We start from the raw sequence: 94,400 nt of genomic DNA, 5'->3' as shown, positions 1-94,400 counted from the left end.
AAGGCTCATTGGAGTTGTCTCCTCAAGGGTGGCTCAAGCCAGGGCGACGCCCCGGCACAGGCGAATCAATCAAGGCGCGCTAGCGACCTTGGCCGGGGGTGTCCAGATCACGTCCTTGATGCTCAGTGGCTTGGGTATCAGCTTGAGCGCCTGGAAGGTGTCGGCGATTTTCTGTTGTGCGGCCACAACCTCAGGGGTGAGCGGCGCTGCTCCGTAGCCTTGGCGTTTGACAGAGGTCAGGGTGATGTCGGTGGGCAGGCCGAGCAGCGGTGCGACCTGGTCGGTCACTTCTTGCGGGTTGGCCTGGGACCACTCGCCCACGGCGCGCACTTCCTCGATCACGGTGTTGATCACCGCCGGGTGCTGGCTGGCGTAGTTGCGGGTGGCCAGGTAGAACTGGTGGTTGTCGACCAGGCCCTTGCCATCACGCAGGGTGCGGGCCTGCAGCTGTTGCTCGGCGGCGGCCTGGTACGGGTCCCAGATGACCCAGGCATCCACACTGCCCCGCTCGAAGGCGGCGCGGGCATCGGCGGGTGGCAGGTACACGGGCTGGATGTCGCTGTATTTCAGGCCGGCATCTTCCAGCGCGCGTACCAACAGGTAGTGAACGTTCGAGCCTTTGTTGAGGACGACTTTCTTGCCCTTGAGGTCTTTCACCGACTGGATCGGTGAGCCTTTCGGCACCAGGATCGCCTCGCTGTGTGGTGCAGGCGGCTCGTACGCCACATACAGCAGGTCGGCGCCGGCAGCCTGGGCGAATACAGGCGGGGTCTCGCCAGTCACGCCGAAATCGATGGAGCCGACATTCAGCCCTTCAAGCAGCTGTGGGCCACCAGGAAACTCGGTCCACTGCACCTGCACGCCCTGCTCTGCCAGGCGCTTTTCCAGCGTGCCCTTGGCCTTGAGCAGCACCAGGGTGCCGTATTTCTGGTAACCGATACGCAGGCTTTCGGCCTGGGCTTGGGTAATGGCGCCGAAGGACACAGCCGCCGCAAACAGGGCGACCAGACCGCGACGCAAGAAGACTGTGCGCATGGCGCTCTCCTGTACGTTTGGGTTCGGGTTGCACCTGCTTGCCTCGTTGTCGGGCGAGTAAGGTGGTGTAGCGGGTTGGGCCGGTCAGATGCTCCAGCGAGCGCTGATCAGGCGTTCATTCAGTACGCCGGGGGCCACGGGGCGTGGGCGGCGGGCCAAGGCAACGTGGAAGGCTTCCAGCGAGTCCAGCAGGCGTTCTTCCAGCGCCGGTGCCAGCTGCGCGGATTTGGAGCCTTCTGCGTAAGCCACCTGGCTGTCGTCGGCGAAGATCCCTTGCAGGGTCTCTTGAGCCTTGAGTGCCGACAGCACGGGTTTCAACGCGTAATCCACCGCCAGCATGTGGGCGATGCTGCCGCCCGTGGCGATCGGCAATACGATCTTGTGCGCCAGAGCGCGTTCGGGCAGCAGGTCGAGCAGTGTTTTCAGGGCGCCGGCAAACGAGGCCTTGTAAACCGGGGTGGAAACGATCAGGCCATCGGCCTGGGCTACCAACTGTTGGAAGTGCTGCACCTGCGGGCTGTCGAAACGGGCATGCAGCAGGTCTTCGGCGGGGAAGTCACGTACCTGGAACGTCACGACCTCTACGCCACGGTTCTGCAGCCACTGGCGCGAACGCTCAAGCAGCACGCCAGAGCGTGAGCGGGTACTGGGGCTACCACCGATTGATACGACCAGCATTGCAGCGCTTCCTTGTGTTCTGTTGGAAGTGACATTAACAGCTGCCACATATATCTAGAAATCATATTTTTTCATTTGTTTATTCCATTTTTGTTTTTCCTCAATTTCCTCCACTTGTTTCAGCAGGCATAAAAAAGGGCCGTCGAAACGGCCCGAAAATCCCTGCTTGGCTAAGAGCAATACAACGAAGAATGCATTTAACGATTCGGCTGCGGGGTCAGACGCAGGTAGGGTTTGACCGCCCGGTAACCTTTGGGGAAGCGCTGCTTGATCTCTTCCTCATCTTTGAGCGAAGGCACGATCACCACCTCGTCGCCGTCCTGCCAGTTACCGGGGGTGGCGACCTTGTGGTTGTCGGTCAGCTGCAGCGAGTCGATCACCCGCAGAATTTCATTGAAGTTGCGCCCGGTACTGGCCGGATAGGTGATGGTCAGGCGCACCTTCTTGTTCGGGTCGATCACGAACAGCGAACGCACGGTGAGGGTGTCGCTGGCGTTCGGGTGGATCAGGTCGTACAGGTCGGACACCTTGCGGTCGGCGTCGGCGATGATGGGGAAGTTGACCACGGTGTTCTGGGTTTCGTTGATGTCATCGATCCAGCGGTGGTGCGAGTCGACCGGGTCCACCGACAAGGCGATGGCCTTGACCCCACGCTTGGCGAAATCATCCTTGAGCTTGGCAGTCAGGCCCAACTCGGTGGTGCACACCGGGGTGAAGTCGGCGGGGTGGGAGAACAATACCCCCCAGCTGTTGCCCAGCCACTCGTGGAAGCGGATTTTGCCTTCGCTGGAATCCTGTTCGAAATCGGGGGCGATATCGCCGAGTTTGAGGCTCATGGGCTGCGGCTCCTTGGCTGGGTTCTGTACCGTATGGGTTCAATTTGCCTGCATTCGGTTAAAAACAAAAAGAATAAATAACAATTTATTTATAACTGGAATGCATACCAATTTGTAGGCACAAAAAAGCCTCGCACTAGGCGAGGCTCTTGGATCAGCTACGGCTTACAGGAAGTTGTAAGTGTAGTTGAAGATCAGACGGGTCTGATCCTGGTCAGCCAGCGAGCTGGTGCCGGTGCCACGGTATACGCCGTGACGCAGGCTGGCGCCCAGGCCTTTGAAGGTGCCTTCCTGGATGACGTAGTCAACGCGGGCGTCACGTTCCCATTCGCTGAAGGTGCCGTTGCCGTTGGCGTTCTTGCCGTCTTCACCTTTCAGGTAGGAAACCGAAGCTTTCAGGCCTGGCACGCCCAGACGTGCGAAATCATAGGCGTACTGACCGAAGGTGGTGTTTTCACCGGCCTTGGCGAACTGGTTGATCATGCTGTCGGTAAACAGGTAGAAGCTGGAGCCACCGGCGCCTTCGTTGCGACCGTTGCCATCAACAACGCTGCCTTGGTTCAGCCAGACGAAGCCACCGTCGTCATTGACGCGCTGGTGGCCGAGCAGGAACGAGTGGCCACCCAGGGTATAGGTGAAGATCGCGGACCAAGTCTTGTTGTCGACCTCGCCGAGGTTCTTGGCATAGCCACCGTTGTTGTTGAAGTTGTAACCGCCGCCGTCGCCGTTCTTGCCGTCGCTGCTGCTGTCGAAGTAGCGCAGGTCGGTTTTGAACGACTGGTCGTCAGCGATCTTGAATACGTGCGTCGCGCCCAGGAAGTGCTGCTTGTAGAAGTCTTCCAGGTTCGAGTAGTAGTACTGCAGGGTCAGGTCTGGCGTGAGCTTGTAGTCCAGACCACCGTAGCGGAACTTGTTACTGTCCTGGCTGGCACCGGCAATCGACAGGCCGGTACGGTTGCTCGAAGCGCGGCCCATGGCGTGGGTCAGCTGGCCGGCGTTGATGGTCAGGTTGTCGATTTCCTTCGACTGGATGGTGCCACCCTCGAAGGTTTGCGGCAGCAGACGGCCATCGTTGGAGACCAGGATCGGCAGGTTTGGCGCCAGGGCGCTACCGTAGTGAACCTCAGTCTTCGAGAAGCGTGCCTTGGCGTTGGCGCCAACACGAGCCCACTGGCTTACAGCCGAACCGTCGGTGTCGCTCGGGAAGAAGCTGCTGTTGTCTGGGTGCTTGCCACGGCCACCATCCAGGTGGATACCCCACAGGGCCTGGGCATCGACACCGAAGCCAACGGTGCCTTCAGTGAAGCCGGAGATGTAGTCGAGCTTGAAGCCCTGACCCGACTCACGGTTGTCGGCACCGCCATCACGGTTGTCGTTGTTGAAGTACATGGTGCGCGAGCTGAGCGACAGTTTGCTGTCTTCAACGAAACCGGCAGCGCCTGCTTGTTGGGCGAGAACCCCCAGTGCCACGGCCAGGGCCAGGCTGGACTTGTACATGTTTTGCTCCTCTACGTTCTAATTCTTGTGTATCTCTGGCGGAGGGGTCTGCTGCCCCGCTCACCGTGGATTGGCGATTTAGTCCCAAAGCGTGACTCATAAGTCAATCGTTTCTAAACGTTTCGAGACTTTGGTCTAAGACGCCACCTGCGCTACAGGATAATGACAATCCTATAAATCCAAAATGACCGTTTTATGAATTTGTAAGATTTTTAAGGAATATGTTAGGAACCTTTACTACCATTCGTTGTAGCAGCCGCGCCATTCATAACATTTGGTTATTTGCAAACGTTTGCTCATAACCTAATTCCGTATCGTTCTATAGGGACGAAAAAGCCTAGCAGGTGCCTCGACATTCGCCATTGAGGGTAATCACCGATCCTGGGCTTAAAGCATTTGGCTCCTAAGCTAATGCAAAAAAGTTATTTATTTTTGAATTCTTAGATCATTTAGTCTTCTCGTCATCCATCACATCGATTGCCTGACGAGAGGTCCACCATGATCCCGCACGCTCCGCTGCGCCTGTTCGCCGCCCTGACCCTCGCCAGCACCAGCTGGTTTGCCCAGGCTGCCGACCTGACCGTGGCCTACCAGACCACCGTCGACCCTGCCAAAGTGGCGCAGGTCGATGGCGACTACGAAAAAGCCAGCAAGGCCAGCATCGACTGGCGCAAATTCGATAATGGCGCTGACGTGATCACCGCCGTGGCCAGCGGTGATGTGCAGATCGGCTATCTGGGTTCCAGCCCGCTGGCCGCAGCCGCTACCCGCAAGCTGCCCGTAGAAACATTCCTCATCGCCACCCAGATTGGTGCCGGTGAAGCGCTGGTCGCCCGCGACAGCATCAAGACGCCGCAAGACCTGATCGGCAAGAAAGTCGCCGTACCGTTTGTGTCCACCGGCCACTACAGCCTGCTGGCCGCACTCAAAAGCTGGAATATCGACCCGTCCAAGGTACAGATCCTCAACCTGGCACCACCGGCCATCATTGCGGCCTGGAAACGCGGTGACATCGACGCCACCTACGTGTGGGACCCGGCACTGGGCGTAGCCAAGGAGAACGGCAAGGTGCTGATCACTTCTGGCGAACTGGCCCAGAAAGGCGCTCCCACCTTCGATGCCTGGATCGTGCGCAAAGACTTCGCCGACAAGCACCCTGAGGTGGTCAAAGCCTTTGCCAAAGTCACCCTGGACGCCTACGCCGATTACCGCAAAGACCCGAAAGCCTGGCTGGCCGACAAAGGCAACGTCGACAAACTGGTGAAGCTCTCGGGCGCCAAGGCCAGCGATATCCCGGTGCTGCTGGAGGGCAACGTCTACCCGCTGGCCGCCGACCAGGCCAACGCCCTGGGCGCGCCGACCACCCAGGCACTGACCGACACGGCCAACTTCCTCAAGCAGCAAGGCAAGGTTGACGCCGTGCTGCCGGACTACTCGCCGTACGTCAGCGCCAAGTTCCTTCCAAACTGATCCGGAGCCCGTCATGGCCTTGCTTGAACTGGAGCGCATCAGCGCACAGTACCCTGGCGCCAGCACCGCGGTGCTGGCCGACATCAACCTGAGCCTGGGCCCGCGCCAGCTGCTGGTGGCCCTGGGGCCGTCCGGCAGCGGCAAGACCTCGCTGCTCAACCTGATCGCCGGCTTCGTCGCCCCCAGTGGCGGGCGAATAACCCTCGATGGCGTACCGGTACAAGGCCCGGGTGCCGAGCGCGGCGTGGTGTTCCAGGACGACGCCCTGCTGCCATGGCAGAACGTGCTGGGCAATGTCGCCTTCGGCCTCGAACTGGCTGGCGTACCCCGCGCCCAGCGTGAAGCCAAGGCCCGTGAAATGCTCGCACTCGTCGACCTGGATGGCTTTGGCGAGCGGCGCATCTGGCAATTGTCCGGTGGCCAGAAACAGCGCGTAGGCCTGGCCCGCGCACTGGCGGCCGACCCACGGGTGTTGTTGATGGATGAACCGTTCGGCGCCCTCGACGCCTTCACCCGCGAACAAATGCAGGAACTGCTGCTGCAGGTCTGGCAACGCACCGCCAAACCGGTGTTCCTGATTACCCACGACATTGAAGAAGCGGTGTTCCTCGCCAGCGAGCTGGTGCTACTGGCACCCAACCCGGGCCGCGTAGTGGAGCGCCTGCAACTGGACTTCGGCCAGCGCTATGCCGCTGGCGAATCGGCCCGGGCAATCAAATCCGACCCACGCTTCATCGAAACCCGCGAGCATGTGCTGGCGCGGGTGTTCTCCCAACGCCAAAGCCTGCAGGAGCGCGCATGAGCAGCCTGGACCTGCCGGTTGCCGGCAAGCACGACACCCAAACCCGGCCTGTTGCAACAGCACGCCGCCAACGCTCTACCCGCTGGATCAGTACCCTGACCCTGACCAGCCTGCTGTTGGTCTGGTGGCTGGTGACCGCCGCTGGCTGGATCGAACCGCTGTTCCTGCCTTCGCCCGGCGACATCCTGGCCAAGGCCTGGACCCTGCTGACCCAAGGCTACATGGACGCCAGCCTGTGGCAGCACCTGGGCGCAAGCCTGGGCCGCATTGGCCTGGCGCTGGTTGCAGCGACCCTGACCGCGATCCCGGTGGGCATCGCCATCGGCTACAACCGCGTGGCCCGTGGCATCCTCGACCCGCTGATCGAGTTCTACCGGCCGATACCGCCGCTTGCATACCTGCCGCTGATCGTCATCTGGTGCGGCATCGGCGAGCTGTCGAAGGTGCTGCTGATTTACCTGGCGATCTTCGCCCCCATCGCCATCGCCACCGCCACCGGCGTGCGCACGGTCGACCCGGCCAAGCTGCGTGCGGCGCAGTCGCTGGGCGCCACCAAGGCCCAGTTGATCCGCCATGTGATCCTGCCCAGTGCGCTGCCCGACATCCTTACTGGCATCCGCATCGGCCTGGGGGTCGGCTGGTCGACCCTGGTGGCCGCCGAACTGATTGCTGCCACCAGCGGCCTGGGCTTCATGGTGCAGTCGGCGGCGCAGTTTTTGGTCACCGATGTGGTGGTGTTGGGCATCCTGCTGATCGCCCTGATCGCCTTCGCCCTGGAAATGGGCCTGCGTGCCCTGCAACGCAAACTGGTGCCCTGGCACGGGCAGAGCCACTGATTGCCGATTGACCACGCCGGCAACCCGGCGCCTAGAGCGAGAAAAGACATGAGCCTGACCGTTACCCCCATCAGCCCGGCGCTGGGTGCGCAGATCAGCGGCGTAGACATCAGCCGCGAGATCACCGCAGAAGAGCGCGACGCCATCGAACAGGCGCTGCTGCAGCATCAGGTGCTGTTCTTCCGCGACCAGCCGATCAACCCGGAACAGCAAGCGCGCTTTGCAGCCCGCTTCGGTGACCTGCACATTCACCCGATCTACCCCAACGTGCCCGAAACCCCGCAGGTGCTGGTGCTCGACACGGCGGTGACCGATGTGCGCGACAACGCCGTGTGGCACACCGACGTGACGTTCTTGCCGACCCCGGCACTGGGCGCGGTGCTCAGCGCCAAGCAATTGCCCGCTTACGGTGGCGATACGCTGTGGGCCAGCGGGATTGCCGCTTTTGAAGCCTTGTCGGCGCCGCTACGTGCAATGCTCGCTGGGCTGACCGCCACCCACGACTTCACCAAGTCGTTTCCGCTGGAGCGCTTTGGCACCACGCCGGAAGACCTGGCGCGCTGGGAAGCAACGCGGCGCAACAACCCGCCGCTGTCACACCCGGTGGTGCGCACTCACCCGGTTAGCGGGCGCAAGGCGCTGTTCGTCAATGAAGGGTTCACCACGCGTATCAATGAGTTGAGCGAGCTGGAAAGCGAGGCGCTGTTGAAGCTGCTGTTCGCCCATGCGACGCGGCCGGAGTTCAGCATTCGCTGGCGTTGGCAGGAGAACGACGTGGCGTTCTGGGACAACCGCGTGACCCAGCATTTTGCGGTGGATGACTACCGGCCGAACCGGCGGGTGATGCATCGGGCGACCATCCTGGGGGATGCGCCGTTCTGAACTTTGATGTGACCTGTACCGGCCTCTTCGCGGGCTTGTCCCGCGAAGAGGCCGGTGAAACCAACGACAACCTAGCGGACCAGATGCAGGTACTGCATGTGCCGTTCGTACTGGTCCAGAATGTCGTTGATGATCTGCTCCTTGCTGTAGCCCACCAGGTCATAGTTCTGGCTGCCTTCGCTCAGGTGAACCTCCGCCCGGTAATAACGGCGGTTCTTCAACTCCTGCGTGCCCAGCCCACCCAAGGCGAACGACGGCGTGAAATACCCACGCATCTGCACTTGGTAGATGAACGGCTGCTCCTCGCCATGGCCAATCTTCAGGCTGACGTTGTCGTGGCTCGGGTCATCCTGGGTAATCAGCACCAGGCCCTTCTGCTCGAACACCTCGCGGACCTCGGCAATCGCCGGGCGCACTACGTCGTCCATGAAGCGGTACACCTCATCACGCGACGGGAAATGCACGGCCTGGCTCAGGCGCTGGCGCCAGCCACCACGGCCGCGACGTGACTGGGCGAACGGGGCCAGCGAGTGCATCTGCGCGATCTGCCGTTGCGACTCCAGGTAGAACGCCTTATGCAAACCCCACATCATGCACAACAGAATCAGCGAGAACGGCAGCGAGGTCAGCACCACCGCCGACTTCAGCGAGTCGATGCTGCCCGCGAACAACAGCGCACTGGTGATCAGCGCGGTCATCGCGCCCCAGAAGATGCGCAGCCAGTTCGGCCCGTCCTCATCGGCTTCCCCCCCCTTGGCCGACAAGGTCGACAGCACCACGGTGCCCGAGTCGGCCGACGTGACGAAGAACACGAAGCTGATGAACACCGTGGTGGCGATCACCGCCTTGCTCCAAGGGTAGGTCTCCAGCAGCAGGTACAGGCTCATCGACGGGTCATCCAGTGCCGACTGGCCCAGTGCGGTCATGCCATGGTTGATCACCTGGTCCAGCGCGCTGTTGCCGAAGATCGACATCCACGCCAGGGTGAACCCCAACGGAATCAGCAGCACGCCAAAGACGAACTCGCGGATGGTACGGCCACGGGAGATACGGGCGATGAACAGGCCCACGAACGGTGCCCAGGCAATCCACCAGGCCCAGTAAAACACTGTCCAGCCGCCCAGCCAGTCACGGTTTTCACCGTAGGCATACACATCGAAGCTCTTGCGCGGCAAGGCGCCCAGGTAGTCACCCAGGTTCTGGATCAATGTGTTGAACAGGTGCTGGGTCGGCCCGGCGAACAGCACGAACAGCAGCAGTGCGCAGGCCAGGAACAGGTTGATGTCGCTCATCACCCGCACGCCCTTCTCCACCCCGGCAACGGCCACGGCTACCGCCGCGCCCATCATCAGGGTGATGAGGATCACCTGCACCCACTGGCTGTGGCTGATACCGAACAGGTAGTCCAGGCCAGCGTTCAGGTGCAGCACGCCAAAGCCCATGTCGGCCCCCAGGCCGAACACCGTGGCGATGATGCCGAAGCCATCCACTGCGTAGCCGATCGGCCCGTTGATGCGCTTTCCGATCAGCGGGTACAGCGCCGAACGCAACGCCAGCGGCAGGTTGTGCCGGTAGGCGAAATAGGCCAGGGCCATGCCGACGAAGGCGAACACCCCCCAGCCATGCAGGCCCCAGTGCAGGAACAGAATCTGCATCGCCTGGCGCCCGGCCTCTGCCGTGCCCGCTTCGCCCTGGGGCGGCTGCAGCATGTGGGTCAGCGGTTCGGAAACACAGAAGAAGAACAACGTGATGCTGATACCGGCGGCAAACAGCATGCCGGCCCAAGACAGGTAACTGAACTCGGGTTCGTCGTGGTCGGCACCGAGCTTGATCTTGCCGTAGCCGGACAAGGCGGTGACCACCACGAAGACCAGGTACAGCGTCATGGCCAGCATGTAGTACCAGCCGACCGTGTTGGCCGCCCAGTTCTGCGCTGCCAGCAACCAATCACCTGCCGCTTGCGGGTTGGAAATGACTACCAGGCCAAAAACGAGGATGAAACTTGCCGCAAAGTAGAACACCGGAGGGTTCATGCGGATTTTGCCATTGGCAATGGACGGGGTCGGTGCACTCATCGGGCGTGCACCTCGTCAAATGACGTAAGGTTCGGAATGAACGGGTTCAGCAAAGGAATCCTCCTGTTGAACACCGGCAGCGGACCAGCGTTTTTTCATTGAACAAGCGTTCAAGTTAAACATGGATCGGATTTCATTGCGAATTGGGGTGCTGATTGGTGCCTTCCTGTTCCGGCCTCTTCGCGGGTTTACCCGCGAAGAGGCCGGAACAACCAATACAAATGCCAGATCAATTCTTGTCCTGGCAATCCAGCTGCAGGTTGGCCTGGGTAATGTTGCTTTCAGCCGGCACACTGCGGGTCAGCCACACATTGCCGCCAATGGTCGAACCTTTGCCGATGGTAATGCGCCCGAGCACCGTGGCCCCGGCATAGATCACCACATCGTCCTCGACAATCGGGTGCCGTGGCAGGCCTTTGTGCAGGGTCCCAGACTCATCGCTCGGGAAGCGCTTGGCGCCCAGGGTCACGGCCTGGTAGATGCGCACGCGCTCGCCGATGATCGCGGTTTCGCCAATCACCACACCGGTCCCGTGGTCGATGAAGAAGCTCGGGCCAATCTGCGCGCCAGGGTGAATGTCGATACCGGTGGCCGAATGCGCCAGCTCCGAGCTGATCCGCGCCAGCAGCGGCAAGCCGGCCTGGTACAAGTGGTGCGCCAGGCGGTGGTGGATGATCGCCAGGATACCCGGGTAGCACAGCAGCACTTCATCCACGCTACGCGCTGCCGGGTCGCCGTGGTAGGCGGCCAGCACGTCGGTGTCGAGCAGTACGCGCAGCTCCGGTAGCGCAGCTGCGAAACCCTGGATCAGGCTCAGCGCATGGGCGTCGACGCCAGCCAGCTCAGCCTTGCTTTGCCGTGCCGCATAGCGCAGTTCAAGGCGAGCCTGGGCAAGCAAGGCGGTCAACGCGGCATCCAGGGTATGGCCGACATAGAAATCTTCGCTTTCTTCGCGCAAATCGACTGGGCCCAGGCGCATGGGGAACAGCGCGCCGCACAGTTGCTCCAGAATCTGCCGCATCGCCTCGCGCGAAGGCAACTCGCGCCCGCCCTGCTCGCCAATGCTGCGGCCATTACGGGTGCGCCATTGCTCACGGGCGCCGCGCAGGCCACTGACGATGCTCTGCAACTGCCAGTGCGCGGATGAAGGTTGTTCGCTCACGGTTTTCTCCTGCCGTATAGGCCATCTAATGGTGTCGCCAGGCCCGCGAAAAGGCCGGGCCTGCCTACATGCAATCCACTCTACGGCAAATCAGCCCCTTGGAAAAAACAACGCTTTATTCCATCCTGCGCTAAGTCAGGCATAAGCCGCGATGACGGCACAGGCATCATCGCCTACCCTCAAAGCAGCCAGCTCCTGGCACCAATCAAAATGGAAATAACAAAATAATTTTTTAGTATTTCCTGGCCTAAGCAGCCAACCCTATAGTCGCCACCTCACTACTTACACAACAAGCGCGGGGCTCTGACATGTCGAAATTCGCCAAACCGCTACTCAACGCTACCCTGGCTGTTTTGCTGGGTACCGGCCTGCTCAGCCAGGCCTTCGCGGGCGAGCAGCTGAAGACCATCCAGGAAAAAGGCGTGATCAACGTCGGCCTGGAAGGCACGTACCCACCGTTCAGCTTCCAGGACGAAAACGGCAAGCTGACCGGCTTCGAAGTGGAGCTGTCCGAGTTGCTGGCCAAGGAGCTGGGGGTCAAGGCCAAGGTCCAGCCGACCAAATGGGACGGCATCCTCGCTGCGCTGGAGTCCAAGCGCCTGGACGTCGTCATCAACCAGGTGACGATTTCCGAAGAGCGCAAGAAGAAGTACGACTTCTCCGAGCCCTACACCATCTCCGGCATCCAGGCGCTGATCCTGAAGAAAAAGGCCGAGCAGTTGAACATCCACAAGGCCGCCGACCTGGCCGGCAAGAAAGTGGGCGTGGGCCTGGGCACCAACTACGAACAGTGGGTGAAAAAAGACGTGCCGCAAGCCGATGTGCGCACCTATGAAGACGACCCGAGCAAGTTCGCCGACCTGCGTAACGGTCGCATCGACGCCATCCTGATCGACCGCCTGGCCGCACTGGAATACGCGCAAAAAGCCAAGGACACGGAGCTGGCCGGCGATGCGTTCTCCCGCCTGGAAAGTGGCGTAGCCCTGCGCAAGGGCGAGCCAGAGCTGCTCGATGCCATCAACAAGGCCATCGACAAGCTCAAGGCTGACGGCACGCTGGCCAAGCTGTCCGAGAAATACTTCGGTGCTGATGTCACCAAATGATCGCTGAAAGCCTGCAACTCGTTGTCGACTCCACGCCCTTCCTGCTGAAGGGCGCGGGTTATACGGTGCTGCTCAGCGTTGGCGGCATGTTCTTCGGCCTGGTGCTGGGCTTTGCCCTGGCGCTGATGCGTCTGTCGAAGATCTTGCCGCTGAACTGGCTGGCGCGGATCTACGTGTCGTTCTTTCGCGGCACGCCGCTGCTGGTGCAGCTGTTCGTGATCTATTTCGGCATGCCGCAGATCGGCATCGAACTCGACCCCATCCCCGCCTCGCTGATCGGCCTGTCGTTGAACATGGCGGCCTACATCTGCGAGATCCTGCGCGCAGCAATCTCCTCAATCGACCGTGGCCAGTGGGAAGCGGCCGCCAGCATCGGCATGACCCGCGTTCAGGCCATGCGCCGGGCGACCCTGCCGCAAGCCTTGCGCACTGCCCTGCCCCCCTTGGGCAACAGCTTCATTTCGCTGGTCAAGGACACCGCCCTGGCGGCCACCATCCAGGTGCCCGAACTGTTCCGCCAGGCGCAGCTGATTACCGCACGCACCTTCGAAGTGTTCACCATGTACGTGGCGGTCGCGGTCATCTACTGGGTGCTGTGCAGCATCCTTGCGCACTTCCAGAACCGCATGGAAGCGCGGGTCAACCAGCATGACCAGGAGCACTGAGCATGATTGAAGTCAAAGGCCTGACCAAGCGGTTCAAGGGCCAGACCGTGCTCAACGGTATCGACCTGACCGTACAGCCCGGCGAAGTGGTGGCCATCATTGGCCCCAGTGGCTCGGGCAAGACCACCTTCCTGCGCTGCCTCAACCTGCTGGAAACGCCCGACGCCGGGCAGATCAAGATCGGCGATATCAGCATCGATGCCAACCGCCCTTTGGGCGGGCAGCAAAGTGCGATTCGCCGATTGCGCCAGCAAGCCGGGTTCGTGTTCCAGAACTTCAACCTGTTCCCGCACCGCACCGCGCTGGAGAACGTGATCGAGGGGCCGGTGATCGTCAAGAAGACGCCCCGCGAGCAGGCCATCGACCTTGGCCGGCGCCTGCTGGCCAAGGTTGGCCTGGCAGGCAAGGAAGACGCCTACCCCCGGCGCTTGTCCGGTGGCCAGCAGCAACGGGTGGCCATCGCCCGCGCACTGGCCATGGAGCCGGAGGTGATCCTGTTCGACGAACCCACCTCGGCACTGGACCCGGAGCTGGTGGGTGAAGTGCTGGCGACCATCCGCGGCCTGGCCGAGGAGAAGCGCACCATGATCATCGTTACGCACGAAATGAGCTTTGCCCGGGATGTGGCGAACCGGGTGATCTTCTTCGACAAGGGCGTGATCGTGGAGCAGGGGGAAGCCAAGGCACTGTTTGCGGCGCCAAAGGAAGAGCGTACCCGGCAGTTCTTGCGCAAGTTCCTGGGTACTGCCGCCTCCGAGTAAACCTGTTACGGCCCTTTCGCGGGTTTACCCGCGAAAGGGCCGGCACATCCGCTGTAAATCCCTCCTTCTATACATATTCCAAAGAGTTAGTTCATAAACTTTTTATAAAGCATTAGGGTATATAAACCGGACCACCGGACCAGCACATATCTGTCGCGATCAGCTGTAGCGGCACAACTTTTTTGTGAGGTCAGGAATGGTCAGGATCACAATCACCCCAGTGCGTAACGCCAGGGCATTGAGTGCAGCCAAGGAGCGGTACTGATGTCCAGCCAGCCAAACACCCAATTCCACAGCGATCTCGACAGCTCGCCCTTGCTGCTGCCGGCCAAAGTTCTGCGCAACGACGCCGAAGCCTTGCAAGCGGCCCGCGAACTGGCTGAGGTCGCCCGCGAGCAGGCCGCACGCCGCGACCAGCAACGCAAACTGCCTTGGGCCGAGATCGAACTGTTCACCCGCAGCGGCCTGGGCAGCATCAGCGTACCCAAGGCCCACGGCGGCCCCGACGTGTCGTTCGAAACCGTTGCCGAAGTGTTCCGCGTGATCAGCGCCGCCGACCCGGCTCTGGGGCAGATCCCGCAGAACCAGTTCGGCATGCTGCAACTGATTCGCCTGACAGCCACCGAGGCGCAACAGGCGCTGATCTTCCGCAGCGTGCTCGACGGTTGGCGCATCGGCAATGCCGGCCCCGAGCGCGGCACCAAAGACACCCTCACCCTCAAGGCCCGGATCACTCGCGCTGGCGACAGCTATCGCATCAGCGGCGAGAAGTTCTATTCCACCGGCGCCCTGTTCGCCCACTGGGTGGCCGTCAAGGCACTGGACGACGAGGGCCGCCAGCGCCTGGCGTTCGTGCGCCGCGGCAGCCCGGGGTTGCGCATCGTCGATGACTGGTCCGGGTTTGGCCAACGTACCACCGCCAGCGGCACCGTGCTGCTCGACCAGGTGCCGGTAGACGCGGAGCTGGTGATCGACAACTGGCGCCAGCGTGATATCCCCAACATCCAGGGTGCGGCTTCACAGCTGATCCAGGCGGCAATTGATGCCGGCATCGCTGAAGCAGCGATTGATGATGCGATCACCTTCGTGCGCGAAAAGTCTCGCCCGTGGATCGAAGCCAAAGTGGACCGCGCCAGCGACGACCCGTATGTAATCGCCGACATCGGCCGCCTGAAGCTTGAGCTACACGCCGCCGAAGCCCTGCTGCGCAAGGCTGCGCGGGTACTGGACGAAGTCAATGCCGCGCCAATCGACGCAGCCAGTGCGGCGCGAGCCTCGATTGCCGTGGCCGAGGCCAAGGTGCTGACCACCGAAATCGCCTTGCAAGCCAGCGAAAAGCTTTTCGAACTGGCCGGCAGCCGCGCCACCCTTGGCGAGTTCAACCTCGACCGCCACTGGCGCAACGCCCGGGTGCATACCCTGCATGACCCGGTGCGCTGGAAGTACCACGCGGTGGGCGCGTACCACCTCAACGGCACCCTGCCTGCGCGGCATTCCTGGATCTGATTTGCTGCCTTTGGGGCCGCTGCGCAGCCCTTCGCGGGAATGCCCGCGAAGGGCTGCGCAGCGGCCCCCGGAGAACACCATGACTACAAACATCATCACCAGCGACACAGAAGCCCTGAATGTCGCCGAAGACATCGCCCAGCAACTGCGCCGCGACAGCGCCCTGCGCGACCGCGAACGCCGCCTGCCCCACGCCGAACTGGAGCTGTTCACCCGCTCCGGCCTGTGGGCCATCAGCGTACCCAAGGCCTTCGGCGGCGCTGGCGTGTCCAACGTCACCCTGGCCAAGGTCATCGCCCGTATCGCCCAGGCCGACGGCTCGCTCGGGCAAATCCCGCAAAACCACTTCTACGGCCTGGAAGTGCTACGGGTAAACGGTACACCCGAGCAGCAGCAACGCCTGTACGCCGAAGTACTGGCCGGCAGGCGTTTCGGCAACGCCCTGGCCGAGCTGGGCACCAAGACCGCCAACGAGCGCACCACTCGCCTGAGCCGTGATGGTGACGGTTTCCGCATAAACGGCCGCAAGTTCTATTCGACTGGCGCCATTTATGCCCAGCGCATCCCGACTTCGGTCGTTGATGACCAAGGCGTACAGCAACTGGCCTTCGTCCCGGCCGACAGCCAGGGCCTGCAAGTGATCGACGACTGGAGCGGTTTCGGCCAACGCACTACCGGCAGTGGCTCGGTGGTGTTCGACAACGTGTACGTCAGCGCTGCCGACGTCGTGCCGTTCCAGAGCGCCTTCGAGCGCCCTACTCCGGTCGGCCCGCTGGCGCAGATCCTTCATGCCGCCATCGACACCGGCATCGCCCGCGCCGCTTATGAAGATGCCCTGCACTTCGTGCGTACCCGCAGCCGCCCGTGGGTCGATTCCGGGCTGGACAAGGCCACCGATGACCCGCTGACACTCAAAAGCTTCGGCCACCTGGCCATCCGCCTGCACGCCGCCGAGGCCCTGCTGGAACGCGCCGGTGAATACCTCGACCGCGCCCGCGACGACAGCACCGCCGACAATGTGGCCGCCGCCTCCATCGCCGTGGCCGAAGCACGGGCCATCAGCACCGAGATCTCCCTTGCCGCCGGTACCGCCCTGTTCGAACTGGGCGGCAGCCAGGCCACCCTGGCCGAACACAACCTCGACCGACACTGGCGCAACGCTCGCGTGCACACCCTGCACGACCCGGTGCGCTGGAAGTACCACGCCATCGGCAACTACTACCTCAACGATGCCAACCCGCCACGCCGGGGGACTATCTGATGGCCAAGCAGCTCCTGCTCAATGCCTTCAACATGAACTGCATCGGGCACATCAACCACGGCCTGTGGACCCACCCACGGGACACCTCGACCCAGTACAAGACCCTGGACTACTGGACCAACCTGGCACGCCTGCTGGAACGCGGCCTGTTCGATGGGCTGTTCATTGCCGACATCGTGGGTACCTACGACATCTACGGCCAGTCGCTGGACGTCACCCTCAAGGAGTCGATCCAGCTGCCGGTCAACGACCCGCTGCTGCTAGTCTCGGCCATGGCAGCAGTTACCCGCCACCTGGGTTTCGGCCTTACCGCCAACCTCACCTACGAGGCGCCGTACCTGTTCGCCCGCCGCCTGTCCACCCTCGACCACCTGAGCAATGGCCGGGTGGGCTGGAACATCGTCACCGGCTACCTCGACAGTGCCGCCCGGGCCATGGGCCTGGCACAACAACCGGAGCATGACCGCCGCTACGACCAGGCCGACGAATACCTGCAGGTGCTGTACAAGCTGCTGGAAGGCAGCTGGGCCGACGATGCGGTGGTCGCCGACCGCCAGCAGCGCGTGTACGCCCAGCCCGACAAGGTGCGCAAAGTCAGCCACCACGGCGAGTTCTACAACGTCGAGGGCTATCACCTGAGCGAACCCTCGCCACAGCGCACGCCGGTACTGTTCCAGGCCGGCAGCTCGCAGCGCGGCCTGGCCTTTGCCGGCAGCCACGCCGAATGCGTGTTCATCAGTGGCCAGGACAAAGCGGCCACACGCGCCCAGGTCGACAAGGTACGCGCCGCTGCGCAAGCGGCCGGCCGCGACCCGCAGGCAATCAAGGTGTTCATGGGGATCACGGTAATCGTCGCAGCCACCGAGCAAGAGGCCCAGGCCAAGCATGCCGAGTACTTGCGCCATGCAAGCCCTGAAGCCGGCGTCGCGCACTTCGCTGCATCCACCGGCATAGACTTTGCGGCCTATGAACTGGATGAGCCAATCGGCTTCAGCCAGAGCAACGCCATTCAGTCCGCCACGCGCCAGTTACAAGACAACGCCTGGACCCGCCGCCGTCTGCTTGAGCAGCACGCCCTCGGTGGCCGCTACGTAACCTTGGTCGGCGCACCCGAACAGGTGGCCGATCAGTTGATCGCATGGATTGATGAAACCGGCCTGGACGGTTTCAACCTGACCCGTACCGTCACCCCGGAAAGCTTCGAAGACTTCATCAACCTGGTCATCCCGCAACTGCAGCGGCGTGGCCGCTACAAGACGGCCTACGCCGAAGGCACCCTGCGCGAGAAGCTGTTCCAGTCCGACCACCCGCACTTGCCCGCCGATCACCCTGGTTCGGCCTATCGTTTTGTCCCTTCCCCTGCCCCGACTGGAGTCCCGCACCATGCTTGAGAAACTGTTCCGGCCCGTCGCGGCCATTGCCCTCACCCTTGGCCTGTCCGCCCACGCCCTGGCAGCCGACCCACTGAAGATCGGCACCACCTCGGCCTTTGCGATACCGCTGGAAGCCGCCGTGGAAGAAGCGCACAAACAAGGCCTGGAAGTGAAGCTGATCGAGTTCAGCGACTGGATCGCACCCAACGTCAGCCTCAACAGCGGCGACATCGACGTGAACTACTTCCAGCACATCCCGTTCCTGGAAAACGCCAAGGCAGCTGCTGGCTTCAACCTGGTGCCTTATGCACCGGGCATCATCAACAACGTTGGCCTGTACTCGAAAAAGTACAAAAGCTTTGCCGAGCTGCCTGAAGGCGCCAGCGTGGCCATTGCCAACGACCCGATCAACAGCGGCCGTGGCCTGCAACTGCTGGCCAAGGCCGGGCTGATTTCCCTCAAGCCGGGCGTTGGCTACAAGGCCACCGAGGACGACATCGTCGCCAACCCGAAAAAACTGAAAATCCTTCAGGTCGAGGCAGTTCAGCTGGTACGCGCTTACGATGACGCCGACCTGGTGCAGGGTTACCCGGCCTACATCCGCCTGGCCAACAGCTTCGACGCAGGCTCTGCGCTGCTGTTCGACGGCCTGGAGAACAAGGAATACGTGATCCAGTTCGTCATTCGCCCACAGAGCAAGGACGACCCGCGCCTGGCCAAGTTCGTTGACATCTATCAGCACTCGCCAGCCGTGCGTGCAGCGCTCGACAAAGCCCACGGCAAGCTCTATCAAGCCGGCTGGGAAGGCTGATATGAGCCAGGCCAGCGCGCTCAGGGCGCCTACCCCCCAACCATTGCCGCCAACGGTCAAGGAACAGGCCCTGCGCCCGGAGGTCAATGAAGCCCATGTGCGCTTCATCGGCCTGGGCAAGACCTACCCTGGCCAGGCACAACCGGCCTTGCAAGGCATCGACCTGAACATCCGCCATGGCGAGATCTTCGGCATCATCGGCCGCAGCGGAGCCGGCAAGTCATCGCTGTTGCGTACCATCAACCGTCTGGAGCAACCCTGCCAGGGCCGAGTGCTGATCAATCAGGTGGACATCGCCCCCTTCGACGAAGACCACCTGGTGGCGCTGCGTCGGCGCATCGGCATGATCTTCCAGCACTTCAACCTGATGTCGGCCAAAACGGTGTGGCAGAACGTCGAGCTGCCGTTGAAAGTGGCCGGTGTGGCCAAGGCCGAGCGCCAGCGCAAGGTGCGTGAACTGCTGGAGCTGGTTGGCCTGCAGGAAAAACACCACGTCTACCCGGCGCAGCTGTCCGGCGGGCAAAAGCAGCGCGTCGGTATTGCCCGGGCGCTGGTACACGACCCCGAGATTCTGCTGTGCGACGAGGCCACCTCCGCGCTGGACCCGGAAACCACGGCCTCGATCCTTGAGCTGCTGCGCGACATCAACCAGCGCCTGGGGCTGACCATCGTGCTGATCACCCACGAAATGGCCGTGATCCGCGATATCTGCCACCGGGTGGTGGTGCTCGAGCGTGGCGAAGTGGTCGAACAGGGCGAGGTCTGGCGGGTGTTCGGTTCGCCTCGCCACGAGGTCACCCGCACCTTGCTTGCACCACTGCAGGCCAGGCTGCCTGCCGCGCTGCAAGCCAGCCTGCAAGCCAGCCCGGCGAGCCGCGACAGTGCCGTGGTGTTGAAACTGACGGTGCTGGGCGAACCTGAACTGTCTGCCCTGTTCAACGAACTGGGTGGGCGTGTGCGCTTGCTGCAGGGCGGCGTGGAGACCATTGGCGAACATGCCTTGGGCCAACTGATCCTTTCGGTGCGGCACTCGCCGCATGACACTCATCAATTACTGGAGCGCGCCCGCCGCTGGGCCGAGGACGTTGAGGTACTGGGCCATGTGGTTTGATCGCTTGCTGGAAGGTTTGCTCGATACCCTGCTGATGGTCGGTGTGTCGTCGCTGATCGCCCTGCTGGTAGGGGTACCGATGGCGGTGCTGCTGGTCACCAGCGACAAATGTGGCATCTTCGAAGCACCGCTGCTTAATCGCGTGTTGGGCGCCTTCGTCAACCTGTTCCGTTCGATTCCGTTCCTGATCCTGATGGTCGCGCTGATCCCCTTCACACGCCTGGTGGTAGGCACCACTTACGGCGTATGGGCGGCGGTGGTGCCGCTGACCATTGCCGCCACCCCGTTCTTCGCGCGGATTGCCGAGGTCAGCCTGCGCGAAGTGGACCATGGCCTGGTGGAAGCTGCGCAGGCCATGGGCTGCCGACGCTGGCACATCGTCTGGCATGTGCTCTTGCCTGAGGCGCTGCCCGGCATTGTCGGCGGCTTCACCATTACCCTGGTAACCCTGATCAACTCTTCGGCCATGGCCGGCGCGATTGGTGCGGGGGGGTTGGGGGATATTGCCTACCGGTATGGCTACCAGCGTTTCGACAGCCAAATCATGCTGACCGTGATCGCCATGCTGGTGGCGTTGGTGGCGTTGATCCAGCTGGGCGGGGACCGCTTGGCGAAGGGCTTGAACAAGCGTTGAATGCCGGGGGCTGCTTTGCAGCCCCAAGATCTCAATCCCAGCGAATATCCCCAGCCGGTACCGGCCGCCCGAACCAATAGCCCTGCCCCAGCTGACACTGCTCTTGCAGCAAGAAGCTGGCCTGCTCTGCCAGCTCGATGCCCTCGGCATGCACCTGCATACCCATGCTGTGGGCCAAGGCGATGATCACCCGCACGATCGCGATGTCGTCTTCATCGTACGGCAAACCGGCCACGAAGCCCTGGTCGATTTTCAGCTTCTGCACCGGCAAACGCTTGAGCCGCAGCAGCGACGAATACCCGGTGCCAAAGTCATCGATGGCCAAGGTCACCCCCAGCTCACGCAACCGGTGCAACTGCTCCAGTGCCACTTCCGGGTCTTCCATCACCGCGCTTTCGGTTACTTCGAGCTCCAGCAGGGCCGGGGCCAGGCCCGTCTCGTGCAGCACTTCGGCCACCTGCCGGTACAACTCGTGCTGGCCAAACAGGCGGCTGGAGATGTTTACCGCCACGAACGCCAGCTGCCGGCCTTCAGCCTGCCACTGCACCATTTGTCGGCAGGCCTGGCGCAGCACCCAGGAGTCGATCTCGGCAATCAGCCCCGTGCGCTCGGCAATCGGGATGAACTCGCCCGGCGGCACCAGGCCGCGCTGGGGGTGCTGCCAGCGCACCAGCGTTTCGACCCCGACTTGTCGGCCTGAAGCCAGGTCATGTACCGGCTGGAAGTACACCCGCAGCTCATCCTGCTCCAGGGCCCGGCGCAGCTCACCGGCGGTCTCTACCCGGTGCTGGGCATGGGCGGTCAGCTCTTCGGTATACAGCGCATAGCACGCCCGCCCGTTGCTCTTGGCTTTGAACAGTGCCGAATCGGCATTGCGCAGCAGTTGTTCGGCACTCAACGCGTCGCTGGGGAACAGGCTGATGCCCGCACTGACACTGATGAACAGGCGATGGCCATCGAACTGGAACGGCTCGCGCATACGCTCGATGATGCACTGCGCCAGCTTGCCCGCCTGGCCGACCTGCTGGCAGTTCTCCGCCAGCACGCCAAATTCGTCGCCACCCAAGCGCGCCAAGGTCACGCCTGCACCCAGTACCTCCCCCAGGCGCTCGCCCACCAGCTTCAGCAACTGGTCACCGATGGTGTGGCCCAGGCCATCGTTGATGCTCTGAAAGTGGTCCAGGTCCAGCAGCAACAGGGCACAACCGCGCTTGTTGGCCTGAGCCGCCGCCAAGGCCTGCTCGACGCGGTCGGTGAACAGCAGGCGGTTGGGCAGGCCGGTCAACGGGTCGTAGTGGGCCAGGTAGGCCAGTTCCTGCTCCGAATGCTTGATTGCGCTGATGTCACTGAATACCGCCACGTAATGGCTCAGTTCACCATCGTCGTCGCGAATGGCGCAAATGGTCTGCCATTGCGGGTAGATTTCGCCGCTTTTGCGCCGGTTCCAGATTTCCCCGCTCCACTCGCCCTTATCGGCCAGCGTGGCGAAGATCTGCTCGTAGAACGGCAACCCATGGCGGCCTGATTTGAACTTGTTCGGGCGCTGCCCGATGACCTCATCCTGCTGGTAGCCGGTGATGCGCATGAATGCGCGGTTGACGTGCACGATCAGGCCCTGGCGGTCGGTGACCAGCACCCCTTCGAGTGTGCTGTCGAACACCGCAGCCGCCATGCGCAGCCGTTCCCGGTCTTCGCAACGCAAGCGGGCACCACGGCCGATGAAGTTAAGCAGGCGCACCCGCGACACGTAAATCAGCAAAGCACTGAACAGCACCCACAGCACCACATTGATCTGCCGCCCCACGGTCAATGCAAGGGGATCGTCAGTCATGCCGTGCAGCACCACCTCGGCCAGCACCAGCCAGAGGATCGAGAGCACTACATACAGCGCAGCCATGCGCAAGGCGTCGCGAACGGAAACAGACATGTCGGGTGGGATAGCCCATCAGAAATAATGGGGCAGTATAAAGGCTGAAACATGTCGTGACCTCCTATCTGAACGGGTGACTGGTTTTATTTCCCTCCCGAGGGATAATCAGCCCCTCCTCCTGCATTCCGAGGGTTTTTACACCTATGTGGTACAACGGCCTGCTCGACTTGTCGGCCTGGCAACTGGTCGGCATCACTCTGTTGATGACCCATGTGACCATTGTCAGCGTCACGGTCTACCTGCATCGCTACTCCGCGCACCGGGCACTGGAGCTCAACGGCGCGCTCAAGCACTTCTTCCGCTTCTGGCTGTGGCTGACCACGGCGCAGAACACACGCGAGTGGACCGCCGTCCATCGCAAACACCACGCCAAATGCGAAACCCCCGACGACCCGCACAGCCCTGTTCACAAAGGCCTGAGCACGGTATTGCGCAAGGGCGCCGAGCTGTACAGGGAAGAGGCGCGCAACCCCGAAACCCTGCGCATTTATGGCAAGAACTGCCCGGAGGACTGGATCGAGCGCAACCTCTATTCGCGCTACAAGCTGGGCGGCATTGCACTGATGGCCGTCATCGACCTGCTGCTGTTCGGCACCATCGGTATCACCATCTGGGCCGTGCAGATGATGTGGATTCCGTTCTGGGCGGCCGGCGTGGTCAACGGCCTGGGCCACGCACTGGGCTATCGCAACTTCGAATGCCGCGACGCTGCCACCAACCTGGTGCCATGGGGCATCGTCATCGGGGGTGAAGAACTGCACAACAACCACCACACCTACCCCAACTCGGCCAAGCTGTCGGTCAAGCGCTGGGAGTTCGACATGGGCTGGGCCTGGATACGCCTGTTCTGCCTGTTGCGCCTGGCCAAGGTGCAGCGTGTGGCGCCGATCGCTCACCGGGTGGCGGGCAAGGCCAGCCTGGACATGGACACCGCCATGGCCATCCTCAACAACCGCTTCCAGATCATGGCGCAGTACCGCAAGCTGGTGATCGGCCCGCTGGTCAAGCAGGAGCTGGCCCGGGTAGACGCCTCGGTAAGTCACCACTTCCGCCGCGCCAAGCGCCTGCTGTCGCGTGAAACCAGCCTGCTGGAAGACCGCCACCACATGCGCATCGAGTCCATGCTTGCGCACAGCCAGGCGTTGAAGACCATTTACGAAAAACGCCTGGCCCTGCAGCAGATCTGGGCGCGCACCAGCGCCAACGGGCACGACATGCTAGCGGCCATGAAGGACTGGGTACACGAAGCCGAAACCAGCGGCATTCATGCCCTGCGCGACTTCGCAGCGCAGCTGAAAACCTATTCCCTACGCCCCTCCGGCGCCTGACCGCCGTTAGTCGGCATGCCCCCTTTCGGGGCATGCCGTTCGGAACTTCGCCCCCTCGCCACCACTCAAAATCGCACATCGCCCGCGTGGCGGGCAGGATGCTGGCCGCACGCTTTCAAGTCGAGACCCGATTCGTGCACATGGCCAAGAACATCCCCACGATCCTGCCCGGTACCCCGCCTCCTGAAGCCGCCCAGACTCTGCTGGCCTTGCTCCACGCCCAAGGCGAAGTCGCCCGCCTGAGCGAACGCGAGCAACTGTTCAGTTCACTGCTCGACAGTGTCAATGCGGTGCTCTGGGCCTTCGACTGGGAAACCCGCCAGGTGCTGTACGTAAGCCCCGCCTACGAGCGAATCTTCGGCCGCCCGGTCAGCCTGGTGCTGGCCGACTACAACGAATGGCGCGACAGCATCTACCCCGACGACCTGGAGTACGCCGAGCGCAGCCTGGCCCAGGTGCTGCTCAAAGGTTCGGTGGAAGACCGCGAATACCGCATTCTCAATGCCGACGGTCAACTGCGCTGGCTAAGTGACAAGTGCTACATCAACCAGCAGCACGACGGCGACCGGGTGATCATTGTCGGCATCGCCGAAGACATCACTGAAAAGAAACAGCTTGAAGGCGAGTTGCAACGCCTGGCCACCACTGACGTGCTGACCCAGAGCAGTAACCGTCGGCACTTCTTCGAGTGCGCCCAGCGAGCCTTTGACAGCGCCCGCGAAGACGGCACACCGTTGGCCTTTTTGCTGCTCGACATCGATGATTTCAAGCGCATCAACGACAGCTACGGTCACCAGGAAGGCGATCAGGTGCTACAACGCATCGCCGACAGCGGCAAGGCCGTGCTACGCCGTGGCGACCTGTTCGGGCGTATTGGTGGTGAGGAGTTCGCGGCGGTGTTCCCGGGTTGCAATGCCCAGGCGGCAGAACAGATTGCCGAACGCTTGCAGCGGGCGATTCAGCGTTTGAGCTTTAGCCATGAAGAGCAGGTGTACGGGGTGACAGTGAGCCAGGGGCTAACTGCGCTAACGGATGAAGATGTGACGCTGGATAGCCTGTATGCCCGGGCCGATGCGGCAATGTACCAGGCCAAACGGCAGGGCAAGAACCAGATCGTCTGCGGCTGACCGCAGCGCAGGCATGCGAGTCAGCCCCAACCGGTCGTTGCAGCGCTAATCAACGGATGCTTGATGACAAGTGAAGGCAATCCGAGCGCCTGCTTAACCTCGATTAATCAGGTGTTCCAGTCACTTGCCTAGCAACCTGGCCCAGAACCCACGTTTTTCGCGCTCGATTACTGGTGGTGATGGCAAATCCGCCTGCTCATGCAAAAACGCCTGTGGGTAATGCTCATGGCCGAGACAAAGCTGATCATCCAGTCCAAATACCTTGACCGCCGCCGCAGCCTCGACGCACCAGCGACCAAAATACGCACCGCCAGCAAAGTTCTCATCACCATAGCGATACCAGTAGGGGTGCTTGAACGCTGCAGCCTGTTTGTACTTGCCAGACCGTGCACCATTACCGAGCTCAAGATACCAATGGTCAACAAAATCACGCAGCAGACTGGCTTGCTGGGGGCGCTCGGCATCGATCGCAGTTTGCAACCGCCCGTATGGTTTGGGGTAAAGCAACTCGCCGCCAATACACCGCTGTGGCGAACGGGTCGCTATTACGCGATCCAGCAGGCTATCTTCACCTTCGTTGCCCACCAATCGGACCAACCGCTGCCACTGCTCGTCGGGAATTTCCAATACCAGCGCCAACGCCACCACCCAGAAGCAAGTAATGTAATGGTCATAGTTAACTCGCCAAGCATTACGGGTGAATACCTGATCTTCGGTCCACTGCTGCGCACCTAATGCCTGAGAGCGTTCCCAGGCATCGAGCAGCCCAGGAAAGTAGCTTGCCAGCGACGGGGTTGGCAGACCCGCCGAATAGCAACGCAACATCTGATGCCAATGATCCTGCGCCAATTCGAACAGGTATTGCGGTGCATAGGATGGGTCGCCGAAAGGTTTGCTGGCTGTTTCCCAGCCAAGGGCGATGGATTCCTCACCGAAAGCGACCCACTCCGCCCAGTAGGCAGGATCGCCAAGAGGTGCACGCATTTTCATCACTTGATCCCCAGTAACTTGGAGGTAGCCGTCGGGTCGGCCACGTACTTGCCTGCCTTGTCCAACACCCCGACGGTCACATTGCCAAACGGGTCGGTATGAACCAACCACTTCTCAACGCGCCCGGCAGCCAGCGCTTGCCGGATATTTCTCGCTTCGCGCGCATCACCGCTTACCGACTCCAGAACGCGATTGTAGTTAGTGTTCGCCCCTGTCAACCAACTATCGCTCATCTGCATACCATCCTTGGTCTGCTTGAGCGTTGAAGAGCCAAACTTGTATTCAACAATCAGATAGTCCACATCAGGCTTGTTGACCTTGTACAAGTCATCGATGCCTGTCTGGCCGATGTCAGGCGCCCGACCAATTTTTTGCGCACCGGGCACGATCTGCTGAATGCGCTCGCCGCCCATCAGGTCGCCAACAATACTTTTCTGTGCATTGCTCAACGCTCGGAAGTCCATGATCGGTGTGCCGTTGGGGTTGAATTGCCCACCTTTGGCCAAGAGCTTTTCGAAACGCCCCATACCCGCCATGCTTTCCAGGCTGCTGGTGCTCAGCTTGATGCCGACCGTGGCCAACTTCACGCCGCCCTTGGCGATACCACCCGCCCCCGTAGCGATGCTGCCCACCTGCCAGACCAGCTCACCCAGGTCACGTCCGAGCTGCAAAGCCTGGTCGTCCCCGCCCTGCTCAAGGGCCAGTTTCATGCGGTCGATCTTGTCGCTCAGCTCATTGACCACCTGATCACCGAATGCCTCACGGGCTGCGCGATCGGTAACCAATGCCTTCATGCCATTGAGGCTATCGATTGGGTGGGCGAGCAACTGCGCTATCCCCTGGATATCGCTGAAACCGGCCTCGACCAAGCCAACGCCAATGCCCGTCTGGGTCAACAAGTCCTGCTTCTTGCTGATGAAGCCCCACTTGGCCGCGACCTGCATTTTGGCCAACAAACCGTCCGCCTCATCAACTTCCTTCTTCGCCTGCACCAGCTGCTGCGTGGCCAGCCAGTTGTTATCTACCGCCCCCGAGGCAGCGCCAGTCGCCGTCGCGGCATCCAGGCCGGTGGTAGCCGCAAGGCCCGTGACCAGGCTGACGATCAGGTTGCGCTTGGCCTCTTGCTCGCGCTCGCTTTCGGTAGGGCTGGCTTCAGAGAACAGCCCGGTCAGCAAGCTCGACGCTGCCGCGCCAGCCGCGCCGCTACCACAGCTCTGGCTGCTGGCCGCTGCGCCGGCGCAGGCAACGATGCCGTGCAAGGCCGCATGCAAGGGCGAGCCTTCGACAAGCGTGCCGTCGGCCACCAAGTCGCCGATGTAGCCGGCACCTTGCTGCTGCACATAGTTGACCACCATTCCTTGCAGGAAGGCGCCGTTGCCGGCACTGATATTACCGCTCGCAGCCGCCACCAGAGCGGTGGTGATCTGCCGATAGGTACCACCGGAGCCCCAGTTGCCGGCGATGCCGTCGGCCTGGCCACGCAGGCTGATGGCCTGCTCGCGCAGGGCCAAGGCAGCCAAGGGGTCGGTTGCAGCATCGGCTTTCGCATCCGCTTCAGCCGCAGCCTTGCGTTTCTCGTCAACTTCCTTGGCCTTGTTCGCCAGCAGCGTGCCGGCTTCGTTGGCAAAGGCATTGACGATCTCGAACCCGGCACGAATCTGCTCTTCATCGAAAATCGGCTTGAGCGCTTCGCTGCTGTCGCGATCGCTGGACACATCGCGGTTCAGCTCGGCAACCGTCTGTTCAGCGCCCTTGCCGGTGCGCTCGCGCTGGGCGGCTTCGTCAGTAATCAGGATCGACCCACCGCTGATGCCGCTGCGGGTCACGCTACTGGCACTGTCGCTGGCGCTGATCGCGATGGGCAGGCTCGCGCCCAGTTCGTCTTCATTGGTTGGCAGCTCGGTGCCGGGGCTGACCTTGCCGCCCGTCTGCACCTGGCCTTCCTGGTCCTTGCCCGCTGCCTTCCAGCCGCCACCGATGTTGAATGTGCTGGCGTCGTATTCGGCCTTGTTACGGATGTCGCTGCTGGTCAGGCTGGCGGTAACCAGACGGTTGTTGCCGTCCTGCACGGCCTTGTCGCTGCTGGCAATGACTGCGCCGACCAAGTCGGTGTTGCCGCCCACACGCACGTCGAAGCCACCATCACCGGCCTTGATACCGGACTGCTCGGTGACGCTGGCGTAGTCCGAGTCCATGTTGGTGCCGCCAAAGTTGGCACTGGCACCGTCCACCGACACCGAGCTGACGCCGGCACAGAACGGCGGGATGCACAGGCTGAGGCCAAAGCCCATGCTGCTCTCGTCAACCTTGAAGGTGTCGGTGTCTTGCAAGCTTTCGATGTTCAGATCACCGCCCACGTCGGCGATCACCTGCTGGCCACTGACCACTGCACCGCGCAGGTTGGTGTCGCCGCCAGAAATCAATGAAGCCGTGTTGCCCGCCTGCACATGGCTATTGGTGTGAGTCAGGGTATCGCCGTCGGCTTCGCCACGGTTGCCGCTCACCCCCAGGTCGAGGGTGAAGCCGTTGCGACTGCCCCCCAGCGAAAATCCAATGCCCACGCTGGCACTGCTGCCTTTGCTGTCGCTGTCCTGCTGGCTGGTGTTGCGTGCGGCAAGCAGGTTGATATCGCCATCGGCCACCAGCGAGGCGTCGCGGCCGGCACGAATGTCGCTGCCCTGCACGGTGATATCGCTGTCGCTACCCGCTCCGGTGGCGTGCAGGCGCACGTCGTTGCCAGCGACGATGGTCGAGCCCGCAGCAGCATCGCTGTGCTGCACCGTGGTGCTCTGCTGCTGTTTGGTACCCAGTGACAGGCTGATGTTGATACCACCGGCCATCCCCGGGTCCTGCGCTACGGCAGTTGCGGCATTGTTCACCGCCAGTGCCGTGGTCGCCGCCGCCAGCGCCTGCATGCGGCCATCCTCGGTTTTCTTCGAGGCGTCGTGCATCTGCTGGCTGGTCTGGATGGCACTGATGACCGGGTTGGTGATGGTCAGGGTGAAACCGGTCTGCTTGAAGCGTGTTTCACGGGTGCGTTCGGTGGTTTCACGGGCTTCGGTGATTGCAATCTGCTGGGCCAGCACGTCGATGTCGCCCTTGGGCGCCATTACATCACTGCCCACCTGGCGGTACTGGCGGCCGGCGTCGATCAGTATGTCGCCCTCAGTGCTGCCGACGGTGCTGGCACGTGCGGTTTCGCGGGTGGTGAGGTCTTTGACGCTCTGTTCCTGGGTGCCCAGGGTGACCGCAATACCGCCACCGCTGAATAGGCCACTTTTCTTGGTGGCCTTGTCATGGCGCTCGCTGCTGCTTTCGCTGGCGGCCTCGATATTGATATCGCGGTCAGCCGCCAGCACGGTCTGGCTGGTGGATACCACATCGCTGCCGCGCACGTTGATGTCGCGGCCCGCTTGCAGGTAAGCCTGCTCGGCACTGAGCGTGCTGCCACTGGCCTGGGTCTGGCTCACGGTGTCGCGCAGGGTGGTGGTCTTGCTGGAGAACAGCCCGTTGCTGCCCTTGAACTTGTGGGCTTCATCGGCGAACTGGTACTGCTCGGATGCGGCCAGTGTCAGGTCGCGCCCGGCTTCGGCCAGCACCATGCCTTCTTCACTCCTAAAGGTAGCGCCTCGGGCCGCAATATCCTGCCCAGCCTGAACCCGCAGGTCGCCGGTAGCCTGCACCGTACTGCCAGCCTCACCACGGCTGGCCTCGTTGCGCCAGTTGCTGGAGTTCCACACCAGCGACTGCTGGTGGCTTTCGCCAAGCGTGGTCAGGTTGACGTCACGCCCGGCTTCAAGCTGAGTGACGCCCCCTGCGCCGGTGTTGACCACCTGGGCTGCAGCCAGGTTTAGGTCGTTGCCGGCCGACACCCGCATCGTGCCCTCGGCGCCGCTGACAAACAACCCGGCCACCCGCGACACGTTGGTGCGGCTGCCCTGTTCGCTGCTGCTGTCGCGGGTCAGCGAACGCACGTTGATGTCCTGCCCGGCGTCGATGGCCAAGCTGTCGGTGGCACCGATCAGGCCACCGAGGTTATTGAGGCTGTCGCGGGTCTGCAACGACACATTGTTGGCCTGGATGCGCCCACCGAGGTTGTCGATGTTCTGCGCGGTCAGCGCCATCACGCTGCGCCCACCCAGGCTACCACTGTTGAGCAAGTCGCTGCTGAGGTCGAGCTTGAGCTGTTGGCCGGCGATCAGGGCACCATTGCCGGTGAGGTCGCCTTCACGTACCCGCACGTAGACCTGCGGCACCAGCACCTGGCGCGTCTCGCCATTGGCCAGGGTTACCGAGCGCTGCACCAGCCAGACGATATCGCTGGTCAGCTGGGCCATCTGCCCGGCAGTCAGGGCAACACCCGGCACCAGGTTCCAGTCGTTTGCCAAGGTAACGGCATTATCGATCAGGGCCCGGTACTGGGTTTCGTCGCTGGCATAACCGTCGAGGAAGCGGCGCCCAGTGAGCTGGGCAATCTGTTCGCGGATCAGCTTCTGTTCGTAGAAGCCATCGCCCAGGCGCAGCTGGGTGGTGGCCGGGTCGACCTTCAGGCGGTCGAGCATGTAGTCCGACGACAGCCACTGACGGTAGCTGGTGAAGCGCGGGTCCGACTCGATCAGGTAACCCTGGGTGCCTGCAGGGTTGGTCTGGAACAGGCTGTTGCTCGGCAGCGCCAGGCTCGGCGCGCCGCTGCGTACCAGGTCGGCCACGCCCTGGCCGTCTTCGAGTTTCACCTCTACCACGGCGCCCACCTGGTGCTGCTCGCTGACCTGGGCGTCCACTTGCCCGACTGCCGCGACCTGCTGGCCCACCGCCTGCTGCTCGCGCCCGTTGATCTGGGTGCCGCTGCCACTGATGGTGGCGTGCTCGCCATACTCGGTGGGGGTGAGGTCGATGTCCTGGATTAACGGTGCGGGGCGATAGGCGGTGACGCTGGTGCCTTGGCGGTCGCGCCCCTTGCGCTGAATCCGGTAGAAGTTGGTGGCGGTACCGGCGTCGGTGGTTACACGCTGACCATCCACCTCGGTGTTGGTCACCGTGGCCGCCCCGGCCTGCAGCAGGCCACCCGCGAGGATGCGGCTCTTGTCGTTGTAAATCGAGTCGCCGCTGAAGGTGAGGTTGCCACCGGCCAGGATCTGCCCTGGTGCCGAGGTCAGGATGCGGGTTTCGGTCACCGTACGGGTGTAGTCGTAGCGGTTGAAGTTGTCGCGGGTACCCGTCGGTGTGCGCAGGTGGTCGACTTCGTCGTTGTAGACGCTGACCTCGTCAGGCCTGTAGCGGTTCGGCGAGCCACTGATCTGGTACTCGCGCAGTTGCTCGCTGCTGACCTGCACCTGGGCGGTACTGAAGTGTTCGTTGGTGTTGCGCAATGCGGCCACTGCCAGGCGCAGGTCACCCAGGGACTCGACAGTGGCACTGGCATTGCGCAGCTCTGCGGCACTGCCGGTGGCATGATCGTCGGCATCGAGTGCACCACCAATGGCCAGATCGCCGGCGCTGAACAACAGCGCGTCTTCGCGGTTGTCGATGGACTGGGCGCCGATGTCCAGTTGCTCGCGGGCAGCGATCACCGCCGCACGCCCCTGCTCGTCGCGGTTGTTCAACGCGTTGGCAGAGATGGCCAACTGATCGCCGTAAACGCGCCCGGTGCCAAGGTTGTCGAGGGTAGCGGCCTGAAGCCGTACGTGCTGGCCGTCGAACAGGCCCCGGTTAGTCAGTTGGCCACCGACGCGCACATTCACTGCAGTGGCAGACAGCTCGCCGCTGGCCTGGTTATCCAGCGCCTGGCTGCTGAGCGCGAGGGTTTTGCCGGCCAACAGCTGGCCGCTGTTGCTCAGGCTGCCGCCAATGGCGATGTCCAGCGTGCCATTGGCTTGCAGGCGCCCGCGGGTGGTCAGGTCGCCCTGCTGGCGCAGGATAAGGTCGCCCAGGCTCAAGGCTTGGCCGCTGCCGCTGAAGTAGGCGGCATTCATCGACAGCAGGCTGCCTGCCAGCAGGGTACCGCTGCCATTGTCGATGCGCAGGCGCGTGGCGTTGCTGTCACGGTCGGCCAGCAACAGCTTGCCGCCTGCCGAAACCAGGCCTGCATCGTTGTTCAGGCCAGTGCTCAGGCCCAGGTCGATGTCGCTGTCGGCGCGCAGTGCGCCCGAACGGTTGTCCAGGCTGTCGGCGCGCAGCAGCAGCGAATGGCCTTCAATGCCATGGTCCAGGCCCCCACTCGTGCTGTTGTCCAGCTGCACCGTGGTCAAGGTGAGCTGCCCGGCGCTGCGCAACAGGCCGTTGCGGTTGTCGACCGTGTTGGCCTGTTCGAGGGTCAGCGCACCACGTGCCTGGACTTCGCCCGTCTGGTTATCCAGTTGGGCGCCGGTCAGACGCACCGTGCTTTCACCGATGATCTGGCCGTGGTTCACCAGGGTTTCGGCAGCCAGCAATACGTCGCCCTTGCCGGCGATGAAACCTTGGTCGTTGATCAACTGTGCGCTGTGCAGTTGCACTTCACCCTGGCCGACGATGCCCTGGGTGGTGCCGGAATCGCTATTGCGCAACGCCTTGTCGCCGGTGTCGACCAGCAGGCGACCACCGGCCTGGATCAAGCCAGCGGCATTGAGCAACTCGCCACTGCGCAAGTCGAGCGTGGCAGCAGCATCGAGGGTGCCACCGCCGTTATCGACACTTTGACCGCGACTGTCGAGCAACAGGTTTCGGCCACTGACCACACCTTGACGGTTATCCACACCCGCTGCACTCAGCTGAATGTCCCCCGTCGCTTCCAGACGCCCGCCCAGGTTGAGCAGCCTGTTATCCAACATGAGCTGCAAGCCGGCATTCACCGACCCGAGTACCCCGCCGCTGTTGTCCAGCTGGCCGGCCATCACTTGCATGGCCTGGGTGGCCGCCACGGTGCCGGCCAAGTTGCTCAGGCGCTGGGCCTGTATGTTCAAGGCGCCACCAGCGCTGAGGGTGCCGTCGTCGTTGAGCAACTCACCCACGTTGAAACTGGCCGCACCACCGGCGGCAAGCGTGCCACCGCGGTTGTCCAGGTGCTGGGCACTGCGCACTTCGAGGGAGCCGCCCTGCGTGGCGATGACCGTGCCATCGCGGGTGTCGAGGGTACGCGTGTCGAGCACCAGCTTGCGGGCCTGGGTCTGCCCCTCGGCGAGTACGGCGTCCTGCGCCGTCAGCTGCAAGCTGCCGTTACTGGCCAAGGTGCCCGCCTTGCCGTCGAACTGATCGGCCTGCACCGTCAGTTGCCCGCTGCCGGCGTGTTCGACCTTGCCTTGCTGGTTATTCAGGTGGCTGGCTTGCAGGGTCAGGTCCTGACCATTGCTGGCGATGCGCCCGTCGTGGTTATCCAGCGTGCCTGCGGCCTGGATGCTGGAAGCGCCTTGGCCCGTCTGCACCAACTCACCACCGACGTTGGCAATGTGCTTGGCCGTCAGTTGCAGGTTACCCACGTTGACCTTCGCACTGTCGCTGCGCAAGGTGCCAACGGCGCTGGCATTGAGCGTGCCTGCACTGTTGATCTGGCTGTCGGCCAAGTCCAGGTCACCTTGAGTTGCATTGAGCCGCATGTCACCGGCCTGGGCCTGGCTACCCTGCAGGTCGATGCTTTTGCCTTGCAGGTCGAGCGTGCCGCTGGCATGGACCTGGCCATTGGCCGCGATCTGTTCTGCGCTGGCTTGCAGGCGGGCATTGCCACTGGACTTGCCTGCGCTATCGACGCCAGCCGCCAGCAAGGAAGCCTTGCTGTTGCTGAGCGTGGCGGCCTGGATATTCACATCGCCTTGGCCAGCCAGCACGCCACTGTTTGTCACGCTACCGGCGCTGGTCACCTCCAGTGAGCCTTTGGCATACGCACTGCCGCTGTTTTCAACAGCTCCGGCCGCTACCTGCAAGGCACTGGCACTGCTGATCGCCCCCTGGTTGACCAGCTTGCCATCGGCGCTGACCACCACGTCACCGGCCATGGCGCCGATTTGCCCGGCGTTGCGCACGCCTACGCCGGCCTCGGTGCCCACCAGCTTGATCTTGCCGGCGTACATGCCTCCCAGTGCAGCCACATCAATTGCCACTTCCGGCTTGGCGCTGCCGTCGTCTGCAAGCGCAGTAGCCTGGGTGTTAGCTGCATTCACCTGATTGCGCCCGGCGGTGACTTTCAGGTCGCTGGCCCACACCCCGGCGTTTACCTCGACGGTGCGTGCAATCAGGTCGGTGTAGTCACTGTCACGGGCATCCAGGCCCTTGCCAGAGATGCTCAAGGTGCCGCCTTCAACGCGGTAGCCGGTGATCTGGCCATTCTCCAGCTGAGCACGCCCGGTGGTCAGCGTGGAGCGGTCGGCGTTAATGAAGCCGCAGCCGTCACAGGTAATACCCGCCGGGTTGGCGATCACAACCTCGGCGCGCTTGCCGGCCACTTCGACATAGCCGCGCAACTGGCTAGGGTTGCTGGCGTTGACTTCGTTCAGAATGACACGCGCACTGCCATTGCCCAGGTACGGGTTACCTTCGACCCAACCGCCCAATTGCGTCTGGCTATTGCTCCCGGCGTTGTTGAGGATGGCACCTCGGCCATCGACGTCGAACTGGTTGTAGGTGTTGTGCGAAACACCTGCTGCACTGGGCGCCTGGATGTTGACCAAAGGTGTGCCGTTGGCGCTTTCCATCACCATCGGCCGCTGGCCGCCTGGAGCCGATGGGTCGGCAACAATGCCCGCAGCCCAGGCCGGCGCAGCACTCAGGCTTACCAGGCCCAGGGCGCCCATCACGGCAAAGCGCAAGCGGCCCAAGGTTGCGATGCACTGTCCGGCACTGTGTCCTGGCGCCTGCGTGTTGCCCGGCGCCTTGCCCTGCGCGCTGACATTTTCGGCCACCACCATGAGCAGGCCGCGCGCCTTGTTGAAAACGATCCGGTAAAGGTGCTTGTTCATTGCAACTCCCTTTGCGCTTGCAGGTCAGCCAGCGGTGACGACGGGGTGGGCGGCAAACCAGGCACGGGCCTGTTCGGGGATCACGCCGATGCCATGAAATGTCTTGATCTTCAGGCCACGCTGTTCGCCCTTGTGGTAGAGCGCGCGGGCACAGCTGTTGGGGAACACGCGGCTTAACAACAGCCGGCTCAGCACCTCGGTGTGGCCAAACGGCGCAACCCAGTCGTTCACCCACAGCCGCTGGCCGCTGCACCAGTCAGCGTCGTCCATCTCGATGGGCGAACGCGTCAGGTAGCGGCGCTCGGCTGCCTCGTCCAGGCTTAGCCACGACAGGTAGAACACCGGCTTGCCACCCTCGCTGCCCAGCACGAACTGGCGGTGCTTCAGGGCCGGCAGCAGCAGGCTCGACAGGGTGTGCAGCGGCACATCACGGTGCGCTTGGGAGTGCATCCACAACCAGGTGGCGCTGCCCAGCGCCGTGGCCTCGTTCCAGGGCTCGTCGAACACGCCAGGGGCCGTGATCTCAAAGGTGTCGAATCGCATGGTGGGCCCTCAGAAAGACAACGCGACGGTAAAGGCGCTGGTGAAGTGGGCGGTCTCGAAACCGTCCGGCTTTTTCAGCGGCGTGCCCCACGACCAGTCGTAGGACAGGTTACGGTACCCGCCGCGTACTCCCACCACAGCGCCGGCCAGGCGCCGGCCAACCAGGTAGTCGGCGGAATTGCCGCCCACCTCGCCGTAATCGATACCGGTGTAGAGCTCCTGGCCGCTGCTGCCCAGGGCCAGGCCCAGTTCGTTGCTCAAGGTCCAGCCGCGGTCGGCGGCCAGAATGTTTTCACCATCGAAGCCGCGCACGCTGTAGCGCCCACCGATGCTGAAGCGGTCCTGGGGAACCAGTTCGGTACGGTTCCACTGCGCGCGCCACGCACCCAGATAGCGTAAACGCTGGTCATAGGCGCTGAACGGCACTTGCCACTGGGCATCGGCGAGGATGATTTTCGAGCGCGACGAGCCGTCTCCAATCGCCTCTTCAGGAGCCTCCAGCGAGCCATGGGCACCGGTGCCGCGGCGGTAGCTGGCCCCCAGGTCGAGGGTGGCCGGCCCGATAAACTCGCGGTGGTTGAAGCCCGCCTGCCAGCCAGCCATGCGCCGGTGCTGTTGCTGAATCTGCGTGTCATCGATGAAATTGTCGGACGAGCGCGTCCACAGGCTGCTCCACAGCGTGGTCTTGCGCACGGCATCGCGGTAAACCAGGCGCGACAGGCGCAGTTCGTTGTTGCGGCTCTCGCCGCGGTACTGGAAGCTCTGGTTAACCCCGGCCACATTCTGGTGGTAGTCGTACTCACTGCTGGTCACCGCCAGCTGCCAGTAACCGAAGGGCACCGAGTAATGCAGCGTATGGCCCTTGGAGCCTTTGTCGCCGGACTCGCCACCGCCCAGGTCATGGTTGAAACTGGCATAGAACAGGTCGTTGAGGCTCAACGGGTTGTCCAGCGACAGCGCTACGGCGCCCTGGTATTTGCCGGTTGTCTTGCTACCGCCGTTGTCCACCGACAGGCTCAGGCGTGCCGGGAAGCGCTGGCGCCATGCAATGATTACATCGCTCTCGCCGGGCTTGGCCTTGCGGCCGCTGGCGGGGGCAATGCGGATATCGGCTTCTGCGGTGGGCACACGCTTGAAGTTCTCCAGCGCTTGCTCGATATCACGCAAGTTCAACAGGTCGCCGGGCTGAGCCGGCATGGCGTTCCACAGGTTGGCCCGGCGGCTTGTGCCTTCGGCGAAACGGATATCACCAATACGCCCCGGCAGCAGGGTCAGTACCAGGATGCCGCTGCTCAGGTCCTGTGCTTCGGCCAGCACCCGGGTGGTGACGTAACCCTTTTCGATAATCGCATTCTGCATGCGCTTCATGGTGAGGTTGATAGCGCCCGACCCCAGGCAGCGCCCCAGCGCGGGGTCACCGTTGGGGTTGGCCGCCGCCAGGGCCCACTGGAACTGCTCGGCGGCGTCGCCGATCAGGCGAATGTCGTTGATCCTGAAGCACGGGGTTTCCCGGGCAGGCAGTATTCCGTGCGCGGTGGTGGGCGCTTCCAGGCGAACATCCGGCTGGGCTTCAAGCTGCTCACGCAATGCCCGTTCGCGCTGCTGTTGGCGCAACAGAGGATCGTCGGCTGTGGCAGCAAGGCTGCTTTGCGCTGCGCTCAGGCAGCCGGCCAGCAGGAGCAGGCGGAGGGCGATGGTAGGCATATCACATCCTTGTGGACCGATAAGTACGGAGGCGTTTATCGGGCGATGTGACGGGCGAGAGCAGGAAAAGTTGCAGTAGATGGGAAGAAAATTGGTGAAAAATAGCTTTTTGTGAAGCAATTCCCACACTAAAAGTCGTGTTTTGTCGCAACTAACACAAAATTAAGCAGCGGCCGGGTAGCGGGGTCAGGGCGCTGCGCGACTACCCTGGAGGCGCACAGCGCATGCAAACGCTTAGGCAGTCGGCTCGGTTGGCTCGGGCTGCTCGGGGGGCGTCGGTTCGTCGATTGTCAAGGGCGCCTCGGCCAACTGCACGGGGTTCGCTTCGGGGTTTTCCACCTTGCGCAGCCGGTTCAGCGCTGGCAACCCAAGCTTGAGCAAGCGCGCGGTCTTGCCACTGGCCACCTTCTCCATCCCCTGCTCGGCCGGCAGCCGTGACAACTGCCCAGCCAGGTTCATGGCCAGAATCTCCCGCGAATAGACACCACCGCCAAGCTGGTAAATGGCCGCGATCAACTCCCGCAGCGTCAACGGCAAGCGCCAGCGGGTACGCAGCGCCGAGCCGAACGCCGCACCAAATTCGTCAAGCGACAGCTGCACCTTGTCCTCGTCCAGCTCGCCGCCGGCCAGGCGCCACTCCTGTAGGCAGCGCAACACCGCCAAGTCCCCCAGGCAATGCAGCAAACCCGCGCAATAACAACGCCCTTCGTCCAGTTCGAGCATGCGCGCCAAGGTACGGCCATATTCGGCAGTGTGCAGCGACAGGTCCCAGTAACGGGCGGCATGTTCCGCCAGCAACGGGTCGCTGAGGCGTGCGCTGCGCTTGAGGGTCATGCCCAAGATCAGGTTCATGCTCTGGGTACTGCCAAGCTTGTTCAAGGCCTGCAGCAACGTTTGTACCGGGGCGTCACGGTGCAGCGCGGCGCTGTTGGCGGCGGCAATCAACACGGCGGTAACCTGAGGGTCGTTACGCACTTCCTCTTCGAGCACCTTCAGGTTCAGGCCCTGGGGGTTGAGCGCTCGCTTGATCGCCACCTGCACATCGGCCAACAGCGGCCCACCATCGGCGGTAGCACGGCGCTGCTCAAGGTAAGCGGGCAGGCTGGCGCCAGCCGGCAAAGCCGGCACCGGGCAGGCGATTTCTTCGCCAACGGCCACCAGCAGCTCTTCCAGGCGCTTGCGCAGGTTGTCCAGGTTCAGTGGTTTGCTCAGGTAGGCGGTGGGGTGCAGAGGCAACACCTCGCGCACACTGGCGCTGTCGCTGCGGTTGCTCATGAGGATGAACGGCAAGCCCGGCCCTTTGGCGCGGACCTTGCGCAGCAGGTCCAGGCCGTCGACACCGGCCAGCTCGCGGGCGGCGATGATCAGGTCAGGCTTGTTGGCCAACAGGTTGAGTGCCTGCGAGCCGTCGGCGCATACCTGCAGCCGGGCATCACAACGCACGCTGAGCAGCATCTCGCTGAGCATGTCACGTACCCAGGGATCACCCTCGACAATCAGTACGTGTGGTGCGGTGGGGTTTGCAGCGCTCATCGCCAACAGCTCCTGATTAGCCTGACACACAGTCCGTCGCAGCTTCCAAAGCAAATCCTCCGCTAACGATAGCGCCCCAGGGCTTTTCTGGGCACAAAAAAAAACCCGCCGAGGCGGGTTTTTTCTGAAGCGCGTCACATCAAGCGAGTTCAGCGAAGCACTCTTCGATGATGGCCAGGCCTTTGTCCAGCAGGGCGTCTTCAGCAGTCAGCGGTACCAGGATACGCAGGACGTTGCCGTAGGTGCCGCAGGACAGCAGGATCAGACCCTTGTCGCGTGCCTTGGCAACAACCTGGCCAACAGCAGCAGCGTCCGGGGTATGAGTGCCTTTCTCGAAGACTTCGACAGCAATCATCGAGCCCAGACCACGGACGTCGCCGATGATCGGGAACTTCTTCTGGATTTCGCGCAGGCCAGTGGTCAGGCGCTCACCCACAGCCTTGCTGCGGTCCAGCAGTTTTTCTTCTTCGAACACTTCGATCACGGCCAGAGCCGCGGCGCAAGCGATCGGCGAACCGGCGTAGGTGCCGCCCAGGCCGCCTGGCGCGATGGCGTCCATGTACTCGGCCTTGCCGCACACACCGGCCAGCGGGAAGCCGCCAGCGATGGACTTGGCGAAGGTGGTCAGGTCAGGCGCAACGCCCATCTGTTCCATGGCGAAGAAGGTACCAGTACGGCCAGCGCCGGTCTGTACTTCGTCGGCGATCAGCAGGATACCGTGCTTGTCGCACAGCTCGCGCAGACGCTTCATCAGCTCTTTCGGCGCTGGCAGGAAGCCGCCTTCGCCTTGTACTGGCTCGAGGATGATCGCGGCGATGTCGCGTGGCTCGGCGTCGTTCTTGAAGATGCGCTCGACCGAGGCGATGGCGTCGTCAACGCTGATACCGTGCAGTTCGCTCGGGAACAGGGCGCGGAAGATGCCGCCTGGCATCAGGCCCATACCAGCGGAGTACGGTACGACTTTGCCGGTCAGGCCCAGGGTCATCATGGTACGGCCGTGGTAGCCGCCGGTGAAGGCGATGACGCCAGCGCGGCCAGTGGCAGCACGGGCGATTTTTACGGCGTTTTCAACGGCTTCGGAGCCGGTGGTGACCAGCAGGGTCTTCTTGTCGAAGTCGCCTGGTACCAGCTTGTTGATCTTTTCGCACAGCGCTACGTAGGGTTCGTAGGCCAGCACCTGGAAGCAGGTGTGGCTGACTTTGGTCAGCTGATCTTGCACGGCTGCAACCACTTTCGGGTGCAGGTGGCCGGTGTTCAGTACTGCGATGCCGCCGGCGAAGTCGATCAGTTCGCGGCCTTCAACGTCGATCACGGTCGAGTTCTTCGCGGTGTCGACGAAGATCGGGTGGATTTGGCCGACGCCACGTGGGACGGCAGCTACACGACGTTGCATCAAGGATTCGTTGGTCTTGCTCATAATGCCCTCATTGCGCCGACAGGAATGGCGCTTTTATTCGGGGGTGGCTGGGAGTGCTCGCGAACAGTATTCGTTGATCGACTGCCGCAAACGCCCTGGCCACCAGGTACTGCGATGTAAAAAAGGCCAGCGAGACGTCGCTCTCGCGCCCCGCTGGCAGAGGTAAAGCCTTTACCGTGCTATCAGACGCTGATGCACAGGTATTTGATTTCGAGGTAGTCCTCGATACCGTACTTGGAACCTTCGCGGCCCAGGCCCGAAGCCTTGATGCCGCCGAATGGCGCGACTTCGTTGGAGATCAGGCCGGTGTTGATACCCACCATGCCGTATTCCAGGGCTTCGGCAACACGGAACACACGGCTCATGTCGCGGGCGTAGAAGTACGAAGCCAGGCCGAACTCGGTGTCGTTGGACATGGCGATGACTTCGGCTTCGTCTTTGAAGCGGAACAGCGGCGCCAGTGGGCCGAAGGTCTCTTCCTTGGCGACGGCAGCGGTCTTCGGTACGTCAACCAGGATGGTCGGCTCGAAGAAGTTGCCTTCGATGATCTTGCCACCAGACAGCACCTTGGCGCCTTTGCCAACGGCGTCTTCGATGTGTTCCTGAACCTTGGCGACAGCTTTACCGTCGATCAGCGGGCCAGTGGTGGTGCCTTCTTCCAAGCCGTTACCGATCTTCAGCTTGGCGACAGCGGCGGCCAGCTTCTGGGCGAACGCGTCGTAGACGCCGTCCTGCACGTAGATACGGTTGGCGCAGACGCAGGTCTGGCCGTTGTTACGGTACTTGGAGATGATCGCGCCCTCGACCGCCTTGTCCAGGTCGGCGTCGTCAAACACGATGAACGGGGCGTTGCCACCCAGCTCCAGGGAAACCTTCTTGATGTCCTTGGCGCATTCTTCCATCAGCTGGCGACCGATTTCGGTCGAGCCGGTGAAGGACAGCTTGCGTACCAGGGAGTTACCGGTCAATTCGCCGCCCACTTCGCCAGCGCTGCCGGTAACGACGCTCAGCACGCCAGCCGGGATACCGGCACGGTGGGCCAGCTCGACCAGGGCCAGGGCGGAGTATGGGGTTTGCGAGGCAGGCTTGAGCACCATGGTGCAGCCAGCGGCCAGGGCCGGGCCGGCTTTACGGGTGATCATGGCGGCCGGGAAGTTCCACGGGGTGATGGCCGCGGTAACGCCGATTGGCTGCTTGATAACGATCAGACGCTTGTCTGGCTGGTGGCCAGGGATGGTGTCACCGTAGACGCGCTTGGCTTCTTCGGCGAACCACTCGATGAACGAGGCGGCGTAGGCGATTTCGCCCTTGGCTTCGGCCAGTGGCTTGCCTTGTTCGGTGGTCATCAGGCGAGCCAGGTCGTCCTGGTTCTCGATCATCAGTTCGAACCAGCGACGCAGCTTGGCCGAACGCTCTTTGGCGGTCAGGGCACGCCAGGCCGGCAGGGCCTTGTCGGCGGCTTCGATGGCGCGGCGGGTTTCCGCGGTGCCCATCTTCGGCACGGTACCGATGACTTCACCGGTGGCCGGGTTGGTCACCTTGATGGTCTGGCCGTTGTCCGCATCCAGCCACTCACCATTGATGTAGGCTTGCTGGCGGAACAACTGAGCGTCTTTGAGCTGCATGTCGGCTTCCCGAATTGTTGATTGTTGAAAAGCGCCCAAGGCAGGGCATCGAGCGTTTGAAATCTCAAACGAATGCTAAGCGGCTGCTGGGGTGTTGGACAATAGGCTGTTCGAAAAAAAGAACGAATGGTTGAACAGTCCGTCCGGAAATGTCGCTTCAGGTTAGACGATCGAGCGGTGGGAAATGTGAAAGTTTGGCGCTTGCCATAACAGCTTTTGCGCCTGTGAGACTGAGCGCCGCGCGGGCGGCGCTCGATGTACGTATCAACACAAAAATTACGTCAGGCCTACCGAGCTCAGAAGGCCTTGGCCAGGTCGATCACCAGTGCCCGGTAGCCGACACTGCCCGGCTGACGGCTGTGCACCTTCAACTCCACCAGCACCTCCTGGGTCCCACGCCGCACTTCGTTGAGCACGGTCGTGGTCAACTTGTCCGGCGTCAGGAAGTTTACCGATGCCGAGTAGATGAACTGGGTATCGGTCTCCGGCCGGTAAGCCACCACCGAAGTGACCGGGCTGTACCACTCATCACCGCGCTCCTTACCGTACTCCCACACCTGCTCGACCGTGCCCTTGGCCTCGTCGATGCGGTATTCCACTGCCCGGCTGTAGTTGCCGCTCAGCTTGGTCGGTGCAAAGTCACGGCCCCAGCCATTGTCGAACACGGTCAGCGTACCCTTGCCGGTCAGCCAGGCCGTGTGCTGGGTCCACGACCAGTCGAAACCTTCGCTTTCGACCGGTTTCAGTACCTTTTCACGCAGATGCTGCGGCCAGCCTTGGGGCGAGGCAAGGATCCATTTCACCTGCTTGTCGCGGCCGATCTTCGCCACGCCCTGGTGCCGTGCTGAAACGATGATGCTGTCGTCATCGGCGTCGTAGTCGATGGCATTGACGTGCGCCCAGTTGCGCCCGGTGCCCACGCCGGGGGTGTCACCAAAGGGCAAATCACCTTCGGCCAGTTCATTTGCCAGCCGCTCGTCTTGCTTCTGCACCCCTTCCGGCAACTGAATGGCGGCCTTGCCCAAGGTTTCCAGCAAGTCGCCTCGATACGGATCGAGGATCTGGTTGAGGTCCCAGAAGTCCAGCACATCCCCGGCCTCGTTAACCTCGATGATGTGGTCACGGATCGAACGTACGCGCTTACCGTCCGGACGGCGATAGTCGCTGGTACCCACCCGCAGCAGATAAGTGCCATTGGTGGTCTCGCGGATTTCATGGGAGAAATCGGCGAACTTGTCGGGCAGCGAGCGCTGCCAGATACGCCGACCCAGCAGGTCGCACTTGGAATAGGTCTGGCCCTGGCCCCAGATCAGCTTGCCATCGCGGGTCTGCTGGAAGCCCATGGTGCCGCCCAGTCCATCGCGGCGGTTGGAATCGTGGATCTGCTCGATGTCCAGATACCAGCGCACATCGCCGTTGCTGTCGGCGATCCAGTTGTTGCCCACCTGGTCCCACTCTGCCGCACCGCCCAGGGCGTTCCACTTGAAGGCACGGCCACCCGGGATGTCACCCTGCAAGTGGTTGAAGAGGTAAAGGCGCTTTTCAAAACCCGACGCCACCTTGATCGGTTCCACTTCCGGCAACGCGGCGGTCTGCTTCGCCACCACCGGCAGGCGCACGGCCGGGGCGTAGATCTGGTACTGCTGGCGAATACGCTCGCCGTCCAGCTTGTAGGTCACCTCCACCTGGTTGACGTGGTCCGGGTACAGGCCAAACACCGGGATGCCGCCGTAGGTCCACAATGAGCGATCAGACACGTCATAGACGATGTCCACCCCGCGCTCCCCGCGCCCCAGCACGCGTACATGCGCGGCACTCAGGCTGCGCCCACCGTCGCGGATAATCGCGGTCAGCGGTGCCAGCCGGTAGGGGTTGACCACCACGTCACCGAGCAGCGTTTCGTCGCGTTCCGGCACTTTCGCGGTCAGGCAGGCGCCCTCAGGCAATGCAGGGGTTTCAGTCTTGGCATTCATGGCAAAGCTCCTTGTGCTCAGAAGTCGTAACGGGCAGTTGCGCCGAAGGTGCGCGGGGTGCCGAGTACACCGGCATAGCCACCGTTGGCGGAGTTCCACAGGCTGGTGAAATAGGTTTTGTCGCCGGCGTTTTTCACCCACAGCGACAGGTCGACCACGCCGTCGCCCTGGTCCAGGCGCACACCGGCTGAAAGGTTGACCAGCGCGTAGCTGGGGATCTGGCCGAAATCGGAATCGTCGATGGTGCCCACCGCCTTCGAGCGGAAGGCGTAGCTGGCAGTGACGTAGGGTTCTACGTGCTCGGTGGCCTGCCATTTGTATTGGGTGTTGAGGTTGGCGATGTACTTGGAGGCACCGACCACCTGGTGGCCGGACAGGTCGCAGGTGGCGGTGGCATTGGCCAGGCTCACCTCAGGTGGGCACGGGGCGTCCTTGTACTCGGTGTAGCGCACATCGTTCCACGAGCCGTTGAAGTTGACGGTAAGCCCGCGGATCGGCAGCGCCGTGGCCTCGAACTCCAGCCCGCGCGACCGCACGCGGCCGGCGTTGGCCAGGTATTGCACGCGGTTGATCTGGTCGTAGACGTTGGCCTGGTAGCCATGTACTTCGGCCCAGAACAGGTTGCTGTTAAGTTGCAGCCGACCGTCGAACAGGGTGCTTTTCAAACCCAGTTCGGCGTTGTTGACCCGCTCGGTGCCCACCAGAAGCGAATCGGTACCCAACCGTGGCGCAGCACCGACGGTAAGGTTGACGCCGCCCGACTTCTCGCCGTGGGTCAGGGTGGCGTAGCCCAGCAACTGCTCGTTGAAGCGGTAGCTCAGGCCCAGCAGGCCGGAGGGGCTGAAGCTGTACTGGTTGAGGTCACCCGAGTCGTAGGCCCCTATCCGGGCCTGCCGCGCCGCTGCAGCAGCACCCGTTACAGCCGCACCGCCGCTTGGTGCATCGCGGGTTACCCAGGCGCTCTTCTCCTCATAGGTACCGCGAATGCCGGCAGTGAAATCCAGACGATCGGTGACATGCCAGGTGCCTTGGGCGAACAGCGCGTAGCTGTCGGTGTCGATGTGGCCGTTGCCGATGGTGTCGACATTGTTCAAGGCACCAGCGGGCGTCAGGTTCCAGACATCCGCCTGCGGTCCGTAATAAGTGAAGGACTTGTTGTCCAGGTCCTGCTTGAAGTAGTACGCCCCCAGCACATAGTCGAAGGCGCCACCGGTGGGCGAAGCCAGGCGGATTTCCTGCGAGTACTGCTTGTCACGTACCGATACCCCGGCGTTGTAGAACACCGGCACGTTCAGGCCATCGTCGTTGCGCGGGGTGAAGTCCCACCAGCGGTAGGCGGTGATCGAAGTCAGGGTGAAATCGTTGGGCAACGTCCAGTTGGCCTCCACCGAGGTGCCGCCCTGGAACACCGTTACTTGCTGGTCGGCGTCGAAATTGACCTTGCGGTCCTTGCCCGACACCAGTGTCGCGCCCGCCTGGGCGGCCAGGCTTTCGTAGCGGTTGACGCCATTGATGGTGGGGCCGGTGCTGTACAGGCTGAGGATGCCGTTGTTGGAGTCTTCTTCGTTGTACTCGCCGATCCAGCGCAGGTTGAAGGTGTCGCTGGGCTTGAACAGCAACTGCGTACGAAAGCCCTGGCGCTTGCCTCCGTTGAGGTCGGCGCCGTTGTGGATGTTCTTCACATAGCCATCATCTTCGGTGCGGTAGGCACTGATACGCCCGGCCAAGGTCTCGCTGATCGGCCCCGAGAAGCTGCCTTGCGTTTGCAGGTAGCCGTCTTCGCCAATCGACTGCTGGATGCTGCCCTCGCGGTGGAAGGTGGGCTTGCGCGTGGTGATGTTCAGCACCCCGGCGGTGGTGTTCTTGCCGAACAGCGTGCCCTGCGGGCCGCGCAGCACCTCCAGTTGCTCCACGTCCAGCAGGTCGAACACCGCCATGCCGGGGCGACCGAGGTAGACGTTATCCAGATAGATGCCGACGCTGCCCTCCAAACCATCGCTGGCCGGGTTGTTGCCCAGGCCGCGAATCGAGATGCTCGACTGGCGGGCATGCACATAGGCGACGTTGGTGCTGGGCACCAGCTGTTGCAGATCCTGCACACGGTAGATGCGCTGGGTTTCCAGTGTCTCGCTGTCGAGCACGCTGATCGGCGTAGGCACGCTCTGCGCGGTTTCTTCGCGGCGGCGGGCATTGACCGTGACAGTGCCAAGCTTGGCTTCCTGTTCCACTGCCGGGGTGGCACTGACCGGTTCTTCGGCGAAGCTGCCAGAGGACGCCGCCAGCAGCACGCCAGCGGCCAAGGGTTGCAAGGTTAAACGCGACGCGCGCGCAGGCCAACGGGAAAGTCCGGACATGCAAATGCTCCTTGAGGCATGGGCCCTGGCGAGCATTTCCGTTGGCGGAACCGAATCGCGGTCAGTCGGGCTTATATTCTTTTAAGTGATATAAATATTTGTAATTCATATTTAGTGGAATAAGCAACTCCCTTTATAAGGGGACTCACCCTTGTCAGCAATTGCATTTGACCGAAGGTTTTAATGTAGAAAATGCATATCGATCTGCGTCAGTTGCGCCACTACATCGCCCTTGTCGAGCACCGCAGTTTCGTGGCCGCTGCGGCTGCCGTGAACCTGTCACAATCGGCGTTCAGCCGCAGCATCCAGACTTTGGAGCACAACATTGGCTGCCGCCTGGTGGACCGCGCCAGCAAGGAGCTGGCGCCCACCCGCCAAGGCTTGTTGGTGCTGGAGCATTCGCGGCGGCTGGTGCATGGGGCGCACAACCTGGTCAACGAAATCCACCAGTTCAACGGCGCCACCACGGGCGTGGTGCGCTTCGGCTCCGGCCCGGCACCGGCCGGAGGGTTGGTGCCACGGGCGGTGGCGCGCTTCGTGGCCGAGTACCCGGCGGCGCGCACCTGCTTTCAGGTGGACAACTGGCAGGCGCTGAACCGCAAGCTGGTTGCCGAAGAGATCGAGTTCTTTGTTGCCGACACCCGCCAGTTCGAGTCCGACCCGGATTACCAAGTGCACAAGCTGGCCCCGCAACGCTGGCATTTCTGCTGCCGCGCCGGGCACCCACTGACCGAACAGGAGAGCGTGCAGGCGCGTGACCTGTTCGACTACCCGCTGGCCACGACCTTCAGGCCGCCGAATATCCGCAAAATCCTCAGCGACCTGAGCGGGCGGCAGGACTTCCTGCCATCGGTGGAGTGCGAGCATGGCTATGCGCTGCTGAATGTAGTGATGCATTCGGACACCATCGGCATTGCCTGCAATGCCAATTTGCGGCCATATGAGATGGAACGGGGACTGGTGGCGTTGAAGCTGGCGGACCTGACGCCGGAGCAGGAGGAGACGTTCTATACCCGCTATGGTGTGGTGAGCCGGGTGGGTTATGGCTTGTCGCCGTTAGCGCAGGGGTTGGTCAGGCAGTTGATAGCCTGTGATACCGAAATCTGAAGGTTGGCGGCGGCCCCTGTGGGAGCGGGTTCATCGGAACGCCGCACCGCCGCGAATGCGATGTTGGCATCACCGCCGCATTCGCGGGTAAACCCGCTCCCACAGGGACTGCAATCAGGGCTTAGCCCTTGCGGGTAGTCCGGCTCAACTGCCCATCCACCCCGACCGGCACTTCACCCGCCAACGTCACCCGGCGCACTACTCGTGGCTGAGTCCCGTAATCATCCACCGCATAGTGCTGCGTCGCCCGGTTATCCCAGATCGCCACATCTCCCGCCTGCCAGCGCCAGCGCACAGTGTTCTCCAGGCGCGTCACATGCCCCTGCAACACCGCAAACAGGTGCTGCGAATCCGCCAGCGAATAGCCCTTGATGCGCTTCACGAAATGCCCCAGTTGCAGCGCCCGCTCGCCACTGATCGGGTGCACGCGCACCACCGGGTGCTCGGTCTCGTAAACGGTCGATGTGAATACCTTGCGATAGCGCTCCAGCTTGGCCGGGTCCACATCGGGCTTGATGCTGGCATAGTCGTATTCGTTGCTGTGCACCGCCCACAACTTGTCGGCCAGTTCGCGCAGCGGCTCGGGCAGTTCCTGATAGGCCGCAGCTGTGTTGGCCCACACGGTATCGCCACCCGAAACCGGCGCCACCACGCTGCGCAGGATCGAGGCCTTGGGGTAGGCGTCGACGAAGGTCACGTCAGTGTGCCAGGAGTTTGCCCGCTGGCCTTCGGCGCCATCGAGTTGCAGCAGGTAGCTGGTGCCGTCCACCACCGGCACGGTGGGGTGGGCGACCGGCTCGCCAAGCAGCTTGGCGAAGGCTTCCTGGCTCTGGTCATCCAGGTGGGTCTGGCCACGGAAGAAGATCACCTTGTGCTTCACCAGCGCCGCCTGAATGGCGTCCAGGGTGGCGGCATCGAGGTCGGCAGACAGTTGCACACCACGGATTTCGGCGCCGATACGGCCGGCAACCGGGTGAATGTCGAGTTCGAGGGTTTGTGGCACGTTGGCCAGGGCGGCATTGCTCATGGTCGTGGTCCTTGCGGTTGTTGTCGGGTTGTTCGGATTCAGCGGGCGGCCTGCACGGCCTGTTCCTGTTTCAGCGCGGCATCGAGAAAGCGCGGTTCGATCCAGTCGGCAACCTGGAAACCACGGCGGATAAGCCGCTCCTTGGCTGCCAGGTCGACGCCCTGCTGCAACTGGCCGACGAATTCGGCGTCCAGGCGTGGGTCGAAGTAGTGGGCGAGGTCTTCCTTGGCCAGGTCATCACTGAGGATGCTGCGTGGCCAGTTGGCGTTGTTGGCCACCAGGTTGATGTAGGCGTCGCGGTTATGTTCGTCACGCAACCAGGTACTGGCCTGCTCCTGGGCGTTGACCAGGCGCTGGACCAGTTCGGGGTACTTGCGGATGAAGTCACCAGTGCCCAGCAGCACTGCCTGGGTGCTACCGGCGCCTTCGAGGTCCCGCGAGTTGACCGGCAGCTCGACCAGCCCGCGTTCACGCAGCGACAGCAGGTTGGACAGGCCCCAGGTGGCGTCGATCTGCTTGGCCGCCAGCGCAGCGTTGGCGGCGTTGAAGTCCAGGTTGATCACCTTCAGCTCACGCTCGGTCAGCCCTTGGCTGGCCAGGGCGCTGGCGAACGACAGCTGGTTGGCTGTACCGCGGAACACCGCTACGCGCTTGCCCTTGAGGTCGTGCAGGCTCTTGATGCCAGAGCCTGGCACCACGCCCAGGTAGCTCTTGACCCCACGCACGCCCGCCGTCAGCACGCGGGTATCCAGGCCATTGGCCTTGCCGACGATCGCAGCCAGGTCGCCCAGGTAGGCAAAGTCGGCCTGGCCGTTGGCCAACGCCTCGTTCACCACGGGGCCGGCCCCCTTGAAGAAGTGCCAGTCGATGCGGATGCCATCCTTGGCGAATTCCTTCTCCAGCAACTGCTGGTCACGCAATACATCGACTACGCCGCCTGCGCTGGGCTTGCTGCCGGCGCTGAGGTCGGGTACGGCGATGCGGATGCTTTCAGGCTTGGCTGGCTCGGTCGCCTGGGCGCTGAGGGTGATGGCCAGCCCAAGGGCGGTAATCAGGTGGCGCAACGGGGTTTTCATGGCAAGGCTCCTTGGCAGGCTGCCACCGGCGATGGCCGGCGCGTTGGCCAGAAGCTAGGCAGGTCTGGTTAGAACCTACAAAGATCAAAACTTCATTTTTTAGTAACTGGAAGGCATAAATTAGGCGGCATGCGGGCCTGCGACAGGCTTGCGAAAAGTGCATGGAAAATATGAGGAAAACGCAACGGCGGGGGGCTTCCGTATGCACGGGGCGCATGCTCTTATCTCTTGAAAGTCACTTTATGGTTTTTTTAATTCCATAAATGAATAACCTAAAAACGCTTCGAGAGATGGCCGATGAATGGAGTTCTGAGCAGGAATCGGGGGGGGCCGCTACGCGACCCATTCGCGGCGCAAGGCCGCTCCCACAGGGTCCGCATTCTCTCGGCAGAGCGAGTTCTGCCTTGGTTGCTGCCTGTGCTGATTGCACTTCTGTGGGTGGTGGCCAGCCGGCAGCACTGGATGAGCGAGCAGATTCTGCCGGCGCCAGCGCTGGTGTGGCAGAGCGCGGTGGAGTTTGGCTCGGGCGAGCTTTGGGGGCACCTGTGGATAAGCTTGCAACGGTTGTTCTGGGGGCTGGCGGTAGGTATCGGCAGCGGCTTGCTGCTGGGCTTATGGCTGGGCGCTTCGCAGCGGGCACAGACATTGGTGCTGCCAACCTTCGTGGCACTGGCACAGATTCCTACGCTGGCCTGGATTCCGTTGTTCATGCTGTTCTTCGGCATCGGCGAGTTGTTGAAGCTCGTGGTACTGGTAAAGGCCGTGGTGGTTCCCGTCACCTTGCACACGCTGGTAGGTGTACGCGATGCCCAGCCCAAACTGCGTGAAGCCGCGTTGGCCATGCGCCTGCCCCGGCACTTGCTGTTTCTGCGCCTGCTGCTGCCGGCTGCCCTGCCCGCGTTTCTCACCGGCGTGCGCTTGGCCCTTGCCACCGGTTGGACCTCGCTGCTGGCGGTCGAGTTGCTGGCCTCCAGCGAAGGGATCGGCTACCTGATGGTGTGGGGTCGGCAGCTGTTCATGCTCGACCTTGTGCTGCTGTGCATCCTGGTGATCGGCCTGGTCGGTGCCGTGCTGGAGCGCAGCTTCTCTATCCTGGAAAAGCACGTGCTGTTCTGGCCACAACCGGCCACCGGCGAACAGCAGCGCGGGCCAGTGCCACGAGGCTGGCAAAGCCTGCTGTTGCCGCTGGCACTACTGGCAGTGTGGCAAGCCTGCAGCAGCTTTGGCTGGGTTGACCCGAACATTCTCACCTCACCACTTGAGGTACTGCGCACGTTGCTGGTCGGTTTGGCCGACGGGTCGCTGCCGCAGGCCTTGCTGCTGAGCCTGGAACGCACCCTCACCGGCCTGCTGCTGGGGGGTGGCGCCGGCCTGCTGACCGGGTTGCTGCTAGGGCTTTCAAACCACGCAGAACGCCTTTTCGGGCCAAGCCTTTCGGCCTTGCGCCAGGTGGCGCTGTTCGCCTGGGTGCCGCTGCTCACCGCCTGGTTCGGCCTGGGTGAAGGGGCCAAGCACGTTTTCGTAGGCTTGGCCGCGTTCTTCCCGTTGCTGATCGCTACTCAGCGGGGTATCGCCAGCCTCTCGCCACAGCTGGGCGAAGCCGCCCGCACGCTGCGCCTGAACCTGTGGCAACGCTTGCGTCTGCTGGTACTGCCCGGTGCGGCCCCGGCGATTTTCGCCGGGCTGCGCCTGTCGCTGATCTACGCCTGGCTGGGCACCATCGGCGCCGAATACTTCATGCCTTCGGACGGCGGCATCGCCAGCCTGATGATCGGCGCCCAGCAACTGTTCCGCATGGACCAGGTAATGGCCGCCATGGTCCTGATCGGCCTGGTCGGCGCCCTGCTCGGCAACCTTGGACAACGCCTCGAATCGCGCGCCACGCGCTGGAGAACCGCATGAACGCCTTCAACACCTCACACCTGCACGCGGCCAACCAGCCCGACACCACCCCGCCCCTGGTCAGCTTCGAAGGGGTCGGCAAGGTGTTCACCGTGGACGGCCAACCGTTCGAGGCCATCCGCAACTTCAACCTGTCGATCAACGAAGGCGAGTTCATCGCCATTGTCGGCGCATCCGGTTGTGGCAAGTCCACCTTGCTGCGCTTGCTGGTTGGGCTGGATACCGACTACAGCGGCAGCATTCGCGTCGACGGCCATACCGTCAAAGGCATTGGTGGTGAGCGCGGCATCGTGTTCCAGGAGCATCGTCTGTTTCCATGGCTGACCGTGGAACAGAACATTGCCCTGGGCCTGGTCAATGAGTCGCTGACGCAAGGTGAACGTGCGCGGCGCGTACATGAGTTCGTGCAACTGGTGGGGCTGGTGGGCTTCGAATCGGCTTACCCGCACCAGCTTTCCGGCGGCATGGCACAGCGCGTGGCTATCGCACGTGGGCTGGTCGCCAGCCCTCGGATCCTGCTGCTAGACGAACCATTCGGCGCGCTGGATGCGCTGACCCGCCAGCAACTGCAGGACGAGTTGCTGGCCATTCGCGAACGTGCCGGCATCACCACCTTGCTGGTCACTCACGATGCCGAAGAGGCGACTTACCTGGCGGACCGGGTCGTGGTGCTGGAGCCACGCCCGGGCAGGATCAAGTCGGTGGTGGAAATCGACCTGCCGCACCCCCGGTTGCGCACAGGCGTTGCACTGCATGGCCTGCGCGAGAAAGTGCTGCACCAGATTACTGGAACTGGCGGTTACCTGCCGCCAGTACGTCGCGTGGAAGGGCTAAGGCCGGAACTGATCGCGCTCTGATCGGGTTGAACGCCCAGCCGGAGTGACTTGGCAGGTAAAAACAGCTACAGATCAAGGCGATGGACGCCACCGATTCAGATGGGTATCATGCGTGCGCGTTGCACTCGTAGCTCAGCTGGATAGAGTACTGCCCTCCGAAGGCAGGGGTCGTGGGTTCGAATCCCGCCGAGTGCGCCATATCAAAAAAGCCCTGGGCCTGAGCCCGGGGCTTTTTCGTTTGTGCGACATGTCGCCTTTTTGGCACTCCCGTGCCATAGGTCATTGGTGTTAGCGTGGGCGTCTTCCCGTTTTTCGGACGGGTAACCCACAACAATGATTGGCGAAGGAATGCACGCAACCATGCACCTGAAAAAACTCACCGCCACCACCCTGCTGCTGGCCAGCATCGGCCTGTTCACCCAGCCGGCCCAGGCCAACCTCACACAGCAACAGTCCGCTGCCATCGTCAAAGCCTTCGACAGCAGCAACCCAAGCGACTTCAAGCAGTTCCTCGCCAAGCTCAAAGGCAGCGACCTTGCCAAGGCCGACAACCTCGAGGCAACCCTCGACGCCTACCTGGCCAGCAAGCCACTGGCCGCCGAGCAGCAAGACGAGATCAACCGCCTGCTCGGCCTGTATACCCGCATCAAGTATGGCAAGGCAGCCACCGAAACCCTGCGCGAGCTGGTGGCCATCCCCACCTTCAATGTCGAGGGTACGCCGCAGTACCAGAACCCCGAGTTCCTCAAGATTGCCGACAAGATCAAGGCCCTGGCCGACAGCTTTGGCCTGGCCTTCCGCAACATTGACAACCGGGTGTACGAGATTTCGCTCGGCAGCGGCAAGGAAGTCATCGGCATCCATGCCCATGCCGACGTGGTGCCGGTCAACCCGGACAACTGGAAGCTGGCCGACGGCACACGCCTGGACCCGTTCAAGGTCACCCTGGTTGGCGACCGCATGTACGGCCGTGGTACCGAAGACGACAAGAACGGTATCGTGGTGGCGATGTACGCGCTGAAAGTGGCCAAGGACGAGAACCTGCCGCTGGCCCGGCAGTTCAAGCTGCTGATCGACACCACCGAAGAAACCAGCGGCGATGCCATCCCCTACTACTTCGAACGCAACCCCACCCCTGACTACAACCTGGCCCTCGACGGCGGCTACCCGGTGGTGATCGCCGAGAAAGGCTACGGCACGGTCATGGCCAGCTTCAGCAAGCGGGCGGCCACTGGCAAGGGCGCAGAAATCGTCAACCTGACAGGCGGCCTGGCCACCAACCAGATCCCGACCACTTCGGTAGCGACCCTGGTTTCAGACAACCCGACGCAGCTGGCCAAACAGTTGCAGCAAGCCGGTGCCAAGTACGTGAAGCAGCATGGCGGCGACTTCAGCATCGACGCCAAAGCTGAGGGCAAGAACGTGCTGCTAACGGTGACCGGTGTTTCCGCCCACTCTTCGGAGCCGGAGTCCGGGGTGAACCCGGTGGCCCGTATGCTCGACTTCATCAACGGCTTGGGCAAGCAGCTACCGCTCAAGCACAACCACTTCACCGACGCCGCCCGCTATGCTGCCGACAACTGGGGCCTGGACTACCTGGGCAACAAACTCGGCGTGGCGTTCAAGGACGCATTCATGGGCCCGCTGACTGCCTCGCTGACGTTTGTCGGGGTAGATGAAAAGGGCCTGAAACTGGCAGTGAACCTGCGTATTCCGAAGGGCAAGCCAATCGCCACGATCAAGGACGAGCTGGCTGACAAACTGGGCAAGTGGACCCGCCAAAGCCACACCTCGGTAGCCTTCGACTACAGCCTGGACGAGCCGATGTACCGCAACCCTGAGGGCGAATGGGTCAAGGCCCTGCTCGCGGTGGCCACCGAGAACCTGGGCATGAAACATGAGTTCGGCACCTCGGCCGGCGCAACCTCGGTGCACGACCTGCCCAACGGCGTGCAGTTCGGCCTGGCCATGCCGGATGTGAAGTACACCGGGCACAACGACAACGAGTTCAAGACGGTGGAGCAGTTCATGCTGGACCTGCAGATCGTGAGCGAGATGGTCGCGCGGCTTGGGCAGATGCCGAAGCTTTGATTGGCTGTACTGGCCTCTTTGCGGGTAAACCCGCTCCCACAGGGATCGCACAGATTTCGAAGGCGGTGTAGTTCCTGTGGGAGCGGCTTCAGCCGCGAAAAGGCCGGAACAGGCGATCACCCATGACGTTTTTCAATCGACTCCATGCCGTTTCCTGCATTGCCGTGCAGAGCGCCGTGCCGGATGCTTTAGTTACTCCGAGACAGCGCTTTTTTCCCCCGCAGAGGCCCGTATGAAGACCGTCGAACAAATCCTCAAGACCAAGTCCCAGCACCAGACCGTGTACACCATCGGCCCGGATGACTCGGTGCTCGACGCCCTGAAAATGCTGGCGGAGAAAAACGTCGGTGCGCTGCCCGTGGTCGAGGGCAACCAAGTGGTGGGTATCGTCAGTGAACGGGACTATGCGCGCAAACTGGTGCTGAAGGGCCGCTCGTCCGCCGCCACCCCCGTGCGCGAAATCATGAGTGCCCCAGTGGTGACCGTGGAGCCCAAGCAGAAGCTCGATTTCTGCATGAACCTGATGACCGTTCGCCACCTGCGTCACCTGCCGGTGGTCGACAATGGCAAACTGCTTGGCCTGTTGTCGATCGGTGACCTGGTCAAGGAAACCATCACCGAACAGGCCAGCCTGATTCAACAACTGGAGCAATACATCCGCGGCGAATGAAGCGCCTCAATGGTAGGCGCGCTCCAGCTCGTCCAGCTGATGGTCGAAACTGCGCAGGCGCGCCGACCAGGTGTACACCAGCACCTCCAGGTCACGGTTGAGCACGGCAGTATTACCATGGCCACTGCAGGTGGGCTCGCCCAAGTCCAGCTGGTAGCGTTCACGGGCCATGGCCTGGGCCACGCTGGACAGGTCGCGGGCGTAGGCCAGCCAGTGGTGATGGTGGTCATGGATTTCACGGTCCAGTGCTCGGCACTGGCGCTTCAGGGCATCCAGGCTCTGCTCCAGCGGCGTGCCCTTGAGCTCGCCCATGACCTCTTCGAACGTACGCCCCGAATGCCAGTAACTGCCCCAGAAGTAGCGGTCGAATACTGTTTCGACGCGGCGTAGCGCCACCTTGGTGTTCCAGATGGTCAGCAACGTTCGCCCCTGAATCACTTCCCGCTTGTTCAGGTGCAACTGCTGCCAGGCAATCCAGGTCAGCGCCACCAGCGCAACCGCCACAGTGACTGCGGCAGCGGCATACAGGAAATGCACTGCCTGGTTCATCTGCTGCGTCTGCCTGATGCCGTAGAAGTAACTGGCCGTCAGGGTGCCCAGGATCGTCACGGAGCACCAGAAGCCTGGTGCGTAGGGATCTTTCATCGCGCTATCCCCTTATTGTTTTCCTGAGCATAGCAACGGCCAATCACTCGTCAGGTGCCGCTCGGCGCTTTATTTTCGGGGGCGGCGCAACGCTTCGTTGAGTTGATCGAAAGGCTCCGCCCAATCGGCATCCTCAATGATGCTGTCCTTGAGAAAGGCACGCTGGGAGTCGGTCCAGAACGGCGCATCCACCAGCTTGATTTCGTTCTTCAGCGGTGAATGGCTGGTGATGAACTGATCGATACTCTTGGGATCGTCGGGCAGGCCCAGCTGTTTGAACAGGTCGGCAAAGCGATGAATCGGCGCTTCCATGGTTCCTCCTCGGTGCCAGGCAAACCGTCCACGACGCCCGCCTGGCAGTGGTGTGAAAACATCAGCACAGCTCGCGCACTTCGGCGTGCGGCACCAGTTTCATATACTGCTCCATGCTCATGTGGATCAAGTGATCGTGGTCACCCGCCTCCAGGTAGACATCGCCTTGGCGGGTAAGGCTTGGGTCGAGCAGCATTTTTATCTGATAGGCATCACCAAGGGCCGGCACGGCGCCGCGCTCGCAGTCACTGAAAAGGCTAGGCAAGCCGCTTTCCCGGGTGAGTTGCCAGGCCCCGGACATGCGTACCTTGGTCATGTCCAGGTGCCGGTTGGCCGGTAGCACGGCCATGATGTAGTTGCCATGACGGTCATCGAGCATCACTGACTTGGCGACCCGCTCGGCGGGCACGCCGGCCGTCCGGGCCGACTCCAGGCTGGTGGCCGAATGGGGATGGGGAATGATGTCGTAATCGCAGTTGGCCTTGTCCAGGCGGGCCTGCAGGGTTTTAGCCATACGCATGATGCACCTCCGGTTTCGCCCCCCAATCTCCAATTTTAGGCCTGACAGCGGCAGGCAGGGCTAAACTTGTGCAATAGAGGCAAACGAGGTGACGACAGGTGATCGCCCGCTGCTGGCGCTGGCTGTTGCTGCTGTTGCTGCTTGGCATTACGCCCGGCGGTCAGGCAGCGCCCGGCGCAGTGTGGGTGCTGGGCATCGACGATGCCATCGGCCCTGCCAGCGCCGATTACCTGGTACGCAGCCTCGACCAGGCCCGGGCGCAGGGCGCGCAGCTGGTGGTCATTCGCATGGACACCCCAGGCGGGCTGGACAGCGCCATGCGCCAGATGATCAAGGCGATTCTCGCCAGCCCCGTGCCAGTGGCCACCTACGTTGCGCCCAGCGGAGCCCGTGCCGCCAGTGCCGGCACCTATATCCTCTACGCCAGCCATGTTGCCGCAATGGCGCCCGGGACCAACCTGGGCGCCGCCACCCCCGTACAGATCGGCGGCCCCCCAGGTGCCCCCAAGGACGACAAGACCAAGGGCAGCGATGATGAAACCCTGGCACGCAAGCAGGTCAACGACGCCGCTGCCTACATCCGCAGCCTGGCGCAACTGCGTGGGCGCAATGCCGAGTGGGCGGAGAAGGCCGTGCGCGAGGCCGTCAGCCTGCCCGCCAGCGAAGCCTTGCGGCTGAATGTGATCGACCTGATAGCCGATGACCTGCCCGACCTTTTGCGCAAGCTGGATGGCAAAACGCTGCAGGTCGCCGGCCAACCGCACCAGCTGCAGACTGTCGGCGCCAGCCTGGTCGAGCACCTACCGGATTGGCGCACACGGGTGCTGGCCGTGATTACCAATCCCGGCGTTGCACTGATCCTGATCATGATCGGCGTGTACGGCCTGTTGTTCGAGTTCATGAACCCCGGCTCTACGGTGGGCGGTGTGGTCGGCGGCATATGCCTGCTGCTGGCGTTGTATGCCCTGCAACTGCTACCGGTGAGTTTCGCCGGGATGGCGCTGATCCTGCTGGGCATCGCCTTCATGATCGCCGAAGCCTTCCTGCCCAGCTTCGGCGTGGTCGGCTTTGGCGGCATCGTCGCCTTCGTGGTCGGCGCTTTGATCCTGATCGACACCGATGCCCCAGGCTTCGGTATCCCGCTGACCTTGATCGGTACCTTGGCCGTGCTTTCGGCGCTGCTGATCGGTGGTGTGCTGGGCATGGCCCTGAAAGCACGACGGCGGACACTGGTGAGCGGCGACGCCGGTCTGGTCGGCAGCCTGGCTACCGTCACCCAGGTGATACCAGGCAACCCGTTCTGTGGCGTGGTGCTTGCCCAGGGCGAGCAATGGCAAGTGCAATGCGCAACACCGCTGCAAGCTGGCCAGAACGTGCGGGTGACCGCGCGCCATGGCGTGATGCTGGAAGTGAGCGCCGCCACGTCTGCGGCGCAAGGAGAATGAGCATGTTCATGCAAGTGGGTTTCGGCGCGGTGCTGATCGTGCTGACGATGCTGTTGCTATCGGCGTTTCGCATCCTGCGCGAATACGAGCGCGGCGTGGTGTTCCAGCTGGGCCGCTTCTGGCAGGTCAAGGGGCCGGGGCTGATCCTGTTGATCCCGGTGATCCAGCAAATGGTGCGGGTCGACCTGCGTACCGTGGTGCTGGATGTACCGCCACAGGATGTGATCACCCGCGACAACGTCTCGGTCAAGGTCAATGCGGTGCTCTACTTCCGTGTACTCGACCCGCAGAAAGCAATCATCCAGGTCGAGGATTTTCTGGTGGCGACCAGCCAGCTGGCCCAGACAACCCTGCGTGCGGTGCTGGGCAAGCACGAACTGGACGAACTGCTGGCAGAACGCGAGCAGCTGAACCTGGACATCCGCCAGGTGCTGGACGCGCAGACCGATGCCTGGGGCATCAAGGTGGCCAACGTCGAGATCAAGCATGTGGACCTCAACGAATCGATGGTGCGTGCCATCGCCCGGCAGGCTGAGGCTGAACGGGAACGACGGGCCAAGGTGATTCATGCCGAAGGCGAGTTACAAGCCTCGGAGAAGCTGATGCAGGCGGCGCAGATGTTGAGCAAGGAACCGGGGGCGATGCAGTTACGCTACATGCAGACGCTGGGGATGATTGCCGGGGACAAGAGCTCGACCATTGTCTTCCCGTTGCCGGTGGACCTGCTCAAGGGGTTGGTGGACAGGCAGAAATAGCTGGGGCCGCTACAAGGCCCCAGTCATCTATCAGAGAGGTGCGCGACGCAGGGTAGCCAGGAACGTGGCCGCGCCGATGAACAACCCGGCAAAGGTCCGGTTCAGGCGCTTCTGCTGCTTGGGCGTACGCAGCAAGCGCAACACCCGCGAAGCCAACCCGGTGTATCCGGCCATCACCAGCATGTCCACGCTGATCATGGTCACGGTGATCGCCACATATTGCGGCAGCAACGGCGCATGTGGATTAAGGAACTGCGGCAGCACCGCCAGCATGAACACCAGTGCCTTGGGGTTGCTGACGTTGACCAGGAAACCGCGGAACATCAGGCTCAGCGGTTTGCCGATCGGGCGCACGCCGGACTCATCGGCCATGTCCATCGGCAAGGCACGCCATTGCTTGTAGGCCAGATAGACGAGGTAGGCGACGCCAAACCATTTGATGATCTGGAAGGCCGTGGCCGAGGCGGCAAGGATGGCACCGACGCCGGCAGCGATGATGGCGATTTGTACGATCAGGCCTAGTTGCAGGCCCAGGGCATTCCAGTAACCACGCCAGAAGCCGTATTGCAGGCCGCTGGACATCGAGGCAATCGCCCCGGCACCGGGTGAAAGGCTGATCACCCAACAGGCGGCAAAGAAGCCCAGCCATACTTCCATCGACATCACACACCTCGCTCGAACATATGTTGCAAAACGTTAAGCTAAGGTGTTGGTGAAAAAATAACCAGCAAATTTTGAGGATTGTTACTGCCTTTACCGGCCTCTTCGCGGGTTTACCCGCGAAGAGGCCGGTAAAGGTTTAATCAGCTTCGGCAACTGACTCTTTGTGCATCGCCTGCACTTCAGCCCCACGCCAGCGCCGCACCGACTTCTGGAAGAACTGGCTATTAGGCACCTGCACCAGCGCCCCACCCACCTCGGGCAGCTCCATCAGCGTGGTGAACAGCAGGTTGATAGCGATCACCCTGCCTTTTACGCCCGGCTTGTCCAGGGTGTCGACCAGCTCGACCACATCGCCAATGCGAAACGGCCCCACCGTGAAAATCAGCACCGCGCACAACAGGTTCGACAGCACGCTCCACATGGCGAAGAAGGCCACTGCCGCCACCGCGACGAAGCCGGACAGTGCAGTCCACAGCACCGTCGCGGAAACGCCCAGCCGCTCCAGCACGAACAACAGCGCGCTGCCCATGATCAGCCAGCGCAAACCGCCACGCACCGGCACCAGCAGCTCAGGTGGCAGCGGGTAGCGCTGACCCAGGCGGCTCAACCCGCGGGCAACGATGCGCTGCAGGACGAAGGCTGCCACCAGGATCAACAGAATCTGCAAGCCCAGCCAGAAGGTGTCCATCCATTGCCCTGGCAGCAGCGAACGCAATTCCTCCATCAGGACAGCGCCTCGAGCTCGGCCTGCATGCCCTCGAGCGTTTCCAGCGCTTCCATCCAGGCTTCTTCCAGCTCACCTTCGCGTTGTTTGAGCTTGGTCTGGCGCGCCAGAAGGTCACGCAGCTCATCCTTGCGCGCGGCCTCGTAGAGCCCACCGTCGCCTAGTGCGGTCTCGATCTCGGCCAGTTGCGCATGCACCTGGTTCAGCTCGGTTTCCAGCTTGTCGGCGGCCTTCTTGTGCGGGGCAAGCTGCTGACGCAAAGCGGCGGCAGCCTGGCGTTGGGCTTTTTTGTCGGTCTTGTCCGGGTTGACCGGGGCGCTACTGGCCGGCGCACTGCGCTGGCGGTACTCGACCAGCCAGCGGCTGTAGTCGTCCAGGTCACCGTCGAAGGCGTCCACCTTGCCATCGGCCACCAGCAGGAAGTCGTCGGTGGTGCTCTTGAGCAAATGTCGATCGTGGGATACCACCACCACGGCACCGGCAAACTCCTGCAAGGCCATGGTCAGCGCCAGGCGCATTTCCAGGTCGAGGTGGTTGGTCGGTTCGTCGAGCAGCAGCAGGTTCGGCCGTTCCCAGGCGATCAGCGCCAGCGCCAGGCGGGCCTTTTCGCCACCGGAGAAGTTCACGACCGGCTCGTCGCAACGAGCGCCATGGAAGTCGAAACCACCGAGGAAGTCGCGCAGGGTCTGCTCACGTTCGGTGGGCGCGATGCGCTGCAGGTGCAGCAGCGGGCTGGCCTTGTCGTCCAGCGAGTCGAGCTGGTGCTGGGCGAAGTAGCCAACGGCCAGGTTTTCGCCCCGCACCAGGCGGCCAGACAATGGCTCCAGTTCACCTGCAAGGTTTTTGATCAGCGTCGACTTGCCCGCGCCGTTAGGCCCAAGCAAACCGATACGCGCGCCTGGGGTGAGCTGCAACTTGACCTTGTCGAGGATGGCCTTGTCGCCATACCCCAGCCGGCCTTCGGACAGGCTCAGCAACGGGCTGGAGATTTTCTGCGATTCGCGGAAAACGAAGTCGAACGGCGAATCCACATGCGCCGCCGACAGCTCTTCCATGCGCTCCAGGGCCTTGATCCGGCTTTGCGCCTGGCGAGCCTTGGTGGCCTGGGCCTTGAAGCGGGCGATGTATTTTTCCATGTGCGCGCGCTGCGCCTGCTGCTTCTCGTAGGCTTGCTGCTGCTGCGCCAGGCGCTCGGCACGGGTGCGCTCGAAGGCGGTGTAGCCACCTTTGTACAGGTTCAGCTTGCGCTGCTCGACGTGCAGCACATGGTCGACCACAGCGTCGAGGAAGTCGCGGTCGTGGGAGATCAGTAACAGCGTGCCGGGGTAGCCCTTGAGCCAGTCTTCCAGCCACAGGATGGCGTCCAGGTCGAGGTGGTTGGTGGGCTCGTCGAGCAGCAGCAGGTCGGACGGGCACATCAACGCCTGAGCCAGGTTCAGGCGCATCCGCCAGCCACCCGAGAAGTCACCGACGCGGCGATCCATCTGCTCGTTGGTGAAGCCCAGGCCGGCCAGCAGCTTGCGCGCGCGGGCATCGGCGGTATAGCCGTCGGCGCTTTCCAGCTCACTGTGCAGGCGCGCCAGGGCAGTACCGTCGTGGGCCTGCTCGGCGGCGGCCAGTTCGGCCTGGACCTTGCGCAGGCGCACGTCGCCGTCGAGCACATAGTCCACGGCCAGGCGATCGAGGGTATCGACCTCCTGGCGCATGTGGGCGATGCGCCAGTCACCGGGCAGTTGGCAGTCACCGGCATCGGGTGACAGCTCACCGCGCAGCAAGGCGAACAGGCTGGATTTTCCGGCACCGTTGGCGCCGATCAGGCCGGCCTTGTGACCGGCGTGCAGGGTCATCTCGGCGCCTTCTAGCAAGCGCTGCGGACCACGCTGTAAAGTGAGGTTGGATAGTCTGATCATGATGGTCGCGGAGTCTACCAGCTTCCTCGGCCCATAGCGCGAGTGGAACCATGCACACCGACCTGTGGAATCACGCCCTGGCCCTGTATGCCAGGCCCGGCGCGGAAGCGGCCTGCCTTGAGCTACAGGCACTGGGCGGCGATGTCTGCCTGCTGTTGTGCGCAACCTGGCTGCAGGCGCGAGGCGTGGCGGTGCTGGATGAGCGCGTGCAGGCGTTAACCGAAATCGCCGGGGCCTGGCAGCGTGACGTGGTCGCCCCGTTACGCTGCCTTCGCCAACAATGGCGAGCAGCGGCATCGGGTGATGCGCAACTGGCGGCGTTGCGTGAACAGGTGAAGGTGCTGGAGTTGCAGGCCGAAAAGACCTTGCTTGAGCGTTTGCAGGAGCGCTCGCGACAGTGGCCCACGGACTCGCATGGGCTCACGGACGACTGGCTGGCCCGGCTGGCGCCGGAGCCTGCCTGCCGCCACGACGCGCTGGATCAGTTGCGCGCCGCAGCGGCTACGCTTCAGGACGCCGAAGACGGCGCCTGAGCCGGGGTGCTGGCGGGTGTCGACGATGCTACCGAAGCAGCCGGGGTGGCCGAGTTGGTTGCAGCAGCCGGGGTGGTGGCGGCAGGCGTAGCCGGTTTGGCTTCGGCTGGTTTGCTGGCAACAGGTTTGGCGGCAGCTGGCTTGGCAGCCCTGCGTGCCGGGGCTTTGGCGGCAGCTGGTTTCGCGGCTGGCTTGGCTGCGGGTTTGGCACCAGCAGTCGCTTTGGCAGCTGGCTTCGCCGCAGGCTTGGCAGCAGCGGTCGCTTTGGCGGCTGGCTTCGCCGCAGGTTTGGCTGCAGCGGTCGCTTTGGTAGCTGGCTTCGCCGCAGGCTTGGCAGCAGCAGTCGCTTTGGCAGCTGGCTTCGCCGCAGGTTTGGCTGCAGCAGTCGCTTTGGCGGCTGGCTTCGCCGCAGGTTTGGCTGCAGCAGTCGCTTTGGCAGCTGGCTTCGCCGCAACTTTGGCTGCAGCGCTCGCTTTGGCAACTGGCTTCGCCGCAGGTTTGGCTGCAGCAGTCGCTTTGGCGGCTGGCTTCGCCGCAGGCTTGGCTGCAGCGGTCGCTTTGGTAGCTGGCTTCGCCGCAGGCTTGGCTGCAGGCTTGGCTGCAGCCGGCTTGCTGGTTTTGGCAGCACGCGAATCCAGCGCCTTGGCTGCCGCTTCGCGAACCTTGCCTACACCCTGGGCCAGCTTGAGGCTGTCTTGAGCGTCACGCTTGAGTTGCTGAATATAAGAGCGGGTCTGGGTTTGGCGTTCCTTGAGGGAATCGAGCAGTTCTTCAAGTTCGCCGATGGCTTTTTGCGCTTTGGTCTGCGCCTTGGCTTTACCTGCCTTCGCGGCATCCTGCAATTTCAGGCGGCCGTTGTGCAGTTTTTCCTGCGCTTTGCCACGCTGCTTTTCCAACTTGGCCAGCAATTTTTCCGCATCAGCCAGCGCTTGCGAGCAGGCCTCTTCCAAGTGTTCGAGCAGGCTGCCCGAAAGTTGCTGGAGCAGGTGTAACGGCGTACTTACTGGCTTCTTTTTGGCCGACATGGTTTACCTCCTGGCTGACGAGATTGCGGCTCATACTATGCTTCTGCTGCTACCGCCGCTAGGGCATGTTGACCGTAATATTTACACCGCGTTGCATGCCTGGGCAAAGTTGTTATCTTGCAGCTGCGTGAAAGTGTAGTTGCTGAATTAATCATTGCTGATATTTGGGAGTCCGGGCATTGCCTCGATATCTTGTTTTAGGTTTATGCCTGCTGGCACCCATCGCCCTTGCCGACAGCGACGATCACGATCTGGCCTACAGCCTGGGTGCCAGCCTGGGTGAGCGCCTGCGCCAGGAGATGCCAGGCTTGCAACTGGAAGCACTGGTCGAAGGCCTCAAGCAGTCCTATCAGGGGCAACCGCTAAAGCTCGACAAGGCACGCATGCAGGCAGTGCTTCAGCAGCATGAAGCGCAGGAAAGTGATGCCGCAACACAAAAATTGCAGGCAGCCGAAACACGCTTCATGGCCAATGAGCGCGGACGTTATGGGGTACACGAACTGCCGGAAGGCGTGCTCTACAGCGAACTGCAGGCAGGCATGGGCGCGCAACCCAAAGCAGGTGGCAAAGTACAAGTGCGCTATGTGGGAAAGTTGCCGGATGGCTCGGTGTTCGACCAGAACCAGACGCCCCAATGGTTCAGCCTGGATTCTGTAATCGAAGGCTGGCAGGTGGCCCTGCCAAAGATGCACGCGGGCGCCAAATGGCGCCTGGTGATTCCTTCAGCGCAAGCCTATGGCGCCGAAGGAGCGGGTGACCTGATCGCACCCTATACACCTTTGGTATTCGAGATAGAGCTGCTGGCGGTTGGCGACTGACGCCAACCTTCAGGCCTCGACAGCGCCCTCTTCCTTGTGCGCAGTGTGCAGCACTTCGATCAGGCAGTCTTCGAGTTCAAAGCGCTCGTGCAGCAGGCCGCCCAGCTTGGCCAGCTTCTCGGCGAAGCGCTCGGTGTCCTTGCACTCGCCCTTGCTGCAATGATCATTGAAAGCCAGTGCAATCTGGGTGATGTCATTGATCCGCGGGTTGATCTCTTCAGCCAGCTTCAACGCTTTCTCGTCATCGAACGCCTTGGCCTCACTGACCAGTTGTTCGCAGACTTCGAAATGCCACGCCGAAACGTAGTCGACAAGGAGTGCGCAGAAGTCCCCGTGCGTATCCTTGTCGGCGAAGGCCGGCTTCACATCGCGCAGGGCGCGGAAAGCCTGCACCAGTTCCTGGCGCTCTTTCAGCCACCGGTCGATCAGGTCGTGAACCCCACCCCAGCGTTCCTGAGCATTCTGACAACTATCGAGCATGGCGATCTCTTCCCTTCTGGGTAGATGCCGCTGCACCTCGCACCACGACCGCGCAGCACAAAGGTGACATCAGCAGGACGGCATCGAGCAGTTGTGTTTTCGGTATACGTGCTGCGAGATTATTCCCGCGCGTGCTGCCCATCAAGGTACGCAGCACACAAAGTTCATACAAGTGTTTAATACCCCGTTACAGCGCCATTGGTCGCACTCATGACGCAACCTTGCGCCAGGTCAGTTTATTGCCAGGGTGCGGAAACGATACGCCAGCAGGCAACTCAAGGGCAGCGCCGCCAGCAGCAGGAAGGCCAGCAGGCTCCACTCGGGCAGTGTCAGGTCGAGAAAGCTCCAGGTCAGCGAGTTGCAATCCGGGCCACCCAACAACAGTTGCCGCGCCGCCTCGCTCCAGGATTGCTCGAACACCCGCCCAATCGGCACCGGGCATACATGCATGACCGTACCAGCGCCCTGCAACCAGACATGCCGCGCCGCCAGCAACGCACCGGCCAGCGAGCAGCCCAGCGTCGCCCGCGCGTACTGGCGGATGCCCTGCAAGCCTGGCGCCTGCAGCAAAGCCCCCAGGCACAACAACGCGTACGCCGCGAGCAGCAAACGCTGGCTGAAGCACAAGGGGCACGGCACCAGCCCTGGCATGTTTTCCAGTTGGAAAGACGCAGCCAGCACCGCCAGTGCGGCCAGGCAGGCAGGAAGGAAAAAGGAGCGCAAACGGGCCGGCAGCATGGGCGGTGAAGGTCCCGGGGAAGATGTAGTGGCTTGAAACGGTAGAGGAAAGACGCGCTTTGTTTCAAGGCGCGACAGCAACGACAAGTCGCTGAATCGTGTAGGAAATTTCCAGAGTGGCGGTAGGAGCTGACTGAAGAAATGGATTGCAGCGCCAACGTGCGGGCGTAGATAAATTACCAACCCCCAAAGCCCGCACCTTGGCGCGGGCCTTGGGGTGGGTCAGGCGCGTACGCCTTCTGGCAACGGCAGGGCCAGCAGGCGCTCGTCCAGCAGGCCGAGGCCCTCCTGGAACAGCTGGTTGCTGCGTTCGGTCTCGCCCAGGCCAGCAAGCAGGCGGGCCAGTTCGGCACAAGCCTCGGGGTTGCGCTCCATGCGCAGGCTGCTTTCCAGATAGTCACGAGCCTTGCCCCACAGGCGGTTCTGCAGGCTCAGGCGGCCCAGGGTCAGCAGCAGGCTGGCGTCTTGCGGATGAGCCTTGAGCCAGCCTTCGGCGGTTTGCAGCTGGCGCGCCGGGTCATCACCGCGCACCAACCCGTACAAGCGGGCCAGGTGGCTTTCGTAGTCACGCTTGAGCGCAGTGCGCAGCACCTGTTCGGCCTCGCTCTGCGCGCCCACCTGGCGCAATTGCTCGGCGTATGCCAGCACCAGCTGTGGCTCCTGGCGCTGGGCTGCTGTCAATTGCTGCCAGGCTCGCTCCAGGGCCTGACGCGCACTTTGTGCGTCTTCGCCACGGGTAGTGGCCAGGCTCAGGTTCTGGCCCCAGGCGCGTTGCTCAAGGGCAGCCAGCTCGGCGGGCGGCAGTACCTTGCCCTTGCGTAGGTCGGGCAAAAGGCGGATGAGGGCCGACCAGTCACCACGTTCCAGGTGCAGGCGTTGCAGCAGGCGCAGCACCTGAGTGTTGTGCGGGTGACGCTCCTGCATGGCCAGCAGGGTTTCCAGGGCCCCGTCACTTTCGCCACGGTCCATCTGCAACTGGGCATGCGTCAGGGCAATGGCCAGTTCCGCTTGTGGCTGGCGCTCCAGCGCCCGCTCCAGCAGGTTGTCACTGTCTTCGGTGCGGCCTTGCTCGTTGGCGGCACGCGCGGCACCAAGGTAATACAGCAGCGGTTGGCGCTCGGCCTCGGCGGCACGGTGCAAGTGGCGCTGGGCGCTGGCCCAGCGGCCTTCGGCGAGGTCCAGCTGGCCCTGTTCGATGGCCACGCGAATGCGCCGGCTACGGTTGCGCCGCGACCACGGGTTGACCACGCCGCTGGAGGTCAGCACCAGGCCAACCAGGTAACGCAACAGCCACAGCAGTGCGACCACGGCCAGCAGGCCGGCCAAGGCCGCCCAAAGCCCCGACTGATAGCGGAAGCCACCATAGGAAATCAGCACGTAGCCGCTGTGCTTGGCGACTGCGATCCCCAACGCCGCAGCGACCACAATCGCCAGCACAGCCAGCAGGTAGACACGCTTCATGGCTTGCCCCCTTCAGCCTCGGCCGGCAGGTGGCGGCGCTGAATGTAGGCCTGCACGGCCGCCAGGCTCTCGCTGAGGTCGGGGGTAACCACCGACACCGGCTGATCGGCCAGGGCATTCAGGCTGTCGAGCATGGCCTTGCTTTGTGGGTTGTCGGCGTTGAAGTTGGCCAACAGTACGCTACGGGCGTCGTCCAGCGCCTGGGTGTAAACCTTGGCATCACCATTGAGTGCGGCCCACTGGGCCTGCTCGATGGTCAGGCTGAGGGCCAGGCGCAGCTGGTTCAGTTGCTGCCCGGCCAGCAACGGCCGCACGTTGTCATCGGCATTGAAGTCGATCTGGAAGTACTTGGATATTTCTGCCCACCACTGCGACAGGCGACTGGCACCATCACCTTCGGCAGTCAGGGCGCCGAGTGCATCGGCGTTGCTGGCAAACTCGGGGGACTGGGCACTGAGCTGCTGCACCAGCTCGCGCTGAGCGGCCAGCTTCAGGAACAGACCGGTACGGTCTGGCTGCTGGGTGCTGTTGAGCGTGGCCAGGCTGCGTGCCAGTTGTTCGCGAGCGGCGAAGGCACCTGGGTCGCTCTGTTCGCGCAGAATTTCGTCAGCGCCCTCGACCAGGGCCTTGGCGCTGGTGATGTCCTGTAGTGCCGACAAGCGCAGGGTGGCCAGGCGCAGCAAGTGCTCGGCCTCGGCCAGGCGCCATTCCTTGCGGCTCTCGCCAAGTACGGTTTCCAGGCGCTGGCTGAGGCGTTGCTGGTCACCTTGCAATTGCGCCACCAGGCGGCGGCGGTCTTCCAGCTCGCTGGCAGCCGGCAGGCTGGCCAGTTGCGCGCTGATTTGCTGTTCGCGTTGTTGCAAGGCTTCGGCGCGCTGGTTCAGCGCTTCGATGTGCTGGCCCTGGTTGAACTCACTGCCTTGCAGTTGGCGTACCTGCCAGACACTCCAGCCACCTACCGCCACCCCGGCTGCACCCAGCAGCAAGGCCAGCGCTGCCAGGCCACTGCCGGAGCGCTTGGCGGGTGGGGCGGTGACGGGTTCCACCGGCGCTTGTGCCGACGGCTGATCGTTTTTGGACAAGACAGTCTCGCTCACGTATCCATCCTTTGCATGGGGGCGCATCGCGTTCAGCTTAGCGCCTTAAGAGGCAGGTGCAGCGCTGCGCTGCACGGCTGCCAGCAAGGCCGTGGCACTGGCGCCACGGCAATCCACAACCTGTTGGGCCCCGGCGGCCCTGGCCTGCTCGGCGACCCGCGGGCTGGGCACGAACAGCGGCAACTGTGCCAACTGCGGCCAATCGGCGCCGGCCAGCTGCTGCAAATGTTCAAAACCCTGCCCACTGCTGACCACCAGGCCATTGAGGCGTTCCGCTTCGATGCGACGCTTCAGGGTGCCCGCCGGGTAAGCCGGCAGGCAGCGACGATACAGTTCCAGATATTCGACACTAGCACCTTGCTCTGCAAGACGCTCTGCCAGCAGTTCGCGACCTCCGACGCCGCGAACGATCAACACACGCGGCGCAGGCACGGCAACGGCCTGGCGCAGGGCCGGGAGCGCCAGCAAGGCTTCGCTGTCATCGCCACGCGGCGGGCAGCTCGCCCCCAGACCTTTCTCCTGCAACACTGCGGCAGTGGCCTCGCCCACGGTGAACCAGCCTTGCCCTGGCGGCTGCAAACCGGCCTCGGCCAGTTGCTCAAGCAACAGCCGGGCGGCAGGTTTGCTGACCACGATGATCGCCTGGAAGCCATGCAGGCCTTCCAGCAACAGGCGTTGCCGGGCCTCCACGGTGACGGGCTCTATCTCCAGCAGCGGCATGCAGCTGCTGCCTACCCCCGCTGCCGCCAAGCTTTGCGCCAGTGCTGCGCAGTCCTCGGCAGGGCGGGTCAGCAACAGGCGCCATTGGCTCACGGGTGACCGGCCTCGCCGTAGACTTCCTTGAGGATGGCTTCGGCGCCCTGGCCCAGCAGGTCTTCGGCCACTTGTACGCCAAGCGTTTCAGCAGCAGAGCGGGGGGCGCGGGCATCGGCCACCAACAAAGTACCGCCGCTAGGCTGACCGACCAGGCCACGCAGCCACAGCTGGTCGCCTTCGAGTACCGCGTAGCAGGCGATCGGCACTTGGCAGCCGCCGTTCAGGCGTTTGTTCAGAGCACGTTCGGCCACTACCCGGTCGGCAGTGTCGGCATGGTGCAGTGGCGCCAGCAGCGCGTGGATCTCGACGTCGGCGCTGCGGCATTCGATACCCACCGCACCCTGCCCGCCAGCCGGCAGACTGTCATCGACGCTGATGGTGGAAGTGATGCGGTCTTCGAAACCCAGGCGGATCAGGCCGGCGGCGGCGAGGATGATGGCGTCGTACTCGCCAGCATCCAGCTTGGCCAGGCGGGTGTTGACGTTGCCTCGCAGGAAGCGGATTTGCAGGTCTGGGCGGCGCGCCAGCAACTGGGCCTGGCGGCGCAGGCTGGAGGTGCCGACGATGCTGCCGGCAGGCAGCGCTTCAAGGCTGTCGAAGGTATTGGAAACGAAGGCATCGCGCGGGTCTTCGCGCTCGCAGATGCAGTACAGGCCCAGGCCTTCGGGGAAGTCCATAGGCACGTCCTTCATCGAATGCACGGCGATGTCGGCTTCGTTGTCCAGCAGGGCGGTTTCCAGTTCCTTGACGAACAGGCCCTTGCCGCCGATTTTGGCCAGCGGCGCATCGAGCAGCTTGTCACCACGGCTGACCATGGGCACCAGGGTCACCAGCAGACCGGGATGAGCCTGCTCGAGGCGGGCTTTGACGTATTCGGCCTGCCACAGGGCCAAGGCACTTTTACGGGTGGCAATGCGGATTTCGCGAGTGGACATGAAACGCCCCGATCCAGAGAAATACCGTCGATGATAACAGCATCGCCGGTATCGCTTGCAGATGTGGATCAGTTGAGGGCCCCTTCGCAGGTAAACCCGCTCCCACAGGCTAATCACCGCCTTCGGAGCGGTACCGTACCTGTAGGAGCGGCTTTAGCCGCGAACAAGGGCGCAGCCCTTGCCATGCGGGCGCCGAATCAGAGGGTTTGCATCATCTTGCGCACGCCCGCCACATGCCGCCGGCTGACGGTCAGGGCATCACCGTCCAGGCCTTTCAGGTACAACTGAAAATGCCCCAGCGGGGTGCGTTGCAGGCGCTCGATGCGCTCGCGCGCCACCAGCGCATTGCGGTGGATACGCACGAAGCGTTCGCCAAACTCGTCTTCCAGGGCCTTGAGCGGCTCGTCGAGCAGCACCTCCCCTGCCTCGTGGCGCAAGGTCACGTATTTGTGATCAGCAATGAAATAGATCACCTGAGGCAAAGGAATCAGCTCGATACCTTTGCGCGTGCGGGCACTGATATGGCTGCGCGGGCCACCACCTTCATTGGCCGGCCGGGTAAGCGCCGCCAGCTGGGCGCGGTTGGGTTTTTCGGCCTTGCGCAAGGCATCGCGCAGCGCCTGGGCCTGGAATGGCTTGGTCACATGGCTGAGGGTACTGTCCTTGAATGCCTCGGCACCGTATTCATCATCCCCGGTGCAAAACACCACCGCCGGCGGCGCCTCGCGTTCGCACAAGCGTGCGGCAACCTGCAGGCCATCCAGGCCTGGCATGCCGATGTCCAGCAGGACCACATCGGGCTTGAGGCTTTCGATCAGCGCCAAGGCCTCCTCGCCGTTGGTGGCGCTAGGCTCCAGCACGGTGTAACCCTCCAGTTCGCCGAGCAGCCGGCTGAGGCGTTCACGGCCTTGGGGTTCGTCATCAACGATCAGGACATTCATAATTGCGCTGGATTCCTGAATGAGTCTCGCACAGGTATAGCGTAGACAGGTGTGGTTCGAGCGACACTGCGGTCACGCTCTAGACCGGTGCGATGGCCAAAGATTCACTCGGACGGCAGATTCACTGCCTGTCCTCTGTCCAACTGTAGACGGTCCGTGGAACACTGCCGTTCATTCCTTAAAATCGTTCTCTGCCGTTATCCGGGCATTTCTCTCGACCAGCGCCCTGCGGCGGCCAGCCCAACCCTGCTATCATCGGCGCCACTTTTTCGTTCACGCCTGCAATGAGTGAATCCATGAGCACCGACAAGACCAATCAGTCCTGGGGCGGCCGCTTCAGTGAGCCCGTCGACGCCTTCGTCGCCCGTTTCACCGCCTCGGTCGATTTCGACAAGCGCCTTTACCGCCACGACATCATGGGTTCGATCGCCCATGCCACCATGCTGGCGCAGGTCGGCGTGCTCAGCGATGCCGAGCGCGACACCATCATCGATGGCCTGAAAACCATCCAGGGCGAGATCGAGGCTGGCAACTTCGACTGGCGCGTCGACCTCGAAGACGTGCACATGAACATCGAAGCACGCCTGACAGACCGTATCGGCATCACCGGCAAGAAGCTGCACACCGGCCGTAGCCGCAACGACCAGGTGGCCACCGATATCCGCCTGTGGCTGCGCGATGAAATCGACCTGATCCTGGCCGAAATCACCCGCCTGCAGCAGGGCCTGCTGGAGCAGGCCGAGCGTGAAGCCGAAACCATCATGCCTGGCTTCACCCACCTGCAGACGGCCCAGCCGGTCACCTTCGGTCACCACCTGCTGGCCTGGTTCGAAATGCTCAGCCGCGACTACGAGCGCCTGGTCGACTGCCGCAAGCGCACCAACCGCATGCCACTGGGCAGCGCCGCGCTGGCGGGCACCACCTACCCGATCGACCGCGAACTCACCTGCAAGCTGCTGGGCTTCGAAGCCGTGGCCGGCAACTCGCTGGACGGCGTGTCGGACCGCGACTTCGCCATCGAATTCTGCGCCGCTGCCAGCGTGGCGATGATGCACCTGTCGCGCTTCTCCGAAGAGCTGGTGCTGTGGACCAGCGCGCAGTTCCAGTTCATCGACCTGCCGGACCGCTTCTGCACCGGCAGCTCGATCATGCCGCAGAAAAAGAATCCGGACGTGCCAGAACTGGTACGTGGCAAGAGCGGCCGCGTGTTCGGCGCCCTGACCGGCCTGCTGACCCTGATGAAAGGCCAGCCGCTGGCCTACAACAAGGACAACCAGGAAGACAAGGAGCCGCTGTTCGACGCTGCCGATACCCTGCGCGACTCGCTGCGTGCCTTTGCCGACATGATCCCGGCGATCAAGCCCAAGCACGCCATCATGCGTGAAGCGGCCCTGCGCGGCTTCTCCACCGCCACGGACCTCGCCGACTATCTGGTACGCCGTGGCCTGCCGTTCCGTGACTGCCACGAAATCGTTGGCCACGCGGTGAAGTATGGCGTGGACACTGGCAAAGACTTGGCCGAAATGAGCCTGGACGAACTGCGCCAGTTCAGCGACCAGATCGAGCAGGACGTGTTTGCCGTGCTGACCCTGGAAGGGTCGGTGAATGCCCGTGACCACATTGGTGGTACGGCGCCGGCGCAGGTGCGCGCGGCGGTTATTCGCGGCAAGGCATTGCTGGCCTCGCGTTGATCAGGAACCGGGGCCGCCTCGCGGCCCCGGACCCTTAGCGTTTACCGCTTCGAATCATCTCCATGAAGGCTGGCATCGCCGCCTCCTTGTCTGCCACGATCCGCGCCATGTGCGGGTTCTCGCCCATCAGCTGCAACAACGCCTTGGCCTGCGGGAAGTCCGCCAGTAAGTCGATGTTCAGCACCTTCTTGCCCACGGCATAAGCCAGGTCGACCGAGAAGCAGAACATCAGGTCTGCCAGCGTCAGTTGCTCACCTGCCACAAACGGCGCAAAGCGACCGTTACGCTTGAGGGTGGAAAACCCGGCCAGCAGATCGGCCCGGGCTTTCTCTTTGACCAGCGGCTCAACCGACATGCCAAAGAACGACTCGGCATAGCAGGTACGCGCCGGCAGCTCGATGTACAGCTCGATTTCCTTGAGCAGCTCACGCACCTTGGCCTGCCCGAACGGGTCGGCCGGCAGCAGTGCCTTGCCGCCCTGGGTCTGTTCGATATAGTCGAGGATCACACTGGTTTCACTCAGGAAGCCGTGTTCGGTTTCAAGCACTGGCACCTTGCCCCGAGGGCTCACTGCCAAGGCCTGTGGCGCCTGGCCGCCATAGAAAGCGACTTCCTCGAAGGGCAGGCCTTTTTCCAGCAGGGCCAGCTTGACCATGTTGTAGTAGTTGCTGACCGAGAATCCGTAAAGCTTGAGCATGAGGTAACAGCCTCCAGGCCGTAAGGGGTTGGCCCGGCTTTTATAGACCGTACGCCCGCCCCTGACCAGCGTCATGCACCCCGTCAATGCCCGGGCATTGCCGCTGCAGGCATGGCACACTGTGTGCCCCACAACAGGAGTAACGCCATGAGCGAGCCCACCGACATCGACAATGACGACGACGAAGCCTTCGCCGAGGCGACGCTGACCCAAGCTATCGAGAACCAGATTGAGAGCGGCGAACCGGCTGCGGCCAAGGCCACCTTCAACAAGCTGACCCTGGTCGGCTACGAGCGTGAGGACATCCTCAACCTGATGGCTCATGTATTGGCCTTCGAGATCGACAACATGCTGACGGAAGACCGCGAGTTCAACGGCGAGTGGTACGAGAACGCCCTGCGGGCGCTGCCGGAGCTACCGCCTGAGATGGATCAAAGCGAGGACGAATAATCCGACTACACTCCAAGGTCAGGCACCGCTGACGGTGCCGCCATCCTTGTCTGGAAGTCAGGAGCCGCCATGCCTTTTACCCCCGATCTGATCGACGAACTGGAAGTACTCGCACTGTTCAAACACGACAGTAGCCAGGAAGGCATCAAGATAACCAGCACCGCCGCACCTGCCCTGATCGCGGCTGCGCAACGTCTGCATGAAAAAGGGCTGACCGATCAACCTGATGGCGGCTACCTGACCAGCCTGGGTCATGACGCCGTCGAAAGTGTCCAGCTGCTGCAGAACATTCTCAAGGCGCCACAACCTGCCTGATCAAATAGGTTTTTCAGGATGGCGGCCTCAGCTGGCCGCCGCCCTGCGCTTTTCCGCCAACCGCGAGCGCCCATACAGGAACATGATGGCCAGCAAGGCCACCGCCTGCGCTGACAGCGAGTAGGCATCGGCATGAATCCCCAGCCAGTCGAACTCGAAGAACGCCACCGGTCGCGTACCCAGTACACCGGCCTCTTGCAGCGCTTTCACGCCATGCCCGGCGAACACCACCGACAGCGCGCACAGCAACGCGGCGTTGATGCTGAAGAACAGTGAAAGCGGCAGCTTCGCAGAGCCACGCAGGATCACCCACGCCAACCCCACCAACAGCACCAGCGCGGTTGCGCCACCTGCCAGCACCGCCTGATGCCCGGCAGGGCCTGCCTGCAGCCACAGGGTTTCGTAGAACAGAATCACTTCAAACAGTTCGCGGTACACCGAGAAGAACGCCAGCAAGGCGAAGCCGAAACGCCCTCCGCCACTGACCAGGCTGCTCTTGATGTAGTTCTGCCAGGCTGCGGCGTGGCGTCGGTCATGCATCCACACGCCGAGCCACAGCACCATCACTGCAGCGAACAGCGCCGTGCAACCTTCCAGCAGCTCGCGCTGGGCCCCACCCACATCGATCACGTAAGCCGCCAGCGCCCAGGTGGCAAAGCCTGCAACCAGCGCCAGGCCCCAGCCGATGTTGACGCTGCGCACCGCCGACTGCTGGCCGGTGTTGCGCAGGAAGGCCAGGATCGCCGCAAGAACCAGAATGGCTTCAAGGCCTTCGCGCAGCAGGATCAGCAAGCCGGAGATAAAGCTCAGTGACCAGCTCAGGCCATCGCTACCCAACAGTTTCGCGGCCTGGTCGAGCCTGGTCTTGGCTTCGGCCAGCCGTTGCTCGGCCTGGCCCACGGGCAGCCCATCCTGCAACGATTGGCGGTAGGCCATCAGGGATTTTTCGGTGTCCTTGCGCACTTGGGTGTCAATGTTGTCCAGTGAGCTTTCCACCAGTTCGAAGCCTTCCAGGTAGGCCGCCACTGACAGATCATAGGCCTGGTCGTGATCGCCTGCACGGTAGGCGGCGAGGCTTTTGTCCAGGGTACTGGCGGTGTATTCCAGCAATTGCGCCGGGCCCCGCTTGACCTGAGGCGGCTGGGCACGCTGGGCGCGAAATGCCTCCACGACCGCATTGCCTTCGTTGGCGGCGACTTCGGCTGGAGTCTGGCGTGCCAGGTCGGCGATGTTCCAGGTCTTGTCGCCTTTGGCGGCCTGTGGGTTGGCTGAGAAACTGGCGATGTAAGCGGCCACATCCCAGCGCTGACGGTCGTCCAGCTGATCGGCGAAGGACGGCATTTCGGTGCCGTCGATGCCAAGGGCCAAGGTGTTGTAGAGGTCGAACAGGCTCAACTGGTCGAGGCGCGCAGCGTCACGCAGGTTAGCGGGCGCCGGCTCCAACCCGACACCCGCAGGACCATCGCCTGCGCCTGTGTCGCCGTGGCAGATCGAGCAGTTCTGCGCATACAACGCAGCGCCACGGGCAGGGTCCGGGGTAATCACCGGGGCCTGACTGACTTCATAAGCCACCGCCAGACGTGCGCCCAGTTGCCTGGCTTGCCTGGCTACAGCCGCGCCATCCTGGCGTTCATCAATGGCTTGGCGCAGCGCCTGTACACCCTGCTCAAGCCCAGTTTGCTCAGCGTGTGCCGGCAAGGCTTTTACCAGGTCGGCCAATACCGTGCTGAACTCCTGTTGTTCACGGTATTCGCCATCGTCGATCACCTTGCCATCGCGCACAGTCGGCGGGTAGTCGGCGCCAATGTAATCAAGCAGGTGCAAGGCCTTGGTGGCCTCGGCGGGGGCTTCGGCCATCGCCATGGTGCTGCACAGCGCCAGCACCGGCCACAGAAGCCAGGCAAGCAGACGGGAACGGGTTTTCATGGCCAGTCTCGGAGGGAATGCGAAAGAGAACATTGTTCACTCCGACTTGGTTTCCCTCAAGGGTGCTTGGCGGAATTCATGAAAAATCTTGCTACAAATCTGATGGGGCGGAGATTCGCGGAACTTGTGAGCTGGCTTGCTGGCGATTGGGCCTCAAGGCCTGGCGGTATCCTTCCAGCCACCACCGAGGGCAAGGAACACCCCAATCTGCCCCATCGCCACCTGGCTATTGGCCGCAGCCAGCTGCGCACGCATGTCGGTATAGGTCCGCGTCGCCTGCAAATCCGCCAGGAACGACTCACGCCCCGCCTGGTAATACCGGTGCGTCTGGTCCGCCGCTTCCTTGGCCGATTTTTCTGCCTCGGCCAGCGCATCGCGCCGGTCCAGCAACGCGCTGTATTGCGCCAGGCGGGTCTGGGTTTCGCGAATGGCGTTCAGCACCACGCCATCAAAGTTTGCCAAGGCCGCCTGAGTAGAGGCTTCGGCCATGCGAATGCGCGCACGGGTGCCGTTGGTAGGGATGCTCCAGCTGATCTGCGGGCCAAAGCCCCAGCGGTTGGTCGCGGGCTCGCCCAGGTTCTCCAGGATGCCGATGGTGCCAACCTGGGCGCCGATGCTGATGTCGGGGTACAACGCGCCGGTGGCAACACCGATGTAGGCAGTGGCCGCAGCCAGCTGGCGCTCGGCCTGACGCACGTCTGGACGGCGCTTGAGCAACGCGGCGCCATCGCCCACTGGCACCAGTTGGTTCAGGTGCGGCAGCTCGGCACAATCGGCGGTACCGGCAGGCAACTGGTCAACAGGCTTGGCCAGCAGAGCCGCCAGGGTATACATGCCGGTCTCGCGCTCTGCCTTGAAACGCGGCAGTTCGGCACGCAACGACTTGAACTGGGTTTGCGACCGGGTGACCTGGGTTTCATCGCCACGCCCGGCATCACGCAAGCGCTGGTTCAGCTTCACGCTCTGCTCCTGCAAATCGAGCGACTCGCGGGCGATGTGGTATTCCTCGTTGGCCGAGCACACTTGGGTGTAAGCCTTGACCACATCCGCCACCAGGGTGATGCGGGCAGTGTCGGCAGCGGCCTGCACTGCGTCGGCGTTGGCCTTGGCAGCCTCGGTACCCCGCTTGAAAGTGCCCCACAGGTCGAACTGATACGAAGCGCTGATGATGGCCTCGCCGATGTTGGCTACCGGCACCTTCTCGGGCAGCAGGAAGGCTTCACCCGACTCCTGCAGGCGCTGGGCACCCAGTTTGACGCCGCCGTTGAAGCCACCTTGCGATTCGGCCACTTCAACCTGCGCGCGGGCCTTGGCGATGTTGGCGGCGGCTACGCGCAATTCGGTGTTGGCACTCAAAGCCTGGCGCACCAGTTCGTTCAGCCGTTGATCCTGATACAGCTGCCACCAGTCCTCAGGCACTGGTGCCGAGACCACGCTGTCGGCATCCTGGCGCAACGGGCCGTTAAGGTCGCTACGTTGTACCGCCCCGTCCTGCGGCACCTCATAGTCCGGGCCCACCATCATGCAGGCCCCAAGCGACAGGCACAGGCCGGCCAGGATCAGCTGTTTCATGGGTGTTGGCCCTCGATGATCGACACCGTGGCAGTGCGCCCGGCAATCATGCGGAAGTCTGCCGGCACTTCGTCGAAGGCGATGCGCACCGGAATACGCTGGGCCAGGCGCACCCAGCTAAACGCCGGGTTGACGTTGGGCAGCAGGTTGGCGCCGCTGCTACGGTCGCGGTCTTCAATGCCGGCAGCGAAGCTTTGCACATGGCCACGCAGGCGGGTGTTGTCGCCCATCACACGAATGTCCACGGCATCACCGATTTGGATACCGCCCAGCTTCGTTTCTTCGAAGTAGCCATCGACGTGGTACGAAGCGCTGTCGACCACGGACAGTACAGGACGGCCGGCGGTGACGAATTCGTGATTACGCGGGGCGCGGTCGTTCAGGTAGCCGTCTACCGGGCTGCGCACCACCGAGCGGTCGAGGTTGAGCTGGGCGGTATCGACCGCCACCTGTGCCTCGCTGACAGCCGAGCGGGCACGGGCCTCGCGGGACTGGCTTTCTTCCAGTTGCTCGGCGGCCACCAGGTTGCCCAGCTTGCGGTTGCGCTGTGCTTCGCGCGAGGCCTGGGCCAGGGTTTCCTGCCGCTCACCGAGGGTGGCCTTGGCCTGGCGCAGGGCCAGGGTGAAGCGGTCCTGGTCGATGGTGAACAGCACGTCGCCGCGTTTGACGGTCTGGTTGTCGCGCACCTCGACCTTCTGGATCAACCCGGACACATCCGGGGCAATCTGGATCACGTCGGCGCGAATGTGGCCGTCGCGGGTCCAGGGGGCAAACATGTAGTACACCACCATCTGCCACACGAGCACGGCGGCGAAGGTCACTACCAGCAAGGTCAGGACCACACGGCCCAGAGTCAGCAAAGGTTTTTTCATGGCAGCATCAGGTTTCGGCAAAAGTGGTCCACCGCGCCAAGCAGCACGGCATACAGAGCAACGTTGAACAACGCCCGGTGCCAGACCAGGCGGTAAAAGTGCAGGCGCACCAGCACCGCGTGCACCCCCAGGAACAACAGGTAGGTGCCAAACATCATCACCAGCAGCGTGGGCAGGAACACCCCGCTGATATCCAGTTCACCAATCACAGGGGGGCTCCGTCGAGGCCGGGGGGCAGTTGCGGTTGTTCGGCGGGTTCGAGCATCACTTCCACACCCGGCAACAGCGCCAGTCGCAGGCCGCTCAGGGCATGCAGCAGGTGGGTGCGGGCATCGCCGCGCTCGTACAGCTCATCCAGGTTCAACGCCAGGCGTGCGCGCTCCATGTTGCGTAGCAGCGCGGCCGGGGCATGCAGGCGTTCACCGGCACGCAGGCAGGCGGCGTAGTGTGCGCCAACGTCCTCGACCACCGTGTTCAGGCGTTCGCGGGCTTGCTGGCCGGCACGCGGCATGTAGGCGAGCAAGTCGAGCAGGTTTAGCCCTACGCGCAGGTCGCGCAGTGCCACGCCGCTGTCCTGGCCGGTTTGCGACAGCCGCGGCAGGTGCTGCATCAGGCGGTCGAGCATTTGCACACCCACCTGGCGGTGCTCGGCCAGGGTGGCGGGTTCGGTCATTTCGACGATGTCGCGCCAGGCGAAGCGGGTCATGCGTTTGGCCGCCAGTTCCACACCGAACGGGCGCATTACCAAGGTCCAGATGAAAGCGAACAGCAGGCCCACGGGGCCGGCCAGGTTGGAGTTGAGGAAGGTGAAGAAGTCGGCGTCGTAGGCGCCCTGGATGCTGATAAACGTCGAGGTGTTGACGATGGTCAACAAGGTACCCAGGTAGAAGCGCGGCTGCACGGTCAGGGTGCCGACGCAGATGAACGGCACGGCGAAGGCCAGCACCAGCATCGGGAAGTCGTGCAGGTTGGGCAGCACCAGGAACAGGTACAGGCTGGAGAAGATGACCGACATCAGCGTCCAGAAGAAGAACCGGTAGATCTGCGGTGCCGGGTCGTCCATGGCGGCAAAGAAGCTGCATGACACAGCGGCGAGGATCACCGCGCTGGCGCCGTCGTTCCAGCCCAAACCGATCCACAGGCCGCAGGCGACAACGATCGCCAGTACGGTGGAGGCTACTGAATATAGCATCAGGCCACGGTCGAAGAACGCCGTCAGGCGGCCTAGGCGCCAGTGACGGTACACCGCGCGCCAAGGCTTGGTATCGTCGGTACGCAGGGCATGTTGCAGGGTACAGCAGTCCTGCCACAGGTCAGCCCATTCGCTCAGACGGTACAGGGCGTTGGACAGCAGCAGCTCGGCACGTTGGTCGAGCGCGGCAGCGCCGGGCTGCAGGCGATCGATCTGTTCATGCAGTGCGGTCCAGCGTGCGACCGAAGCACTTTCGGCAGTGCCTTTGAGCCATTCGCGGGCAGCTTCAAGCAGTGGCTGAAGCTGAACGAACTGCGCCGGGGCACGGCCTTCCAGGGCAACCAGTGCGTCATCAAGGGCGTCGATCACTGGCAGCAGATGAATCATGCGCCCGCGCAACTCACGGGCGTTTTTCAGCGTATGCGGGCCGGCGCCTTCATGGCCGAGCTGGCCGATCATCAGCTCCAGCGAGTTGAAGGTGGCGACCATCGCCCCGCGCATGCCACCGACCTTGTCGGCACTGACTTCGCGGGCCAGGTAGGTGTCGCTGTAGCGGATCGCTTCGGTGAACCAGCTACCGGTGGCGCCCACCACCACAGGGGCAAGCCGGCGCGGCCAGAAAATGGCACCGACCACTGCCGCGCAGACGATACCCAGGCAGATTTCCTGCGCACGGGACGATGCCACGTCGAACACTGCCAGCGGGTTATCCACAACCGCCAGCGCAATCATCGGCAGGGTATAACCGGCCAGCATCAGCACGTAGTTGTTGGCCGTACGCAGGTTCAGCGAAAGGAACAACAAGGTGCCCGTCCACAAGGCAATGGCGATGCTCAGCAACAACGGCGACTGCACCAGTGGCGGCACCAGGAAAATCGCGCCACCGGCCCCCAACAGGGTGCCCACTGCGCGGTACAGGGCCTTGGAACTGGTCGGGCCGACGAACGGGCTAGAGACGATGTACACCGTGGCCATCGCCCAGTAGGGACGTGGCAACTGCATGAGCAGCGCAATGTACAGGGCGATCATCGAGGCAGCGAAGGTACGCACGCCGTAGAACCAGTCACGCGCCGGGGGGACTGAGCTGAAGAAACCGTTCATGCCGCCCCGCCCGTGCTGCCCAGGCCGGCCGCTTCGAAGGCACGCAGCACGCGCAAGGCAGCTTCCAGGTCGGCCTGGTCGATGCCGTTCAGCACATCGCGGCGCAGGCGAACCAGCTCGGTTTCGATGGCTTCGGCCAGGGCGCGGCCTTCGGCGGTCAGGCTCAGGGCTTTGGCGCGGCGGTCCAGTGGGTCCTCGCTGCGGCATACCAGGCCGGCCTTGCACAGTTGGTCGAGCAGGCGCACCAGCGACGGGCTTTCGAGGCCGGCAGCCTGGGCAACAGCCACCTGATGCACGCCATCGCCCAGGCGCACGATCATCAGCAGAGGCGCGGCGCAGGCCTCGGAAATACCGTAACCGGTCAGGGCGGTGTGGCAGATGCGCCGCCAGTGGCGAGCGGCAACCACCATGCCGCTGCTGACTTGCAGGCGCAGGAGATCAAGGGACATGGAAGGAACCAAGGATATTCATAGTTTGCTAACTATCAATATACGCCTTGCCCTACCCCTGTCGTCAACAGGGGGTGACGGGGGGCATGAATGAATTGTTGTTCATGCCGGGGATTTTGCGCGGCCTTATGGCTGGATCTGGTCCTCCAGCTTCATGGTCAGTGCCAGTGTGCTGCCCATCTGCACCGCCCGGTCCCGCCACTCCTGGTAGCGCACCGCGTCCCGGCTGCTGAAATGCACCGCCAACTCCTCGGCTGCCTGTACCACCCCCGCCGCGGCCGCCAGCTCCAGCCAGTACAACGCGGCCTTGAGGTCGGCATCCACATACAGCCCGTGCATCAACCGGTAACCCACCTCGAAACGGCAGCGTGCCTCACCCCGCTCGGCCCCGCGCATGAACCACTGGTAAGCCTGCACCAAGTCGACCTGCCAATCCTGGTCGCCATCGCACACTTCCTCCTCATACAGGTCACCCAATGCTGCAGCCGCGTGCAACATGCCCCGTTCGAAGGCCTGCCGGTAGCACTCCGCCGCCTGCACGTAGGAGGGGTCGATGCCTTTGCCAAAATAATGCTGCTGCCCGAGATTGAACCAGGCGGCGGCATTGCCCTGCAGAGCAGCCATGCGCAGCAGGTGACCGGCCAGCACGGTATCGGCGCGCCAGTACTTTCCGTTGAGCCAGATCCAGCCGAGGTCGTTCAGGGCCGCCACACTGCCTTGCAATGCCTGACGGCGCAGGTCGACGTATACCGCCTGCAGATCACTGGCCTCATCCAGGCGGTTGACCAGCAATGAGCGCTGGCTGGGCAAGCCCACGCCGGCGAACAGGGGTAGCCGCCTCCCGACGGGGGTCGGTGGAGCTATGACCCGCTCGGGCAGAAGGCGGGCAAGCAGCGAATGGATATTGCTGGCAGCAGACATGTTCATCCTCATTGAACGACGCACAACCCCAACCTTCGGCTGTGATGAGGCGTGATTCTGCGTGACGTCACGTCAAAACCTGTCGCGAACGATTCGGTACCAGGCAACCAAATGCGACTTCCTTGATCTGAGCAGGCTGTGGCCAATTGCCATGCCCCTCGCGTGCCGCCATCCTATTGCGGCAAGCCTAGACAAGGACGTTATCTTTTGCCGTTCGCCACCACCCGCGCCACCCTCAGCCGACAGTGGGCACTGCTGCGCCAGCTGCCCAGCCGCTCCCCAGGCATAACCAGCGCCGAGTTGGTGTGGCGCCTGCGTGACGTGGGCTTCACGGTCAGCAAACGCACGGTCGAGCGTGACCTCAACGAGCTTTCGCTGATATTTCCGCTCGAACGCAATGACAAGAGCATACCGTTCGGCTGGCACTGGTCGGCAAGTGCGGTGGGCGAATTGCGCGGTAATTTCGACTTGCTGACGCACCTGCGGGGGGACGCGTTGCAACCGGCGCAGGGTAAAGGTGTGGAGCTGGTGGCGCGGATCAGCGACGCACTGGCGCGGCAGTTGCGGGTTGCACCGTTGAGCAACGATATGCAGCTGACGGCACTGGAGCATGGGCATCGGTTGCGGGCCACGGTGAGTGACGGCTGGCCATTGCGCTGGTGGCTGTTGAGCCATGGGGATGGGGTGGTGGTGGAGCAGCCTGCAGAATTGCGGGGAGAGATTGGCAAGATTCTGAGCAATGCAGCTGCTCAGTACCAGAATCTGTAGCCTGTACTGGCCCTTGCGCGGGGCCACCGGCAAAAGGGCCAGTACAGGCTCACGGCCTAGCGCTGCATCCCCCAGCGCCGCACGGTCAGCCGCTCCAGGGTGTTGAAGACCAGCCCCTCCACCAGCAAACCGATCAAGATCACCACCGCCAACCCGGCAAACACCTTGTCGGTATACAGCTCGTTGCGGTTCTGGAAGATGTACCAGCCGAGCCCGCCCTTGCCGCTGCTGGCACCGAAGACCAGTTCGGCAGCGATCAGGGTACGCCAGGCAAACGCCCAGCCGATCTTCAGCCCCGACAGGATCGACGGCAAGGCCGCCGGCACCAGGATGTGCAACACCAGCCGCAGCCCTTTCAGGCCATAGTTGCGGCCAGCCATGCGCAGCGTTTCCGACACGCCAAGGAAGCCGGCGTAGGTATTGAGCGCCAACGCCCACAGCACCGAATGCACCAGCACGAAAATCAGGCTGTTGTCGCCCAGCCCAAACCACAGCAAGGCCAGTGGCAACAGCGCAATGGCCGGTAACGGGTTGAACATCGACGTCAGCGTACCTAGCAGGTCCCGCCCCAGCTGGGTCGAAACCGCCAGACTGGTCAGGCCAAAGGCCAGGACGATACCCAGCACATAGCCCTTGAGCAGTATCACCAGCGAAACCCCGACTTTGGCGGGCAGTTCACCGCTGGCCAGGCCGTCCCACAGGGCGGCGGCGGTTTGCAAGAAGCCTGGCAGCAGCAGGTCGTTACCCTGATAACGGGCTACGGCCTCCCACAGCATGGCGATTCCCAGCAGGATAACCGCCTTGCGCAGCCAGCCTTGCTGCCACAAGCGCTGGGCCAACGGCAGTTGTCGTTCCAAAGGCACACTGAGCAACGGCTCCAGCTGCACCTCGTATTCCTGGCGTACAGGTGTAGTGGTCATGGCTGAAGCTCCTGTCAGTAGGCGATGCGGATATCGTTGAAGCCAAGGTCGTCAGCCTGCTCAGGGGTATCCGCCTCGTCGAACAGCAAACGGTGAATACGCCGGGCACTGGCCTGGAAGTCGCTACCACCCAGGCTGCCCAGGTTGTATTGGTGGCTGTGCACTTCGGCACGCACTCGCCCCGGGTGCGGCGACAACAGCAGGATACGGTTGCCAACCACCAGTGCTTCTTCGATGGAATGGGTGACGAACAACAGGGTGAACCGCACCTCCTCCCACAGCAGCAACAGCTCTTCCTGCATCTTGCGCCGGGTCAGTGCATCCAGGGCGGCGAACGGCTCATCCATCAACAGGATCTTGGGCTGGGTGGCCAAGGCCCGGGCAATTGCCACACGTGCCTTCATACCACCGGACAACGTGTGTGGATAAGCATCGGCAAAGGCGGCCAGACCGACCTTTTCCAGATAATGCAGCGCCCGCTCCTCCGCCTCTGCGCGCTTGAGCTGGCCAGATACCAGCAGCGGAAACATGACGTTCTGCTTCACCGTTTTCCACGGCGGCAACTGGTCGAACTCCTGAAACACCACGATGCGGTCGGGGCCTGGGCCACGCACTGTCTGGCCCTGCAGCAGAATCTGCCCTTCTTGCGGCTGGATAAAACCGGCCACGGCTTTGAGCAGGGTGGACTTGCCACAGCCGGAGGGACCGAGCAGTACAAAACGATCAGCGCGGTCGACTTCGAAGCTGACCTGATGGGTGGCCCGCACCACGCGTTGCGCGGTGCGGTATTCGAGGCTGAGGTTATCCACCTTGAGCAAAGGCGGCGTTGCGACACGGCTCAGGTTGCTGGCCGTGTGGCCTGGCAATGGGGCGGTCATGATCGGTCAGCTCCCCTGCAGCGGGCGTTCATCCTGGAAGAAGTAGTCCTTCCACGACTCCGGCTTGTGCTTGATGGCGCCTACCCGAAAGAGGAAATCGGCCAGCTTGTAGGTGTTCTTGGGCGTAACGGTGAATTCGTACTGTGGGTTGTCGATCAGCTTGATCAGCGCGTCGCGGTCGATCTTGGCCTTGGTTACGCGGATATAGGTGTCGGCGGCAGCCGCTTTGTCTTTCTGGGCGAAGTCTGCGGCTTCGGCCAGAGCATCGACGAAGGCCTTGTAGGTTTTGGGGTTGTCCTTGCGGAACTTCTCGGTAGCAAACAGCAAGGTCGGCGAGTTGGGGCCGAGCAGGTCGTAGCTGTTGAGCACTACGTGCACGTCCTTGTTGGCCAGCACCTGGTCCTGGAACGGCGGGTTGGAGAAGTGCCCGTTCAGCTCGGTGCCGCCCGCCAGCAGCGCGGCGGTGGCGTCCGGGTGTGGCACGGCCAGGGTGTATTTATCGAGGCGGTTGTATTCCTTGTCGCCCCACTGCTGAGCAGCGGCGTATTGCAAGAAGCGCGACTGCACCGAAACACCCACCGCCGGAACGGCGATACGGTCTTTGTCGGAGATATCGGCGATGGTCTTCACGTTGGGGTTGCTGCTGACCAGGTAGTACGGGAAGTTGCCCAGCGAAGCCACGGCCTTCACATTCTGCCGGCCCTTGGTGCGGTCCCAGACGGTCAACAGCGGCCCGACGCCAGCGCCGGCGATGTCCACCGAACCGGATAACAGTGCGTCGTTGATGGCCGAGCCACCCGACAGCTGCGCCCAGTCGACTTCGATGTCGATGCCCTGCTCCTTGCCGTGTTTCTCAATCAGGTGCTGGTCACGCACCACGTTCAGCAGCAGGTAGACGATGCCGAATTGTTCGGCAATGCGGATCTTGCCTTCGGCCTGGGCCACGGCGGGGGCGGTCAGGCTGCCGATGACCAGGCTTGCGCCCAGGCCGATGCTTGCCGCCAGGCGGCTGATGGATTTGCGCATGATGATTTCCTCAGTCGTCAGAACGGGGCATCGCCCTGGATGGTGGTGCGGTACAGCTTGCGCCGCAGGTGCGCGGGGCAGCCGGTGGCCAGGTGGATCAGTGAGCGGTTATCCCAGAACACCAGGTCATGGGGCTGCCACTGGTGGCGGTAAATGTTCTGCTCCAGCACGCTAAGGGCATACAGCTGCTGCAGCACGTCACGGCTTTCGTCGTCTGGCAGGCCGACAATGCGGGTGGTGAAGCCTTCACTGACGAACAGGGCTTTGCGGCCGTTTTCCGGGTGAGTGCGGACCACCGGGTGAATGACTTCCTTTACCTGCGCCAGTTGCTCGGCAGTCAGGGTCGGGCGCCAGTTGCCTTCGAATTTGGTCTCGGCGTAACGAGCGGTGTAGGAGTGAGCGGCACTGCGTCCCTCGACCACTTTGCGCAGGACGTCAGGTACAGCATCCCAGGCTTTGTGCATGTCGGCGAACAGGGTGTCACCGCCTTCACTGGGCAGTTCCTGGGCATGCAGCATGGAACCGAGGCTTGGCAGCTCCTTGTACGACAGGTCGGAGTGCCAGAATTTGCCGGCATCACCCAGGCCGATGTTCTGGCCATTTTCGATGATGTTGGAAACGATCAGGATCTCGGGGTGGCCAGTCAGCAGGAACTGCTTGAGCACATGAATCTGCAACTCACCGAAGCGGCGGCTGAAGGCGATTTGCTGTTCCGGGCTGATGCGCTGGTCGCGGAACACCAGCACATGGTGGTCGAGGTGGGCGCGATGGACACGGGTGAAATCTTCGGCGCTGACCGGTTTGGCCAGGTCCAGGCCTATGATCTCGGCGCCGACGGCACCCGAGAAGGGGCGAACTTCGAAAACTTGCGGCTGGGCGCTGTCGATGGTCGACAAGGCGTTCAAGGCGGCTGACATTTTTCACTCCCACGCAGTGCGCGACTTCAATGGCGCGCAACGATCAGAAACGCACGGGGTTTTCCCGTGTGGGTTCAAGTCGTGCGGCGCATCGATTGGTCGACGGGTACGCAGTGGAAGCGACTATAAAGTCATAAGAGCAATATTTTAAATACCTTTAACGCATAACCATAGCACTGAGGACGGGGCGGCCTGCGATCAGATCAACCCGCCCTGCTCTTCTTCGTCGATGAGGTTGTTCAGGCTGCTGAGCGCCTTGCGTGCCGTGGAGCGGTTGAGCAGCTTGGCCTGCGCGCCTGGGGGCAAGTCAGTGATTTTGAACAGGCCCTTGGCGGTCAGCACATCGATAAGGTCTTCAAGCACGCGGATCATGTCCAGGTCGCTTTGCTTGAGCTGGTTCAGGCTGTTTTCCACAACGTCATCGGCGAACCATTCCTGAACATCGGCATGGTCGGCGGGGAGCATTTCGGTGAACTGGTCAAAAGCGGCTGCTTCTACCCGCAGCAACTGGCCAGCGGCGTCGCGTTGCACGTAGAACATGGCGGTGTCCCTCGTCACGTTGGTTCCTTGTTGGTAGACAGCAGCATAGGCAAAGATCGCCAGGCACGCAGGCCCGGCGCAAGAGTATGCGCTGTTGGCAGATGGCAGGAAAGAGCCGGGGCCGCTAAGCGGCCCCGGTGGTCTATCAGCTGTCTTTGTTGTGGATGATGATGGTTGGGTCGGCACCGCTGATCAACGAGTTGATCGTGGTGTTGGACCAGTTCACCCCTTCCAGCTTGATGGTCACGTCAGCGTTGGCGATACCACCTTCGGCGTTCAGCTTGCCTTCGCTGCTGACTTGCAGCGTCGTCGTGCCTTCCACCGTGGTGAGCTTCAGGTAGTTGTCGATGGTGCTGCCCTTCTCGCCCTGGAGCAGGTCCTTCAGGTCGATACGGTCGCCCTCGGCCACCTTGAAGTCCTTGATGACGTCGTTACCGATGTCGCCCGCCTTCCACACGAAGGTATCGGCACCGCTGCCACCGATCAGGATATCGTTGCCCTGGCCACCGATCAGGGTGTCATTGCCGGTGCCGCCCAGCAGGATGTCATTACCTTTGCCGCCATCGAGCGTGTCGTTACCACCCTGACCGAAGAGGATATCGTTGCCATTGCCGCCCGACAGGATGTCGTTGCCGTCTTTGGCACCGGAGATATCGAACTCGGTGTAGTGCTCGGTGATGTACTGGTGGACATTGCTGGTGGTAACGGAGCTGACCTCGACACCGCTCTTCTGCGCGACGTAAGTCTGCATGGCCTGGTAACCCTCGCTGACAACACCGTTGAGGGTGATCAAGTCGCCGAAGATGATGTCATTGCCGTTGCCGCCATCAATGGTGTCGGCACCTGGCACCGTTGCTTCGGTGTGACCGAGAATCGCCTTCGCCAGGTCGGACGGGTCGATGTTGGTCTGCGGCTTGCCGGCGCTGTCGTATGGCTTCAAGTCGTTCAGCGTGACATCGCTGTTCAGGCCGATAGCCTGGACTTTGCTCAAGCCGCTGGTGCCACCCAGCACAGCGAAACTCGCGGTGGAGCCTGCCGCCGAGTCCACATAGTTCCAGTACTCTGCGTAGCCAGTACCGCCCAGGTTGGAGAACTCGTAGGTGCCATCGCCCTGTGCATGCAGGGTGCCGACCGTCTTGGTGGAGTCAAGCACCAGCGTACCCCAGCGGTTCTCGGAGTATGTCAGCACCTTGACTACGCCACTGCTGCTGATCTCGACCTTGTGCGTCGCGTCGGCCCAGGCACTGAAGGTATCGCCCATCTTGTAGTTGTTGACGTTGACCACATCGTCCAGGTTCTTGCCATTCTTCCACAGACTAGGGTTGGTGTTCTCCCCGCTCTGGTAATACGTCGGCTTACCATCGGTAATGAAGTAGGTCAGGTTCTCTGCACCTTTATTGCTGGTGGCCATGGTGCTGTTGAAGAAGTTGGACGTGGTTTTGAACGCGTCTTCATAGTTGGTACCGCCACCGTTGTAGCCACCCACCATCGAGTTCAGTACCGCCTGCAGCTTGCTCAGGGCATCCGGGTCGGCAAGGTTCACCGCCACGTTCTTGTTCACCTGAGTGTCGAAGTCGACCAGGAAGATGTTCACGGTACCCGAGGTGTCGGAACCCAGGCTGGCCTTGAGCGAATTGAACACCGAAGCCAGCTGCGTCTTCGCGTCGGCAATCGACTTGTCGCTCATACTGCCCGAGCTGTCGACCATGAAGGCGATGTTGTAGTTCTTGCCCTGAACCACGTTCAGGCCCGCCACGTCAGCGACGACGATGTCGTTACCTTCGCTGCCGGTCATCGTGTCGTTACCCGAGGTACCCACGCTGGCCTTGTAGGTTGCGGCATACACCGTCACCGGAATATTGCCGGTAGTGGTGGCCGAGCCGCCCAGGCTTTCGGTGGCAGTCGAGGTGACCGTGATGTCGAACGAGCCTTTGTAGTAGGCCGGCGGAGTCAGTGTCAGGCTGCTGAGTTTCCAGCCCGTCACATCAACCGGGCTACTGCCTACCGTTACGGTATGGCCAGCACCATCGCTCAGCACGGTCCCTTTCGGAATGCCGCTGAGGGTTACGTTCAAGGTTTCCGAGCCGTCGGTATCGGTCAGGGCGGTGGAGATACCGACCAGTTTCACCGAGCCACCTTCCGGCCCTTCGTTGAGCTTGTAGCCGTCGTAGTAGCTCTGACCATTCACGGTGTGCAGATCGGATACGCCAAGGCCAGCATTGGCCATCTCGGTCACGTTCTGGTACATCTTGATGTTCGAGCTGCTCAGGTCGGTGACAGTACCCGAGCCTACCTGGATGTTCAGGTCATAGCTGCCTGGACCGGACTGGTTGGCATGGTAGACCTCGATCGGGTAGTAACCGCTGGTGGTCGGGGTAAAGGTGCCCGAAATCTTGCCACCAGCACCCCAGGTAGCCGTGACCACAGTGTTGCCACCGATCGTGAGCACGAAGCTGTCGTCAGCGGTACCGCTGAAGGTATAGGTCTTGCCTGCCTCCAGGTAGATCAGGCCCGAGGTCTTCGAACCGGTGCCAGCGGTGACGCTGCCATCGGACTGCACGTTGGTAATGGTGCTGCTGGAGTTGGCACTGCCAGAGTTGGCAAAGACCGTCTTCAGGTCGTCACCGGTAATGCCATTACCACCAGTACCCAGGTTTTTCAGGGTGTTCCAGACTTCCTTGGTCAGGCCTTTGGAGTCGATATCAGCGCTGCCGAAGCTCAGGGTCGGCTTGTCGGCAACCGGGCTGATGTCGACCTTCATGGTCACTTCGCTGCCCAGGTTGGTGCCGTCGTTCGGCTTGAACTTGAACTGCGCGTAGTCGGCCTGCTGGTTGCCTACGCCGTTGCCGCCATAGTTGTCCGCGCCCGACTGGTTGAGAGCCGGCACAAACTTCAGGTTATTGGCAGTGATGTCGGCCTGGCTGATCACCTGGTTGACCGTCACGTTCACCCATGCCGTACCGTTGAAGAACTGCAGGGTGCCGGCGGCCGGGAGCGAGGTAATGGTTACGGACAAGCCAGTGTTGCCATCGGCATCGGTGGTTTTGAAATCACTCCATGCAAACACGTAGTCAGTGTCTTCCACACCAAACACCGCGCCACCGGGCGAAACCGGCAGGTGGTCGTTGTCGAGGATGGCAGTGGTCACGCTCGACTTGGTGCTGTCAACCTGCAGGTTCTCGAAGGTACCACCGGTGGCGGTCTCGATCTTCACGGTGAAGTTCTCGGTACCTTCGACCAGCTTGTCGTCGATGGTAGCGATGTTGAACGTCGTGCCTGTGCTGTTGGCCGGGATCTTCACGGTGGTGACACCAGAGAAGTCCTCACCGTTCTTGGCGGTGCCGCTGTAGCTGAGCGTGATGGTGACTTCGGACTTGGACGCATTGCTCAGGGTCAGCGTGTACTGGCCAGTTTCACCTTCAGTCAGCGAAGTGGTACCGGTGATGCCGACCGTAGTGACGTCGCCCTGGTTGCCCGTACCCGGTGTGCCCGAACCTGGTTCGTCGGTCACGGTGGTGGTGACCGGCGCCTTGTCCAGAGTCAGCTGTTCGAACTTGCCGACGTCCGTGCCGCTGACCGAAGCGATCGACTTCACAACCGGGTCGTTGGCACCCACGTACGGGTTGTCCGGCGCGGTGACGGTGGTAGTGCCCACGGTGCCGTTGGCCGGCACGGTGATGGTGGTCTTGCCATCGTTCAGCGTGAAGGTCAGGGCCGAGTGGTTGTTGATCGGCAGGCCGTCCTTGTTGGTCAGGGTCACGGTGTAAGTGATCACGCCGCCTTCAGTGACCGACGGGGTAGCAGTCAGCTTCGCGATGACTTCGTCGGTGGTGTCGGTGACGGTGACTTTCGCCGCATCGCCCAGCTGCAGGTTCTCGAACGGACGGTTGCCGATGTCGGCAGCCGACTTGATGCCCAGGCTGATTTCACCGCCGTCTTTGTAGACGTCGTCGCCCTGCGCAGCGTGCTCGTATGGCGCGCTGGTCTGGCCAGCCTTGATGGTGACCTGGGCATTGTTGCTCAGGGTCACGACCAGGTCGTTGGCCAGCGCCGTGTTGATGTGCACGGTGAAGGTCGGCTTCACGTTCTCGGCGACCGAGGTCTGGTCGGCCGTGATAGTGACCAGCACCAGGTCGCCCTGGTTACCGGTGCCTGGAGTGCCCGAACCTGGCTCGTCGGTGACGGCGGTGCTGACCGGGGTCTTGTCGAGGATCAGTTGCTCGAACTTGCCGACATCAGCACCCGTGACCGACTGGATAGCCTTCACTACCGGAGCGTTGGTGCCGGTGTAGACGTTGTCCGGAGCAGTGACCGTAGCGGTGCCGGTTGTACCGTTAGCCGGGATGGTGATGGTGGTTTTGCCATCGTCCAGGGTAAAGGTCAGCGCACCGTGCTTGTCGATTGGCAGGCCGTCTTTGTTGGTCAGGGTCACGGTGTAGGTGATCACGCCGCCTTCGGTAACCGAAGGGGTCGCGGTCAGCTTGGCCACGACTTCGTCGGTGGTGTCGGTGACATCCACTTTCGCAGCGCCGCCCAGCTGCAGGTTTTCGAAGGTACGGCCGCCGATGTCGGCTGCCGACTTGATACCCAGGCTGATTTCACCGGCGTCTTTGTAGACATCGTCGCCCTGTGCAGCGTGCTCGTACGGCGCGCTGGTGTCGCCTGCCTTGATGGTGACCTGAGCGTTGTTGCTCAGGGTCACGACCAGGTCGTGGTCCAGCGGCTGGTTGATGTGCACTGTGAAGGTCGGTTTGACGTTCTCGGCCACCGAAGGCTGGTCGGCGGTGATGGTGACCTTGACCAGATCGCCTTCGTTGCCAGTGCCCGGGGTGCCCGAGCCTGGTTCGTCGGTGACGGTGGTGGTCACCGGCACCTTGTCCAGGGTCAGTTGCTCGAACTTGCCGACGTCGGTGCCGCTGACCGAGGCGATCGATTTCACGATCGAGTCGTTAGTGCCGGTGTAGACATTGTCCGGCGCGGTGACGGTGGTCGAACCGGTAGTGCCATTGGCCGGTACGGTGATGACGGTTTTACCGTCGCTCAGCGTGAAGGTCAGGGCGCCGTGGTTGTTGATCGGCAGGCCGTCTTTGTTGGTCAGCGTGATGGTGTAGGTGATCTCGCCGCCTTCGGTGACCGAAGGGGTCGCGGTCAGCTTGGCCATGACTTCGTCAGTGGTGTCGGTGACTTGGACGGTAGCCGCACCGCCCAGTTGCAGGTTCTCGAAGGTCGCACCGGTGGCGTCCACCGCCGAATTGATACCCAGGCTGATTTCGCCCGAGTCTTTATAGACGTCATCGCCCTGCGCATCGTGGGTGTACGGCGCGCTGGTGTCGCCGGCCTTGATGGTGACCTGCGCGTTGTTGCTCAGGGTCACGACCAGGTCGTGGTCCAGCGGCTGGTTGATGTGTACGGTGAAGGTTGGTTTGACGTTCTCGGCCACCGAAGGCTGGTCGGCGGTGATAGTGACCAGCACCAGATCGCCTTCGTTGCCCGGAGTACCTGGCTCGTCGGTAACGGTGGTGCTGACCGGCGTCTTATCCAGGGTCAGTTGCTCGAACTTGCCGACATCAGCGCCGTCCACCGAAGCGATCGACTTGATCACTGGATCGTTGGCACCGGCGTAGACGTTGTCCGGCGCAGTGACGGTGATCGAACCGGTAGTGCCATTGGCCGGCACGGTGATGACGGTTTTACCGTCGCTCAGCGTGAAGGTCAGTGCCGAGTGGTTGTTGATCGGCAGGCCGTCTTTGTTGGTCAGCGTGATGGTGTAGGTGATCTCGCCGCCTTCGGTGACCGAAGGGGTCGCGGTCAGCTTGGCCACCACCTCATCGGTGGTGTCGGTGACCTGAACGGAGGCGTTGCCGCCCAGTTGCAGGTTCTCGAAGGTCGCACCGGTGGCGTCCACCGCCGAATTGATACCCAGGCTGATGCTGCCGGCGTCGTTGTAGACGTCATCGCCCTGCGCATCGTGGGTGTACGGCGCGCTGGTGTCGCCGGCCTTGATGGTGACCTGCGCGTTGTTGCTCAGGGTCACGACCAAATCGTGGTCCAGCGGCTGGTTGATGTGCACGGTGAAGGTCGGTTTGACGTTCTCGGCCACCGAAGGCTGGTCGGCGGTGATGGTGACCTTGACCAGATCGCCTTCGTTGTTACCGCCTGGGTTGCCTGGAGTACCTGGCTCGTCGGTGACGGTGGTGCTGACCGGCGTCTTGTCCAGGGTCAGCTTCTCGAACTTACCGACGTCAGCGCCTGCAACGGTCGCGATGGAGTTAACCACCGCTGGGTTGGTGCCGACGTAGACGTTGTCCGGGGCAGTCACAGTGATCGAACCAGTAGTGCCATTGGCCGGTACGGTGATGACGGTCTTGCCGTCGCTCAGCGTGAAGGTCAGGGCGCCGTGGTTGTTGATCGGCAGGCCGTCTTTGTTGGTCAGCGTGATGGTGTAGGTGATCTCGCCGCCTTCGGTGACCGAAGGGGTCGCGGTCAGCTTGGCCACGACTTCGTCGGTGGTGTCGGTGACATCCACTTTCGCAGCGCCGCCCAGCTCCAGGTTCTCGAAGGTACGGCCGTCAACGTCCACAGCGGACTTGATGCCCACGCTGATCTGGCCAGCGTCGTTGTAAACGTCATCGCCCTGTGCAGCGTGCTCGTACGGGGCGCTGGTGTCGCCGGCCTTGATGGTGACCTGAGCGTTGTTGCTCAGGGTCACGACCAGGTCGTGGTCCAGCGGCTGGTTGATGTGCACGGTGAAGGTTGGTTTGACGTTCTCGGCCACCGAAGTCTGGTCGGCGGTGATGGTCACCAGTACCAGATCGCCTTCGTTGCCAGTGCCCGGGGTGCCCGAGCCTGGTTCGTCGGTGACGGTGGTGGTCACCGGCGCCTTGTCCAGGGTCAGTTGCTCGAACTTGCCGACGTCGGTGCCGCTGACCGAGGCGATCGATTTCACGATCGAGTCGTTGGTACCGGTGTAGACGTTGTCCGGGGCGGTGACAGTGGTGGTGCCCACGGTGCCGTTGGCTGGCACGGTGATGACAGTTTTACCGTCGCTCAGCGTGAAGGTCAGTGCCGAGTGGTTGTTGATCGGCAGACCGTCTTTGTTGGTCAGCGTGATGGTGTAGGTGATCTCGCCGCCTTCGGTCACCGAAGGGGTCGCGGTCAGCTTGGCCACGACTTCGTCGGTGGTGTCGGTGACATCCACTTTCGCAGCGCCGCCCAGTTCCAGGTTCTCGAAGGTACGGCCGTCAACGTCCACAGCGGACTTGATGCCCACGCTGATCTGGCCAGCGTCGTTGTAAACGTCATCGCCCTGTGCAGCGTGCTCGTACGGGGCGCTGGTGTCGCCGGCCTTGATGGTGACCTGAGCGTTGTTGCTCAGGGTCACGACCAGGTCGTGGTCCAGCGGCTGGTTGATGTGCACGGTGAAGGTTGGTTTGACGTTCTCGGCCACCGAAGTCTGGTCGGCGGTGATGGTCACCAGTACCAGATCGCCTTCGTTGCCAGTGCCCGGGGTGCCCGAGCCTGGTTCGTCGGTGACGGTGGTGATCACCGGCGCCTTGTCCAGGGTCAGCTGTTCGAACTTGCCGACATCGTCACCGCTGACCGAAGCGATCGATTTCACGATCGAGTCGTTGGTACCGATGTAGACGTTGTCCGGTGCGGTAACAGTGGTGGTGCCCACGGTGCCATTGG

Annotated in this window: 74 protein-coding genes and 1 tRNA gene; 29 read left to right on the top strand and 46 right to left on the bottom strand. The window is 62.5% G+C overall.

What is annotated here, in order from left to right; all coding sequences use genetic code 11:
- Positions 1-69: 69 nt before the first annotated feature.
- The 4 genes from PM2_RS20010 to PM2_RS19995 all read right to left on the bottom strand — a co-directional run bounded on the left by PM2_RS20010 (position 70) and on the right by PM2_RS19995 (position 4,046).
- Positions 70-1,035, bottom strand: a complete 966-nt coding sequence (locus PM2_RS20010) for a sulfonate ABC transporter substrate-binding protein (RefSeq protein WP_016714456.1) — start codon at positions 1,033-1,035, stop codon at positions 70-72.
- Positions 1,036-1,119: 84 nt separating this feature from the next.
- The gene (gene ssuE / locus PM2_RS20005; protein ID WP_028699551.1) at positions 1,120-1,713 is read right to left on the bottom strand and encodes an NADPH-dependent FMN reductase; all 594 of its coding nucleotides are present in this window, start codon (positions 1,711-1,713) and stop codon (positions 1,120-1,122) included.
- Between the two features lie 197 nt (positions 1,714-1,910).
- Positions 1,911-2,549, bottom strand: coding sequence for a peroxiredoxin (locus PM2_RS20000; RefSeq protein WP_019096904.1), 639 nt, complete (start codon positions 2,547-2,549; stop codon positions 1,911-1,913).
- 165 nt (positions 2,550-2,714) lie between these two features.
- Positions 2,715-4,046, bottom strand: coding sequence for an OprD family porin (locus PM2_RS19995; RefSeq protein ID WP_016714453.1), 1,332 nt, complete (start codon positions 4,044-4,046; stop codon positions 2,715-2,717).
- A 498-nt stretch (positions 4,047-4,544) separates the two neighbouring features.
- On the opposite strand from PM2_RS19995, the gene tauA reads away from it, so the two are divergent.
- Genes tauA through tauD form a run of 4 tightly spaced genes read left to right on the top strand, consistent with a single transcriptional unit; the run spans position 4,545 to position 8,036 of the window.
- Complete coding sequence (gene tauA / locus PM2_RS19990) at positions 4,545-5,516, top strand: taurine ABC transporter substrate-binding protein (protein ID WP_016714452.1); 972 nt, start codon at positions 4,545-4,547, stop codon at positions 5,514-5,516.
- Positions 5,517-5,529: 13 nt separating this feature from the next.
- Complete coding sequence (gene tauB, locus PM2_RS19985) at positions 5,530-6,318, top strand: taurine ABC transporter ATP-binding subunit (protein WP_016714451.1); 789 nt, start codon at positions 5,530-5,532, stop codon at positions 6,316-6,318.
- Positions 6,315-7,154 (top strand): taurine ABC transporter permease TauC, encoded by an 840-nt coding sequence (tauC, locus tag PM2_RS19980; RefSeq protein ID WP_016714450.1) that lies wholly within the window; start codon positions 6,315-6,317, stop codon positions 7,152-7,154. The genes tauB and tauC overlap by 4 nt, the downstream gene beginning before the upstream one ends.
- Before the next feature lie 48 nt (positions 7,155-7,202).
- Entirely contained in the window at positions 7,203-8,036 is an 834-nt protein-coding gene (tauD, locus tag PM2_RS19975; protein WP_016714449.1) for a taurine dioxygenase, read from the top strand.
- Between the two features lie 71 nt (positions 8,037-8,107).
- Here tauD and betT read toward each other — a convergent pair whose 3' ends face one another.
- The gene (gene betT, locus PM2_RS19970; RefSeq protein WP_162998291.1) at positions 8,108-10,069 is read right to left on the bottom strand and encodes a choline transporter BetT; all 1,962 of its coding nucleotides are present in this window, start codon (positions 10,067-10,069) and stop codon (positions 8,108-8,110) included.
- Positions 10,070-10,340: 271 nt separating this feature from the next.
- Positions 10,341-11,273, bottom strand: coding sequence for a serine O-acetyltransferase EpsC (gene epsC / locus PM2_RS19965; protein ID WP_016714447.1), 933 nt, complete (start codon positions 11,271-11,273; stop codon positions 10,341-10,343).
- Between the two features lie 308 nt (positions 11,274-11,581).
- On the opposite strand from epsC, the gene tcyJ reads away from it, so the two are divergent.
- From tcyJ to PM2_RS19920, 9 genes are all read left to right on the top strand, one after another.
- A complete protein-coding gene (gene tcyJ, locus PM2_RS19960; RefSeq protein WP_016714446.1) occupies positions 11,582-12,376 on the top strand; it encodes a cystine ABC transporter substrate-binding protein in 795 nt (264 codons plus the stop codon).
- On the top strand, positions 12,373-13,041 hold the full coding sequence (tcyL, locus tag PM2_RS19955) for a cystine ABC transporter permease (RefSeq protein WP_028699552.1): 669 nt from the start codon (positions 12,373-12,375) through the stop codon (positions 13,039-13,041). The genes tcyJ and tcyL overlap by 4 nt, the downstream gene beginning before the upstream one ends.
- A 2-nt stretch (positions 13,042-13,043) precedes the next feature.
- Positions 13,044-13,802 carry an L-cystine ABC transporter ATP-binding protein TcyN gene (gene tcyN, locus PM2_RS19950; RefSeq protein WP_016714444.1) on the top strand — a complete coding sequence of 253 codons (759 nt, stop codon included), beginning with the start codon at positions 13,044-13,046 and terminating at the stop codon, positions 13,800-13,802.
- 264 nt (positions 13,803-14,066) lie between these two features.
- Entirely contained in the window at positions 14,067-15,308 is a 1,242-nt protein-coding gene (locus PM2_RS19945) for an SfnB family sulfur acquisition oxidoreductase (protein ID WP_028699553.1), read from the top strand.
- Between the two features lie 79 nt (positions 15,309-15,387).
- Positions 15,388-16,569: an SfnB family sulfur acquisition oxidoreductase gene (locus PM2_RS19940; RefSeq protein ID WP_012270030.1), complete on the top strand. Its 1,182-nt coding sequence runs from the start codon at positions 15,388-15,390 to the stop codon at positions 16,567-16,569.
- On the top strand, positions 16,569-17,960 hold the full coding sequence (locus tag PM2_RS19935; RefSeq protein WP_016714442.1) for an LLM class flavin-dependent oxidoreductase: 1,392 nt from the start codon (positions 16,569-16,571) through the stop codon (positions 17,958-17,960). Before PM2_RS19940 ends, PM2_RS19935 begins: the two co-directional genes overlap by 1 nt.
- Positions 17,953-18,753, top strand: coding sequence for a MetQ/NlpA family ABC transporter substrate-binding protein (locus PM2_RS19930; RefSeq protein ID WP_016714441.1), 801 nt, complete (start codon positions 17,953-17,955; stop codon positions 18,751-18,753). Before PM2_RS19935 ends, PM2_RS19930 begins: the two co-directional genes overlap by 8 nt.
- Before the next feature lies 1 nt (position 18,754).
- Positions 18,755-19,864: a methionine ABC transporter ATP-binding protein gene (locus PM2_RS19925; RefSeq protein WP_016714440.1), complete on the top strand. Its 1,110-nt coding sequence runs from the start codon at positions 18,755-18,757 to the stop codon at positions 19,862-19,864.
- Positions 19,854-20,498: a methionine ABC transporter permease gene (locus PM2_RS19920; RefSeq protein ID WP_016714439.1), complete on the top strand. Its 645-nt coding sequence runs from the start codon at positions 19,854-19,856 to the stop codon at positions 20,496-20,498. The genes PM2_RS19925 and PM2_RS19920 overlap by 11 nt, the downstream gene beginning before the upstream one ends.
- Positions 20,499-20,529: 31 nt before the next feature.
- Here PM2_RS19920 and dibA read toward each other — a convergent pair whose 3' ends face one another.
- Positions 20,530-22,425, bottom strand: coding sequence for a phosphodiesterase DibA (gene dibA, locus PM2_RS19915; protein WP_028699554.1), 1,896 nt, complete (start codon positions 22,423-22,425; stop codon positions 20,530-20,532).
- A gap of 146 nt (positions 22,426-22,571) precedes the next feature.
- Here dibA and desA point away from each other — a divergent pair, with 146 nt between their 5' ends.
- Together desA and PM2_RS19905 are read left to right on the top strand one after the other, a co-directional pair.
- Entirely contained in the window at positions 22,572-23,756 is a 1,185-nt protein-coding gene (desA, locus tag PM2_RS19910) for a delta-9 fatty acid desaturase DesA (RefSeq protein ID WP_019096488.1), read from the top strand.
- Between the two features lie 98 nt (positions 23,757-23,854).
- Positions 23,855-24,883 carry a GGDEF domain-containing protein gene (locus PM2_RS19905; protein WP_016714437.1) on the top strand — a complete coding sequence of 343 codons (1,029 nt, stop codon included), beginning with the start codon at positions 23,855-23,857 and terminating at the stop codon, positions 24,881-24,883.
- Between the two features lie 120 nt (positions 24,884-25,003).
- Here the strand turns inward: PM2_RS19905 and PM2_RS19900 are convergent, their stop codons facing one another.
- The 9 genes from PM2_RS19900 to PM2_RS19860 form a co-directional block, all read right to left on the bottom strand.
- Complete coding sequence (locus PM2_RS19900; RefSeq protein WP_016714436.1) at positions 25,004-25,873, bottom strand: PoNe immunity protein domain-containing protein; 870 nt, start codon at positions 25,871-25,873, stop codon at positions 25,004-25,006.
- Positions 25,873-34,800, bottom strand: coding sequence for a two-partner secretion domain-containing protein (locus PM2_RS19895; protein WP_028699555.1), 8,928 nt, complete (start codon positions 34,798-34,800; stop codon positions 25,873-25,875). The genes PM2_RS19900 and PM2_RS19895 overlap by 1 nt, the downstream gene beginning before the upstream one ends.
- A 24-nt stretch (positions 34,801-34,824) precedes the next feature.
- The gene (locus PM2_RS19890) at positions 34,825-35,343 is read right to left on the bottom strand and encodes a toxin-activating lysine-acyltransferase (RefSeq protein WP_016714434.1); all 519 of its coding nucleotides are present in this window, start codon (positions 35,341-35,343) and stop codon (positions 34,825-34,827) included.
- Positions 35,344-35,352: 9 nt separating this feature from the next.
- Complete coding sequence (locus PM2_RS19885) at positions 35,353-37,047, bottom strand: ShlB/FhaC/HecB family hemolysin secretion/activation protein (RefSeq protein WP_016714433.1); 1,695 nt, start codon at positions 37,045-37,047, stop codon at positions 35,353-35,355.
- Positions 37,048-37,281: 234 nt separating this feature from the next.
- Positions 37,282-38,580 carry a response regulator gene (locus PM2_RS19880; protein ID WP_016714432.1) on the bottom strand — a complete coding sequence of 433 codons (1,299 nt, stop codon included), beginning with the start codon at positions 38,578-38,580 and terminating at the stop codon, positions 37,282-37,284.
- A 139-nt stretch (positions 38,581-38,719) separates the two neighbouring features.
- Positions 38,720-39,997 carry a 4-aminobutyrate--2-oxoglutarate transaminase gene (gabT, locus tag PM2_RS19875; protein WP_016714431.1) on the bottom strand — a complete coding sequence of 426 codons (1,278 nt, stop codon included), beginning with the start codon at positions 39,995-39,997 and terminating at the stop codon, positions 38,720-38,722.
- A gap of 182 nt (positions 39,998-40,179) precedes the next feature.
- The gene (gabD, locus tag PM2_RS19870; RefSeq protein WP_015268576.1) at positions 40,180-41,622 is read right to left on the bottom strand and encodes an NADP-dependent succinate-semialdehyde dehydrogenase; all 1,443 of its coding nucleotides are present in this window, start codon (positions 41,620-41,622) and stop codon (positions 40,180-40,182) included.
- 296 nt (positions 41,623-41,918) lie between these two features.
- Positions 41,919-43,595, bottom strand: a complete 1,677-nt coding sequence (locus PM2_RS19865) for an aryl-sulfate sulfotransferase (protein WP_016714430.1) — start codon at positions 43,593-43,595, stop codon at positions 41,919-41,921.
- Positions 43,596-43,612: 17 nt separating this feature from the next.
- The gene (locus tag PM2_RS19860) at positions 43,613-45,949 is read right to left on the bottom strand and encodes a TonB-dependent receptor (protein WP_028699557.1); all 2,337 of its coding nucleotides are present in this window, start codon (positions 45,947-45,949) and stop codon (positions 43,613-43,615) included.
- Positions 45,950-46,141: 192 nt separating this feature from the next.
- Here PM2_RS19860 and PM2_RS19855 point away from each other — a divergent pair, with 192 nt between their 5' ends.
- Positions 46,142-47,056 carry a LysR family transcriptional regulator gene (locus PM2_RS19855; protein ID WP_016714428.1) on the top strand — a complete coding sequence of 305 codons (915 nt, stop codon included), beginning with the start codon at positions 46,142-46,144 and terminating at the stop codon, positions 47,054-47,056.
- Between the two features lie 121 nt (positions 47,057-47,177).
- On the opposite strand, the gene PM2_RS19850 is transcribed toward PM2_RS19855, so the two are convergent.
- Positions 47,178-48,083, bottom strand: coding sequence for a TauD/TfdA dioxygenase family protein (locus PM2_RS19850; RefSeq protein WP_028699558.1), 906 nt, complete (start codon positions 48,081-48,083; stop codon positions 47,178-47,180).
- Positions 48,084-48,121: 38 nt separating this feature from the next.
- Positions 48,122-49,159 carry an ABC transporter substrate-binding protein gene (locus PM2_RS19845; protein WP_016714426.1) on the bottom strand — a complete coding sequence of 346 codons (1,038 nt, stop codon included), beginning with the start codon at positions 49,157-49,159 and terminating at the stop codon, positions 48,122-48,124.
- A gap of 297 nt (positions 49,160-49,456) precedes the next feature.
- On the opposite strand from PM2_RS19845, the gene PM2_RS19840 reads away from it, so the two are divergent.
- The 5 genes from PM2_RS19840 to PM2_RS19820 all read left to right on the top strand — a co-directional run bounded on the left by PM2_RS19840 (position 49,457) and on the right by PM2_RS19820 (position 54,658).
- Complete coding sequence (locus tag PM2_RS19840; RefSeq protein WP_028699559.1) at positions 49,457-51,061, top strand: ABC transporter permease; 1,605 nt, start codon at positions 49,457-49,459, stop codon at positions 51,059-51,061.
- Complete coding sequence (locus PM2_RS19835) at positions 51,058-51,918, top strand: ABC transporter ATP-binding protein (RefSeq protein ID WP_016714424.1); 861 nt, start codon at positions 51,058-51,060, stop codon at positions 51,916-51,918. The genes PM2_RS19840 and PM2_RS19835 overlap by 4 nt, the downstream gene beginning before the upstream one ends.
- Positions 51,919-52,018: 100 nt before the next feature.
- A tRNA-Arg gene (locus tag PM2_RS19830) sits at positions 52,019-52,095 on the top strand.
- A gap of 162 nt (positions 52,096-52,257) precedes the next feature.
- The gene (locus PM2_RS19825) at positions 52,258-53,988 is read left to right on the top strand and encodes a dipeptidase (protein ID WP_016714423.1); all 1,731 of its coding nucleotides are present in this window, start codon (positions 52,258-52,260) and stop codon (positions 53,986-53,988) included.
- A 232-nt stretch (positions 53,989-54,220) separates the two neighbouring features.
- Positions 54,221-54,658 carry a CBS domain-containing protein gene (locus tag PM2_RS19820; RefSeq protein WP_016714422.1) on the top strand — a complete coding sequence of 146 codons (438 nt, stop codon included), beginning with the start codon at positions 54,221-54,223 and terminating at the stop codon, positions 54,656-54,658.
- A 6-nt stretch (positions 54,659-54,664) separates the two neighbouring features.
- Here PM2_RS19820 and PM2_RS19815 read toward each other — a convergent pair whose 3' ends face one another.
- From PM2_RS19815 to PM2_RS19805, 3 genes are all read right to left on the bottom strand, one after another.
- Positions 54,665-55,303, bottom strand: a complete 639-nt coding sequence (locus PM2_RS19815; protein WP_016714421.1) for a hypothetical protein — start codon at positions 55,301-55,303, stop codon at positions 54,665-54,667.
- 69 nt (positions 55,304-55,372) lie between these two features.
- Positions 55,373-55,615 carry a DUF2789 domain-containing protein gene (locus tag PM2_RS19810; RefSeq protein WP_016714420.1) on the bottom strand — a complete coding sequence of 81 codons (243 nt, stop codon included), beginning with the start codon at positions 55,613-55,615 and terminating at the stop codon, positions 55,373-55,375.
- A gap of 61 nt (positions 55,616-55,676) precedes the next feature.
- Positions 55,677-56,135: an aminoacyl-tRNA deacylase gene (locus PM2_RS19805; RefSeq protein WP_016714419.1), complete on the bottom strand. Its 459-nt coding sequence runs from the start codon at positions 56,133-56,135 to the stop codon at positions 55,677-55,679.
- 98 nt (positions 56,136-56,233) lie between these two features.
- On the opposite strand from PM2_RS19805, the gene PM2_RS19800 reads away from it, so the two are divergent.
- Positions 56,234-57,580 carry an NfeD family protein gene (locus PM2_RS19800; protein WP_028699561.1) on the top strand — a complete coding sequence of 449 codons (1,347 nt, stop codon included), beginning with the start codon at positions 56,234-56,236 and terminating at the stop codon, positions 57,578-57,580.
- A 2-nt stretch (positions 57,581-57,582) separates the two neighbouring features.
- A complete protein-coding gene (locus PM2_RS19795; RefSeq protein WP_016714417.1) occupies positions 57,583-58,335 on the top strand; it encodes a slipin family protein in 753 nt (250 codons plus the stop codon).
- Between the two features lie 30 nt (positions 58,336-58,365).
- Here the strand turns inward: PM2_RS19795 and PM2_RS19790 are convergent, their stop codons facing one another.
- From PM2_RS19790 to PM2_RS19780, 3 genes are all read right to left on the bottom strand, one after another.
- Positions 58,366-58,998: a LysE family transporter gene (locus PM2_RS19790; RefSeq protein ID WP_016714416.1), complete on the bottom strand. Its 633-nt coding sequence runs from the start codon at positions 58,996-58,998 to the stop codon at positions 58,366-58,368.
- A gap of 136 nt (positions 58,999-59,134) precedes the next feature.
- Positions 59,135-59,722 (bottom strand): mechanosensitive ion channel family protein, encoded by a 588-nt coding sequence (locus PM2_RS19785; protein ID WP_016714415.1) that lies wholly within the window; start codon positions 59,720-59,722, stop codon positions 59,135-59,137.
- Positions 59,722-61,632 (bottom strand): ATP-binding cassette domain-containing protein, encoded by a 1,911-nt coding sequence (locus tag PM2_RS19780; RefSeq protein WP_028699562.1) that lies wholly within the window; start codon positions 61,630-61,632, stop codon positions 59,722-59,724. The genes PM2_RS19785 and PM2_RS19780 overlap by 1 nt, the downstream gene beginning before the upstream one ends.
- 50 nt (positions 61,633-61,682) lie before the next feature.
- Between PM2_RS19780 and PM2_RS19775 the strand changes: the two genes are divergently transcribed.
- Positions 61,683-62,165: a TIGR02444 family protein gene (locus tag PM2_RS19775; RefSeq protein ID WP_028699563.1), complete on the top strand. Its 483-nt coding sequence runs from the start codon at positions 61,683-61,685 to the stop codon at positions 62,163-62,165.
- On the opposite strand, the gene PM2_RS19770 is transcribed toward PM2_RS19775, so the two are convergent.
- Entirely contained in the window at positions 62,141-63,190 is a 1,050-nt protein-coding gene (locus PM2_RS19770) for an AlgP family protein (protein ID WP_042132315.1), read from the bottom strand. The genes PM2_RS19775 and PM2_RS19770 overlap by 25 nt on opposite strands.
- A 179-nt stretch (positions 63,191-63,369) precedes the next feature.
- Here PM2_RS19770 and PM2_RS19765 point away from each other — a divergent pair, with 179 nt between their 5' ends.
- A complete protein-coding gene (locus PM2_RS19765; protein WP_028699565.1) occupies positions 63,370-64,008 on the top strand; it encodes an FKBP-type peptidyl-prolyl cis-trans isomerase in 639 nt (212 codons plus the stop codon).
- 9 nt (positions 64,009-64,017) lie between these two features.
- On the opposite strand, the gene PM2_RS19760 is transcribed toward PM2_RS19765, so the two are convergent.
- The 7 genes from PM2_RS19760 to PM2_RS19730 form a co-directional block, all read right to left on the bottom strand.
- Positions 64,018-64,488, bottom strand: a complete 471-nt coding sequence (locus PM2_RS19760) for an Rsd/AlgQ family anti-sigma factor (RefSeq protein WP_016714410.1) — start codon at positions 64,486-64,488, stop codon at positions 64,018-64,020.
- Positions 64,489-64,719: 231 nt separating this feature from the next.
- Entirely contained in the window at positions 64,720-65,226 is a 507-nt protein-coding gene (locus PM2_RS19755; RefSeq protein WP_016714409.1) for a disulfide bond formation protein B, read from the bottom strand.
- Between the two features lie 222 nt (positions 65,227-65,448).
- Entirely contained in the window at positions 65,449-66,687 is a 1,239-nt protein-coding gene (locus PM2_RS19750) for a heme biosynthesis protein HemY (protein ID WP_016714408.1), read from the bottom strand.
- A complete protein-coding gene (locus PM2_RS19745; RefSeq protein ID WP_016714407.1) occupies positions 66,684-67,784 on the bottom strand; it encodes a uroporphyrinogen-III C-methyltransferase in 1,101 nt (366 codons plus the stop codon). Before PM2_RS19745 ends, PM2_RS19750 begins: the two co-directional genes overlap by 4 nt.
- Positions 67,785-67,829: 45 nt before the next feature.
- Complete coding sequence (locus tag PM2_RS19740; protein ID WP_028699566.1) at positions 67,830-68,597, bottom strand: uroporphyrinogen-III synthase; 768 nt, start codon at positions 68,595-68,597, stop codon at positions 67,830-67,832.
- Positions 68,594-69,535, bottom strand: a complete 942-nt coding sequence (gene hemC, locus PM2_RS19735; protein WP_016714405.1) for a hydroxymethylbilane synthase — start codon at positions 69,533-69,535, stop codon at positions 68,594-68,596. Before hemC ends, PM2_RS19740 begins: the two co-directional genes overlap by 4 nt.
- A gap of 197 nt (positions 69,536-69,732) precedes the next feature.
- A complete protein-coding gene (locus PM2_RS19730) occupies positions 69,733-70,476 on the bottom strand; it encodes a LytR/AlgR family response regulator transcription factor (RefSeq protein WP_015268539.1) in 744 nt (247 codons plus the stop codon).
- Between the two features lie 296 nt (positions 70,477-70,772).
- On the opposite strand from PM2_RS19730, the gene argH reads away from it, so the two are divergent.
- Positions 70,773-72,167 (top strand): argininosuccinate lyase, encoded by a 1,395-nt coding sequence (argH, locus tag PM2_RS19725; protein ID WP_016714404.1) that lies wholly within the window; start codon positions 70,773-70,775, stop codon positions 72,165-72,167.
- 34 nt (positions 72,168-72,201) lie between these two features.
- On the opposite strand, the gene PM2_RS19720 is transcribed toward argH, so the two are convergent.
- Positions 72,202-72,864: a glutathione S-transferase gene (locus PM2_RS19720; RefSeq protein ID WP_028699567.1), complete on the bottom strand. Its 663-nt coding sequence runs from the start codon at positions 72,862-72,864 to the stop codon at positions 72,202-72,204.
- A 147-nt stretch (positions 72,865-73,011) separates the two neighbouring features.
- On the opposite strand from PM2_RS19720, the gene PM2_RS19715 reads away from it, so the two are divergent.
- Together PM2_RS19715 and PM2_RS19710 are read left to right on the top strand one after the other, a co-directional pair.
- Positions 73,012-73,314: a hypothetical protein gene (locus tag PM2_RS19715; RefSeq protein WP_016714402.1), complete on the top strand. Its 303-nt coding sequence runs from the start codon at positions 73,012-73,014 to the stop codon at positions 73,312-73,314.
- Positions 73,315-73,383: 69 nt separating this feature from the next.
- Positions 73,384-73,629, top strand: coding sequence for a TIGR02647 family protein (locus tag PM2_RS19710; RefSeq protein ID WP_016714401.1), 246 nt, complete (start codon positions 73,384-73,386; stop codon positions 73,627-73,629).
- Positions 73,630-73,656: 27 nt separating this feature from the next.
- Here PM2_RS19710 and PM2_RS19705 read toward each other — a convergent pair whose 3' ends face one another.
- From PM2_RS19705 to PM2_RS19675, 7 genes are all read right to left on the bottom strand, one after another.
- Complete coding sequence (locus PM2_RS19705; RefSeq protein ID WP_028699568.1) at positions 73,657-75,588, bottom strand: cytochrome c/FTR1 family iron permease; 1,932 nt, start codon at positions 75,586-75,588, stop codon at positions 73,657-73,659.
- A 120-nt stretch (positions 75,589-75,708) separates the two neighbouring features.
- Positions 75,709-77,127 carry an efflux transporter outer membrane subunit gene (locus PM2_RS19700; protein ID WP_016714399.1) on the bottom strand — a complete coding sequence of 473 codons (1,419 nt, stop codon included), beginning with the start codon at positions 77,125-77,127 and terminating at the stop codon, positions 75,709-75,711.
- Positions 77,124-77,999 carry an efflux RND transporter periplasmic adaptor subunit gene (locus PM2_RS19695; protein WP_019097418.1) on the bottom strand — a complete coding sequence of 292 codons (876 nt, stop codon included), beginning with the start codon at positions 77,997-77,999 and terminating at the stop codon, positions 77,124-77,126. Before PM2_RS19695 ends, PM2_RS19700 begins: the two co-directional genes overlap by 4 nt.
- A complete protein-coding gene (locus tag PM2_RS19690; protein WP_003255905.1) occupies positions 77,996-78,208 on the bottom strand; it encodes a DUF1656 domain-containing protein in 213 nt (70 codons plus the stop codon). The genes PM2_RS19695 and PM2_RS19690 overlap by 4 nt, the downstream gene beginning before the upstream one ends.
- On the bottom strand, positions 78,205-80,292 hold the full coding sequence (locus PM2_RS19685) for an FUSC family protein (RefSeq protein WP_016714397.1): 2,088 nt from the start codon (positions 80,290-80,292) through the stop codon (positions 78,205-78,207). Before PM2_RS19685 ends, PM2_RS19690 begins: the two co-directional genes overlap by 4 nt.
- Positions 80,289-80,741: a MarR family winged helix-turn-helix transcriptional regulator gene (locus tag PM2_RS19680; protein ID WP_019097416.1), complete on the bottom strand. Its 453-nt coding sequence runs from the start codon at positions 80,739-80,741 to the stop codon at positions 80,289-80,291. Before PM2_RS19680 ends, PM2_RS19685 begins: the two co-directional genes overlap by 4 nt.
- A 126-nt stretch (positions 80,742-80,867) precedes the next feature.
- On the bottom strand, positions 80,868-81,662 hold the full coding sequence (locus tag PM2_RS19675) for a tetratricopeptide repeat protein (protein ID WP_016714395.1): 795 nt from the start codon (positions 81,660-81,662) through the stop codon (positions 80,868-80,870).
- 207 nt (positions 81,663-81,869) lie between these two features.
- Between PM2_RS19675 and PM2_RS19670 the strand changes: the two genes are divergently transcribed.
- Positions 81,870-82,430 carry a WCX domain-containing protein gene (locus PM2_RS19670; RefSeq protein WP_016714394.1) on the top strand — a complete coding sequence of 187 codons (561 nt, stop codon included), beginning with the start codon at positions 81,870-81,872 and terminating at the stop codon, positions 82,428-82,430.
- Between the two features lie 56 nt (positions 82,431-82,486).
- Here PM2_RS19670 and PM2_RS19665 read toward each other — a convergent pair whose 3' ends face one another.
- From PM2_RS19665 to PM2_RS19640, 6 genes are all read right to left on the bottom strand, one after another.
- The gene (locus tag PM2_RS19665; protein ID WP_016714393.1) at positions 82,487-83,350 is read right to left on the bottom strand and encodes an ABC transporter permease; all 864 of its coding nucleotides are present in this window, start codon (positions 83,348-83,350) and stop codon (positions 82,487-82,489) included.
- Positions 83,351-83,364: 14 nt separating this feature from the next.
- Entirely contained in the window at positions 83,365-84,228 is an 864-nt protein-coding gene (locus PM2_RS19660; RefSeq protein ID WP_016714392.1) for an ABC transporter ATP-binding protein, read from the bottom strand.
- A gap of 6 nt (positions 84,229-84,234) precedes the next feature.
- Positions 84,235-85,254 (bottom strand): ABC transporter substrate-binding protein, encoded by a 1,020-nt coding sequence (locus PM2_RS19655; RefSeq protein ID WP_016714391.1) that lies wholly within the window; start codon positions 85,252-85,254, stop codon positions 84,235-84,237.
- 17 nt (positions 85,255-85,271) lie between these two features.
- Complete coding sequence (locus PM2_RS19650) at positions 85,272-86,171, bottom strand: TauD/TfdA dioxygenase family protein (protein ID WP_016714390.1); 900 nt, start codon at positions 86,169-86,171, stop codon at positions 85,272-85,274.
- Positions 86,172-86,369: 198 nt separating this feature from the next.
- A complete protein-coding gene (locus tag PM2_RS19645; protein WP_016714389.1) occupies positions 86,370-86,711 on the bottom strand; it encodes a hypothetical protein in 342 nt (113 codons plus the stop codon).
- Between the two features lie 145 nt (positions 86,712-86,856).
- Positions 86,857-94,400: immunoglobulin-like domain-containing protein (locus tag PM2_RS19640; RefSeq protein WP_042132308.1), on the bottom strand; the 7,544-nt coding region annotated here is incomplete at its 5' end.

It is taken from the genome of Pseudomonas monteilii NBRC 103158 = DSM 14164 (assembly GCF_000730605.1).
GTDB lineage: Bacteria > Pseudomonadota > Gammaproteobacteria > Pseudomonadales > Pseudomonadaceae > Aquipseudomonas > Aquipseudomonas monteilii.
The sequence above is the reverse complement of the archived record's forward strand: the minus strand, read 5'-3'. Positions and strand labels throughout refer to the sequence as shown.

Bases quoted from the DNA above. Each gene is read 5' to 3' on its own strand.
- PM2_RS20010 (WP_016714456.1), bottom strand. From the start codon at position 1,035: ATGCGCACAGTCTTCTTGCGTCGCGGTCTGGTCGCCCTGTTTGCGGCG.
- ssuE (WP_028699551.1), bottom strand. From the start codon at position 1,713: ATGCTGGTCGTATCAATCGGTGGTAGCCCCAGTACCCGCTCACGCTCT.
- PM2_RS20000 (WP_019096904.1), bottom strand. From the start codon at position 2,549: ATGAGCCTCAAACTCGGCGATATCGCCCCCGATTTCGAACAGGATTCC.
- PM2_RS19995 (WP_016714453.1), bottom strand. From the start codon at position 4,046: ATGTACAAGTCCAGCCTGGCCCTGGCCGTGGCACTGGGGGTTCTCGCC.
- tauA (WP_016714452.1), top strand. From the start codon at position 4,545: ATGATCCCGCACGCTCCGCTGCGCCTGTTCGCCGCCCTGACCCTCGCC.
- tauB (WP_016714451.1), top strand. From the start codon at position 5,530: ATGGCCTTGCTTGAACTGGAGCGCATCAGCGCACAGTACCCTGGCGCC.
- tauC (WP_016714450.1), top strand. From the start codon at position 6,315: ATGAGCAGCCTGGACCTGCCGGTTGCCGGCAAGCACGACACCCAAACC.
- tauD (WP_016714449.1), top strand. From the start codon at position 7,203: ATGAGCCTGACCGTTACCCCCATCAGCCCGGCGCTGGGTGCGCAGATC.
- betT (WP_162998291.1), bottom strand. From the start codon at position 10,069: ATGAACCCTCCGGTGTTCTACTTTGCGGCAAGTTTCATCCTCGTTTTT.
- tcyJ (WP_016714446.1), top strand. From the start codon at position 11,582: ATGTCGAAATTCGCCAAACCGCTACTCAACGCTACCCTGGCTGTTTTG.
- tcyL (WP_028699552.1), top strand. From the start codon at position 12,373: ATGATCGCTGAAAGCCTGCAACTCGTTGTCGACTCCACGCCCTTCCTG.
- tcyN (WP_016714444.1), top strand. From the start codon at position 13,044: ATGATTGAAGTCAAAGGCCTGACCAAGCGGTTCAAGGGCCAGACCGTG.
- PM2_RS19945 (WP_028699553.1), top strand. From the start codon at position 14,067: ATGTCCAGCCAGCCAAACACCCAATTCCACAGCGATCTCGACAGCTCG.
- PM2_RS19940 (WP_012270030.1), top strand. From the start codon at position 15,388: ATGACTACAAACATCATCACCAGCGACACAGAAGCCCTGAATGTCGCC.
- PM2_RS19935 (WP_016714442.1), top strand. From the start codon at position 16,569: ATGGCCAAGCAGCTCCTGCTCAATGCCTTCAACATGAACTGCATCGGG.
- PM2_RS19930 (WP_016714441.1), top strand. From the start codon at position 17,953: ATGCTTGAGAAACTGTTCCGGCCCGTCGCGGCCATTGCCCTCACCCTT.
- PM2_RS19925 (WP_016714440.1), top strand. From the start codon at position 18,755: ATGAGCCAGGCCAGCGCGCTCAGGGCGCCTACCCCCCAACCATTGCCG.
- PM2_RS19920 (WP_016714439.1), top strand. From the start codon at position 19,854: ATGTGGTTTGATCGCTTGCTGGAAGGTTTGCTCGATACCCTGCTGATG.
- dibA (WP_028699554.1), bottom strand. From the start codon at position 22,425: ATGTCTGTTTCCGTTCGCGACGCCTTGCGCATGGCTGCGCTGTATGTA.
- desA (WP_019096488.1), top strand. From the start codon at position 22,572: ATGTGGTACAACGGCCTGCTCGACTTGTCGGCCTGGCAACTGGTCGGC.
- PM2_RS19905 (WP_016714437.1), top strand. From the start codon at position 23,855: ATGCTGGCCGCACGCTTTCAAGTCGAGACCCGATTCGTGCACATGGCC.
- PM2_RS19900 (WP_016714436.1), bottom strand. From the start codon at position 25,873: ATGAAAATGCGTGCACCTCTTGGCGATCCTGCCTACTGGGCGGAGTGG.
- PM2_RS19895 (WP_028699555.1), bottom strand. From the start codon at position 34,800: ATGAACAAGCACCTTTACCGGATCGTTTTCAACAAGGCGCGCGGCCTG.
- PM2_RS19890 (WP_016714434.1), bottom strand. From the start codon at position 35,343: ATGCGATTCGACACCTTTGAGATCACGGCCCCTGGCGTGTTCGACGAG.
- PM2_RS19885 (WP_016714433.1), bottom strand. From the start codon at position 37,047: ATGCCTACCATCGCCCTCCGCCTGCTCCTGCTGGCCGGCTGCCTGAGC.
- PM2_RS19880 (WP_016714432.1), bottom strand. From the start codon at position 38,580: ATGAGCGCTGCAAACCCCACCGCACCACACGTACTGATTGTCGAGGGT.
- gabT (WP_016714431.1), bottom strand. From the start codon at position 39,997: ATGAGCAAGACCAACGAATCCTTGATGCAACGTCGTGTAGCTGCCGTC.
- gabD (WP_015268576.1), bottom strand. From the start codon at position 41,622: ATGCAGCTCAAAGACGCTCAGTTGTTCCGCCAGCAAGCCTACATCAAT.
- PM2_RS19865 (WP_016714430.1), bottom strand. From the start codon at position 43,595: ATGAATGCCAAGACTGAAACCCCTGCATTGCCTGAGGGCGCCTGCCTG.
- PM2_RS19860 (WP_028699557.1), bottom strand. From the start codon at position 45,949: ATGTCCGGACTTTCCCGTTGGCCTGCGCGCGCGTCGCGTTTAACCTTG.
- PM2_RS19855 (WP_016714428.1), top strand. From the start codon at position 46,142: ATGCATATCGATCTGCGTCAGTTGCGCCACTACATCGCCCTTGTCGAG.
- PM2_RS19850 (WP_028699558.1), bottom strand. From the start codon at position 48,083: ATGAGCAATGCCGCCCTGGCCAACGTGCCACAAACCCTCGAACTCGAC.
- PM2_RS19845 (WP_016714426.1), bottom strand. From the start codon at position 49,159: ATGAAAACCCCGTTGCGCCACCTGATTACCGCCCTTGGGCTGGCCATC.
- PM2_RS19840 (WP_028699559.1), top strand. From the start codon at position 49,457: ATGAATGGAGTTCTGAGCAGGAATCGGGGGGGGCCGCTACGCGACCCA.
- PM2_RS19835 (WP_016714424.1), top strand. From the start codon at position 51,058: ATGAACGCCTTCAACACCTCACACCTGCACGCGGCCAACCAGCCCGAC.
- PM2_RS19825 (WP_016714423.1), top strand. From the start codon at position 52,258: ATGCACCTGAAAAAACTCACCGCCACCACCCTGCTGCTGGCCAGCATC.
- PM2_RS19820 (WP_016714422.1), top strand. From the start codon at position 54,221: ATGAAGACCGTCGAACAAATCCTCAAGACCAAGTCCCAGCACCAGACC.
- PM2_RS19815 (WP_016714421.1), bottom strand. From the start codon at position 55,303: ATGAAAGATCCCTACGCACCAGGCTTCTGGTGCTCCGTGACGATCCTG.
- PM2_RS19810 (WP_016714420.1), bottom strand. From the start codon at position 55,615: ATGGAAGCGCCGATTCATCGCTTTGCCGACCTGTTCAAACAGCTGGGC.
- PM2_RS19805 (WP_016714419.1), bottom strand. From the start codon at position 56,135: ATGCGTATGGCTAAAACCCTGCAGGCCCGCCTGGACAAGGCCAACTGC.
- PM2_RS19795 (WP_016714417.1), top strand. From the start codon at position 57,583: ATGTTCATGCAAGTGGGTTTCGGCGCGGTGCTGATCGTGCTGACGATG.
- PM2_RS19790 (WP_016714416.1), bottom strand. From the start codon at position 58,998: ATGTCGATGGAAGTATGGCTGGGCTTCTTTGCCGCCTGTTGGGTGATC.
- PM2_RS19785 (WP_016714415.1), bottom strand. From the start codon at position 59,722: ATGGAGGAATTGCGTTCGCTGCTGCCAGGGCAATGGATGGACACCTTC.
- PM2_RS19780 (WP_028699562.1), bottom strand. From the start codon at position 61,632: ATGATCAGACTATCCAACCTCACTTTACAGCGTGGTCCGCAGCGCTTG.
- PM2_RS19775 (WP_028699563.1), top strand. From the start codon at position 61,683: ATGCACACCGACCTGTGGAATCACGCCCTGGCCCTGTATGCCAGGCCC.
- PM2_RS19770 (WP_042132315.1), bottom strand. From the start codon at position 63,190: ATGTCGGCCAAAAAGAAGCCAGTAAGTACGCCGTTACACCTGCTCCAG.
- PM2_RS19760 (WP_016714410.1), bottom strand. From the start codon at position 64,488: ATGCTCGATAGTTGTCAGAATGCTCAGGAACGCTGGGGTGGGGTTCAC.
- PM2_RS19755 (WP_016714409.1), bottom strand. From the start codon at position 65,226: ATGCTGCCGGCCCGTTTGCGCTCCTTTTTCCTTCCTGCCTGCCTGGCC.
- PM2_RS19750 (WP_016714408.1), bottom strand. From the start codon at position 66,687: ATGAAGCGTGTCTACCTGCTGGCTGTGCTGGCGATTGTGGTCGCTGCG.
- hemC (WP_016714405.1), bottom strand. From the start codon at position 69,535: ATGTCCACTCGCGAAATCCGCATTGCCACCCGTAAAAGTGCCTTGGCC.
- PM2_RS19730 (WP_015268539.1), bottom strand. From the start codon at position 70,476: ATGAATGTCCTGATCGTTGATGACGAACCCCAAGGCCGTGAACGCCTC.
- argH (WP_016714404.1), top strand. From the start codon at position 70,773: ATGAGCACCGACAAGACCAATCAGTCCTGGGGCGGCCGCTTCAGTGAG.
- PM2_RS19720 (WP_028699567.1), bottom strand. From the start codon at position 72,864: ATGCTCAAGCTTTACGGATTCTCGGTCAGCAACTACTACAACATGGTC.
- PM2_RS19715 (WP_016714402.1), top strand. From the start codon at position 73,012: ATGAGCGAGCCCACCGACATCGACAATGACGACGACGAAGCCTTCGCC.
- PM2_RS19710 (WP_016714401.1), top strand. From the start codon at position 73,384: ATGCCTTTTACCCCCGATCTGATCGACGAACTGGAAGTACTCGCACTG.
- PM2_RS19705 (WP_028699568.1), bottom strand. From the start codon at position 75,588: ATGTTCTCTTTCGCATTCCCTCCGAGACTGGCCATGAAAACCCGTTCC.
- PM2_RS19700 (WP_016714399.1), bottom strand. From the start codon at position 77,127: ATGAAACAGCTGATCCTGGCCGGCCTGTGCCTGTCGCTTGGGGCCTGC.
- PM2_RS19695 (WP_019097418.1), bottom strand. From the start codon at position 77,999: ATGAAAAAACCTTTGCTGACTCTGGGCCGTGTGGTCCTGACCTTGCTG.
- PM2_RS19685 (WP_016714397.1), bottom strand. From the start codon at position 80,292: ATGAACGGTTTCTTCAGCTCAGTCCCCCCGGCGCGTGACTGGTTCTAC.
- PM2_RS19680 (WP_019097416.1), bottom strand. From the start codon at position 80,741: ATGTCCCTTGATCTCCTGCGCCTGCAAGTCAGCAGCGGCATGGTGGTT.
- PM2_RS19675 (WP_016714395.1), bottom strand. From the start codon at position 81,662: ATGTCTGCTGCCAGCAATATCCATTCGCTGCTTGCCCGCCTTCTGCCC.
- PM2_RS19665 (WP_016714393.1), bottom strand. From the start codon at position 83,350: ATGACCACTACACCTGTACGCCAGGAATACGAGGTGCAGCTGGAGCCG.
- PM2_RS19660 (WP_016714392.1), bottom strand. From the start codon at position 84,228: ATGACCGCCCCATTGCCAGGCCACACGGCCAGCAACCTGAGCCGTGTC.
- PM2_RS19655 (WP_016714391.1), bottom strand. From the start codon at position 85,254: ATGCGCAAATCCATCAGCCGCCTGGCGGCAAGCATCGGCCTGGGCGCA.
- PM2_RS19650 (WP_016714390.1), bottom strand. From the start codon at position 86,171: ATGTCAGCCGCCTTGAACGCCTTGTCGACCATCGACAGCGCCCAGCCG.
- PM2_RS19645 (WP_016714389.1), bottom strand. From the start codon at position 86,711: ATGTTCTACGTGCAACGCGACGCCGCTGGCCAGTTGCTGCGGGTAGAA.